126 protein-coding genes, 1 tRNA gene and 1 pseudogene (1 of these 128 only partly in view) are annotated in these 108,978 nt (G+C 61.0%); 46 read left to right on the forward strand and 82 right to left on the reverse strand.

Annotated elements, in window-relative coordinates:
* Window positions 1–695 precede the first annotated feature (695 nt).
* Window positions 696–2,387 carry a DUF3987 domain-containing protein gene (locus tag J5Y06_RS12845; RefSeq protein ID WP_209335586.1) on the forward strand — a complete coding sequence of 564 codons (1,692 nt, stop codon included), beginning with the start codon at window positions 696–698 and terminating at the stop codon, window positions 2,385–2,387.
* A gap of 444 nt (window positions 2,388–2,831) precedes the next feature.
* Here the strand turns inward: J5Y06_RS12845 and J5Y06_RS12850 are convergent, their stop codons facing one another.
* Window positions 2,832–3,224, reverse strand: coding sequence for a DUF1236 domain-containing protein (locus tag J5Y06_RS12850; RefSeq protein WP_209335587.1), 393 nt, complete (start codon window positions 3,222–3,224; stop codon window positions 2,832–2,834).
* 886 nt (window positions 3,225–4,110) lie between these two features.
* On the opposite strand from J5Y06_RS12850, the gene J5Y06_RS12855 reads away from it, so the two are divergent.
* The 6 genes from J5Y06_RS12855 (at window position 4,111) to J5Y06_RS12880 (ending at window position 10,583) form a co-directional block, all read left to right on the forward strand.
* A complete protein-coding gene (locus J5Y06_RS12855) occupies window positions 4,111–4,755 on the forward strand; it encodes a hypothetical protein (protein ID WP_209335588.1) in 645 nt (214 codons plus the stop codon).
* A gap of 212 nt (window positions 4,756–4,967) precedes the next feature.
* A complete protein-coding gene (locus J5Y06_RS12860; RefSeq protein WP_209335589.1) occupies window positions 4,968–5,399 on the forward strand; it encodes a MerR family transcriptional regulator in 432 nt (143 codons plus the stop codon).
* A gap of 107 nt (window positions 5,400–5,506) precedes the next feature.
* Entirely contained in the window at window positions 5,507–6,124 is a 618-nt protein-coding gene (locus J5Y06_RS12865) for a hypothetical protein (RefSeq protein ID WP_209335590.1), read from the forward strand.
* Window positions 6,125–6,137: 13 nt separating this feature from the next.
* Window positions 6,138–8,051: a prohead protease/major capsid protein fusion protein gene (locus tag J5Y06_RS12870; protein WP_209335591.1), complete on the forward strand. Its 1,914-nt coding sequence runs from the start codon at window positions 6,138–6,140 to the stop codon at window positions 8,049–8,051.
* Window positions 8,052–8,199: 148 nt separating this feature from the next.
* Complete coding sequence (locus J5Y06_RS12875) at window positions 8,200–8,457, forward strand: phage tail assembly protein (protein ID WP_209335592.1); 258 nt, start codon at window positions 8,200–8,202, stop codon at window positions 8,455–8,457.
* Between the two features lie 23 nt (window positions 8,458–8,480).
* Window positions 8,481–10,583 carry a phage tail tape measure protein gene (locus J5Y06_RS12880; protein WP_209335593.1) on the forward strand — a complete coding sequence of 701 codons (2,103 nt, stop codon included), beginning with the start codon at window positions 8,481–8,483 and terminating at the stop codon, window positions 10,581–10,583.
* 199 nt (window positions 10,584–10,782) lie between these two features.
* On the opposite strand, the gene J5Y06_RS12885 is transcribed toward J5Y06_RS12880, so the two are convergent.
* Complete coding sequence (locus J5Y06_RS12885) at window positions 10,783–11,247, reverse strand: hypothetical protein (protein WP_209335594.1); 465 nt, start codon at window positions 11,245–11,247, stop codon at window positions 10,783–10,785.
* A 232-nt stretch (window positions 11,248–11,479) separates the two neighbouring features.
* Here J5Y06_RS12885 and J5Y06_RS12890 point away from each other — a divergent pair, with 232 nt between their 5' ends.
* From J5Y06_RS12890 to J5Y06_RS12900, 3 genes are read left to right on the forward strand one after another with little or no spacing between them, the layout of a single operon-like run.
* Complete coding sequence (locus tag J5Y06_RS12890; RefSeq protein WP_209335595.1) at window positions 11,480–12,241, forward strand: hypothetical protein; 762 nt, start codon at window positions 11,480–11,482, stop codon at window positions 12,239–12,241.
* Window position 12,242: 1 nt separating this feature from the next.
* Complete coding sequence (locus tag J5Y06_RS12895) at window positions 12,243–12,815, forward strand: hypothetical protein (protein WP_209335596.1); 573 nt, start codon at window positions 12,243–12,245, stop codon at window positions 12,813–12,815.
* Window positions 12,733–13,386, forward strand: coding sequence for a hypothetical protein (locus J5Y06_RS12900; protein ID WP_209335597.1), 654 nt, complete (start codon window positions 12,733–12,735; stop codon window positions 13,384–13,386). Before J5Y06_RS12895 ends, J5Y06_RS12900 begins: the two co-directional genes overlap by 83 nt.
* A 152-nt stretch (window positions 13,387–13,538) precedes the next feature.
* Here J5Y06_RS12900 and J5Y06_RS12905 read toward each other — a convergent pair whose 3' ends face one another.
* The gene (locus tag J5Y06_RS12905) at window positions 13,539–14,042 is read right to left on the reverse strand and encodes a hypothetical protein (RefSeq protein WP_209335598.1); all 504 of its coding nucleotides are present in this window, start codon (window positions 14,040–14,042) and stop codon (window positions 13,539–13,541) included.
* A gap of 817 nt (window positions 14,043–14,859) precedes the next feature.
* Between J5Y06_RS12905 and J5Y06_RS12910 the strand changes: the two genes are divergently transcribed.
* Together J5Y06_RS12910 and J5Y06_RS12915 are read left to right on the forward strand one after the other, a co-directional pair.
* A complete protein-coding gene (locus J5Y06_RS12910; protein WP_209335599.1) occupies window positions 14,860–15,195 on the forward strand; it encodes a hypothetical protein in 336 nt (111 codons plus the stop codon).
* A 14-nt stretch (window positions 15,196–15,209) separates the two neighbouring features.
* On the forward strand, window positions 15,210–15,422 hold the full coding sequence (locus tag J5Y06_RS12915; protein ID WP_209335600.1) for a hypothetical protein: 213 nt from the start codon (window positions 15,210–15,212) through the stop codon (window positions 15,420–15,422).
* Between the two features lie 42 nt (window positions 15,423–15,464).
* On the opposite strand, the gene J5Y06_RS12920 is transcribed toward J5Y06_RS12915, so the two are convergent.
* The 3 genes from J5Y06_RS12920 to J5Y06_RS12930 form a co-directional block, all read right to left on the reverse strand.
* The gene (locus J5Y06_RS12920; protein WP_209335601.1) at window positions 15,465–15,671 is read right to left on the reverse strand and encodes a hypothetical protein; all 207 of its coding nucleotides are present in this window, start codon (window positions 15,669–15,671) and stop codon (window positions 15,465–15,467) included.
* Window positions 15,672–15,769: 98 nt separating this feature from the next.
* Window positions 15,770–15,967, reverse strand: coding sequence for a hypothetical protein (locus J5Y06_RS12925; RefSeq protein ID WP_209335602.1), 198 nt, complete (start codon window positions 15,965–15,967; stop codon window positions 15,770–15,772).
* A gap of 166 nt (window positions 15,968–16,133) precedes the next feature.
* A tRNA-Pro gene (locus tag J5Y06_RS12930) sits at window positions 16,134–16,210 on the reverse strand.
* A 273-nt stretch (window positions 16,211–16,483) separates the two neighbouring features.
* Here J5Y06_RS12930 and J5Y06_RS12935 point away from each other — a divergent pair.
* The 7 genes from J5Y06_RS12935 (at window position 16,484) to J5Y06_RS12965 (ending at window position 21,550) form a co-directional block, all read left to right on the forward strand.
* A complete protein-coding gene (locus tag J5Y06_RS12935; protein ID WP_209335603.1) occupies window positions 16,484–17,620 on the forward strand; it encodes a DNA cytosine methyltransferase in 1,137 nt (378 codons plus the stop codon).
* Window positions 17,617–18,045, forward strand: a complete 429-nt coding sequence (locus J5Y06_RS12940) for a very short patch repair endonuclease (protein ID WP_209335604.1) — start codon at window positions 17,617–17,619, stop codon at window positions 18,043–18,045. Before J5Y06_RS12935 ends, J5Y06_RS12940 begins: the two co-directional genes overlap by 4 nt.
* 20 nt (window positions 18,046–18,065) lie before the next feature.
* The gene (locus J5Y06_RS12945) at window positions 18,066–19,412 is read left to right on the forward strand and encodes an ATP-binding protein (RefSeq protein WP_209335605.1); all 1,347 of its coding nucleotides are present in this window, start codon (window positions 18,066–18,068) and stop codon (window positions 19,410–19,412) included.
* Complete coding sequence (locus tag J5Y06_RS12950; protein WP_209335606.1) at window positions 19,412–20,392, forward strand: O-methyltransferase; 981 nt, start codon at window positions 19,412–19,414, stop codon at window positions 20,390–20,392. Before J5Y06_RS12945 ends, J5Y06_RS12950 begins: the two co-directional genes overlap by 1 nt.
* Window positions 20,393–20,596: 204 nt before the next feature.
* Complete coding sequence (locus J5Y06_RS12955; protein WP_209335607.1) at window positions 20,597–20,869, forward strand: hypothetical protein; 273 nt, start codon at window positions 20,597–20,599, stop codon at window positions 20,867–20,869.
* A complete protein-coding gene (locus J5Y06_RS12960) occupies window positions 20,866–21,120 on the forward strand; it encodes a hypothetical protein (RefSeq protein ID WP_209335608.1) in 255 nt (84 codons plus the stop codon). Before J5Y06_RS12955 ends, J5Y06_RS12960 begins: the two co-directional genes overlap by 4 nt.
* Before the next feature lie 199 nt (window positions 21,121–21,319).
* On the forward strand, window positions 21,320–21,550 hold the full coding sequence (locus J5Y06_RS12965) for a hypothetical protein (RefSeq protein ID WP_209335609.1): 231 nt from the start codon (window positions 21,320–21,322) through the stop codon (window positions 21,548–21,550).
* A gap of 43 nt (window positions 21,551–21,593) precedes the next feature.
* Here J5Y06_RS12965 and J5Y06_RS12970 read toward each other — a convergent pair whose 3' ends face one another.
* The 5 genes from J5Y06_RS12970 to J5Y06_RS12990 all read right to left on the reverse strand — a co-directional run bounded on the left by J5Y06_RS12970 (window position 21,594) and on the right by J5Y06_RS12990 (window position 23,668).
* Window positions 21,594–21,905, reverse strand: coding sequence for a hypothetical protein (locus tag J5Y06_RS12970; protein ID WP_209335610.1), 312 nt, complete (start codon window positions 21,903–21,905; stop codon window positions 21,594–21,596).
* Window positions 21,890–22,381, reverse strand: a complete 492-nt coding sequence (locus tag J5Y06_RS12975) for a hypothetical protein (RefSeq protein WP_209335611.1) — start codon at window positions 22,379–22,381, stop codon at window positions 21,890–21,892. The genes J5Y06_RS12970 and J5Y06_RS12975 overlap by 16 nt, the downstream gene beginning before the upstream one ends.
* Before the next feature lie 135 nt (window positions 22,382–22,516).
* On the reverse strand, window positions 22,517–22,723 hold the full coding sequence (locus J5Y06_RS12980) for a hypothetical protein (protein ID WP_209335612.1): 207 nt from the start codon (window positions 22,721–22,723) through the stop codon (window positions 22,517–22,519).
* Window positions 22,723–22,896 (reverse strand): hypothetical protein, encoded by a 174-nt coding sequence (locus tag J5Y06_RS12985; RefSeq protein WP_209335613.1) that lies wholly within the window; start codon window positions 22,894–22,896, stop codon window positions 22,723–22,725. The genes J5Y06_RS12980 and J5Y06_RS12985 overlap by 1 nt, the downstream gene beginning before the upstream one ends.
* Window positions 22,897–22,945: 49 nt before the next feature.
* Window positions 22,946–23,668 (reverse strand): NlpC/P60 family protein, encoded by a 723-nt coding sequence (locus J5Y06_RS12990; protein ID WP_209335614.1) that lies wholly within the window; start codon window positions 23,666–23,668, stop codon window positions 22,946–22,948.
* A gap of 258 nt (window positions 23,669–23,926) precedes the next feature.
* Here J5Y06_RS12990 and J5Y06_RS12995 point away from each other — a divergent pair, with 258 nt between their 5' ends.
* Both J5Y06_RS12995 and J5Y06_RS13000 read left to right on the forward strand, forming a co-directional pair.
* Complete coding sequence (locus tag J5Y06_RS12995) at window positions 23,927–24,997, forward strand: alginate O-acetyltransferase AlgX-related protein (protein WP_209335615.1); 1,071 nt, start codon at window positions 23,927–23,929, stop codon at window positions 24,995–24,997.
* A gap of 113 nt (window positions 24,998–25,110) precedes the next feature.
* Entirely contained in the window at window positions 25,111–26,124 is a 1,014-nt protein-coding gene (locus J5Y06_RS13000; RefSeq protein WP_209335616.1) for a glycosyltransferase family 61 protein, read from the forward strand.
* A gap of 212 nt (window positions 26,125–26,336) precedes the next feature.
* Here the strand turns inward: J5Y06_RS13000 and J5Y06_RS13005 are convergent, their stop codons facing one another.
* Genes J5Y06_RS13005 through J5Y06_RS13050 form a run of 10 tightly spaced genes read right to left on the reverse strand, consistent with a single transcriptional unit; the run spans window position 26,337 to window position 37,049 of the window.
* Window positions 26,337–27,149, reverse strand: a complete 813-nt coding sequence (locus J5Y06_RS13005; protein ID WP_209335617.1) for a hypothetical protein — start codon at window positions 27,147–27,149, stop codon at window positions 26,337–26,339.
* A gap of 10 nt (window positions 27,150–27,159) precedes the next feature.
* Entirely contained in the window at window positions 27,160–29,322 is a 2,163-nt protein-coding gene (locus J5Y06_RS13010; RefSeq protein WP_209335618.1) for an SGNH/GDSL hydrolase family protein, read from the reverse strand.
* Window positions 29,315–29,521 carry a hypothetical protein gene (locus J5Y06_RS13015; protein WP_209335619.1) on the reverse strand — a complete coding sequence of 69 codons (207 nt, stop codon included), beginning with the start codon at window positions 29,519–29,521 and terminating at the stop codon, window positions 29,315–29,317. Before J5Y06_RS13015 ends, J5Y06_RS13010 begins: the two co-directional genes overlap by 8 nt.
* 14 nt (window positions 29,522–29,535) lie before the next feature.
* Window positions 29,536–29,910, reverse strand: coding sequence for a hypothetical protein (locus J5Y06_RS13020; protein WP_209335620.1), 375 nt, complete (start codon window positions 29,908–29,910; stop codon window positions 29,536–29,538).
* A complete protein-coding gene (locus J5Y06_RS13025) occupies window positions 29,907–30,338 on the reverse strand; it encodes a hypothetical protein (RefSeq protein ID WP_209335621.1) in 432 nt (143 codons plus the stop codon). The genes J5Y06_RS13020 and J5Y06_RS13025 overlap by 4 nt, the downstream gene beginning before the upstream one ends.
* On the reverse strand, window positions 30,335–33,379 hold the full coding sequence (locus J5Y06_RS13030) for a phage tail protein (RefSeq protein ID WP_209335622.1): 3,045 nt from the start codon (window positions 33,377–33,379) through the stop codon (window positions 30,335–30,337). Before J5Y06_RS13030 ends, J5Y06_RS13025 begins: the two co-directional genes overlap by 4 nt.
* A 22-nt stretch (window positions 33,380–33,401) precedes the next feature.
* A complete protein-coding gene (locus tag J5Y06_RS13035; RefSeq protein WP_342453425.1) occupies window positions 33,402–33,827 on the reverse strand; it encodes a GNAT family N-acetyltransferase in 426 nt (141 codons plus the stop codon).
* Window positions 33,824–34,453: a hypothetical protein gene (locus J5Y06_RS13040; RefSeq protein WP_209335623.1), complete on the reverse strand. Its 630-nt coding sequence runs from the start codon at window positions 34,451–34,453 to the stop codon at window positions 33,824–33,826. Before J5Y06_RS13040 ends, J5Y06_RS13035 begins: the two co-directional genes overlap by 4 nt.
* A complete protein-coding gene (locus J5Y06_RS13045) occupies window positions 34,453–35,049 on the reverse strand; it encodes a hypothetical protein (protein ID WP_209335624.1) in 597 nt (198 codons plus the stop codon). Before J5Y06_RS13045 ends, J5Y06_RS13040 begins: the two co-directional genes overlap by 1 nt.
* Entirely contained in the window at window positions 35,049–37,049 is a 2,001-nt protein-coding gene (locus tag J5Y06_RS13050) for a tape measure protein (protein ID WP_209335625.1), read from the reverse strand. Before J5Y06_RS13050 ends, J5Y06_RS13045 begins: the two co-directional genes overlap by 1 nt.
* A 36-nt stretch (window positions 37,050–37,085) precedes the next feature.
* Here J5Y06_RS13050 and J5Y06_RS13055 point away from each other — a divergent pair, with 36 nt between their 5' ends.
* Entirely contained in the window at window positions 37,086–37,310 is a 225-nt protein-coding gene (locus tag J5Y06_RS13055; protein WP_209335626.1) for a hypothetical protein, read from the forward strand.
* 131 nt (window positions 37,311–37,441) lie between these two features.
* Here J5Y06_RS13055 and J5Y06_RS13060 read toward each other — a convergent pair whose 3' ends face one another.
* The 28 genes from J5Y06_RS13060 to J5Y06_RS13195 all read right to left on the reverse strand — a co-directional run bounded on the left by J5Y06_RS13060 (window position 37,442) and on the right by J5Y06_RS13195 (window position 55,110).
* Window positions 37,442–37,864 (reverse strand): gene transfer agent family protein, encoded by a 423-nt coding sequence (locus J5Y06_RS13060; protein ID WP_209335627.1) that lies wholly within the window; start codon window positions 37,862–37,864, stop codon window positions 37,442–37,444.
* Window positions 37,864–38,304, reverse strand: a complete 441-nt coding sequence (locus J5Y06_RS13065) for a phage tail tube protein (RefSeq protein ID WP_209335628.1) — start codon at window positions 38,302–38,304, stop codon at window positions 37,864–37,866. The genes J5Y06_RS13060 and J5Y06_RS13065 overlap by 1 nt, the downstream gene beginning before the upstream one ends.
* Before the next feature lie 14 nt (window positions 38,305–38,318).
* Window positions 38,319–38,720, reverse strand: a complete 402-nt coding sequence (locus J5Y06_RS13070) for a DUF3168 domain-containing protein (protein WP_209335629.1) — start codon at window positions 38,718–38,720, stop codon at window positions 38,319–38,321.
* Window positions 38,717–39,130, reverse strand: coding sequence for an HK97-gp10 family putative phage morphogenesis protein (locus J5Y06_RS13075; RefSeq protein ID WP_209335630.1), 414 nt, complete (start codon window positions 39,128–39,130; stop codon window positions 38,717–38,719). Before J5Y06_RS13075 ends, J5Y06_RS13070 begins: the two co-directional genes overlap by 4 nt.
* On the reverse strand, window positions 39,127–39,474 hold the full coding sequence (locus tag J5Y06_RS13080) for a phage head completion protein (protein WP_209335631.1): 348 nt from the start codon (window positions 39,472–39,474) through the stop codon (window positions 39,127–39,129). Before J5Y06_RS13080 ends, J5Y06_RS13075 begins: the two co-directional genes overlap by 4 nt.
* Complete coding sequence (locus tag J5Y06_RS13085; protein ID WP_209335632.1) at window positions 39,464–39,637, reverse strand: hypothetical protein; 174 nt, start codon at window positions 39,635–39,637, stop codon at window positions 39,464–39,466. Before J5Y06_RS13085 ends, J5Y06_RS13080 begins: the two co-directional genes overlap by 11 nt.
* A complete protein-coding gene (locus J5Y06_RS13090) occupies window positions 39,637–40,200 on the reverse strand; it encodes a head-tail connector protein (protein WP_209335633.1) in 564 nt (187 codons plus the stop codon). Before J5Y06_RS13090 ends, J5Y06_RS13085 begins: the two co-directional genes overlap by 1 nt.
* A gap of 11 nt (window positions 40,201–40,211) precedes the next feature.
* Window positions 40,212–40,469 (reverse strand): hypothetical protein, encoded by a 258-nt coding sequence (locus J5Y06_RS13095; protein WP_209335634.1) that lies wholly within the window; start codon window positions 40,467–40,469, stop codon window positions 40,212–40,214.
* 66 nt (window positions 40,470–40,535) lie between these two features.
* Complete coding sequence (locus J5Y06_RS13100; RefSeq protein ID WP_245247831.1) at window positions 40,536–41,954, reverse strand: phage major capsid protein; 1,419 nt, start codon at window positions 41,952–41,954, stop codon at window positions 40,536–40,538.
* A 12-nt stretch (window positions 41,955–41,966) separates the two neighbouring features.
* Window positions 41,967–42,647, reverse strand: a complete 681-nt coding sequence (locus J5Y06_RS13105; protein WP_209335635.1) for an HK97 family phage prohead protease — start codon at window positions 42,645–42,647, stop codon at window positions 41,967–41,969.
* 5 nt (window positions 42,648–42,652) lie between these two features.
* Window positions 42,653–44,005, reverse strand: coding sequence for a phage portal protein (locus J5Y06_RS13110; protein ID WP_209335636.1), 1,353 nt, complete (start codon window positions 44,003–44,005; stop codon window positions 42,653–42,655).
* Window positions 44,002–45,723 carry a terminase large subunit domain-containing protein gene (locus tag J5Y06_RS13115; RefSeq protein WP_209335637.1) on the reverse strand — a complete coding sequence of 574 codons (1,722 nt, stop codon included), beginning with the start codon at window positions 45,721–45,723 and terminating at the stop codon, window positions 44,002–44,004. Before J5Y06_RS13115 ends, J5Y06_RS13110 begins: the two co-directional genes overlap by 4 nt.
* On the reverse strand, window positions 45,707–46,534 hold the full coding sequence (locus tag J5Y06_RS23090) for a hypothetical protein (protein ID WP_245247832.1): 828 nt from the start codon (window positions 46,532–46,534) through the stop codon (window positions 45,707–45,709). The genes J5Y06_RS13115 and J5Y06_RS23090 overlap by 17 nt, the downstream gene beginning before the upstream one ends.
* On the reverse strand, window positions 46,531–47,766 hold the full coding sequence (locus J5Y06_RS13125; RefSeq protein ID WP_209335638.1) for a site-specific DNA-methyltransferase: 1,236 nt from the start codon (window positions 47,764–47,766) through the stop codon (window positions 46,531–46,533). The genes J5Y06_RS23090 and J5Y06_RS13125 overlap by 4 nt, the downstream gene beginning before the upstream one ends.
* A gap of 253 nt (window positions 47,767–48,019) precedes the next feature.
* Complete coding sequence (locus J5Y06_RS13130) at window positions 48,020–48,397, reverse strand: HNH endonuclease (protein ID WP_209335639.1); 378 nt, start codon at window positions 48,395–48,397, stop codon at window positions 48,020–48,022.
* Between the two features lie 130 nt (window positions 48,398–48,527).
* On the reverse strand, window positions 48,528–49,211 hold the full coding sequence (nusG, locus tag J5Y06_RS13135; RefSeq protein ID WP_209335640.1) for a transcription termination/antitermination protein NusG: 684 nt from the start codon (window positions 49,209–49,211) through the stop codon (window positions 48,528–48,530).
* A complete protein-coding gene (locus J5Y06_RS13140; RefSeq protein ID WP_209335641.1) occupies window positions 49,171–50,370 on the reverse strand; it encodes a helix-turn-helix domain-containing protein in 1,200 nt (399 codons plus the stop codon). Before J5Y06_RS13140 ends, nusG begins: the two co-directional genes overlap by 41 nt.
* Complete coding sequence (locus tag J5Y06_RS13145; RefSeq protein WP_209335642.1) at window positions 50,367–50,921, reverse strand: hypothetical protein; 555 nt, start codon at window positions 50,919–50,921, stop codon at window positions 50,367–50,369. Before J5Y06_RS13145 ends, J5Y06_RS13140 begins: the two co-directional genes overlap by 4 nt.
* Window positions 50,903–51,385 (reverse strand): hypothetical protein, encoded by a 483-nt coding sequence (locus tag J5Y06_RS13150; RefSeq protein ID WP_209335643.1) that lies wholly within the window; start codon window positions 51,383–51,385, stop codon window positions 50,903–50,905. Before J5Y06_RS13150 ends, J5Y06_RS13145 begins: the two co-directional genes overlap by 19 nt.
* A complete protein-coding gene (locus J5Y06_RS13155) occupies window positions 51,385–51,651 on the reverse strand; it encodes a hypothetical protein (protein ID WP_209335644.1) in 267 nt (88 codons plus the stop codon). Before J5Y06_RS13155 ends, J5Y06_RS13150 begins: the two co-directional genes overlap by 1 nt.
* Window positions 51,648–51,965 carry a DUF7768 domain-containing protein gene (locus J5Y06_RS13160; protein WP_209335645.1) on the reverse strand — a complete coding sequence of 106 codons (318 nt, stop codon included), beginning with the start codon at window positions 51,963–51,965 and terminating at the stop codon, window positions 51,648–51,650. The genes J5Y06_RS13155 and J5Y06_RS13160 overlap by 4 nt, the downstream gene beginning before the upstream one ends.
* A complete protein-coding gene (locus J5Y06_RS13165; RefSeq protein WP_245247833.1) occupies window positions 51,962–53,284 on the reverse strand; it encodes an SAM-dependent methyltransferase in 1,323 nt (440 codons plus the stop codon). Before J5Y06_RS13165 ends, J5Y06_RS13160 begins: the two co-directional genes overlap by 4 nt.
* Window positions 53,281–53,493 carry a hypothetical protein gene (locus J5Y06_RS13170; protein ID WP_209335646.1) on the reverse strand — a complete coding sequence of 71 codons (213 nt, stop codon included), beginning with the start codon at window positions 53,491–53,493 and terminating at the stop codon, window positions 53,281–53,283. Before J5Y06_RS13170 ends, J5Y06_RS13165 begins: the two co-directional genes overlap by 4 nt.
* Window positions 53,490–53,819: a hypothetical protein gene (locus J5Y06_RS13175; protein ID WP_209335647.1), complete on the reverse strand. Its 330-nt coding sequence runs from the start codon at window positions 53,817–53,819 to the stop codon at window positions 53,490–53,492. Before J5Y06_RS13175 ends, J5Y06_RS13170 begins: the two co-directional genes overlap by 4 nt.
* The gene (locus J5Y06_RS13180; RefSeq protein WP_209335648.1) at window positions 53,819–54,058 is read right to left on the reverse strand and encodes a hypothetical protein; all 240 of its coding nucleotides are present in this window, start codon (window positions 54,056–54,058) and stop codon (window positions 53,819–53,821) included. The genes J5Y06_RS13175 and J5Y06_RS13180 overlap by 1 nt, the downstream gene beginning before the upstream one ends.
* Complete coding sequence (locus J5Y06_RS13185; RefSeq protein WP_209335649.1) at window positions 54,058–54,537, reverse strand: hypothetical protein; 480 nt, start codon at window positions 54,535–54,537, stop codon at window positions 54,058–54,060. The genes J5Y06_RS13180 and J5Y06_RS13185 overlap by 1 nt, the downstream gene beginning before the upstream one ends.
* A 132-nt stretch (window positions 54,538–54,669) precedes the next feature.
* Window positions 54,670–54,819: a hypothetical protein gene (locus J5Y06_RS13190; protein WP_209335650.1), complete on the reverse strand. Its 150-nt coding sequence runs from the start codon at window positions 54,817–54,819 to the stop codon at window positions 54,670–54,672.
* Window positions 54,820–55,110 carry a transcriptional regulator gene (locus J5Y06_RS13195; RefSeq protein ID WP_209335651.1) on the reverse strand — a complete coding sequence of 97 codons (291 nt, stop codon included), beginning with the start codon at window positions 55,108–55,110 and terminating at the stop codon, window positions 54,820–54,822.
* A 77-nt stretch (window positions 55,111–55,187) separates the two neighbouring features.
* Between J5Y06_RS13195 and J5Y06_RS13200 the strand changes: the two genes are divergently transcribed.
* From J5Y06_RS13200 to J5Y06_RS23455, 8 genes and pseudogenes are all read left to right on the forward strand, one after another.
* Window positions 55,188–55,907: an XRE family transcriptional regulator gene (locus J5Y06_RS13200; protein ID WP_209335652.1), complete on the forward strand. Its 720-nt coding sequence runs from the start codon at window positions 55,188–55,190 to the stop codon at window positions 55,905–55,907.
* A 422-nt stretch (window positions 55,908–56,329) separates the two neighbouring features.
* Window positions 56,330–56,593: a hypothetical protein gene (locus J5Y06_RS13205; protein WP_209335653.1), complete on the forward strand. Its 264-nt coding sequence runs from the start codon at window positions 56,330–56,332 to the stop codon at window positions 56,591–56,593.
* A 96-nt stretch (window positions 56,594–56,689) separates the two neighbouring features.
* Complete coding sequence (locus J5Y06_RS13210; RefSeq protein WP_209335654.1) at window positions 56,690–56,827, forward strand: hypothetical protein; 138 nt, start codon at window positions 56,690–56,692, stop codon at window positions 56,825–56,827.
* Complete coding sequence (locus tag J5Y06_RS13215) at window positions 56,824–57,060, forward strand: helix-turn-helix domain-containing protein (protein WP_209335655.1); 237 nt, start codon at window positions 56,824–56,826, stop codon at window positions 57,058–57,060. The genes J5Y06_RS13210 and J5Y06_RS13215 overlap by 4 nt, the downstream gene beginning before the upstream one ends.
* On the forward strand, window positions 57,057–57,323 hold the full coding sequence (locus tag J5Y06_RS13220) for a hypothetical protein (RefSeq protein ID WP_209335656.1): 267 nt from the start codon (window positions 57,057–57,059) through the stop codon (window positions 57,321–57,323). Before J5Y06_RS13215 ends, J5Y06_RS13220 begins: the two co-directional genes overlap by 4 nt.
* Window positions 57,324–57,681: 358 nt before the next feature.
* Complete coding sequence (locus J5Y06_RS13225) at window positions 57,682–58,077, forward strand: DUF4031 domain-containing protein (RefSeq protein WP_209335657.1); 396 nt, start codon at window positions 57,682–57,684, stop codon at window positions 58,075–58,077.
* 2 nt (window positions 58,078–58,079) lie between these two features.
* Window positions 58,080–58,244 (forward strand): annotated as a pseudogene (locus tag J5Y06_RS23575) (helix-turn-helix domain-containing protein); the annotation flags it as partial.
* A gap of 20 nt (window positions 58,245–58,264) precedes the next feature.
* Window positions 58,265–59,440: a tyrosine-type recombinase/integrase gene (locus J5Y06_RS23455; RefSeq protein WP_342453426.1), complete on the forward strand. Its 1,176-nt coding sequence runs from the start codon at window positions 58,265–58,267 to the stop codon at window positions 59,438–59,440.
* Between the two features lie 172 nt (window positions 59,441–59,612).
* Here the strand turns inward: J5Y06_RS23455 and J5Y06_RS13240 are convergent, their stop codons facing one another.
* From J5Y06_RS13240 to J5Y06_RS13300, 13 genes are all read right to left on the reverse strand, one after another.
* Window positions 59,613–60,761 (reverse strand): glycosyltransferase family 4 protein, encoded by a 1,149-nt coding sequence (locus J5Y06_RS13240; protein WP_209335957.1) that lies wholly within the window; start codon window positions 60,759–60,761, stop codon window positions 59,613–59,615.
* Window positions 60,762–60,887: 126 nt separating this feature from the next.
* Window positions 60,888–62,426 carry a lipid II flippase MurJ gene (locus J5Y06_RS13245; RefSeq protein WP_209335660.1) on the reverse strand — a complete coding sequence of 513 codons (1,539 nt, stop codon included), beginning with the start codon at window positions 62,424–62,426 and terminating at the stop codon, window positions 60,888–60,890.
* 94 nt (window positions 62,427–62,520) lie between these two features.
* Window positions 62,521–63,909, reverse strand: coding sequence for an O-antigen ligase family protein (locus tag J5Y06_RS13250; RefSeq protein ID WP_209335661.1), 1,389 nt, complete (start codon window positions 63,907–63,909; stop codon window positions 62,521–62,523).
* Window positions 63,906–65,051 (reverse strand): glycosyltransferase family 4 protein, encoded by a 1,146-nt coding sequence (locus tag J5Y06_RS13255; RefSeq protein WP_209335662.1) that lies wholly within the window; start codon window positions 65,049–65,051, stop codon window positions 63,906–63,908. The genes J5Y06_RS13250 and J5Y06_RS13255 overlap by 4 nt, the downstream gene beginning before the upstream one ends.
* Window positions 65,051–67,246, reverse strand: a complete 2,196-nt coding sequence (locus tag J5Y06_RS13260) for an exopolysaccharide transport family protein (protein WP_209335663.1) — start codon at window positions 67,244–67,246, stop codon at window positions 65,051–65,053. Before J5Y06_RS13260 ends, J5Y06_RS13255 begins: the two co-directional genes overlap by 1 nt.
* Complete coding sequence (locus J5Y06_RS13265; protein WP_209335664.1) at window positions 67,243–68,418, reverse strand: glycosyltransferase; 1,176 nt, start codon at window positions 68,416–68,418, stop codon at window positions 67,243–67,245. Before J5Y06_RS13265 ends, J5Y06_RS13260 begins: the two co-directional genes overlap by 4 nt.
* A 102-nt stretch (window positions 68,419–68,520) precedes the next feature.
* The gene (locus J5Y06_RS13270; protein ID WP_245247834.1) at window positions 68,521–69,849 is read right to left on the reverse strand and encodes a hypothetical protein; all 1,329 of its coding nucleotides are present in this window, start codon (window positions 69,847–69,849) and stop codon (window positions 68,521–68,523) included.
* Window positions 69,850–69,851: 2 nt separating this feature from the next.
* The gene (locus J5Y06_RS13275) at window positions 69,852–71,063 is read right to left on the reverse strand and encodes a hypothetical protein (RefSeq protein ID WP_209335665.1); all 1,212 of its coding nucleotides are present in this window, start codon (window positions 71,061–71,063) and stop codon (window positions 69,852–69,854) included.
* A 274-nt stretch (window positions 71,064–71,337) separates the two neighbouring features.
* The gene (locus tag J5Y06_RS13280) at window positions 71,338–72,624 is read right to left on the reverse strand and encodes a PQQ-dependent sugar dehydrogenase (protein WP_209335666.1); all 1,287 of its coding nucleotides are present in this window, start codon (window positions 72,622–72,624) and stop codon (window positions 71,338–71,340) included.
* 99 nt (window positions 72,625–72,723) lie between these two features.
* Entirely contained in the window at window positions 72,724–73,923 is a 1,200-nt protein-coding gene (locus J5Y06_RS13285; RefSeq protein WP_385932112.1) for an O-antigen ligase family protein, read from the reverse strand.
* A 49-nt stretch (window positions 73,924–73,972) separates the two neighbouring features.
* Window positions 73,973–75,514, reverse strand: coding sequence for an undecaprenyl-phosphate glucose phosphotransferase (locus J5Y06_RS13290; protein WP_209335667.1), 1,542 nt, complete (start codon window positions 75,512–75,514; stop codon window positions 73,973–73,975).
* A 92-nt stretch (window positions 75,515–75,606) separates the two neighbouring features.
* Window positions 75,607–76,755: a glycosyltransferase family 4 protein gene (locus tag J5Y06_RS13295; RefSeq protein WP_209335668.1), complete on the reverse strand. Its 1,149-nt coding sequence runs from the start codon at window positions 76,753–76,755 to the stop codon at window positions 75,607–75,609.
* A 20-nt stretch (window positions 76,756–76,775) separates the two neighbouring features.
* Entirely contained in the window at window positions 76,776–77,336 is a 561-nt protein-coding gene (locus J5Y06_RS13300) for a polysaccharide biosynthesis/export family protein (RefSeq protein WP_209335669.1), read from the reverse strand.
* A gap of 177 nt (window positions 77,337–77,513) precedes the next feature.
* Between J5Y06_RS13300 and J5Y06_RS13305 the strand changes: the two genes are divergently transcribed.
* Window positions 77,514–79,583 carry a GumC family protein gene (locus J5Y06_RS13305; RefSeq protein ID WP_209335670.1) on the forward strand — a complete coding sequence of 690 codons (2,070 nt, stop codon included), beginning with the start codon at window positions 77,514–77,516 and terminating at the stop codon, window positions 79,581–79,583.
* A 4-nt stretch (window positions 79,584–79,587) separates the two neighbouring features.
* Here the strand turns inward: J5Y06_RS13305 and J5Y06_RS13310 are convergent, their stop codons facing one another.
* Window positions 79,588–80,796, reverse strand: coding sequence for a GNAT family N-acetyltransferase (locus tag J5Y06_RS13310; RefSeq protein WP_209335671.1), 1,209 nt, complete (start codon window positions 80,794–80,796; stop codon window positions 79,588–79,590).
* A 64-nt stretch (window positions 80,797–80,860) separates the two neighbouring features.
* On the opposite strand from J5Y06_RS13310, the gene J5Y06_RS13315 reads away from it, so the two are divergent.
* Window positions 80,861–81,919 (forward strand): polysaccharide deacetylase family protein, encoded by a 1,059-nt coding sequence (locus J5Y06_RS13315; protein ID WP_209335672.1) that lies wholly within the window; start codon window positions 80,861–80,863, stop codon window positions 81,917–81,919.
* 3 nt (window positions 81,920–81,922) lie between these two features.
* Here the strand turns inward: J5Y06_RS13315 and J5Y06_RS13320 are convergent, their stop codons facing one another.
* Entirely contained in the window at window positions 81,923–82,135 is a 213-nt protein-coding gene (locus J5Y06_RS13320) for a DUF2842 domain-containing protein (protein ID WP_209335673.1), read from the reverse strand.
* Between the two features lie 128 nt (window positions 82,136–82,263).
* Between J5Y06_RS13320 and J5Y06_RS13325 the strand changes: the two genes are divergently transcribed.
* Window positions 82,264–83,370 (forward strand): COX15/CtaA family protein, encoded by a 1,107-nt coding sequence (locus J5Y06_RS13325; RefSeq protein ID WP_245247835.1) that lies wholly within the window; start codon window positions 82,264–82,266, stop codon window positions 83,368–83,370.
* A gap of 13 nt (window positions 83,371–83,383) precedes the next feature.
* Here J5Y06_RS13325 and argC read toward each other — a convergent pair whose 3' ends face one another.
* From argC to J5Y06_RS13350, 5 genes are all read right to left on the reverse strand, one after another.
* Window positions 83,384–84,322, reverse strand: coding sequence for an N-acetyl-gamma-glutamyl-phosphate reductase (argC, locus tag J5Y06_RS13330; RefSeq protein ID WP_209335674.1), 939 nt, complete (start codon window positions 84,320–84,322; stop codon window positions 83,384–83,386).
* 88 nt (window positions 84,323–84,410) lie between these two features.
* Window positions 84,411–85,361: an agmatinase gene (gene speB, locus J5Y06_RS13335; RefSeq protein ID WP_209335675.1), complete on the reverse strand. Its 951-nt coding sequence runs from the start codon at window positions 85,359–85,361 to the stop codon at window positions 84,411–84,413.
* A gap of 115 nt (window positions 85,362–85,476) precedes the next feature.
* The gene (gene rpsI / locus J5Y06_RS13340) at window positions 85,477–85,962 is read right to left on the reverse strand and encodes a 30S ribosomal protein S9 (RefSeq protein WP_209335676.1); all 486 of its coding nucleotides are present in this window, start codon (window positions 85,960–85,962) and stop codon (window positions 85,477–85,479) included.
* Window positions 85,962–86,426, reverse strand: coding sequence for a 50S ribosomal protein L13 (rplM, locus tag J5Y06_RS13345; protein WP_209335677.1), 465 nt, complete (start codon window positions 86,424–86,426; stop codon window positions 85,962–85,964). Before rplM ends, rpsI begins: the two co-directional genes overlap by 1 nt.
* Before the next feature lie 202 nt (window positions 86,427–86,628).
* Window positions 86,629–87,078: a PaaI family thioesterase gene (locus tag J5Y06_RS13350; RefSeq protein WP_209335678.1), complete on the reverse strand. Its 450-nt coding sequence runs from the start codon at window positions 87,076–87,078 to the stop codon at window positions 86,629–86,631.
* Window positions 87,079–87,176: 98 nt separating this feature from the next.
* On the opposite strand from J5Y06_RS13350, the gene J5Y06_RS13355 reads away from it, so the two are divergent.
* The 6 genes from J5Y06_RS13355 (at window position 87,177) to J5Y06_RS13380 (ending at window position 91,553) form a co-directional block, all read left to right on the forward strand.
* Window positions 87,177–87,998, forward strand: coding sequence for an enoyl-CoA hydratase (locus J5Y06_RS13355; protein ID WP_209335679.1), 822 nt, complete (start codon window positions 87,177–87,179; stop codon window positions 87,996–87,998).
* Window position 87,999: 1 nt separating this feature from the next.
* Window positions 88,000–88,422, forward strand: coding sequence for a VOC family protein (locus tag J5Y06_RS13360; protein WP_209335680.1), 423 nt, complete (start codon window positions 88,000–88,002; stop codon window positions 88,420–88,422).
* Window positions 88,419–88,940, forward strand: coding sequence for a CoA-binding protein (locus J5Y06_RS13365; RefSeq protein WP_209335681.1), 522 nt, complete (start codon window positions 88,419–88,421; stop codon window positions 88,938–88,940). The genes J5Y06_RS13360 and J5Y06_RS13365 overlap by 4 nt, the downstream gene beginning before the upstream one ends.
* A 151-nt stretch (window positions 88,941–89,091) precedes the next feature.
* A complete protein-coding gene (locus J5Y06_RS13370; protein ID WP_209335682.1) occupies window positions 89,092–90,375 on the forward strand; it encodes an O-acetylhomoserine aminocarboxypropyltransferase in 1,284 nt (427 codons plus the stop codon).
* A 39-nt stretch (window positions 90,376–90,414) separates the two neighbouring features.
* Window positions 90,415–90,774, forward strand: coding sequence for a cupin domain-containing protein (locus J5Y06_RS13375; RefSeq protein WP_209335683.1), 360 nt, complete (start codon window positions 90,415–90,417; stop codon window positions 90,772–90,774).
* 8 nt (window positions 90,775–90,782) lie between these two features.
* A complete protein-coding gene (locus tag J5Y06_RS13380; protein WP_209335684.1) occupies window positions 90,783–91,553 on the forward strand; it encodes a glycosyltransferase family 25 protein in 771 nt (256 codons plus the stop codon).
* Between the two features lie 12 nt (window positions 91,554–91,565).
* Here the strand turns inward: J5Y06_RS13380 and J5Y06_RS13385 are convergent, their stop codons facing one another.
* Window positions 91,566–93,098 (reverse strand): acyl-CoA carboxylase subunit beta, encoded by a 1,533-nt coding sequence (locus J5Y06_RS13385; RefSeq protein ID WP_209335685.1) that lies wholly within the window; start codon window positions 93,096–93,098, stop codon window positions 91,566–91,568.
* A gap of 86 nt (window positions 93,099–93,184) precedes the next feature.
* A complete protein-coding gene (locus tag J5Y06_RS13390; protein ID WP_209335686.1) occupies window positions 93,185–93,625 on the reverse strand; it encodes a VOC family protein in 441 nt (146 codons plus the stop codon).
* A gap of 278 nt (window positions 93,626–93,903) precedes the next feature.
* On the opposite strand from J5Y06_RS13390, the gene J5Y06_RS13395 reads away from it, so the two are divergent.
* From J5Y06_RS13395 to J5Y06_RS13405, 3 genes are read left to right on the forward strand one after another with little or no spacing between them, the layout of a single operon-like run.
* Window positions 93,904–94,467 carry a cold-shock protein gene (locus J5Y06_RS13395; RefSeq protein WP_245247837.1) on the forward strand — a complete coding sequence of 188 codons (564 nt, stop codon included), beginning with the start codon at window positions 93,904–93,906 and terminating at the stop codon, window positions 94,465–94,467.
* Window positions 94,468–94,516: 49 nt separating this feature from the next.
* Window positions 94,517–95,017 carry a DUF192 domain-containing protein gene (locus J5Y06_RS13400; protein ID WP_209335688.1) on the forward strand — a complete coding sequence of 167 codons (501 nt, stop codon included), beginning with the start codon at window positions 94,517–94,519 and terminating at the stop codon, window positions 95,015–95,017.
* 18 nt (window positions 95,018–95,035) lie between these two features.
* Entirely contained in the window at window positions 95,036–95,806 is a 771-nt protein-coding gene (locus J5Y06_RS13405; RefSeq protein WP_209335689.1) for an alpha/beta fold hydrolase, read from the forward strand.
* A 4-nt stretch (window positions 95,807–95,810) separates the two neighbouring features.
* Here the strand turns inward: J5Y06_RS13405 and J5Y06_RS13410 are convergent, their stop codons facing one another.
* Window positions 95,811–96,611 carry an enoyl-CoA hydratase-related protein gene (locus tag J5Y06_RS13410; RefSeq protein WP_209335690.1) on the reverse strand — a complete coding sequence of 267 codons (801 nt, stop codon included), beginning with the start codon at window positions 96,609–96,611 and terminating at the stop codon, window positions 95,811–95,813.
* A gap of 121 nt (window positions 96,612–96,732) precedes the next feature.
* Between J5Y06_RS13410 and cysE the strand changes: the two genes are divergently transcribed.
* On the forward strand, window positions 96,733–97,563 hold the full coding sequence (gene cysE, locus J5Y06_RS13415) for a serine O-acetyltransferase (protein WP_209335691.1): 831 nt from the start codon (window positions 96,733–96,735) through the stop codon (window positions 97,561–97,563).
* A 97-nt stretch (window positions 97,564–97,660) separates the two neighbouring features.
* A complete protein-coding gene (locus J5Y06_RS13420) occupies window positions 97,661–97,867 on the forward strand; it encodes a DUF3126 family protein (RefSeq protein WP_209335692.1) in 207 nt (68 codons plus the stop codon).
* 4 nt (window positions 97,868–97,871) lie between these two features.
* Here J5Y06_RS13420 and J5Y06_RS13425 read toward each other — a convergent pair whose 3' ends face one another.
* The gene (locus J5Y06_RS13425; RefSeq protein ID WP_209335693.1) at window positions 97,872–98,588 is read right to left on the reverse strand and encodes a hypothetical protein; all 717 of its coding nucleotides are present in this window, start codon (window positions 98,586–98,588) and stop codon (window positions 97,872–97,874) included.
* A gap of 105 nt (window positions 98,589–98,693) precedes the next feature.
* Here J5Y06_RS13425 and J5Y06_RS13430 point away from each other — a divergent pair, with 105 nt between their 5' ends.
* Window positions 98,694–99,221 carry a gamma carbonic anhydrase family protein gene (locus J5Y06_RS13430; RefSeq protein ID WP_209335694.1) on the forward strand — a complete coding sequence of 176 codons (528 nt, stop codon included), beginning with the start codon at window positions 98,694–98,696 and terminating at the stop codon, window positions 99,219–99,221.
* Between the two features lie 96 nt (window positions 99,222–99,317).
* Here J5Y06_RS13430 and J5Y06_RS13435 read toward each other — a convergent pair whose 3' ends face one another.
* From J5Y06_RS13435 to J5Y06_RS13470, 8 genes are all read right to left on the reverse strand, one after another.
* Window positions 99,318–99,923 (reverse strand): transglutaminase-like cysteine peptidase, encoded by a 606-nt coding sequence (locus J5Y06_RS13435; protein WP_209335695.1) that lies wholly within the window; start codon window positions 99,921–99,923, stop codon window positions 99,318–99,320.
* 233 nt (window positions 99,924–100,156) lie between these two features.
* A complete protein-coding gene (locus J5Y06_RS13440; RefSeq protein ID WP_209335696.1) occupies window positions 100,157–100,780 on the reverse strand; it encodes a PilZ domain-containing protein in 624 nt (207 codons plus the stop codon).
* Between the two features lie 167 nt (window positions 100,781–100,947).
* The gene (aat, locus tag J5Y06_RS13445; protein ID WP_245247839.1) at window positions 100,948–101,565 is read right to left on the reverse strand and encodes a leucyl/phenylalanyl-tRNA--protein transferase; all 618 of its coding nucleotides are present in this window, start codon (window positions 101,563–101,565) and stop codon (window positions 100,948–100,950) included.
* A 10-nt stretch (window positions 101,566–101,575) separates the two neighbouring features.
* Entirely contained in the window at window positions 101,576–102,919 is a 1,344-nt protein-coding gene (accC, locus tag J5Y06_RS13450; protein ID WP_209335698.1) for an acetyl-CoA carboxylase biotin carboxylase subunit, read from the reverse strand.
* Between the two features lie 4 nt (window positions 102,920–102,923).
* Window positions 102,924–103,388 (reverse strand): acetyl-CoA carboxylase biotin carboxyl carrier protein, encoded by a 465-nt coding sequence (accB, locus tag J5Y06_RS13455; protein WP_209335699.1) that lies wholly within the window; start codon window positions 103,386–103,388, stop codon window positions 102,924–102,926.
* A gap of 32 nt (window positions 103,389–103,420) precedes the next feature.
* The gene (gene aroQ / locus J5Y06_RS13460) at window positions 103,421–103,858 is read right to left on the reverse strand and encodes a type II 3-dehydroquinate dehydratase (RefSeq protein WP_209335700.1); all 438 of its coding nucleotides are present in this window, start codon (window positions 103,856–103,858) and stop codon (window positions 103,421–103,423) included.
* 105 nt (window positions 103,859–103,963) lie between these two features.
* Complete coding sequence (locus tag J5Y06_RS13465; RefSeq protein ID WP_245247840.1) at window positions 103,964–104,776, reverse strand: DsbA family protein; 813 nt, start codon at window positions 104,774–104,776, stop codon at window positions 103,964–103,966.
* Between the two features lie 12 nt (window positions 104,777–104,788).
* Window positions 104,789–106,243 carry a M48 family metalloprotease gene (locus J5Y06_RS13470; RefSeq protein WP_385932101.1) on the reverse strand — a complete coding sequence of 485 codons (1,455 nt, stop codon included), beginning with the start codon at window positions 106,241–106,243 and terminating at the stop codon, window positions 104,789–104,791.
* 40 nt (window positions 106,244–106,283) lie between these two features.
* Between J5Y06_RS13470 and J5Y06_RS13475 the strand changes: the two genes are divergently transcribed.
* Window positions 106,284–107,459 (forward strand): pyridoxal phosphate-dependent aminotransferase, encoded by a 1,176-nt coding sequence (locus J5Y06_RS13475; protein ID WP_245247842.1) that lies wholly within the window; start codon window positions 106,284–106,286, stop codon window positions 107,457–107,459.
* A 101-nt stretch (window positions 107,460–107,560) separates the two neighbouring features.
* Here J5Y06_RS13475 and J5Y06_RS13480 read toward each other — a convergent pair whose 3' ends face one another.
* A protein-coding gene (locus tag J5Y06_RS13480; RefSeq protein ID WP_209335702.1) for an Rne/Rng family ribonuclease crosses the window boundary here: on the reverse strand, window positions 107,561–108,978 show its final stretch. 1,753 nt of this gene lie beyond the right edge of the window; 1,418 of the gene's 3,171 nt are visible here — the last part of the coding sequence; the start codon falls outside the window, past its right edge; the stop codon is at window positions 107,561–107,563.

Raw genomic sequence — 108,978 nt, forward strand, 5'->3', positions numbered from 1 at the left:
CGAGCACCGGCCGCACACGAGCCTGCGCGGCCTCACCCCGAACGAGTTTGCAACCCGGTCCAGATCGGACCACAAGGAGAACAGAGTCCAGTTATGAACGAGGGCTGATCGGGGGCAACGTCACCAGCCTTCCCAGAAGAAAGGGTGAAACTTGAGGTCTACAGGCGGGCGATCGCTATAGGCGAGGTCGGTGCCGCCTCAGCAGAAGCAATTCTGTTCCGCCCGTTAAGGATCCAGGTGAAGGACGGCGCTATAGTAGCAATGGCGCCCATCTTGGAGATGGCATTTCTGCCGGCAGCTACGTCTTGCCCGAAGCTAAGTTTGGAGCGGCATCAAAACTGATGGCCCAGCCCGTCGGTACCACCGGCGGGCTTCCTCCTTAACGACCACAAACCGCGGCAACACCCGGCGCTTAAACGCCCACTGCGCACCCAGCGCCAACCCACACCACAACCAGGAGGACCCCGTGAGGATCCTTTCAATCCGGCCCGAAGCTGGACCGAAGGCGCTTGCCGTTTTCGACGTCGAGGTCAGCGAACATCTCCGACTCTGCAACCTTCAACTTCGCCGGACAGCCGGCGGACTTCGCACAGTCGCGCCCACCGCCTGCGGGAAGCACGCTGCGACCTTCCATCCTATCCTCGCCGAACAGATAACCAAAGCGGCCGCAGCCGCCCTTGGAGGCCGTGCAGCCAATGACCTTGGATGATGTAACGCCGTCGCTCTATGAGTTTCAGGCGCTCTACGGAGGAACGATCGACGGTCCATATTTGAAGGACTGCGAGATTGCCGGTCAGCGGGCAGACCTCTACCACACCGCCACTAAAACCTTCTACGTGCAGACGGCGGACGGTCCTTACAGTTCGCGAGAGCTTGTGCGTTTCGTTCGCATGCAATGCGGACTGACAGATCCAGGCCGCATGGCTGCCAATCAGAACGGCCCCGTCGACTTATGGGTGTCCGCGACGCATCCCGTTTTGCCGCCCGACACCTTGCCGGACACGATCTCCGAGTTCGCGACCATCCTCGCCGACACCATGGGCGCGGATCCGGCCGGGCTTGCCATGGCGGCCTTGGCCGCCTGCGGCGCAGCTATCCCCGATACGATCGTAATCCAGCCGAAAGAACACGACCGGTCGTGGACCGAGGCGGGACGCCTATGGGTTGGCTTGGTCGGATTGCCCTCAACGATGAAGACGCCGATCCTTTCAGCGGCGACGCGGCCTCTGCGTCGAATTGATCATGATATGTACCGCGCGTTCGCTGAGCAGAAGGTCGCTTACGATGCGCTCGATAAGGAGGCGCGCAAGTCGGGCACGGTCCCGCGCCATGAGCGCCTTATCCTTGAAGACACCACTATTGAAGCCGCGCAGGAGGTCCTGAAAGACAGCCCGGACGGAGTGCTTCTCATCCAGGATGAGTTGTCCGCCTGGTTCGGCTCTATGGACAAGTACAGCGGCGGGGCACGAGGTGCAGCGAAGGATCGCGGTTTTTGGCTGCAGGCTTTTAATGGCGGTTCGTACACGGTGAACCGGGTAGGACGCGGTGCATCGGTGGTGCCAAACCTTTCAGTTTCGCTCTTGGGCGGCATCCAGCCTGAACCGATCCGCGCCATTGCCAACGACAGTCATGACGACGGCCTGCTGCAGCGACTTCTTCCCGTTTCCCTCCGAGCCGGCAAGCTGGGCAAGGACGTTCCGATGCCCGATGTGGCTGCGTCTTACAGCGGCGTGATAGAGAGGCTAACGCAGCTTCGAAAGCCGATGCGTGGCGGGATGACGGAAGTACCACTTCGGTTCTCACCAGCCGCGCAGGTGGTTTGGCAGGAAGTCGCCGGTCGAAACTACGATCTCGCACAATCGTGGGAAACGGTGAACGTGAAGCTTGCCGCCCACATCGGCAAATACAACGGGATCTTCGCGCGCCTGTGCCTGATTTGGCATTGCATCGAAAGCAAGGGCGAGCGGCCAGCTTCACAGGTGCCAGAAGACGTTGCAGCCCGCGTGCGGGACTTCCTGTTCGGCTTCCTTTATCCCCACGCTATTGCGTTTTACACGAAGGTCGTGGGACTTTCTGACCGGCAGGATAAAGTCGAGGCCGTGGCCGGGTGGATACTCACGCGGCGTCCAACGACCCTCACCGTGCGCGATGTGCGCCGCGGTGACCGCTTGATGCGCTCCATGGATAACGCCGATGCCGAATTGGTTTTAGACCAGCTCGACGCATTCGGCTGGCTGACCCCGGTTCCAACAATCCGCCGCGATAGTCGAGAGTGGAAGGTCGATCCGCGTGTCTTCGAACAGTTCGAAGACAAGGCGGACGAAGAGGCTGAGCGCCGCGCAATCGCGCGGAGCATCATCGCGAGGGGCGAAAAACTAGCCGCCTAGTGTCACCAACCGTCCCTTGCGCGCATGAGATGTTACCAAGAACGTGGTTCTTCCTCTTAAAGAGGACGCTTTCTGGACTCCCGCGCACAAGGGCCAATCGGTGACACTTCTGTTCATCAACCGAGGAGCCAACTCAATTGGAATTCTACAATGTTTGCACTTCAACCATTCGAGGCCCAGCGCTACGTCGCCAACACTAGCTCAGGCAGCCTTAAGATGGCCTGGCAACCCTGCACGGTCGTCGGCGCGCGTGGGGATAGCGACAACCTTCTCTATGTTGTCGAGGTCCGCGCAAAGGACGGCTCGTTCTTCCTTGATACAGCCGAGCTAATCCGGCGCGTGGAGCCGCGTGGATAGACCGGCGGAGAAACCGGCGCACGTCGGATAACGAAAAAGCACCGGAGCGGTCCAGCCCCGATGCTTCGCAGTTAAGTCAGCCGAAAGTCAGTCGATAATCTGAACAACGGTGCGATTGCGGGGATCGACGATTACCCGCCGGTCGTTCACGACGGTGTAAGCATAGGCATCGTGACCAGGGATGACTTGGTATTCCACCGTATCAGGCAGTGCCTCGCCCACAACAACCTCGCGCTCGATGGTGACCGATGGCCGCTGCTGTTCGACAACATAAGAGCGTACTTCAGCCGGCGGCGGAGTAAGCGCATCGCCGATCACCGCGCCAGCCACACCGCCAACCGCTGCGCCAACCGGACCGCCGACAATGGCGCCAGTTACAGCGCCACCGGCTGCGCCGGTTGCTGCGCCGCTGTCCTGCGCGAAAGCGGAAGAACCCAAGGCGAGCATGGTAATCGAAAGAGTCACCAAAACTTTTTTCATGGTCGTATTCCTTATGGATCAGGAGCCCTTCGGATCCTTAACGGGGATGGTCGGATGTTGGTTGCGTCTAGTGCCGAACGCCTAGAAACAGGCCGTGTCAGCCGCTCCACCCGAGCCATACGGCCACCCAGCCCCCAACCTTCCACGCTGCTTTTCCGAGCACCGTGCCGAGGGCTGTTGCCACCATCGGCGGTAGCTTGATTGTACGTGGAGCTTTCGATCTGGGGCGGCGCATCGGCGGAGTCCTCCTTAAAGAGAAACATCGCCGTTCGCGCGCTTCGCTTGTTACGCGATTCGAATGCCTTGTCGCCTCTCATTCGCCGCCATCAAGAAAGTTCTTGATTTGTTCAGCGGCACCACCCCCTGCATCGGGTCCTCCCGGCCTCCCCCACCCCTAGCGGGTGGGAGGCTCCCGATGTCAGGGTCTGTGCAAAAGAATCGCGGTAGGATTTCTTTCCTTTTATGGCGAAGAAAACCTTGAGCTGTAAGGGTTGCGGTGCGACGGAAAAGGAAGCCGAGTTTGGTTCTGCCTCACCAAAAAGCTATATAACTTAGAAGACAACGACTGCGGATCAACGCGGCAAGCTCGCCTTCGGGCAACATCGCTACTCGGGAACTACCCACGATGACCTTTGTAACGGATCCGGCATGGTCGCCGGCAGCCTACCGGCGTGCGCTTGCCGCCTGGCGGGCGAACGCACCTAAGAGTGACGCTGACATTCTTCCGCGGGAAGCCGCACCAACATCGCGCCCTAGACAAGCCGGCATCGCCGAACAATGCCGGTCTCTTCTGAAGTGGCGAGCGCTGAACGCCGGAACCGATTGGACGGCTGCAAACGACAACAAACCCGACGATGACCACGAGGGCACCGGTCAGCCCCTGCTGATGCTGCTCGATAGCGAGCATGAAGTCCGACCGCGTGTGTCGGAAATGGTGGTGGCGATCAAGGACGTTCAGTTTCAAGCTCGGCGGCACGCGCGGCTTGGCGGCGGCGGGGACGAATATCTTACTCCTGTGGGCGGCGATCTTGAGCGCGGGTCGGTCTATGGCCAGGGGAAGCGCGGCTCTAAGATGCCGAACTGCGTCACCCGGATGGGCGCCTTGAGACTCTCAAACGGACAGCAGTGTGAGAAAGGCTATCAGAAAACTGCTCTTGGTTACGTCTACGGTGATATCCGCATCCCGCTAGGTGGGATCGTCGACTGCAAAGGCCGGAAGGCGCGGGATCGTTTCGGCAAGCCGAAGGGCGCAGTGGCGAACGATAACACGCCGCCGACCGTTGGCAGCAATCCAAGTGCTTGCCGCGGAGCCTTTCCGTTCGATGATCCAGTCGCCATCGCGAGTGAGGCAGTCGACGTGCGATCGTCCGTAACGCCAGAGACGGCTGCAATCCTTGACTTAGCGCTGCACGCTGCGAATCTCCGGCAAGTCGGCGAGCACCTCGGCTTCCTGGGCAAGACCGCCGAACGCCGGGGCAAGGCGGCACTGCTCGCCGCATGTGCCGAGCTGGACGAAGTCCTCGCGGCCTGAGGTCCCTTTTCCGTAAGAAGTTCGGGATTTACATAGCAGTACCCGAGAGCTTTAGCCCGGCTTCGCGCCGGGCGCTTTTTTCTGCCAATCCCGTGGACCGCATGCCCGCGGTCGATCGCGCCGCGGCGCCCTGCGAGAGCAGATGCGTGCCGCGTGCAGCGCTTTCATTTCGACGTCCCTGAAAACCAACCGCTTATCTCTTGGAGAACGTCATGCCCCATGACGCTGCCCGCGCCGTGCCGGGTACATTTCCGATGCCCGCCTGGTGGCGGGATCACGCTTTCACCCTGCGAGAAATCGCTGAGTTCCTCGGCGCTCCGAAGGCAACCGTCGATCACTGGTTCGATATTGCGCGCGCGGCGGGGATTGGAGTTGGACAAAAGAAGGGCGGCCGTCGCTTCTATTCGGCTCACGAGGTGTTTGCTGCTTGCCTTCTCGGCAAACTACGCGAGCATTCCATTCCGGTCAGCAACACTACCATCTCATCCGCTTTCGCCTTTGCTTGCCACCCGGACGGCAAACCGCGCACCATTGCGGACAATGCGATGTGGCGGCTCTACGGCGAAAACGGCGCGGCCGTCGAAGTCGAAGCGTGGCTCTGCTGGTCGGCCGCCCGCGCGTACGCTGCCCAGCACTTTGATTGACGACCAATTGGCGTGACCACGGATGAACTGGCACGCCGATGAAGCCGCAGGACCTTCCGCAGGTCCTGCGGGTCACTCCTTTCCAATTACCATCAAGGCCATTGCAGATGACCCGTTCCGAAATCGAGGCGGCCCTTGCCACCATCGACATCGCAGCCGCAGACCTTCGTTTAACCGAGGCGGAAGCACGGCGCGAACGCCTGCTTCTCGAAACCGACGACGACGCGCCCGTGCTTGCTGCCGAGGCCGCGATAGCGGCCGCTCGGATTGATCGTGACCGGCAGATTGCCCGAAAGGCAGTCCTGGAGGCGCAGCTTGAAATCGCAACTGCCGCAGAAGAGCGCGACGCGCTTCAGGCTCGCCACGATGCGGTGAAAGCGAAGGTGGACCATGTCGTGCGCCGTTTGCGCGAGGAGTACCCAGCGCTGGCGAAGTCGATCATCGCGATCGCGGAAGCCGAACACGAAGCTGATGAGGCAGTGTCGTTTTTGAACGAGGCGCTCGTCGGAGTTCCGGATGCGCCGCCGTTCCTCCAGACCGCCTCAGAGCGTGTTTGGGGCGACACCTTCCTGCACGCCTTCCGCTTCCGGGAAGCGCTCAGCCTTCCGGCAACCGACTGCAACCCCGCACACGGTGCCGCGGCCGCCTTCATTACCAAGGAGGCCGCATATGCCCTTGGCGGCGTCGGCACGCCGCAGCCGGTCCCGGTCCACTCCTACAGCTAAACAGAGCAATCATATGACAAGATCAAGTGCGGGCGGCGCCAAACCGCCCGGCGAAGGCGCGCGCCTTTACGCGCCAGAATTTCGCCGATCGGCTGAAATCGGATCGTTCAATCCGGCTGACAACAGCGTCGAAGTCCTTTGGACAACCGGCGCGGCGGTTCGCCGGCAGAATTGGGTCACCGGCCGCTATTACAACGAAATTCTCGAAGTGACACCGGAAGCGGTCGACCTCGCTCGCCTAAACGCTGGTGCGCCGCTCCTGGCTGGCCACGACACGGACCTGCGAGCTGTCATTGGTAGCGTGGTACCTGGCTCCGCCGTCATCCGGAACGGCAAGGGGTATGCGCGGGTAGGGCTCTCTGCAGCCGCCGGCGATGCGGACCTTGTCGCGAAGATCAGGACTGGCATCATCCGGAATGTCAGCGTCGGATACCGGCTAATCAAAGTCGTCGTGACTGAACAGGCGGACGACGACGACGAATGGCGCGTAGTAAGCTGGGAGCCGTTTGAGATCAGCGCTGTCGCCGTCGGCGCTGATCCCGGTGCGCACTTCCGAAGCACTTCGGCTCACTTCGAGCCGTGCCAGTTCGTCGGCCTTGATCTTGGTACCGCATCGCAGGAGCGCACGCGGGCATCCACCATTGCGGAACTGGCGGAGTCCGCCGGCGAGCCGGCTTTCGGCCTCCGCCATGTAGCGGCCGGAACCTCAATCCAAGATTTCCGACACAAGCTTCTTGAGCTCCTCGTGGAGCGCGAAGCCCCTCACACGGATGGAGTCCTCGTGACAAATTTCAATGGTAATCGCCAGCGTGACCAACAGCGCGCCTCGGCCATCCAGGCAGCGATCCTGCACCGCATCAATCCGACCAACGCTCTGCCGGACGGCGCCCGCGAATTCCGCGGTATGGGGCTGATCGACATGGCGCGCGATGTTCTTGAGGCTGGCGGCATTTCCACCCGCGGGATGAACCGCCAGGAGATCGCAGCAGAAGCTCTGATGCAGCGTTCGAGCGGCATGCACACCACGTCCGACTTCTCGGTCATTCTCGGGTCTGTCGTGAGCACAAGCTTGCGTGCGGGCTACGAGTCCGCACCGCAGACGTTCCGCCCGCTGGTCCGCGAGACCACGGTCTCCGACTTCAAGGAAGTGACGCGCGCCCAGCTCGGCGAGGCTCCCCGCCTTGAGAAGGTGAACGAGCACGGCGAATACAAGCGCGGCACGATCGGCGAAGGCTCCGAGAAGTACCGCGCCTACAAGTTCGGTAAGATCATCGGCATCACGCGCGAAGTCATCGTCAATGACGATTTGAACGCCTTCGGCCGCATCCCGCAGATGTTCGGAGTGGCGGCTGCGCAGCTTGAGTCCGATCTGGTCTGGGCCGAAATTCTCGGGAATCCCGTCATGGGCGACGGCACAGCGCTGTTCCACGCCAACCACAACAACCTTGCTTCGGCCGCGGCTTTGGCCGTTGCCCCGATCGGAGCAATGCGCGCTGCCATGGCGAAGCAGACCGGCCTCGACAAGAAGACGGTTCTGAACATTTCGCCGGCCTTCGTCATCGTGCCGGTCGAGCTGGAAACGAAAGCCGAACAGCTTCTTCGAAGCGTCTACCAGCCAACCAATGCCAATGATGCAACGCCGGCGTCAATGAGGCGCCTCGGGCTCATTTCCGAGCCACGTCTCGACAACGGCGTTGTGCATCCGGTGACCGGCGTGGCTATCGCAGGCAGCAATACGGCTTGGTACCTGGCGGCTTCGCCTGGGCAGATCGACACGGTCGAGCTTGCGTACTTGGAAGGCAACCGCGGCGTGTACACGGAATCGAAGATGGCGTTCAACACGGACGGCATTGAGATCAAGGCACGCATGGAAGTCGGCGCGAAGGTCATTGACTGGCGCGCATTCCAGAAAAATGCCGGGGCTTAGCCGTATCAGTCAGACAGAAAAGCCCGTCCGCTCGGATCAGCGCGCGGCCGGGCTTTGTGCCGACAATTACTCAACGCCGTCGACATCCGGATCTTGGACCTAGGAGGTTCAGGAACGGTGAACGCGCGCGCCCCGTGGAGAGCTTCACGTGCCAAAAATCCATTTATCCGATTCCGTCGAATATGGTGGGAAAACCTACCATCATCTCCAACTGCGGAAGCCGCGGCTTGCCGACTATCTGCTCGCGTCCCGGGTCGAGAGCACTGACGGCCGCGACCTCGCCGTTGTCGCCACCCTCGCCAGCCTAGCAGACGTTCCGGTCGAGGTGATCGCCAGCCTTTCCATGGCAGACACCCACCGGTTCCTTGAAGCAGCCCTGCCGCTTGTCCCAGCGCGCAAGACTTGAACGCAACCCGAATGAGGTGACGCGTGGGCATTCTCAATAGCCAGTTGAGGCTGACCGTCCATGACGGCGTGTCATCGAAGATGCGCGCCATCTCGGCGAGCCTCAACGCATTTCAGGCGCAGAACCGCCGCGTGTTTGCGCCGTTCACCGGCATGGTCGGACGCATTGCGGCAATCGGCGGCGCGTATATCGGCGCGACGGAAGGCATCAAAGCCACGGTCGGCGGCGCGCTTGAGTTCGAAAGCGCCATGGCCGACGTCCGGAAGGTCTTGGACGTCAATGACGAGCAATTCGCGAACATTCGGCGCCAGATCACCGGAATGTCGCGGGAGCTGCCCGTGGCAGCAAGCGGTATTGCCGAGATCTACGCGAACGCCGCGCAGTCGAACGTCCCGCTGGCCGAGCTCGGCAAATTCGCCGAGATGGTCGCGAAGGTGTCCGTGGCTTGGGATACCACCCAAGGCGAAACCTCGTCCGCGTTGGCGGAAATCAAGACCCAGCTCGGCATGGGGGTGGATGACATCGGGCTTTACGCCGATGCGCTGAACCACTTGTCCAACAACACGGCCGCCAAAGCGCCAAAGCTGGTTGAATTTTCGAGGGTCGTTGCGGCGACCGGCGAGCTTTACGGCTTCGGTGCGCAGCAGACGCTGGCGTTCGGCGGCGCAATGATTGCGGCCGGCGCCCAATCGGAAGTCGCGGCAACCAGCTTCCGGAACATGGGCCGCGCCCTGACGATGGGCGCGCGCGCCACAAAGAGCCAGCGGCAGGCATACAGCAGGCTCGGCATCGACTCGGTGAAGACCGCCAAGTCGATGCAGAAGAACGCGTTGAAGACGACGCTGGACGTGATCGACAAGATCCAGCAGCTCCCGGAGTGGGAGCGCGTGTCGATCGCGTCGGCGCTGTTCGGCGACGAAGCGCGCGCGTTGATGCCCATCATCAACAACGCGACAGAGTTGCGCCGCCAACTCGATATGGTCGGCGACCGCACGAACTACGCCGGCTCGGCGTTCAAAGAATATGTTACCCGGGCTGGCACGGTCGGCAACGTGCTGGAGATCCTCCAGAACAAGTTCGCTGACTCCTTCCGGTCAGTCGGTGACAGCATGCTTCCTTCCATTCGGGAAGCGGCACTTGGCATAGGCGACATCTTGGACAGCCTGGGTGAGCGCGCCACGCCGCTTACGCAGATGACGGCGGCGTTCAAGGGGTTCATGAACGGGCTGGGCTACGACGGCTCAATCCGGCAGATGGTCAATGAACTTGGCAATCTGACTTTCGGCCCTGCCGACGGCAGTGCGAACGCCGACAAGATCGGCGCCATCTTCGTTCGCTTCAAGGAATGGGGCGCAAACATCCGCGAGTTCAACGCGGCGGTGCGAGACAATCCAATTGCAGGCTTCTTGGCAGAGATGGCCGGCTACGGCTTCCAGTTCGTGCTGGCGGCTACCGGCATCGGCATCCTGGCGGCGGCCATCGGTAAGCTTGCGGGCGCGCTGTACTTCCTTAGCGGCGCAAAGGCGGCGGTCGCCATTCTAAAGAGCCTGTCCGGCATGACCGGCCTGTCCGACGTGCTGAAAGGCGACAGCAAGGACGCCAAGGGCGCTAAGGGCGGCAACAAGGTCAGCGGTGGCGGGATTGCCGGTGCGCTGGCCGTGCTGCGCTCTGCGGGCGCGTGGGCCGGCCTCCTGTTGAGCCAGGGGTCGACCAAGGACAACGACTATACCAACGCTTCCGCGGAAGAGCGGCAGCGAATGCGCGACCAGGCGGCAGCCAATGCCCGCAAGTTCACACCGCTGGAATCGACTGGCCGCGCACACCTGAGCACCAACGACGGCGGTCGAGCGCGGAGCATGGACTCCTGGCTTGACGGCCCGCCAAAGCCGCCGGGTCCAACCAGCAGCGTCATGCCGGATCCGCTAAGCGCTCTGCGCAACATGACGCTCCGCACTCAGCCGACAGGCGTGCAGCAGGTCCAGGTCACGAACCCGGTTCGGCCGAACGTCACCATCAGCATGCCGGTGACCATCCACGAGGCGGCCGCGCCGGCCACGGTGATGAACCAGCTTGGTGCAGCGGTGCGGGAAGCCACCGAGTCCAACTACGGTGACGGCGGGCTTTAGGGCTTGGTGAAGCCGTAGTTGATGGCGATTTGCTTGATCTGCGGCGGGCGACGGATTGACGTCACGTTTGACGTTTTCGCGGGCGGCGGCAAAAGTCACAGCATCAGCGCATCGACACAAAACCTCCGATTGCTGATCGACCTTCGGCAAGCATGCGTCTTTTAGATGCGTTCGCCGAACGGCACTCTGCCACGATCGTTTAGCTGAGGATCCTCAGACCAAAGGAGAAAATCTGCCCCACCACGCCATTGATAACGGCGCGGCCGGCTTCACTTCCAGCTTCCTTCGCCAAGCCAGTAAGCTTCGCGCCCAGGGTTCCTCCCAAGCTTTCAGGCGCGGCATTGAGAATGGAAAGCGCCTTTGAAGTGAGGACGGCTTCCTCTGACCTGACCTGACCCTGTGCTCTGATGTAGCCCTCGTCTACAAGCCAGGGCAATGCAGCCCAAAGCATTCCGTTGAAGCTTGAGCCGTCATCGAAATTGCCGATCTGTGCTACCGGAGGAAAGCGGGGATCATCATCGTGATACTTCAGCTCGACCGTCAAGCCCATTGCTTTGGCGATCGCCGGCTCATCGATGGTGATCGGCACGGGAAAAGCCCGGTAGAGTTGTTCAAAAACAAGCCCGACGATGGTGTTGAAACGTTCAATGTTATTTGCCGCCACGGTAAACAGCCCACACCCGTCAACCTTGATTCCCCTGCCTTTTAACAGCCCGCGGGCGGTCGCGTCCTTGCGTTTATGGCAGACGAAGCGACTACGACTTCGGATATCCGCTCAAAGAGCGGGCAGGTTCCATGACAGGGCTCAACCAGGCAGCGTCGCTGTAGACGATTTTTCAACGTAGACGCATTAGATCATTATGGCTAATCAGCCCTATCTACGGCCGGAGGCATCCATGACGGCATGGCGCGCGCAGGGTTTGCAATTTGTATGGTTCTTGACCTCGGCAGATCAAGTCGACGGTGAGGCTTTATTCAAAGCGATTGTCGGTAGCGAACCCGACTCCGTGCAGAAAAATAAGATCCCGTCTCCTGCCAACCCGTTCTTGAGCGTGTGCTACAGCGAAACTGAAGATCGAACGATTGTCACGCAAGTTCAGCCCGGCAGGGTGGATTTCCTGTTCAACGCTCGTGCCCAGGAAAATGGGGTACCGTTGCCGGGTTCTAGCTTTGATCTCGATGTAGCAAATGATCTTCTGAATAGCATGAAAGCCGCAGACAAGATGCTTGGGCCGGCGGTACGAGTCTCAGTAGTCGCTACGACCGCCTATCCTGCAGATGACTATGAGTCTGCCGCGCGTGCTATCGCTGACGTGACCGGCTTCGACCCGGGTCTAGATGGAGTATCTGACATCTCCGTACAGCTTAATCGTCGCACCTACAGCAAGGCTGTGGACGGATTGGCGATCAACCGCGTCGTTCGCTATCACGTGGCGGCTGCGCAGACGATCAACTTCGAAGTGGGAAGCGGCGGCGTTCAACCCATGGCGATATCCTCCGTCATCCTGTCTGCCGTTCAAACTTTAGATTTCAACACAGTGCCTGACGGGCGGCTATTTGCGAGCTCAGAGAGAATGTCCATTTTTGCGGAAATCGTTTCGGAGATTGCGCGAGTCGCAAGTTCAGGTACGATCCAAAGTCTGGGTCAGGAACTTTGATATGGTGGATGCTAGAGTCAGGCCAGATCGGCATATCAAGTCACGGACGACAAGGGTCTACAAGCATGCCTATGATCCGTGGACAATCTCCAGCAGTACACCAGCGCAGCCTTTGCAGTTCGAGCACCAAGAGGTGGATCGTTCCCAGGGCAATCTAACCCCTTTAGCAAAGCCGAACGACGAGCGCAGCCTGAAATACTACGCGCTCTACGAAGCCATAAGACGTATGGCACGGCTTCCTAAAGGACATGATTTTCATATTGATACGGAAAGTGCTAAGCACGCCGAGGAGCTGCTGGCTGTTTTTGCCACGAATTTCAAAGGGCGAGCGCCAAAGATGTTCGCTCAGGACGGCGAGGCAGTAGTTCTAACCTGGGACTTCGATGTTCTTAAGCGTTATCTTACGATCGCTGGTCAAGAGCTGGATCTTATGGATATCGGACGAGCCAGCAAAATGCGCTGCGACTACGAATTAGACTACGATAAAGCAGATGATTTCAGGAAGCTTCTTCTGCTTTTTGGTGATGAGCCGCTGTCCGAAACAGATCCGCAGGACCTTAATGCAGCGCGATGACGTTCTTTGCCGCGCTGCTCTTTTTCCCCGTTTCATCAAGGATGGTGTCTTCGACATCGAAACATTAATGCGCTTCTCCACCGTCGAAGAAGATAGCCACTACGCCATGTCGGTAGGATCGAAGTTTCTGCTTCGCACCTCAGACGGCGTTCACAACTATGGTTGTGCTGCCGCACAAATCGCGAACGACAATTTTCGCGAGAAGAACGGCCGCGACCCAGAACCTTTAAACGAGGCGGTTCACTACCTCGGATTTTACGAGCTTCCGTTTCATTCGATCAAAGACGTTCGAGGGCGTTTAACGAACCACCATCTTTCGGTGCGATGGGTACCAGAGCATGGGCAGGACGCCCACTTTCAGGTTGAACTCTGGAAGACTGTTCCTGCCGGGGCTCGTCAGCTTAGAAGGGATCGTGTTGCCGCTCGGGGCTTTTTGTCCGCTTATCTGACAGGATTTCCGGAGAGGCATGTGTGCAACTCCGACCGCAGCATTGCGTCCATACTAAATGCTTTAGAACTGCCCACACTTCCTAAAATTGAAGCTTCGGCCGCGGAAGCGAGGGGCGCCTGACCCGTTCGTGCTGATGGTGCTCTTGGTCGAGCATCGCCGCGTGGCAACGCGCAAAAAGGATCACCTGCTGCGTCAACAGGGTGACAGGTGACGGAAAACACTTCCGGAACTCAGCGCGGGCGCTTCACGGCGGGTGATGGCGAGGGAAACCGTCAACGTTTCAACTTTCGCTCCTTGTACTGCCTCTTACGCGCGGGCGTCCAATAGGCCGGATCTCGGTTAGATAGATCCAGCGGCTCGGCTGGTTGTTCTTCTATCTGTGCGAACGCTGCAGGCGGCGCTGCTTTCCGCTCCGCGGCCATTCTTTGCTTCTCCGCGAGCCGCGCCTGCCGCTCCTCGGCAGCCTTTGCGCGTCGCTGCGCTATGCCCTCGGCGCGGTCGGCGTTCTGTTTTTGAACGCGTGCTACGATTCGATCGAATGCCTGACTGCCCGCCACGCGCGCAGCATGGTGTTGCGCCATCTCGCTTGAGCTTTTGTATTGTAGCGCGACGATGAGCGCCTGGACGTGGGCTTCGGTAAGGCGGATCGACCGTCCTACAACAAAGCACAGACCGAATTGCTTCGCTTTGATGATGACTGATCGCCGTGGCAGCCTAAGTCGTTCTGCAACTTCGTCAGGGGTGTAGATAGCTTCTGGCGATGCGCTGTTGTTCATTTGCGCTACATAGACAAGCGAAGGCACGGGCGCGAGCAAGCAACTTAGGTTCTCAACAGTATGCGCTTCCGCCTTTTTACTTGCAGATAATTAGGCGCGTCCGCCTAAACGCAACAAAGTTATTCCCGCGGGGCGGGAGTACTTTACGCGAATCAGTTTTTAGATGATGCTTGTCCGTGGGCTTGGAAACCCGGACCAGTGAGGGCAAGTTGACGTTGGCGCGTCATGCTTGCTCGGAGCGCGAATGCCTTGGCGGGCAAGTCGCGAAAGGATTGCCTTGGCGGGCGTCCAACTCGGCCACGACTATGGCCGGGAGCGACGCCTATGTCCAGAGGGATACCCCTTAAAATGCGTCGGCTTGTCTCACTGGCAAGTTTCCAACTCCCGGCTGCCGTGGTCGTCAATCCGGTGCCAGGGCCTTGGAAAGCCCGAATCCAGTGAGAGAAACTTTCTATGCATATATTTGAGGGGAAGACCGCCGCTCATCCGTTGCGCGGCGCTGAACTTTGGCTCGCGGGCCGCAGACCAGACGGGCAGCTTGTTGCTCACTTCCGGATGCCGGACGGCGAGCTTGCTGAGTACGAATGTTATTGGGGGCGCCCGCCGCTTATTGACTTCAAGGGCAAACTGCGGCCAACTGATGCTGCATCTCTGATGCACTCGCCTGTTTTGGAACAGGCCACCACGCCGCATCGCAACCCTCTGAGCGGCTTTTCATCGAACTAGGCACCCCTTTTGCGGGTGATTCGTAGTCGCTTGCCAACAGCAAGCCCGTTGAAACGCTCGGCTGCGTGCCGGCGAAGAGGAAAAGTGTGTTATGAGCAACTTCCTGTCTTACATCCTGAACAAGAAAGCTGATTGGCGCGAGCGCCAGGCGGTCCGGTATCGGGAAGACCCGCGGAATGCCGCAGCGGCGGAACTCATGCGACGACTTGCGGACGAGGAAGCCACATCAGAGGCTGCCAATCAGCTTTACGAGATGGAAGGCGACGTGGAAAACGAACTGTACGAGCACTACGACGAGGTCGTGAACGACGTGCTGACCGACATTGGTTTCCGGTTCGCACCCGCTTCCATCGATGAAGTGGCAGAAAGGATCCTGAGCAGCCTCGAATACAGCAAGACGCTCGCCGCCCCCGTGCGGACCGCCTGAAGGGATTGCAGATCATGGTACAACAAACGCAAGCATCGAAGGCGGCATCTTCGGCAAGGCTTCGCGGATTTGGCGCGCACCTTGAGAACATCCACGGACCGAAAATGGAAGCAACGAAGAGACTTGCCGAGTTGCTGCAGGAGCATCTACCACCCGCAGCAGTCATCGAAGTCAAAAGCCTCCTGAAGGCAGGCGCCGAGCTAACAACCCAGAGCCTGAAGAAGTAGGACGACCCGCCCGCTGCCGCGTTGGCGGCGGGCAACGCCTCTTTATGCGGCGGCGTCGAACCGAACGGGCAGGTTCTTCCGAATTGCTTCTTCCGCGACCATATCGACCAACTCGCGCCGGGTCACCAGCTTCCTAAGTGCAGCCGTCCAAATTGCCCTGGCTGCCGCATCAAGCGAAATCGCAGTGTGGCATGAGCGGGTCGCCACGTAATCCCTAACGACTTCCTGCAGGTTCTCTGCTTGCGTCATCCGGTTCGCCTCCAGCGTCCTATTCGGACAGGCTAGAAGGCGTCATGTGAACGACGGCTTAACAAAGATTAGAAGTTCGTAAACGTCGGCCGAAGGTTCTAATGGACCGCGTCGGCTTCAAGTGGGATGCGTCGGACGAGTGCCTCTTCCTCGATCATTGCGGCCAGTTCCTGGCGTGTGATCACACGTTCCGGAAGCTCTCGCGATATTGCGTTTGCCGCTGCCCGTACGGACAGGGGCGCGCCGCGCTGGGAATTCACGTACTGACGCACCGCGTCGTTCAGATTCGCTGCCATTCCGGTTCTCCAGGTTAGGTGAGTCCGCCCAGCAAGGAGAATGCCGTAGATCAATTAGCGTTCCCTTATGGGACTGGCGCAACAGCGAAAGCGATGAGGGTGGCTATAAAGCGGCTACAAATTTTATAGCCAGTTCAAAGAGGGGTAGCTAACTCTTTGATTTCAATGGTCGGAGCGGCGGGATTCGAACCCACGACCCCTTGACCCCCAGTCAAGTGCGCTACCGGGCTGCGCTACGCTCCGAACCGCCGCAACCCTTATAGAGCGCGGGGTATCGGCGCAAGCGCGAAAACAGGGTCGCGGAACGTAAGGGCATCGAAACGCCGCCAAAAGCACTTCGCGGTACTGAAGTTACCGCAGAATTACCGCGGATGTTTCCCAGATGTTCTGACAAACCAGTTCAGTCCGGTTGAGGAAGCAAGAGGTGGTAGCCATGAGACTTGGCAAGGGAGATGTACAACCTCGGAAACTTGCCGGTACAAAGACGGCGGCCGAGAATCACGGAGTGCAAGCAGGTTGAAACTCGTCGATCTTTTTTGCGGGTGTGGTGGGTTCTCGAGAGGTGCTCACCTCGCGGGGTTCGATGTGGCGGCCGCTTATGATATCGACCCGGTTCTCACATCATCCTACAGTCGAAATTTCCCGCAGACGAAGCTCGTTCTTCGTGACGTTTCCGAACTAACTGGGGCTGAAATCACAGCGGACGTGGGTGGGGAGGTCTTCGGGGTATTTGGTGGGCCTCCATGCCAAGGCTTCAGCGATATTGGGCGGCGAGACGTAAACGATCCTCGCAGGAAGCTGCTAAGTCACTTCTTCCGTCTTGTCGCCGAACTTAACCCGACTTTCTTCGTCATGGAGAATGTTCGAGGGCTGATGTATAAGGATTCGCGACCGGTTCTGGATCGTGCGTTAGAGTCTGTGCGGCAAGCGTATGATCTGATCGGCCCTCATATATGGGATGCAGCTGACTTTGGCGCCGCCACCTCACGGCGTCGGATGTTTGTGGTTGGCATCCGTAAAGATGTCCGGGCTCGGTTCGACATCTCGATGATCGACAAACATCGATCAGCTCCAACAACGGTCTCGCAGGCGATCGCCGATCTCGTAGACGCGGAACAACTCGAACCTTGCGCCTCGCTTCCGGACTTTGACCGCTGGCGCGCCAGTGATCGGCACATTGTGTCAGCCTACGCGCTTACCCTCAGAAGTCCCGACCGCGTGTTTACAGGGAACAAAGCGACCGAACATTCGGCGGCGGTGATTTCTCGGTTCGCTCGCATTGCTCCCGGTGCGATGGAGAAGATTGGCCGTCACCCTAGGCTTCATCCAGAAGGGCAGTGTCCAACGCTGCGGGCTGGCACTGGTTCGGATAAGGGCTCTTACCAATCAGTAAGGCCGATCCACTACGAGCTTGACCGAGTCATAACCGTCCGGGAAGGAGCGAGGCTGCAAGGGTTCCCAGACGCTCATATTTTCCATCCCAGCGTTTGGCACAGCTTCCGGATGATCGGAAACAGCGTGTCACCCGTCATAGCGCACGCGATTTTCAAGGCGCTAAAAGCCGCCGTCACGAAACCGGCTGCTAGTTCTTCTTCTTCAAGGAAGTACGGTCCGGGCTCAGAGCGCCAGCTGGAAAACCTGATGACTGCATGACCGATAGGATCTCAAAGGAGCGCCGCTCGTGGCTAATGGGAAGGGTCGGAAGCAGGAACACCAGCCCTGAGCTTCGCGTCCGATCAGTAGCTCACTCGCTAGGGCTGAGATTTCGCCTACACAAAAAGGATCTTCCAGGAAGACCTGACATTGTATTTCCTAAGCACAAGTTGGCGATATTCGTTCACGGCTGCTTCTGGCATCGTCACTCGGGATGCAGGAAAGCTTCTAATCCTCGATCTTCGGTTGAATTTTGGCAAAGCAAGTTTGCAGCTAACGTTGCGCGAGACGCTCGAGCTGTGCAGGATCTGGAAGAGCTCGGATGGCGGGTTGCTGTGATCTGGGAGTGCGAGACCCGGACGAAGGAAGGGGTCACTAGTTTCCTCAGCGCCAACATCGATGATCGGCAGCGGGATCCGACGTAACAGTATGCGAGACGATGTTCATGGTTGATGAGAACGCTTCGAAAACCGAAATCGACGCGGAGCCGACGAAGGCGTTCTTCATCGACATGCTCACCAGAGATATCCCGCTTGATCAGGCCATTCTTGATCTTGTCGACAACTCCGTCGACGGAGCCAAAGCTCTAAAGGCCAAAGGCCGGCCAGATTTCAACGGTCTTTGGGTGCAAATCTCATTCGACGCGGAGCAGTTCAAGATTGTCGATAATTGCGGCGGTTTTGATCGTGACGCCGCTCGCTCTTACGCCTTTCGCTTTGGTCGTCCCGGCGGAGCCAAGCGAACGCCTCACTCCATTGGTCAATTCGGGGTGGGAATGAAGCGCGCTCTCTTCAAATTTGGAACGCACTTCAAGGTGCATTCAGCCACTTCGAACGACAGCTGGAGTGTTGAGGTGCCTGTCAGCACCTGGGAGCAAGAGAAAGGGTGGGCATTTCAACTGCGTGACCTTCAACCAGGGTCGCTGGTTTCTACGGACCAGCCGGGTACTGAGATCACGGTTTCGGAGTTGAGAGAGGAAGTCTCAGCCAAGTTCGCTCTCAAGAACTTCGAGACGTCAATTTTCAACTTCATCAAATCGAAGCATCGACAGTTCATATCAGAGGGTCTCGCGATCTCGGTGAATGGACGACACATCGATGCCACGAACCTTCTTCTTCTAGTGTCTGATGGCCTGAGGCCGGGCATCGAGAACATTAGGTTCAGCCGCCCCGGTAGAGCCGACGTCACAGTTCGAATCATAGTGGCGATCGGTCAATCGTCGCCCAAACAAGCTGGCTGGTACGTCGTCTGCAACGGCCGGGTGGTACTTGAGGCTGACCGAAGCCCGGTGACGGGGTGGGGCGTGATAGAAGACGCCGCCAATCGGATCATTATACCAAGCTACCACAACCAGTTCGCCCGGTTCCGCGGGCTAGTATTTTTTGACTCGGAGGACTCTTCCAGAGTTCCTTGGAACACCACGAAAACGGGGGTTGATGAGGACAGTTCGGTGTGGGTGGCGGCCATGAAGCGAATGATGGAGATGATGAGGCCGGCGATCGACTTTCTAAATGAGCTTGATGCTGACATAGATGAATTTTCGCGAGAAGAGAGCCCATTGAGCAATTTCGTCGCGAAAGCTGAGCTCGTGTCGGCAGAGACGCTGACCGTCAAATCCGCTTTCGTGGCCCCAAAACGAGGAGACATCGTTAAGGGGCCCAAGCTGGTCAAGATACAGTACTCGCGTCCGCTTGATGACGTAGTGATCCTGCAAGAAGCTCTCGACTTGTCCTCGGCCAAGGCAGTGGGAGAGGCTACCTTCGACGCCGCACTGAAGCGACAGAAACGCTGATGGTCGAGAGTTTTCGGAAGATCGATTATTCCATCAGGCCCGCGAAATACGCAGAACGTCTGATGCTTTGCGACGTATTCCGCCGCTTGTCAGCTTTCGAGCCGGTCGAAAGTTACAAGTACGTTGGTTTCGGCTCGGTGTGGTTCTCTGATTTCGTCCTGTTTCACCGCGCCTTAGGTATACGGGATATGCTCTCGATTGAACAATCTGAAGCCGCGCGCGAAAGGATCAATGCCAACAAGCCGTTCTCCATAGACCTCAAGTTCGGGAAATCGACAGCGCTACTTCCAGACCTCGACTACTCGAAGCGCCAGTTCATCTGGTTAGATTACGATGACCCGCTCGGTCCGGAAATGCTTGAGGATGCTGCAGCCGTGGCAGCGAGAGCTAGATCAGGATCTGTGCTGGTGATTTCTGTGCAGTGCGTTCGCGCTCCCGAAATTGCGATCGCCGACCGAGAAATGAAGATTGATCCAAATACACAGACAGCAGAACAGCGGTTCATCACGAAATTCGGAAGCCGTCGAGTGCCGGACACTCTTTCGCGAGAAGACCTATCTGGATGGACCTATGGCGAGTTGAGCCGAAATATGCTGCTCGCGGAAATCGATGAAGCGATCTCCACACGCAAGTTGGCGGACCCTAGCCAGGCGGTATTCGCAAAAGAGATATGTTCTTTTGAGTACGAAGATGGAGCAAAGATGACGTCCTTGGTTGTCATCTTCTACAATGAGGAGGAACGGCAGAAGCTTGAAAGTTGTGCCTTCGAGCAAATGGATTTTATTCCGGCGGGAGAGCAGGATAAGCCGGTCTATATTCCGACACCAAAACTGACACTGCGTGAGATCCGGAACCTGGAGGGGCAATTGCCGCTCCCGCCAGGAAGCGTCTTGAATATCGGACATATTCCCGCATCGGAGGCGAAGAGCTTTGCGGGTATGTACCGCTACTTCCCAAACTTTGCGGTTGTTCAGAACTGAAGCAGCAAATGGATGAAGGGTTAACGTCGTCCTTCGGCTCTGCTGCTTTCAGCTTGGGAAGCTAGGCGTTTTGGCGACACATCAACGGCTTGCCTGTAAAACAGCCTGAAAACGCTCATAAGCGCAACAATGGCTTAGCTCGAGGTTGTAAAACTCGAAACGAGCCAGATTGACGGCCGCAGGCCGCGGCTCCATCTTCTTCGCATGGTGATTTCCAGCATCGCAACAACACCACAGACCAAGCTCCCGAAGCTGATCGTTGTGATGGCGTTCGACCCCGACGACGAAGGGGAACTGCAGACCGCGTTCGGGCCGGCCGAGCAACAAAGCGAGGAGAGGGCGGTGCGCACCGCTAGGACGCTTGCGACTAAGCACGCCGGCGTCATTGCCTGGTCGCGTACAGCGGACATTCCCAATGGGGAATACGGCGAGCCGGTGGTGCTGTTCCAGCATGGCAGCGTGCCTGACCTGGAATGATCAAAGATCCTGCGGAAAAGATCCAAGCCTTCATAGAAAGCGGCGTCGAGCCGGAGGTGCCGCTTAAACGCCTGGTGCTGAAGCTCAGCGGACGCGTGGCCGATCCCCATGTCGCAGCAGAACTCAACGACGAGATGAACCGCCGATTGGAAGATCTTCTTTTGGATCGGGCTCTTCAGCAGGTCAGCAAGGAAGGGCGAGAGGAAGCCTTGCGATCGCTGCTCCGCTTGGTGACGGCCGGGAGACACTAATGGGCGGATTGGAGTCCCGGAGGGACTGCCGAAACCCACCGCTACCGCGCCTTCTGCCTCCCGATGGGACAAAGATGCCCTCCTGATTTTGCTATACTTTCCGTTGTGCATGTCCCACGTGGCAGCAGTTGACAGGCACGGAACGTTCTAGGAACATTATCCTCACGTGCGGCGGATCACTCAAGCACAGGAGGCCGCGATGGCAAGACGCAGGACGATCACAGAACTCACCGAAATCGAGGTGGCTGCTTTCATGCGGCATTGCGTGGCTACGCAAGAGGCCGTTCAGCCGCTCCAATCGAAGCTTCGAGTGGATAGCGATCTTTATCGTGCCCTGGATGATTTTCACGACGCGCTAAACACTGTCGCCTTGCGCGTGTCAGGCCGGGACACTGTTCCTTGGGATAGCAAGCACGGCTGGACGCCGTAAGCCAAGCCGACCAAAGCCGCCGTCAGCCGACGGTCAGCGGCGGCTACTTCCGCATCAGCAGGTCAATGCGGCCATGAATCCGATCCAAGTCATGCTCGATCCGATCGAGTTGTGCTTTGAGGGCAACAAGGATCGCCACTTCCTCATCCTGTAGATGCACCTTGGCTGAAACGAGCAGCGGGTGATCAGGCAGATCACGAACATCGTGGGCAACAGGCGGAGGCGGCGGCGATGCTCGAAATAGGACCTTCCCGAGAAAGATCAGGAGAGGGCTGACAATGGCCGTGCCGACGACGGTCACAATGGCAGTAACTGCACCCGAGCGGTCGAGAAGGTCGATCATCCATTGAGGCATGCCGATCCTCGCTTGCGCTGAATGTCGATCGTGGAGCGAATGACACCCATGGCCTCAAGGATCGTCCAGAACAGGTAGCCGACGGCAATAACGGACAGCCCGATGCTCCAGAAAAAGTAGCAGTGCAGGCCTTGATACGCGAAGGCGCACAGACCGGCGCACCGACGGAGGCCGGGGGAGCGTCCCCAGCGACCGTTGATCACCGTGCCGGAAATCCTTCCGCCGCCAATCAGGATCGCCAGCATGCCCCATGCCACCGGCATATTTGCGAACGGGAAGGAAGAATAATAGGTCGCCGCCATTCCACCTAGAAACAGGATCGCCAAGCCCCGGAGCACGATCTGGAGGCCGAGAACAATCTCGACCAATCGCCAGCCGTCGCCATAGAGGTACTCCATAAAAAGGCCCTGCACGGAAGCCCTGATCGAATGATGCCGGATCTTCTGCGGCGTTGGCGGCGCGATCGTCCCGGGCATCAGTCTCCCTTCGCTCCGCAATATGCATCCCGCGCCGCATTGTTTGCGCGCGTTTCGATCTGCGTCTCTTCCGTATCCCGGCTCGAATAGGTCACGGGTTGCCAGGCGCTGCACACATCGCGCGCCACGGCTGCCTCAGTCGCGGCGGTAGGGGTCGGCTGGATCGGCAGCAGTCCGGCCGTCGCGCACCCGCTCGCGAGCATCGACGGCAGCGCGAACGCGGCGGCCATGCAGGATCTCGACTTCATTGGCCACCGCCTTTTCGATGTCGTCGCGCTCCGCTCGCCGCGCAACAAGCACGGCGAGCTGGAGCAGGAGGTTGAGGAGCGACAGCCAGGCCATCAGGCCGAAGGCTGGTTGGCGGGAAAGAAGTAGACGCAAAGCGCCGTGATCAGCGCGATCACGGATCCTTGGATTTCCGGCGTGGCGAGTTCGTTCGGCAGAACGCCGAACGCGACAGCCGCACCGAAGGCCGCGCCAACGATGCTGCCGATCAGCTTCGAGTAGTTACCCATGATTGTTCTCCTTAGAAGATTGCCCGGAGACCGCCGGGCGCGGATCTCGTCACGCCTCGTTGGTCGAGATCACTTTGCCGCCAGCGTTGACCGTCACCCGCTCACCCGAGGTCGAGAACGACTTCGGCCAGCGCGCGCCGAGCAGGCGGTTCTTGGCGATACGGGCGACGGTGACGGCGTCGGACTGATTGCCGCCGAGAACGTGATAAGCGTGGGCATCTTCGCCGGCGTAGAACCCGACATGACCTTGCCAGCCATTCTTGGAGCCGCGCCAGAAAACGAGGATAGCGCCGCGCTGCGGATCAACGGCGCGACCGAACTTCAGCCATTCGCGGGCGCCGAGGCGGTTGAAGCTTTGAGGATCGAGCGGCGCGCCGATCTTCATGCAGTGCGCCACGAACAGACCGCACCAGGCAACATCGTCGCCCGTGTACCCTTGGTCGAGGTTTTCGGCCCAATCCATGATGATGCGGTTGTTGCCCTTGCCAGCGACTTCCTTGGTGCCCTTCAGGCGCTCGGCTTCAGCAAGCCACGGCAGACCGCCAATCGCTGCGGGCTTTGGCTTCGGCCGCGCTTCCGCTTCCGGATCGAACAGGCGCGTCAAGGTAATCGGGCCAATGAACGCACGCGGGTTCAGCCCATGGGCGCGCTTGAAATCGGACACGGCTGTTTCGCTCAACGGACCCGTGGCGCCGTCGATCTTGCCGGCGTACCAGCCAAGTTCTTGCAGGCGCGCTTGAACAGCCTCGAAGGCTTCATCCTTCAGGGACATCACGTTCTCCATATTGTCACGATTGTGTTTGCGCGCGATCAGCGCTTACGTTCAGGCGGTTAGGCGAAGCGGATGCCCCCAACGCTCGACCGAAGGCGCGGCGGCCTTGACCGACCAGGTTCAGTGTTGGCGGTTTTGTTGCTTCGAAGGATCGACAGCCGTTAAATCGTCTGCCACAAGCCACTCAGGATGCGACCGGCGATAGCTCTAAATCACACACAAGCTTTTGCCGGACCGAAAACTCCCGCGAGAAAACTGATGTCAGTTGACCCACAAAGCTTGGCCACGTTGCTTGAGGTGATCCACAATGCAGACGATGGACAAGCTAAGGTCCTCATAGCGTCGCTGCTTAAGTCGGAACATCTCACCGGACCTACGAAGTCCGTCTTGCGGTTCGCGGCAAGTAAACTCGACCCTTCAGTCGCACCAGAGAAGCCGCGCACAGCCTCTGATCTCTCCTACATCAATGTTCCGGTCGGGACAGTTTCAACAGATGGGAGCGCCCTTTTGGGTCGTGAGGGGTACATCTACCTAACGGAGGGCTCGAACAACGTTCTGTCCCGGTACCAGAGGGACAAGAACTCGACTGAGGAACTATGCGCACAATGGAGTAGCTTACTGCTAGAGCGGGTTAAGCGCCATGATGCCTCAGGCCGCACATATCTTCAATTCATCGTTCCTGAGAAGATATCATCACTGCCTGAGTACTTCCCAACGGCGATCCAAACCCCCACCGACCTTCTTTCGCAGATAGAGGCGACTTTTGAAAAGAAAGACTACTACTTCTCGGTCCTTAGCCTCTTTCGAGCTCATGGCTCTCGCTGTGTTCCGCGCCTGGACAGCCATCAAAGCACCTATGGGTCATATTTGATCGCGCGGCATGTCGCGCAATTGTTCGGCATCAGCGCGCTCGATGACGTACCATTTAATGATACTGAAATCCGGTCTGGCGACCTCGCGCAGCGGATGCTTGGAACTCCCTTGTACGAGGCACTCTCCGCTCCAAGTGACGACACCAACCCAGCGCTCTCGCTCAGACCGCGTGAGATTGAAGTCATAGAACCTCCTCGAGGAGGTCACTTGGGAACCAGATGCATCTGGCAGACAGATGGCGCGCCAATTCAGAAAAAGGCGGTAGCCTTCGCAAATTCCTGCTTCCATAAGGGCGGTCGGCCACTCCTGTCTTGGTGGTTCTCTCGCCTCTTCGAGGAGTTCCACTTCGTCTGGAGCAATGAAGTTGACGACTCTTATGCTGAAAGCGTCAACGCGGATGTAGTAATCGGACAAACCATGGAGAGGTTCATGTTTGCCAGAATGCCTCAAAACTGATTCTGCCCAGTTTCGTCTGAAACCTTGAATCGAGCATCGGTAGGATGATGAGTACAAACCTCGCAATAGAGCTTGTACCGGGTGCGATCGTGGCTCCTCTTAGAAGCTTGACGTTGGCGAAGTCCCAAGCTTCGCCCGGGACATTCGACGGAGGTGTGTACGATGCGAATGGTCAAGTAGTGACCCGTGGCTTGCAGCTGAAAGCTTCATACAACAACGAGCCGTTGCCTTGGGAAGAGGGCACCATCGTGAGCACAATTGCCGGGACTCATCTCTTTGGTGGAATGCTCCAAGCACGTCATTTCGGGCACTTTCTGACTGAAAGCCTGTCCCGTATGTGGGCATTTAAAGCCCTCCAGAACTCAGTGCAGAGCGTCGTCTTTTATCTGCGCGACATAACAGAAGACGTAGAGCCTTGGGTTAATGAGACCTTTCGAGAGTTCTTTCCTGAGGCCAACCTAACCCTCGTCAGGGCAGAAACCCGCTTCGAAACCCTGATCGTTCCCGATCAGTCTATTCACCCGGACTATAAACAGATCGTAGGGACACCCTTGATCCGCCAAGCCTTCTCCCAAGCAAAGTTCCCCTACCGCGGCACCCGCCGGGACGTCTATATTTCTCGCAGCAAGCTGCATGTCCGGGATGGAGGCATCCTAGGTGAAACCCACATCGAGCAAATGCTTCAGCGAGACGGTTACGACATCATCTACCCTGAGCGCCTGACCATCGAGCAACAGGTGCAGCTTTATCGGACTTCGGGGCGGACTATCTTCGCTGAGGGTTCGGCCATCCACTTATTTGCCTTATGCGCCACCCCTACGCATCGTCCGTTCATTATCTGGCGCCGCAGGGTCAATGGCGTATTTCAGGATCAGTTGCGTTCTTTTACGGGCAAGGATTTGCCGGGATCCGCCCGGGTGAAGGAGCTCTGGATCGCGAGCAAGCGCGGTAGTGATCCTGTTACGGCGAGAGCATCAGTGGACATGCACGGGATTGAAGGCGACCTGCGGGTTAATGGATTCATTTCTGACCAACCATGGGACGAGTACGATACCAAACGTGACGACGAGGAACTTCGGGAACTGGGAAAACTTCGTAACGACCCCTACCTTCCGCATCCTGTATAAAGTCTACCCATGACATGAAAGACCAAGAAAATGCTTATAAGCAAGACAGACGCGCTCCCATCCGAGGAACTGGCGATCCTTTCTGAACGTTTGGCTAAACGATGTGAGCAGGCCAGCGCAAGCAATCAACCGCTCTCCGCAGAGATGCTTCGAGACTTCGCGAGGTTCTTCCGCACAATCGCCGCCAGAGAGCGGCTTGCATCAGACATCATTTAGCTCACTAGTCTGTCGCGGTTCGCCGCCCAGTCCCTTTCCATAACGGAAATTAACGACGCGCCGTCACTGTCCAGCCTCTGCAACCATGCGCGATAGGTCGCCCCTCCATGGGAAACTGCAAACGGCACGACGCGGCCGATCACTGCAGGGTCAGTCGGCGCAGGATCAACGTAAGCTTGTGCAGTCGCGGCGCTTTCCGCGACAAGCTGCTTATCCACATAAAGGCGAGAGAGGTGGTTGGAACCGACCACCTGATACTCACCGACCAGGTAACGTAGTCCCCCGACGGACATGTTGGCGACCACGGAACGACCGTTGGCGATGAACTGCAATGACTTTAGAGTTCCGGCCGGGCGTGCCGCCGAAAGGCTGAGAAGCCATTGATAGCCGGTTGGAGCCCCACTTTTATAGAGGCCAGCGATGCTGTAAGGCACATCGCTCGTTCCTGTACTGCCGTACCCGGTGTCAGCCAAGTTGAGCCAGATCCCGAACGCGAAATGCGTGACGCCTATCGGTAGACGCCAGTTGCTGCCAAGGTTGATCTCCAACGCGCCGGCGCCAGCGGCAAGGAACACAAAGCCCTTGCCGTCGTAGGCCAGGTTGTCCTGTAGGATCGCGTCAGCGCCACCTCGCACAAGGTCTTTGACGCGGGCTCCGGCCAGACCAGGATTGGCTTTCGAGTAGGCCCACCCCGAGGAGAAATCGACAAGACCCACCGTGCGCTCATCGATGAGCGCATCCCGCTGCAGCAGCGGAAGCGTTGGATCGTTGGTGTGAAGACCAACAGATTGGCGGATCAGTCCGACCATGGTTCGTACCTCAGATTTTACGGAGTGAAAGACGGGAAACCCAGAACGTGCCGCTCATGGGCTCACCACTCTTACCCTTGATTGTGACCGCCACGGCGAGGCTGGTCAGATCAGCAGGAACGATGAACGGGGTCGAGATGAATGGCCCACCATAGGACGCGGAGGGATTGCTGCTTGTGGCCGTAGCAGCAGGCTGGTAGCCGACGGAGAGTGCAGTATCGGTGCCATTGACGTTAAGGTTTAGATCTGGCCCATACATGCCGACCGATCCAGCATCGACTTCGATCTGGCCAACCAATTCAAGCACATCGCCTAATGAGAAGTTTGCCAGGCTCAAACCGCGCGAAAGCGCGATCAACTGGCTGCCGTTGATGGCGGTGCCAGTGAAGACGATCTTTTGACCTTCGAACCCATCGCGGACCTCTTTCGAAGCTGTGACGGCGTAGCTGGCGGTTGCGTTCAGCGTCCAGCCGTCCGCCACCGAGCCTGAGATTGTGCCCGTACCAGTTTTCACGCCGCCCGTTCCAAGCATCATCCCGTTAGGGATCAAGTTTCCCAGTGGGTTATCGACGCTGTAGACATCGGCTGCCGACACCGCAGGTGTAACGGGCGTGCGGGCAAGATCTGAAACGCTTTGCCAGACGCGGCTGCCGAGGCGCCGGGCGCCTTCGCAGGTGAGGTGTAGCGCATCATAGAAAAGGCCGGCCTGTGGTGCGCCGATTGAACTAGCAGGATCGACAAGATCCGGCCAAGCATCGATCACACGGACATTAGGGTTCTCAGCCAGCCGAAGCAGCCGATTGTAAGTCCGCAGATGGCGCGCGACTCGCTGTGTGGTCCAGGTGTGCCCGACATACGGGGTTGTATCACCTCGCGGCAGTTCAGCGACGATCCAAGCCATCTTGCCAGCCGCCACAATGGCCGCGACCATCGCATCGATATTGCCGATGCTGTCTTCATCAACCGCATCGTTGGTTTCGCACATGACGATGAAAAAATCAGCTTCGGCCGCCGAAACAAGGGCACCCGGTAATCGGGCCAGGATCTGCGTTGTCGTCTCGCCGGCAGCACCGAAATTCCAGTCGGACGGAACTCGGACAGCACCTTTGCTATAAAGCTGCAACCAGAATGGGTAAGCGCGAGGTTGCAAGAGCCCCTTTGTCACTCCCGTATAAGCGTTCGCGGTTCGGCTATCCCCGATGATCGCGCCTCGAAGCGTGCCGCGCCGCAAGGGGACTGCACCTGCCTGCTCTTCAGCAGGCTCTTCGAAGCGCATGATGCGGAAATCAGCATCGATATGGACATCGCCGCTGTAACCGGAAAGCGCGTACTCATCGGCATCAAGAAAGGCGTACTCGCGCCCGCCGAGTATCTGCCGGTTTGCTTCCAGAAGGCGAGTTCTCAGCGGCAATAGGTACTCGTAGCCGACAGCCGTGACTCTGCGCATGACACGCTCGTCAGCGTCGATATCAACGTCAGCACCAAGCGTGGTGTATGCCTCATAAACGGACGTTTCGACTTGAGGAGAAACAACCGTCTCTACAACAGCCTGCCTCGCCTCCAGCGCCCCAACCTTCGTAGTGGACGGAACGCCTTCACCTTCATCAGAAGTAGACGAGTTTGTTCGCGTGAACTGCCGGATCGACTTCTCACTGCCCGGTGTACCCAGGACGCGAAACACCTCACCATCGGCTACTGCGGCACGTCCGACTGCCTCACTTGGAAAGATCGGACCGGCAGCCGCCAGAGCGGCATCCTTGGCCTGCATCGCGATCTCGGCGTTTGCGGCGACGATCGGCGCCTGCTGGACCACGATGATAGCCGCGTCCGGAGCAGCAAGGATCGCTTCAAGGTTCTGCAGGATGACATCCATGCCCTCGACATCGTAGCCGGCAAGGAGCGTCTGAAGCGCCTGACGATAGCCGCTATCATAGGGCGTAAAGGTGATCTCGTAGGGCTCTGCGACCTGCGCGGGACCAGGCCACGCCACCGCCAAAGTGATGGTCGTGGCGTCAACGGCAGCGATCCGGACAAGCAAGCCGCGATGACCGCCGAACCGATCGCCCGGTCGCACAGCCTGCACCAGGTTGCCTGCGTTCTGGAATGTGACCGTCAGGCCGCCTTCCTCGACGGTCGCCGTGCCCGTGCGGTAGATGCCAGGCCAATCAGCCATGATCCCTCGCACGCATTTCGAGTTCGGCATTGCGCGCCCTGACCCTGCGAAGCTCCTGGTCGAGTTCGCGCACCGTGATTGCCATCATCAGAGCTTCATTCTCCAGAAAGGCGGCGCGACGCTTGTAGTGCGAAGCCACGGCATCAAGGATCACCGGCTGCGGCGCATCAGCGCCGGCCGCTTGGGTCGGTTCAGTCATCTGTGAAGTCCCTGCTACTCGCTGGGTTGGATGCCGTAGGCGGCAAGAACCGCTTCAACCGCGGCCGGCGTGGCCGCTATCTTCAGTTCGGCTTGCGCCCGCTGGCGGTCGATCTCGACCTGCGCCAGTTGCTCTGACTGCACCTGCGCCTTGTCGAGAACGGCTTTCGCGAGATCAGCCTCGCTGATACCGCGAGCGGATGCTTCCGGCGCCAGCAGGGGCGAAGTGCCCCCGTCGAGAACACGACGCGCCTCGTCAGCTTTAAGCGCATGAACCTCGTGGATGGCTCCGCCAAGCACCGCGTAGTGGCGTGATGCAAAGCCTGCTTCCAATCGCAGCAGCGCAGCCATGCGGACGTTGGCCATATTCTTCGCCAGCTCGATCTTCATTGAGCGACGATCTCCATTTCGAAAGGCACGTAGGGAAAGTGGTTGATCGCCAGCCGGTAGGTAGCCGGCATGGCCGATCGAAGCTGGATCGGCTCGCCGTCCGCCGTGTAGGGCGCACCATCGATCGTGAAGGGGAAGCCGGCTGGGATGCCCGTGATCACCGCCTCATCGAGACCATCCGCGACAATCACGGGCTTTGAAGCCTGCACCGCCAGTTGCGGCCTCGGCAGGATCCGCTTCGCTTCTATGTCAAAGTAGACCTGGAGGGGATCCGGCACTTCCATGCCGTGGCCCACCCACCGGAAGGTGAGATGCGGAAACAGTGGCCCGTAACCCTCCATCACGTCGGGCGGCACCGAGCCGCAGTAGACGATCTCGCCCGTTGAGGGATCGTGCTCGACAAAGACCGCGTTGCGCTGTTCACTCATCGCTTCACTCCGAAAACGCCGAGACGGGAATAGGAAGCGGAGGCCGATGCGCCGGTGCTTGCGGTGGTCGAAAACTGCAGGGCGACCGTGAACGTCCCAGAGCCTACGGCGATTGGGAAAACGAACGAAAAGCTGCCGCCAGAGATGTTGCCGGTTCCACCATTCGACTGGCCGGCAACAACCTGCATATACTCCCCGCCATTGATCAGAATGCGGGCGACGATCGAAGCAAAAGCGGAGCCGTCCGTACTCGTGGCGTCCACCCTGCAGGTGAAAAGCACGAAGAGCGTCCCGCCAACCGCCATCGAAACAGATGTCTGGCAGGCCGTCGACCATCCACCGCTGACCGCGGCGCTGTTGGCCACCACAGAGGCTGTTGTTGCCGCCTGCAAAGCCAGAGCCGTGGTGTCGACGCCGCCGATCTTGAGCTGGTCGGTGTCGATGCTGTGCGCCTTGATGTTGATCGCATCGATCTCGCCGACGATCAGCGACGCAAGCACCGCCGCATTGACGCGCATCACGCCGTCCTGGAAGACGAACGGCGTGAACTTGCTTCCCGGGCTTGTAGGGTTGGCGATGTAGAAGCGGTCGGCAACGAAGCCGGCATAGCCGAGACCGCCGCTGGTCGCTTCCAGGAAGAGCGCACTGCTGACGAAGTTGCCAGCCGAGCCATGCTGCACCTGGACGGCGTAGCGCGCGCCGCCCGATGGGCCGCCGGCTGTCGCCGTCGCACGAATGTTGATCGAGGCGGACACGTCGTCCACCTGCGCTTCCAGCACATCGATCGACTGGGCTGTCGCAACCAGCACGCCGTCGATGCGGGAAACTTCCGTCTGCACCAGCTGGTCGATCGTCGCGAGGCCGGTTTCGAACTCCGCGCTCATCTCGTTGAGCACGGCCGTGATGACCCCATCCGGACCGATGGCCAGGATGATGGACTCGCCAACGAAGGCTCGGGTGTCCTCGATCTTCAGCTCGACTTCTTCGCGGATCACCTTGCGGTCGATGAAGTTCGATGAAGCTTCGTTTTCCTCATCCAGCATCAACTGGCGGATACGCTCGATCGCAGCGCGCGAACCCGTCGTGGCGAACTCCGTCATCCGCAGGATATGCTGCTGGATCTCCTCCAGCATGCCTGGCAGATACACGTCCCGATCCGTCAGGCGAATGTCCGGCGTGGTGACGGGCAGCCAACCCGACCAGAGCGTCGGTCGGCTGGACCGCGGCTCATAGCGGCCGCGCACGCCATAGGCGGTAAGCGGCAGCAGGTTTTGACTGATCAGAATGGAGCCAGCAGCGGGATTGTCCGTGCGGCCGCGGTAGATCACCTCCTCTGTGGCTGCGAGACGCACCTCGAACACAACGGCCGCCACGTCCGGCTGCTCGCCGTCCCATGACAGCTTGATCGCTGCTCGGCGCGCTATGCCGCTTTCATCGTAGAGCACCGCGCCTTCGGCATACCAGTCGACGATGATCTGCGGGGCAGGGCGGATTGGTCCCACCGGTCCATTGACCGGCGTCCGGTAATCTGTGTTCTGGTTCCAGTCATAGTCGTTCGGATCGACTTCGGTCAGGTCGACCATCACGTCGAGATTGGCCCTGTCGGCCACGCCATCGACGCGGAAATGCTTGGTGATGTAGCCGTTGCGCGGCGAGGTCCAGGCAATGGTATCGACGCCAGGTTCTAGCACGCCATATTCGGGCGGCAGAACGATCGTGTGCCGGCGCGCCCGCTGCGCTTCCTCGAGCGCCGACTTCATCAATCGTTGCACCTGGCCGGGATAAGGCACCAGGTCAAGCGATACATCGGCCATCAGCCGGCGATTACCGTCCCGCGCTTCGAGGTCCGCGCGGTAAAGCGCCGGGGCCGGTTTCGGCACCCACCCTTCGGCAGGTTCCGGATAGGTGGCAGCAACGCCGTTGATCGTGTCGGCCAGGCCAAAGAAGGGCGAGAAGCTTTGCGGCTCCGTCGAGAGGATCACGCCGTCGTCGATCGATGCCACCGGCGCATCCGGCGCGCCGACATGGATCTTGTAGGTCCCGCCGATCTCCGCCAGACGCCCCTGCGCGCCGGTGAGCACGGCCTCGATCGCGTCGGCAAGCGGCGCGGCCACCTGGATCTCGCCGCCCGTGCGATAGGTCGGTTCGGAGCCATACGGTCCCGCGATCGGCGCGCGGCACTTGTTGATCTGAGCGATCCAGTCAGCCACCGGCAGACGGGCGGCGGCAACACTCTGAAGTCCGTAGAACCAGGCAGCGTTGTAGGTTAGGCCGAGCAGCAGGTTGTACGCCTGGACGGCCGGCAGATGGTCACCGTCGCCGCCCCAAGTCGACGGGGTTCCGAGCCGATGCGAACCGCTGCCGCCGCGCGTGCTATCCCGCGACGGGTCGTAAAGCTTGACCCCGTTCAGCACGAACTTGAACTGCGGAAAGCCGCTGAACAGCTCCTCATTGATCTGCGCCGTGACGACGGCATAGGCGACGCCTCGACCGACACGGCTTGATCCCCAGGGCCGCTCTGCACTCGAAACGCGGTTGACGAGGAAAGTGTCCGGTCCGGCCTGATTGCCGTCATAGAAGCGGACCCAGAGGTGGTTGTTCGTTTCATCCGTGCGGTACTCAAGAACAGGAAAGCCCTGCTCATAGGTGCCATTGCTCCAGTCGATCGTGACCTTTTCGCCGTTGACCCAAAGTTCGGCCAGTCCGCTCACCGGCAGGTCCGACAAGGCGATAACCTGCGTCAGGTAGGCGTTCGGCGTCTTATTCTCTTCGCCCCAGGTGTTGACATAGACCAGCGAGCCGGCCGTTGCGCCGAAACCGAGGATGAACGAGCGCGGCAGGTCGCCGCCCGATTGCAACTTTCCTTGGACGGAAAACTGCGCTTCCTGCGGCTTTCCGGCGATTGCCTTCGCGAGAAGGTTGAGCCCGATGCCGGCAGCCGTCTGCAGCACGAAGGCGCCGATCGCGCTGCTGGCGATGAAGCCAGAGACAGCGGAAAACACGCCGCCGATCGCCGCTGCGATGCCGGAGAAAATTGCCATGGATGATCCGGGAACCCGTCGCTTAGAGCGGCTTCAGAAAATGCGTTTCGACGGCGCGATAGCCGCGGCGTTCGTAAAGGGGCGACACGTCATTCGTGGCGAGGGAGGCCATGCCGGCAACGGCGCAGCCAAGGGAGCGCGCCCAATCCTCATAGGCATCGAGCATCAACAGCGCCGCGCGACCGCGCGCGTCAGGAGCGACAAACCACACCGTTTCCTTCGCCATCTTGCCCGCGCCGAACGGATGATCGAAGGCAGTCGCCATCAGCACACCTTGCGCAGGCTCGCCAATCACCAGGCAGCAGCCGTCAACGCTTTCCGCGTGCCGCTTGAACAGTGCCTCCGCGCGAGCCGCTTGGAACGTGAACGTCCAGCCCGCCGCGGCATGGCTGTCGCGCAGCAGGCGGATCACCGCGAAGCGATCCGAGGCGGTCGCGTGCCGGATCACGTCAGCTTCCCGTTTTTCCGGCCCCAGAACACTTCCCACTCGCCGACAGTGCCGGCATCGGCAAAGAAGTCGTCACCTGGTGAACGCAGTATCTGGCTGGCATGCGAGCGCGTGTCCGGATTGGAGCGCGTCATCTCCTGCGTGTGCGACCGGCATTCCAGCCGCACACTACCTGCTTCACCCTCGGATGGCGTGGTGATCGGCGCACCATCCACGAAGCCGGCAAAGCGGCATTCCGCCGGCGCCACCATCTGCCGAGTGTCGGGATTGAACAGCCCCCGGAAGATCTCGACCTTGGCTTGGCGAAGGTCGTAAAGCCGCGCCGCCTGCTCAACCAGCTCGTCGAGCTGTGACAGGTCGATGGTCACCGTCTGCACGGTGATGTTCGCGACAAGCGGAATGTCGCTGATGGCGATCAGCGTGCCGGAACCATAGAAGGCCCGGCTTTCTACCTGACCGCTATCTGGGCTGCGCACCTGCGCTGACACGTCGCCGACATCCGACCAGAAGCCGACGGCTTCCGGCGCATTGGTGGAGCGGTTGCGCGCCACGATCCAAAGGAAGTCGCGGGCGACGAGAACGCGCGCAGCAAGCGCCGCCTGATTGGCTGCTGAGATCGCGCGCATCAGCGGGCCTCGAGACCCTGGAACGAGATCGCGCCGCGGCCGGTGCTCGGATCCGCCGACGCTGAAATGGAGCCCGGTACGATCGTCATCAGGCAGGCGGGCTTCATGATCCTCACCGCAGCCCCCGCCGACACACCGGGCCAGATATGCGGCCGCACTTCGAAACTGCCGGCGGCGTCTTCCACAACACGATGCAGGTCAGTTGCACCGATCTGGATTAGGTCTCCAGCCTTGAGGGCTACGCTGCCCAGGCCGCTGACGCTGATCGTCTTCCGATTGGCGGCAATTGTGCCCAGCGAGCCGGTCGGCAGCGTGCCTGAACCTGGATGCGTAATCGGCCGGCATCTGGATGACGAATAGCCGAGGAAGCGCCGTGCGCCCCCTTCTAAAGCGTTGAGCCGCGCACGCCAGCGGTCCAGTTCATTTGCCCGCATTATGCGCGACTGCCAGGCGCCACCCCAGATCGGAGAACCGAGATCCTTCAAGCGTGTGACGCCGTTGGCCTGGCGAGACGTCTCCTGCCGATGCACCAGGTCGAACTCGGTTGACCAGCCGGGGAAGTCCGCCAGCAGGTCGAAGGGATCGGCAATTGCCATCAGAGCTGCCGTCCCTTTTGTGCTTGCCGCACGGTATTGATGACATGCGCAGGCAATTCGGCCTTCAGCTTCGCGACCTGCTGTTCGACGCGCGCAAGGCCCTCACGATCTGCGCCGCGAGCGTCGATCGTGATGTTGACCGGTGCACTGATAGCTCCGCCGGCAGACTTGCCGAGAGCGGCAGGGATCCGCGGCACGATGTGGCCTGACTGGTTGGGAACGAACAGCTCCGGCCGCTTCTCACCGACGATGTATGGCTGGCCCGCCCGAACCGGACCACCGAACTCGCGCTTGGTGAACAGGCTGCCGATACCGCCAAGCAGTGAGCCGAGGAACCCGCCGCCACCCTTCGTGCTGAAGGCTGCATCGAAGGCCATGTCGAGCAGGCGATTGCCGACGTTGCGCAGCGCATCGGCGAAGATGTCAGCCGCCTTCTTGCCTTCCACAAAGCCATCGACAATGCCGCGCGCCAAATCCTTGTTGAACTCGGCTGCGTCTGCGGCTGCCTGCCGAACATCGTCCTGCTTCTCAGCCAGTTGAGCAGCTTCGACTGTGGCGAGCGCATATTGATCCGCAAGGGCTGCAATCTCAGCGCGCAGCTGGGGCGTGACGGCGCGGCCGGCTTCCTTCGCAGCCGTAAGCAGTTCCTGCTCCAGGCGCGCCTTCTCGACGGCATAGCCATAGTCGTCGATCAACGGGTTCAGGTTCCGCTGGGCCTCAGTCTCGGCAACCGTTGCAGCGATACTGTCATGGATGCGCTTGGTGAGGCGCTCATAGTCATCGGCGCGCTCGCGAAGTGATCCAGCGCGGCCACGTCTTCCACCGCCTGCATTAGACGAACTTGGCGCGGCATAGTCCTTCAACGAAACCCGAGGCCGGACGGTGCCGCTTTCCACATCCACTCGGAGCGGCCGATCTGCTGTCGATCCGACACGATCTCCTTTACTGGCTACTGTGCCCTCGAATGCGCTATCGATCCGAGCTTGGGCGCTCATCTCCTCACGGCGGCCACGCGCCCACTCGCCGAACTGACTGGCACCTGTGAGATCACCCAGCGCGCGCGCCATTCTCTCGATCTCGGCGACAGTTGCAATTACGGCGCCTGCGAAATCCATGGTGCCTGTGATGGCTGGGGAGAAATCCGTGTTTTGGATCGCATCCGTTAGATCGCCCAAGGCGGACACCAACCGATCGCTTGCGCCTGATCCCTCGTCTAGCTCGCCGGCGGTGTCGATCAGAACGTTCTGGAGACGAACGAATGCCTGGCTGACCGTGCTTTCGGCACCCGCAAGTTTATCTTCGAGGATGTAAGAGCCAGCTTCGAAGGCGCGAAAGAATGCCTCTGAAGAAACGGCGCCGTCGACCACAAGAGCGCGGAGCTTTGCGACCGAGCCCCCAGCTTCTTCCAGACCAGCTGCCGCCGCCTGTGCGATCGGCAAGGCGCCCTCCAGGATCGAGTTGAATTCCTCGGCCCGAACAGTGCCGGCACCCAGAGTCTGGCTTAACTGCAGAAGCGCCCCGGAAGCAGACTGAGCGTCGGTGCCTGCAACGCGCAGGGCCTTGCCTACGTTATCCGTAAAGCCGAGCAATTCTTCAGTCGAGACTTTGAGCTCGTTCTGCACGATGGCGGCTCGGCCATACAACGTGACCAGTGCCTCAATTGGCGTCGAGTTCCGCTGCGCCGAGGCAAACAACTCGTCGTAGACCTTGGTCAAGGCATCGCCTTCCAGGCCGGCCACCTTCAGCGCATTGGTAATCCGCGTCGATGCATCAGCCAGTTGCTGCGCTCCGCGAAGCGAAACACTGCCGACGAAGGCAGCAGCCATCGACTTCGACAGAGCGGAAAATTGGCTTGTCAGGTTCTTGTTCGAACGGGCGAACTGCGCATGAATATTGCGCACGCTTTTGTTCGTGATGCCCTGCGCGCGGTTCATCGCGTTTTCGTAGCCTTTGATATCAGCTGAAAGCTGAACTACGAGTCGCTCTAGATCAGTCGCCATAGATCACTTTCTGAAGGAACGATCATGAGGAAAACGATGATTGTCGCGGGCGTCATCGTCTGCGGTTTAATCGGATCTTTCGCCTCGGCTGCCGAGACTTACCGGCTCATCCACGCGATCGGAAACAGCGAGACATTGATAGCTAAAGGTCTTTCGAAGAACGAATGCGCGCGCATGAAGCAGGAACGGCTGAAGATCATCGCGCTCACAGGCGTTGGAGGGTCGGTGAGCTGCCTTCCGGAGAGCGTCTTTCTAAATTGACGCTTAAATCCCAAGCCAATTCGCTAGGTCATCAGCTTCCCGAGCAGTAAGCGCTTTGCCGTCATCAACGGCATAGTTCTCGAAGGTCGCGAAGATCTGCCACGCAGACATTCGGTCGAGATCGAGCGGGCTCAGGCCGATGCGGGCGCCGGCACCATAGATGGCTCCGAACCGGAACTTCCCGTTGGGGAGATCGTCGAGCTTCTCGCCCGATCCGGAGCCTGATCTTTTCCCAAGGCTTCCTCCGGGGCGCCAACGAGGCCGGCGGCGAGAACAGCCTGCGCCAGGGGCAGGCTCTCCAGCGGCGGGCGCTCTTCAACATAGGAGCGCACCAGCCTCAAGGCGGCCGTCGGCTCCATGCCCCCACCGATAAGCCCCAGGCGGATCACGGCGCTGATGTCCTGCACCCGCCATTCGCCTTGATAAAGGCGCTGCAGGAGGACGTAGGGACCGGTGTCGGTTGCCTCCTGGAGCTTGATGATCTCGGCCCACCGAAGGCGGAAGGTGTAGGCGCCGTCTGCGAAGTCCTGGACGAGTTCAGCGAGACGCGCCATCACGGCGTGACCGTCCGCACCATCTCGCCGTCGCTCTGCATGGAGATCGACTTGGTGACGCGCCGGCCGTTTTCGCCACCGGCCTCAATGCTTTCGATGTGCATCCGGCCCACCCATGCGACGGTCTTTGCCGGAAATTCGAGTTCAATGCGGACCGGTACGCTGTTCACATCTTCCCAAGCATCAAGCCATGTCTCGACGCTTTCCTGCGCCATGACGCCTTCGCCGCTGACTGCCATGGAAAGCGATGTTGCATCGCGGCCCTGCCAGGAAACGGCATCAGGATCCTCGCAGTCGGGAATAAGCACCTCTTCCAGACCCTTCGTGAGGGTGAGCGAGCGGCTGGTGAAGCCGCAGGGAGCGGCATAGACAATGGGCTCGGCATCATTGCCGAGCATGACGCGGAGCTTTCCGCCTTTGGTTGTGACGGGCTGTGCCATCTAAGTGTCCTCTTCTAGGGCTGTTCGATGAAGGCTTCGAAAGTCAAAGCGGCGCGGCTGGTTTGGCCATCACTGTCGCGGAAGGTCCGCGTCGTCCGGTGGTTCAGGTAAACAAGCGCGTTGTCCGAAAGGGCCACGCCTGCCTTGAGAGCACGGCGAACAGCATCCGCCATGCGGCGCACCTCGGGAAAGCCAACCGCTTGTGACCAGCAGTCGATCTGAAGCGTGACTTCAAAACCGTCGATGCAGTCGACGTCGTCGCTGACTTCCTCGGTCGGCCCGAGCGTCACACGCGGGAAATCGTCTTTCTTCGGCACGGCGTCGTAGATCCGTGGTCCGACGATGGCGGTGAGCGGCCCATGCGCCTTCAGCCGGGTCACGATAGCGCCCTGCAGTTCCAAAGTCGGGGATGTCATGCCGCTGCGACCTTCTTCGCTGCGCGGCGCGCCGATCGTTTGATCCGGCTGGCCGAGCGCTTCCGCAGCGCGCGATACGCGGGATAGAAGAAGGGCTGGGCACTCAGCTTCCGTGTGCCGAACTCAACCCATCGGGCATAATAAGCGTCCGCATCGCCGCAGTAGATGGTGATGGTCATCTCGCCGCTTTTCACGAACCCGATTGCCAGTGAGCCTTTCGGCGCTTCGCCCCACGTCCAGCCGATCGAACCGGCGAGGGCGCCGGTGTCCTGCGGAACCAGAGCTTCCATCAAGTTCGTGATTTCACGCGCCGATTGCGCCAACGCCTGGCGCATCTCGTTCCTGGCAACGCCAGGGAGCCGCGCCAGCTTGCGGTTCAGCTTGGCGACGCCGATGAACTTCGAAATCACGCCGCCACTCCGGTGCTGACTTCGAGATAGACCCACCGCCGATCGGTCACGGCGTCGACGATCTTGACCGCGTAACGCTCGCCAGTCCTCACGTCGCGCATCTGCCAGTCGCTTTCGATCTGCCGCGTTTGCGCCGAGGAACGGACATAGACGCCGAGCACGTTTCGTCCTTCCAGCCGGGCGGCAACAACAGCTTCGGAGCCGCCTCGGGAGCGAAAGGCCGCGTGGACTTGGAACTGCTCGGCAAAGCTCGCCTGTTCGTTGCCATAACCATCATCAGCATCGGTTCGCCGGTCGAACGCAACGCGGTGCCGCAGCTCGCCGGCAGTGGGGCTAGTCGCCATCGGCCGGCTTCGCCTTCGGCTTGATCTCTTGCGCTTTCCCGGCGGCAATCGCCTTCTCGGCGCAAGCGGCCTTCACCAGCTTTTCGGTGCCAGCTTTGTAGGCGATCGTCACCTGCTGCGAGGGCTTGTAGTCAAAATCGGCAGTGAAGCGGACGCGCGGCATCAGACATAAACCCTGAATGGCGAGAGGAGTGCTTCGACGCCGAACGGCACCGCCTCGACAGCGCTCGATCCAGTCGCCTCCCGGTTTCGGTAAAGGTGTCCCACCATCAGGAGGATGGCCGTCGTGATCGGCGCCGGGACTTGCTCGGTGTTGGCATACCCAGCTTCGTATTGAACGCGAACTGCGCCAGGATTTTCCGCTAGTTTAGGACGTCCGAAGGCGGGCCCTAGCCACAGCCTGCCGTCGTGGAGTTCGTGTGAAGTCGCTGGATCGGTCGTTTGCTCTGCACCATCCGCGTCTATGTATTTGACGCTGACCAAGTCGATAACCGGCGGGTAAGGCAGCTTCATGCTTCCCCACCACCAACAGGCGAGCGACAGTTCCAGAGTCTGTTTACCGAGACATCGTCCAAGCCAACCCGCCGGCCCGTCCACCCATTGCGTAGCAGCAGAGATCAATCCGGCGATCAGGGCATCCTCGTCATCGTAGTCGACGACTAGATGCAGCTTCGCTCGCTCCAATGTGATGAGCGGCGCCGGCGGCGTTATGACTCGGACGTTCATAGCGAAGCTTGTTACTTCGTCTTGTTCTGCGAGGCTGCACCGGCGTCCTTGTTGCCGGGTGCTGCACCGTCGGCCTTGCCGGCAGGAGCCGCAGACTCCGCCTTCGCCACACGGGTCTTGCCGCTCTTGTCGTCTTCAGATGCTTGACGCGCTACGCCGCGCTTGATCAGATCCTTGCCCATTGCATCGCTCTCCACTTCGAACACGTCTCCGTCGTTCACCATCTTCGTCTCGTCGGAATAGAAGCTGTCCAAGGCCTTGAGTTTCATTGGTGCTCTCCTTCGGTTGATAGAGAGAGCGCCGACGTGCGGCGCTCCCCGTGATCAGCCGAACGATTAGACGGTTGTGGAGGCGGTGATCGCGTCGGAGAAGTCGCCCTTGACGAACGCTTCCGGGCGATAGGTCGCAAGCGCCAGGCGTTCCTCGGCACGGATGGTGACGAGGTTCTTGCGGAAGTTGTCGCTGTCTTCCGTGCTGATCTCGACGTTGGCTTCTTCGCGGTCGAAAATCTGGGCGCCAAGCTGGAACGCGCCGACCAGGAACTTGTCCAAGGTCATCGCCTTCGTTTCGACCACTGGAAGGCGCCACAAACGAGCTTCCGCGCTGTTCTGAGGGTTGCCGATGATGTGGCGACCAGTCGTGTCCTTCACGAGCTCGATCGTGGCCCAGTCGCTGGGGTGCATGACGACGCCCGACGGCGGGTATTCCGCCAGGAACGCCTGCAGCATCGCAAGGCGAATGACGTCGATCTTGGTCACCGTCGCGGGGAGGGTGATCGGAGCCGAGTAGGCCGACGCCTGCGTGTAGATGCCGTTCAGGTTTGTGCCGGTTCCGGAGCCCATCAGCAGCTGGGCATCTTCGACATAGGCGAGGCCGTAGCGCAGGCGACCGTCGATGTAGGACCGCAGCTGCGGCACGTCATCGAGGATCTGCTTGGTGGCCAAAACCCAGTGAGCGATCGTCGTCACTGGCGAAGTGACGATGTCAAACTTGATCTCCGATTGCGGCTTGAGCGCGCCAGTCGTTTCGGGGACTGTTGCGGCATTGTTCGTGAAGCCGGTTTCCTTCACGTACTGGATTGCGTTCGAAGCCGTTTCACCAGGCGTGATCAGGTTGCGGACGGTCAGCTGCACCTGGGGTGGCGCGATGATGCCGGGGCGGCGGTCAGGAACGATCAGGTCGCCGGCGGAACCGTCGGCGTCGGTGGTAAGTGCCGAGATGATCGCTTTGACCGGGATAGAAATCCGGCCCTTGCCGCCCGACTTGACGAAGGCCTTGAAGTCGTCGTGATCGGTGACGACTTCGCCGATCGACTTCTTCTTTTCGCCCTTGTCTCCGCTGCCGGAAACCAGCTTCTGCTCGATCTCAGTAAGGCGAGCGGAAATCTCGTTGTGCTTGACCAAGGCCTCGTCGGCTTTCTGCTTGGTCTCGTCGGTGACCTTACCGAGGTTCTTCACTTCGGCATTGGTGGTTTCGGCCACCTTCTTCACCTCGTCGGCCGCCTTCTTCAGGTCAAGGGCAAGCGCAGCAAGGTCAGCTGAACCGGTTCCGTCTTCAGGCTTGAAGAAGATGCGGGGCCCGACAGTGCAGGAAGCGAGGCGAGCGATGCCGCCCGCGGCACCGAAACTCACCAAGGAGGCAAGACTGATTGCCTCGCTGGCACCAATTGGACCGAATGCGGCATGAGCGCTGCCGGTCGAAAGCAATGCAACGGTGGCGAGCATCGCCACCGCGAAGAAAGATGCGTATCGCATGTTCATGGTCCTTCAGGTTTGGGAAAGAAAGGCGCTTGCCGCCTCTTTGAGCGCGCGGAGCGCCGTGTCATCCGCCTTGCCCTCGGACTCGCTCCGAATGGCCTTCGCATAGCCGACAGAGGCGATCTGTACGGCCATGGCCTTCGGGACACCTGCCTCGCGCAGGATGTCCTCGAAATCTTTGATCGGCAGGGGATCGCCATCGCGCAATCGGCGGGCGAATTCTTCCATTCGCTCTGATTTGACGCTTTCAATGCGCGCCCGACCGTTCGCCGGAAACGTCACGGGGCTGATTTCCCAAAGATCCAGCTCTTCGAGCAGGCGGGCACCGTCGCCAGGCTTCGTCCTGATTTCGCTGTAGCCGATCGACAGGCCGCCGATCGCATTGCGCTTCATCAGCGCGTATACTTCGCGGGCCTTCTGGATCTCGAGGATCAGATGACCCTTGCCCCAAAGGCCCTTGCTGTCTTCGGCCAGATCTTCCCAAACGCCGATCGGCTCGTTCGGATTGTGTTGCCACAGCATCCGAACGGCGGTTCCCTGCCGGCGGTGCTTCGCCAGACTAGCGACGAACGCACCAGGCATGACCTTCTCGCCGTAGCTATCGACGTTGCCGAAAATGGAGCCGTAGCCCTCAAAGGTGCCGTCTTCCGACAGGTCCTTGACCTGCAGGGCAAAATCCTTGGTTTTCATCGAGATTAGTCCTCGTGGTGCTCGATCACGTTGCGGCTCTGCTCGATCTGCCGCACGCGTTGGTCGATGGCTGTTTCCAGACTGCTGCCGAACAGGAAATCGATCAGGGCGGTGCGTACTTGCTGCGCCGGTCCGGCCCCGCCGGCCGCTTGACCGAGTGCAGAGAGAGGCGCCAGGTTCGTCTGCGCTGTGAGTTCATCCCCGCCATCAATGCGGGACAGGTTGAGCTTGGAACGACCTTCGTTTCGGGTCATCAGCCCGTTTTGCGTCATGGTCGACAGGAAAGCTGCCTTTGCAGCGCTGTCGGCCTGCAGCAGGGCTTCTCGCGTGTACTCGGCATAGAACCGCTTTCGCTCGACTGGCCCAAGTAGCTGTTTGACGATGGCTTGCTCGGTTCCGGTCAGCAGTGGGTCCAGATCAAGGGTGACCCAACCAAGCAAGATCTGCTCGACACCGGATCCCCACATGGTCTGCCCCTTGCCGGCATGCCCTACCAGAATCGGTGGGGTGTCATACCAGCGGCAGATTTCCTCGACGTTGAACGCCCGGCTTTCCAGCAATTGCGCATCGGCTGGCGACATTGACAGCGCCTCGAAAGACCATCCGCCCGGAAGCGGCATGACCTTGCCTGTCTGAGAAGATCCTGCGAACTGCGCGAACAGTTCCATTAGCTCCTTGCGCTGTTCGGCGTTTGATTTCACCGAAGCGTCCGGCTTTGCGAAGCCGGAAAGCTGAAGGCCGTTTTGAAAAGTTTTGGCCGCGGTTTCGTCTGATGCGAGCGCAAGTCCGAGAGTGTGGCGGCCATAGGAGACAGCGGAGAGACCGATGTCACCGCCCAACGTAAAACCGCGCAGATGGAAGATCTCGCGACTTCCATATTCCTTGCTCCCATCACGGTCCGAGTACCGGTATCGCCGCTCGCCATTCTTGCGGAAGACGTGCATTCTATCAGGCCGTAGGAAGCGCAACGAAACGACGCGATCACCGACCATCTGCTTTTCAGCATAGGCATTGCCCCAAAGGTCACGCGCGGCGATCATCCCGCCCCAGAACTCCGCAGGCGTCTGTTCGCTATTGGGGCTGTCATGCACCAGCTCATAGAGCCAGTGGTTCTTCATGATCACGGATCCACCGTCCGACTTACGCTCGTACACTTGGATCGGGAGCGCGCCGACCACTCCCGACTTCAGTCGGATGCAGCGCCAGGCAGTCGAAAGGTTCAGCGTCGTTTCCGCAGTGACACGCTTGCCGGCATGGTTTCCCTTGTCAGCCAACCACTTGTCCGCACCATCGGTCAGCTTAACCGAACGACGGTCGAAGACGCTTAAGCTGGACTTGATCCGCTGCATAAGTGTCATGCGAACATTTCCGGCTTGGAGGCAAGATAGTCGCCCAGATCGTTACCGAGGCTAGCCTCGGGATTCTGGAACATCAGCATCGCTGCATTGAACAAGGCCATCAGCATGTCGATCTTCGTGGCGCCGGAAACTTCCTTCGTCACCACATAGTTGCTGCCGCGCAGCGTCTGCTTAGCGTTGCCGACACACCAGGCCATGATCGCCTGATCACCATGCAGAAAGCGGCGATCCTCAAGCTTCAGCGGAACCGACGAAACGGCCGTTTGCAGCTTCCATCCCTGGGCAACGGATTGAACGAGCGGCTGCGTCAGTTCCTCATCTTCGAGCGCGTCCAGCAGAAGCGCCACACCGGCGCTGTCGAGACCAATCCCCGCCTGCTCAGGTAGAAGGCCGCTGTCTGCCACGCGTCGGCAAATTGCAGCCGCAGACATTGCTTGCTCTTCGCCATTGGCAGCGATGATCAGATCGCCGTCTTGCTCGAACTGTCGGAGTCGAGACGCGATGCCCTTGCGCTGCTCAAAGACGGTCCGGCGCGCCCATGCCTTACCCCAGCCAAGCCACCGCTTCGTCTTCTTCTCGCGGCCGATCACATAGAGCGCCGCTAAATCGTCTGCGCCTCCCCAATCGATGCCGATCGTGCAAACTTCAGAGCGGGCGAGAAGCTCATCCAATCCCTTCAGGCTGCTATCGACACAGGACATCCAGTGCGGAGCGCCCGACCAGCCATCGCCACCGAGGCCCACGCCAATTTCGATATTCAGATGCTGGCTGGCCCAGATCTGCTCGGCTTCCTTGTTGACCTTGCCGTTGTTCTCGTAGTCGTCGATGAGCGCCTGACTGTCGATCGAGCGATCCAAGTTCGGGAGGATGCTCTTCCAGTGGCGGGCATCACGCCAGTAGGCTGCGTCGAGCTGCTGTTCGACCGGGAACTCGTACAACACAGGAAGCATGATCGGCGCCGCGCCGCCCTTGCCCACACGGATGGCGCGGGCTTTTTTTAGCTCGGTCTCCCAGATGCCAGTCGGCGCCTCGTCCGACTGCGTGGTAATCATCAGCACCTGGCCGCGCTGCTTGGTGATACCTCCGCCGCGGATCTGCTGCATGACCGCCGCCGCCTTCGGCTTCTTTCCCAGCTCGTGCAGCTCGTCGATGATCGTGAGGATCGGGATTTCACCCGTGACGATGGACGTGTCGAAGGTCTTGACGTTGAGTTCCGTGCCGGTCTTGCGCCGCGAAATACACTTCAGGTGATCCTGCACCTTGAAGATCTTGTTCAGGCGATCGTCGAGGCGGATCATGCCCTGAGCCTGGTCAAAGCAGCGCTCCGAGATGTTCTGGCTGGGCGCCACGATCAGCATTTGCCGGTTCGGTGCCTCTTCGAGGTAAAGGGCCGTCAGTCCCAGAGCGGCGACGTAGGTGGTCTTCGAGTTCTTCTTTGGCACCATGCAAAGAAGTTCCCAGACGAGCCGCTGGCGGGTTTCGGGATCTTCGCTTGCCAAAAAGGCGCAGAGGATGTCCCGGAACCAATCACCACAGGCTTCCGCCAGCGTCGGAGTACCCGGCACATCCGGCAGCCTTAGACGATTGAAGAAGGCGAGGGCCTTCGCCGCCTTCTCGCGGTTGAGCGGCACCTCAGGCATGGGCGTTTGCCCAGCCCGTAGCTTGTCCCACCAATCCGGGCACGCGAAGCGCGGGAGTTCGTCAGTGGCGGGCTGCACTGATTGCCTCGTTTTCCAGTTCAGCCATCAGATCCGCATCGGCGTCCATCGCCAGCTGCGCATCTACGATCTTTTTGCCGGGCTTTTCGGCCGGCAGCGTTTCAGCCGGCCGCGACCCCATCTCGGCCTCTACGTGCATCATGTCAGAGCGTTCGATCATCCGGCCGAGCTCCTTTAAGGCCGCGATGCTGCCGGTGTTCGCCTGCTCCATGGCAATTTCGAAGCGCCGAGCATCCAGGCGATCGCGCATGAGGTCACGCTGCTTCAAGATCCCATCAAAGTAGCGATGAAGGGTCGGCAGCGAGATTTCGAGCGCACTTGCGATGCGTGGGTTTGTCCATCCCAAAGCGAGTAGCAGCCGGACGCGATTGCGGTCGCGCGGCGTAGGCTGAAACCGGGGGCGGCCTGCCTGCCCTCTACCCGGTCTATTTGGATATCCAAAGAGGTCGGTCTCCGGAACGGGAGCTGCAGCGGTTGGGAGGGCGATGCCGAAGGCTCCGGCCGTCTTCTTCCATTCCTCCAGTGCGGAATCGGCGGCGGCTCGCAGTGCGGAAGCCTGCAATGTGCCGTTGCTGGCCTTGGACAGCTCGCCGGCGAGAACATTCCCGCGCGAAATCTCAGCGATCTTTTCTTCCAGCGCCTTCCACCGAGCCCAGGCACGGCAGGCAGCTTCTAGCGTGAGAAGCTCAGAACGCGCGATCATCCGCGGTCCGAGACTTTCAACCGCGGCGCGCCAGGCAAAGAGCGCGTGCCCGACCAGACCAGCTGGCGCTTCAGCCTGATCAGCGATGATGAGGTGAGAAGCGGTCACGCGGCTTCTGCCTGCTTCCGCTCGAGCGCAACAGCGTCGAAGGTGCGCCCGTCTCCGTCCAGCGTCGCCTGGCCGCCCGTAAACTCCTGCCAGCGGCGCACAGCGACGTCGACATAGGCGGGGTTCAGCTCCATCGCGAAGACGCAACGGTTCTCCATTTCGCCTGCGATGATGGTTGTCCCTGAACCCGAGAACGGCTCGTAAACCGCCTGACCGGGCGACGAGTTGTTGAGCATCGGCCGGCGCATGCAGTCCACGGGCTTCTGCGTGCTGTGACCAGTTTCCGACTTCTGCGGCTTCGGAATCTCCCAGATCGTCGACTGCTTGCGATCGCCAGACCAGTGACCTTTGCCGCGCACGGCGTACCAGCATGGCTCATGGTGCCAATGGTAATCGCCGCGGCCAATCGCAAAATTACTCTTCTTCCAAACGATCTGCGAACGCAGCGTGAAACCGCTTGCAAGAAGGCTGTCGGCGACAACACCCGCGAAAAGGCCGGCGTGCCAGATATAGGCGACGTCACCAGGGAACAGAGCCCATGCTTCACGCCAATCCGCACGATCGTCGTTGAGGACCTTGCCGGTGGCATGAACGCCAAGGCTGGTCCGCTCGCCGTCACCGCCCTTGGCTTTGCCCCGCCACGACGCGTCATATTCCACTCCGTACGGTGGATCGGTGACCATCAAATGCGGCTTCACGCCATTCAGCAGATGCGCGACGCCGTCTGCGTCCGTGCTATCGCCGCAGCGGATGCGATGCTTTCCGAGGATCCAGAGATCACCTGGTCGCGAGGTCGCCACCACGGGAACCGGCGGAACATCGTCGGGATCGGTATTGCCGGCGACCGCCACGTTCAGCAGGTCGGCAAGTTCATCCTCAGTGAATCCGACGAGACCTGCCTCAAAACCTGCATCGGCGATCGCGCGCATCTCTTCGGCAAGCAGGTCATCGTCCCAGCCCGCGTTCTCCGCCAGGCGATTGTCGGCGATGACATAGGCGCGTTTCTGCGCATCCGACCATCCTGCCGCCACCATGCAGGGAACTTGCTGCAGGTCGAGTTCGCGAGCGGCAAGCACACGCCCGTGTCCGGCAATAATCTCGCCAGTCTCATCGACCAGCACCGGCACCGTCCAGCCCCACTGCCGAATTGAAGCGGCAAGCTGGGCAATCTGCTCCGGGCTGTGGGTGCGGCTGTTTCGCGAGTATGCCCGCAGCTCCGAGAGCGCGCGCATCTCGACCTTCTCAGCCGGCCATGTGGTCAACCCATCCGTCACAAACAGCTCCGTAAAAAAATAGGTCCGCTCAGGCGTTGAATTGCAGATTCTGCAAAGCAACGGCAGACGCTAAGTCGCTGTTGCTGCTTCCCTTTTCGCTATGGCTGAGAGGAGCAGGGAAACGCCGACTATGCCAGAACCCGCTGAAAATCCGCGCCGTGCGAAAAAAATCTCTGAATGGGGGGGACGCGGGTGTAGGCCTTCGACGGGCCTAGACTTTCGACCCACCCCCCCTGGTCCGCTCCTGCGACTGCTTGGTGCGATCGTGGTAGCCCTTCGACACCGTCTGGATGTTGGCAGGGTCCCAGAACAATTCGGGGTCGCCTCGATGCGCAATGATGTGGTCAGCCACGGGGCTATTGTCGGCTGGGTATTTGCCGATGCAGAGGATGCCCGTCTGCTGACAAACCAACCCGTCGCGGATCCAGACGGACTCGCGCAGCTTTTGCCATCGAGCCGTTCCATACCAAGCACGCCAAGCCTGGCTGCGATCACGTGCTCGCAGACGCTCCTGCTCGCTCAGTCCAGCCGTGCCAATGCGAGGAGGCAACGCGCCAATGCGCGGTGCCAAGCTCTTCAATCGTGCCATGTAAGCGGAATCATCCCCAGCGCGGCCAACCTGATGACATCCCGTCACGGCTGGCCTGGGCCTGATGGCGCGGTCCCTCCACTCTGAACTTGGGAGGTGCGACTCTTTCAGGTCTCCTGGGGCAGACTCGCTAGCGGCCTTTCGCAACTTGCGCAAGATCAAGTTCAACGATGGTTGAGCGGCCGAAGATTGCGACCTCCAGCCACACGCGGAACTCATCAACGCTGTCGACAGTGCCGCTGTATGAAGCGAATGGACCGTCCACAATCCGCACCTTCTGACCCAGCTTGAACGCCAGAGCCTGAGCCTTTCCAGCATCAGGATCTTTCTCAAGAAGGCAGCGTAAGCGTATGATTTCGTCGTCTGAAACAGGGACAGGCCGTTCATTGTAACCAAGCACAGAACGCACGTGTTTGACGCCGGCAACCCCAAGCCACGCATGTGCTCGATTGGCCACCCGAACGAACATGTACCCAGGCCAAGCGATCTGGAAGGTAGGCTGGTCCGACTGATGCTTTCGCCCACCACGCCGCTTCGGCTCGATCTTCTGCATCGGCAGCCATCCTTCGATTCTGGCATCGTGCAGCAGGTTTTCCACAACCTTCTCTTGCCGGTAATCGACTCGGATCACATACCACTGCCTGTCAGGCTCGCTCATACCCGCTGCAGCCAGCAGCGCTTGGCTGCGACGGCTCAGCTGCTGAGCCCGCTCGCCTGCCGCTTCCGCTCGTTCTGTGCTGATGATCTTGCCCTGCGGATCGACCCACCCAGCTTCACTCCGCTGCAGCGCTTTGGCTTTGTTGCCCGTCATCATTCCCTCGCACCGCCGCTTCGAAGTCCGCCAACCGCTCAGGTCCCCCCTTCGGGAACCACACCGCACGCATCCCCCCGGGGTCGGGAATCCAAGGCCATCCGCGCTTCTCGTGCTCAGCCCGCCAGGCCTTCCAAAGCTCACCGTCGCGCACTACAGGCTCCATCAGCTGCTGCAGCGCCTCGTGCCGCGGATCGACGGCAATGCCGCGCCGGTTGATAGCGCGGTCGTGCAAGCTGTTGATTTTTGGCCAGCCGTAGCGCGCTTGGCGCGAAAGCCGTTCCTGCCGGCCGACGGCGTCCTGCCGCGCCATCAGTTCTTCGATCAGCGCCGAGGCCTTCGGTCCCGCAACCGGCGGCTCGGTAAGCAGTGCCCGAAAGCGCATGGCGTTCCAGAGCGGCCCGAAGGGCGGCGCGTCCAAGGGCTTCGGCGGCTCATCGGGTGCGTCTGGCACAGCCGTCCACAACCGCTCGCTGAAATAGGTGGAAGGTGCCGGCGTGTGGCTTTTCCGCTGCGCCTTGAGCAGCGCCAACCAGGCCGGAAACTTAGCTTCCGCTTCGGCTCGATCCTCAGCCGAAAGCGCAAACCAGGCACGCTTGGCCGGCTCCTTTGGCATTCCGTCGAAGCCCGGCCAGTGTTTCACCAGCTTCCAGAACGTTGCCTCGACCTGCCTCGCGTTTTCCTTTTCGCCTTCGCGCGCGCCCTCTCTCTCGCTTCGTTCAGAATCGGTCGTTCTGAAAGGGTCGTTCTTAGGTGCCGGCTCAGGACCGGCAGGGGGTGCCGGCTCAGGACCGGCAGGGGGTGCCGGTATATCGGCAGGGGTGCCGGTATATCGGCAGGGGTCATCGGCATCGCGAATCGCCTCCACGCGCGGGTGCACCGGGTCGAGGATGACGCGGTAGACGTGCGGGCTATCCCGGCCGCTGACTTCGTCCTGGACGTAGCGTTCCAGGTAGCCAGCTTTCACCAGCCGCTCGACGGCCTCGAACACTGTGGAGCGTGCGCAGCCCATCTCGTCGGCCATCTTCACCTGGCTTTTGCGACACCAGCCGAGATCGTCAGTGTGGCGGCCAAGCACGCAAAGAACCTGAAGGTCGCGCGGTTTCAGCGCCGGGTCGGTTGCGGCCCGCGCAGGGATGATGGAAAGGCGAGGGCCGGTCATGTTCTCTTCCAAACTTCGAAGTCACTGCGAAGCGAGACCCATCGCTGCGCAGCAGCCTGGTCTTCGTTGAGTTCGCGGCGGGATTTCACAGCAAGAACTGAGCGTAGCTTCTGCGCCACGCGCTCATCAGTCAGCGGGCGTTCGAGCCCGTGCCGCTCCTGAAGGAAGACGCGGAACGCCGGCTTGCCGCATTGCATAGCGGCTTCGGCGGCATAGTCCTTCCAGTCGCGGGTGCGGGCTGTCTCAGGGCGCAGCTGCGCCTTCAGGTCCCGAATCTCGCCAAAGGCCCGATCGAGCAACCGCAGCAGAAAGCCGAGGATTAAAGGCGCGTCAGCGATAAGGCGCATCTCGTGGCGGGTTGCCATAACGTCGAATCGGCAAATGGGCGTGAGCTCGCCAGTTGGCCCGCGCGCATCGATCATCTGGCCATTCTCATCGGCCGAGTGCAGCCATTCACCGGGCGCGACATCAACCATGAGCTGGCGGATAAAGCGCAGGAACAGCGCATCCTTCTGACGGGTGGAGGGCTCGGTCACCCTTGCCCCCGCCATTTGCGCACGGTCCTGCCGGTTACGCCGAACAGCGCGCCGATGTCTTCCTCGGAAAGCAAGGGAAGCGCGCGCTCGATCTCGCGCACGGCTTCGGCACGCGCCCGTGCGGCAGCAGCGTTCTTGCGCTGCAGCTGCATCAAGGCAGAAAAGGCGATGCCGTGCCGATCCACAACGCGCCGGATGATGAGGTAAGTCTTGCTGCGGATCAGCGCCTGATAATCGGGCTGCTCCTGCAGCACCTTGGCGATGTCGGCCTGCGCGTGGGCGAAGACGTCTGCCGCCGCGCGCTGCGCCGCTTCAAAGTTCTCTCTCCCGAGCGCGAGGATCGCCTGCGCCCGCTCTTCCGCGTCGCGCTGGATCTGCCGAGCTGTCCGCTGTCGATCGACGCGCCGCGCGAAGCCTTCGGCAAAGCCGTGCTTGGTGATTGGCGCGTGTTTCGGCAGGTCTCGACGCGGTGCGGCCATCAGTCGGGCACCTGGTCGATCAGGGTCAGGAGGTCCTGGCGCGCGCCGTCCAGTCCCCAGCTGCTGAACACTCCTCGGTGACAGGGCTTGGCGCAGGCCGCAAACAAGGCGTCGAGATACGCCACGCCAGCAGGGAAATCAGCGGCAACACACGCATTGCGGAAGCTCGCACGAAAGCCAATCAGGTCGAAAACCGGCGCGGTTAAAAGCGCCGCGGCTCGGTCGCGGTCGGTTTGAGCGCCGACGAGGGTCGCGAAGGCGCTCATAGGAGCCTCCGGAACTCGACCGCGCGGCCCTCCCGGTAAGCCCGCTCGATGCCCTGCTGCATGCCGAAGCTGATGCCGCGATCCTGGTAAACCACTGTGGCCTGGGCAAAGCGCCCCCACAGCAGCCCTGCTTCGATCCCCAGCGCGCGCTCGGCAGGGTCGAGGTCGTTCAGCACACCGGGCTGTGTGTAGAGCAGGTGCGACGCGATGGGCGCTTCGCACCGCATGAAGCAGTCGCGCAGCGCGACGCGCGCATAGGCGAGGTTGGCGGCGACGTCGCCGGCGAAAGGGCTCTCGAGAATGACAAGCCTCACGCCGCACCTGCCTTCAGCCGCAGCCAGGCATGCGCGAGCGCCATGCGCGCCGCACCTTCCTTCTGCGCCTTACCCTCGAGTGGGTGGCCATAGATCGTCCAGGCCCAATGATCGCCGCGAAGGTCGACCGATCCGATGACGCGCCCGTCGATCTCGGCAGCGAAACCTTCGTCGCCGCGCACCCAGACGATCTCGCCATCCGGCAAGCGTGCCGTATCAGGCCCAAGAGCGGGGTTGGTTTCGAACGCTTTCCAGTCGACTCGCGTGATAAAGGTCCGGTCGCCATAGGAGCCGTCCGGCTGGCGTTCCCAGATGAACCAGGCCGTGTTCATCCGGCTCGAGGCTTCCGGCCCGTCCCAGCCGTCCCGGTGCATCATCGGCAACCGGCGCTTGAACACCCACACGCGTGCCGGTGGGTTGTCATCCATGGCGAAGTTTCGCTCGGGATCCTCGAAACCGCACAGGAAGTTCAGGTTGAGAAGCAGCGCCATTTTGCGCGGCCGGTGCACGCGCAGTGCATGCGCGACATAGGCGTTGAGTACCGCTCCATAAGGCGGGTTGGTCACGATGTCGGGGCAGCCGCCGATCGGTTCCAATTCGATAAAGTCACGCACGAACTGGCATTCGCCGTCGCGGGTGGCCGTGCTGTAATCGACCAGGTCGGACAGCAGGACGGTGTAGCCGGCATCTTCCAGCGGTCGCGCGATTGCGCCGCGACCGCACGAAGGCTCCAGCACACGCGGGCCGAACCGTTCGAGCGCGAGCAAGGTGCGCATGGCCTCGACCGGCGTCTCGTAAAGATTGTTGCCGCGCTCTTCCTTGGACGCGGAATGTGTACCGACCGCCGCGCGCAGGTTCGCCCGGTTCGGCGCCAGACCTGCTTCGATCCGCGCCGCAATGGCACGCTCGACAATGCCCGGCTCACGTTCTTCTGCCGCGGCGAGCTTCCGCGCTTCGTGGATTTCCTTGCGGGTCAGGCCTGCTTCTTCGGCGGTAAAAACGTTCTCGTCTGGAACGTTTTTCGGGCGCCCGCGTGTGGCAGCTTCGCCTGCGTCCTGGGCAGCGTCCCATTCGGCGGCGATGCGAATCTTGGCCCGCGTTTCGATCAGCAGGGCATCGCCCTGCAGCCGTCGCGCTTTCGCAACGAGGCGTTCGCCAGCCCGCATTCGCTCTGCGAGTTTGCCGGCAAGCTTGGCCTGCTCATAGGCTGCGCTCGCCAGCATCTTGGCATCAAACACGTCACCATCGTCGAGCAAGGCGCGGGCGCGCTCAACGGTTGCAGCGAGGTCGGAGGCGTCGGCAGAAACTGCGACGTTCATCCCGCGCACCCCTCGGAAACGCGAGCCCGCTTCTCCATCGTCCAGATGTAGAAGTGCTCGTTGTAAGCCTGCCGCTCTTCGGCCGTGACAGAAGCCAGGTCGCGCCGCTTCTTGTTCTGCACGGCATTGAAGCCGCGCCGCAGCAGGCAGCGCTTGGAAGCTTCGTTGCACTCCGGCAATGGACATTGCAGGCAAGGGGATCCTGTCACCGCCGCTTCCCCTTTGCCTTCGCCGCCTGCTTCAGCCCGTCGAGCACCAGCTCGACACGCTCGATCGGCAGGCCGGTCGCTTTGGCGATCGCCGCGGGCTCGGCCTCGCCACAGCAGGCGAAAACGAGCCGCACCTGTTCATCCAGTTCAGCATCCGTGGCGGGCGCGCCACGCACTTGGCCGATCCGCGCGGCAAAGGCCGCGTCGAACAGCAGCTGCGTGTACTTGTTGGCTGTGTATCCCTTGGCCTTCGCCTGCTCTTGTAGGTTGGCAAACGCCTTCGGCAGCAGCTGTACGGTCAGCGTGACGGGAACCGGCGCAGCCATCAGGCAAGCCTCCCGCTCGAGGAGCGCTTCGCCCAATAGGCGGGCAGGTGTTCGCGCGGCGCGAGCTGACGCCGACCCGTCGAACACAGGTCGCGATGCTTGTCGCAGTAACGGTCGCCGCTACGCCCGCCGGCCCAGCGATCTGCCGAAACCTCGGCTGCGCAGAAGCGCGTCGCGTCACCTTCGCCGGAAAGCGGATATCGGCACTGACGATCCTTGATGAGGAGGAGCGTTTTCATCAGCCAGCCCTCGCCAGCTTCAACCCGCCTTTGGCCTTAGCTGCCGCAGAAGCCTTCTGATATTCTTCGGCACCGCGAACCAACTCGGCGACCAGTCGGTCTAACCCGGTCAATTCGTTGGCCGACAAGACGCCATCGGCGATCGCGATCGCGAAATAAGAGCTAAGCTCGCCCTTCCCGGCGAAGATCCCGGCAAGCACCGTCATCAGACACTTCTCGGAGGAGTCTTCCTCGACCGGGTCACTCAGCCGGCGACCGAAGATCAGGGCTTCGGCCGACGTAACCAGTGGCAGCTTGCAGTGCTTCTGAAGCCTGATCTTTGCTGGCGTCGGCATGATGGTCGGATCACCGACATCCGCCCAACGACCGACAGTGCTTCGGCCGTAGCCGGAGATCAGCTTCGCGGCATCGATACCGCCGCACAGCGTGATCAGCTGGTTCTGCGCATTCTTGATAAGGGCGAGATCGGCGGGGGTCATTGGCTCTCTTTCGGCAACAAAAAGCCGTCGCCGGGACAAACCGGCGAAAAGTCCCGTGGAAGGACGGTTCAGGTGGAGTCAGAAAGCGGACGTCAGGCGCTTACGGGGGACCGCATGGAAGCAAAGCAAACATCATGGGCGCAGCTCCCGATCGAGATCGGCAGCGGTGTCGAAACGCGGCGGCATCGGCAGGCGCATGGCACGCTCGCGCGACGCGAACACGCACATCAGCAGCGACTGGACGGCAGAAACGGCGAGCAGAAGGATCTCAAGCCAAGTCATTCAGCAGCCCTCCGCAACGGCCGGTCCCGGAACCCCCGTCACGGGACCGGCCGCGCCGCCCGCCGACAGGGAGGTGGTGCCGGCTGGAGCAGGAGAACCGAAGATGTCCGGGCGCAGCTCCTGAACGGATACGCCGCAGAGCTGCGCGACCTGAAGCGCCTTCGCCGCAGGAACGATGCGCCACTGCTGCACCGCCTGCGGCGTAATGCCGAGCATCCTGGCAAGTGCACTGAACGATCCAGCGGCTTGCACAGCGGCAACAAGGGCATCTTCAGGGGTCGCATGTCTCATGGGTCGCGACTTTAAGCAAAACTCAAAAATATATACAAGCGATACTTTTATGGACCGCTTTAAAGGCGAGCTTGCAAATGCTGCTCATGGCTAGAGCGAAAAACGAGAAGTCTGCAGCAATCGGTGCCGCGATCCGTGAGGCTCGCACACGGCGCGGGAAGGTCATGCGCGAGGTGGCTGCACACCTTGGCATTGACACTGCCGCGGTAGGGAATTGGGAGACGGGACGAAATCTCCCTTCCACTCAAAACCTCCTGTCAGTCGCTGAATTCCTGCAGGTCGACGCTGTAGCGCTCGGCAAAGGCAGGGTTATCTTCAACGAGGAGGATGCTAGCAGCTCCAAGCTCAACGAGGCGGAAATCGTCTCTGATCCCGCTCCCTTTCCGGCTGGGCCAAATGACGTTCAAATCCTCGGAGCCAGCGTTGGGGGCGAAGAGGGCGATTTCACGTTCAACGGTCAGATTATTGGCTACACCAGGCGTCCGCCCGGTATTGCGCACCTCAACAACGTTTTCGCCGTCCACGTCATAGGCGACAGCATGGAGCCCCGCTTCGAACCAGGCGATATGATCTACTGCAGTTCGCGCACGGCGGTGTCAGGGGATGATATCGTCATCGAGATGTTTCCAGAGGAAGGCGAAACAGTCGGGAAGGCTTACATCAAGCGCCTGGTGAGGCGGGCGGGTGGTGAGTTGGTTTGTATGCAGTACAACCCGCCCAAGGAAGTCACGTTCAACGTCTACGCGTTGAAACGCGTTTATCGGGTAATTCCGCTTCGGGAGCTGGTTGGGTTCTGAGGAAGTGAGCTTCACCCCGCAGCTGAGCAAGCTCCGTTCGAAATGCTACCTGCACTGTTATAGCCTTGGCGACGGAGCCTGTGTCGCGGCAGGGTTGGCAGAACAGACGATTGCTGAGACATGAAATAGGCGTGTGCCTGGTTACGCCGTTGCGCAAAATCTGAGCTGGTTTCCACCAACGCTTGCGGCCGCAATCTTGGCATTCGATTTGAATCGAGGAGACTTCTCCTAGAAGAGCTTCTCGGGTGGGCAGCGATGACATCCTTACACGCCTCTTGTTCTCATTCCGTTCTATGATTGATTCTTCCGGCGCAGGAGTCGAGTCGCAAATTGCGAGCAGCTAGATTTAAAGTTCTGCTTGCATGATGTTTTGAGTTTTGCTTTATTTCGCTTCATCGCATCCCGCGATGGAGTCAAACTCAATGATTCAGATCCGTTCTGCCGAACCGGCTGCTAAGCCTGTAAGGGCATCCGCCGCCCAGCCTTCTGATGAGGCCATCGTCAACGGCCTTGCCGGCATTATCGACCGCCTCCGCTTTAACGACCGGCTCGTCGACGTCGACATGCTGTTCTTGGAAGGCGAAGGGGATTTCACCCGCGCGGAAATAATCCGCCACCTAGACGCCGCCCGCGACCGCGCCATTGAGGACCGTCGTGCTCGCGAGGCTGAAAGTCGGGTCGCCTGACATGGCCGCGCTCAAGGACTTCGCTCAGGATCTCGCCGGCCTCGTCGGCATGGGGATCTTCGCCACCGGCGTGTCGCTGCTCCTGGGCTGCTGGCTATGAGCCCTGCACGCAACCCGTTCACCCCCATCGCCAAGCCGAAGTCGGATCCGCTTCTGCAGGCCGGTATTCTGGCCGCGTTCGGCACGCTCGTCTTCGTGGCGCTTGGCATCTGTTTGTTTTGGGAGTTCCTATGACCGAGAAGACGATTGCTCTCAGCGTCAGCACGGCAGCCCCAGAGCAAAAGACCAACCAGACGCTCGAAATCCTGCGCTCATCGTTCATTGTGCGCGGCGCCGATCTGGCGGCGCGGCTCTCCACAACCACGCGCACAGTAAATCGCCACGTCAATCGGCTACGCAAGTTGGGTTATCGGATCGATGGCGCCGCCGGTCTGGGTTACTGCCTGCGCGGGGATCGGCAGCCATGATCGACGATCCCGATTGCGACGGCGCGCTCCGCTGCACGTGCTGCGGCGGCTGGATCCGCAAGGGCCATTTGTACTTCCGGGAATCGGAAGGCGCCCTGTGTGAGCCCTGCGCGCCAATCTTCAAGCAGCTCCTCGACGAGGACGACAGTTTCACCAATGCCGATGGCGATCCGCTATCGGCAGAAGAGCGCCGCGCCTGGTTTGACGGGCACATCGCCGCCGGCGGCCAGCCGACCGACAGCATGGCAAGGAAGGTTTGGTGATGGCGTCTCAGGTCACAGCAGAGCTGGCGTGGCGATGCTTCCACTGCGACGAGGTTTTCACATCAGAACACGAGGCGCGCAAGCACTTCGGCCGAGCTGAGGATCAGACTTGCGCGTGCCTGATTAAGGGTTCCGAGCATGGGCTTGTCGAAGCTTTGCGGCGTGCGGAGCAAGACGCGGCTGATGCATGGGCTGCCTTGCACAACGAGAGCACCGACTTCGCAAAAGCTTATTTCGCTCAAGCAGCAAGGCACCGGGAGCAGCTTAGAACCATCGAACAGGTGGGGTATGACAGAGGTATTGCCGATGCGAAAGCGCATCCAGAGACGCTTGGCCTTGCGCCTAAGGGATCTTCCTGATGGCTGTCTATGTCGACGACATGAAAGCCTCCTTCGGGCGCATGGTTATGTGCCACATGTGGGCGGACACGCGCGATGAGCTGTTCGCCATGGCCGATCGGATAGGGGTTGCCCGTAAGTGGTTCCAGCGACCGGCAAGCGCTGGCGTGATCGGCATGAACGCGTCATGGGAGCACTTCGACATTGCGCAAAGCAAACGTGCCATGGCGATACGCTTCGGCGCCATTGAGACCGATCGCTATGGCCCGCTGGAATACGAAGCCCGCCGCAAAGGCGACCAGACTAAACTTGAGCGCATAGCCAGCCTTCGTGCGCGGCAGACTGCCGAAGCCGCGCCGCTGTTCCCCGACCACTTCGCCACCGCCGCATACGCCGATCGGCTGAAGGACGGCTAACCATGAACCAGCTCTTGACACCGGTCGAAGCCGCACGGGAACTTGGCATCGGCCTGAAGACGCTCAATCGCGCCCGAAAGGCAGGAGAACTGGCCTACATCAACATTGGCTTCGGCACGCAACGCGAAGCGCCTCGGTTCGACCGCGCTGATCTCGAAGCCTGGATGGAGAAGAGAAGGAAAACCCTGTGTCCGTCTTCATCCGAAAAGGTGACGCGTCGGGCGTCTACGCCTACGACTTCCGGATACGCGGTCGTCGATTTTGCGGCTCTACGGGCGCAACGTCGAAGCGAGAAGCAAAAAAGGTAGAAGACCAGAAGCGAGCCGAGGCCAAAACCCAGCTCGCCGCCGAAGCGGCCTTTACCGCGCCGCGCATGACGCTTGATGTCGCGCTGTCCCGCTGGTGGATCGAGGTCGGCCAGCATCACAAGAATGGCGACACCACGCTGTGGTCCATGGAATGGCTCAAGGCTTTCTTCGGCCCCACCAAACTCCTGGAAGAGATCAGCGACAGCGATGTCGCTCGCATGATCGCCCGCCGCCGCGGCGACAAGGTGCCGAACTCTGTCACCAAGAAGCGGCCCGAGGGCCGCCTCGTTGGCCCCGCCACCGTCAATCGAACCGTCATCCAGCCGCTGCGCCAGGTCATGCTGCGTGCCGAGCGTGTTTGGAAGGTGAAGGTCGGCGAAGTTCATTGGTCCGGCCGGCTGCTCGATGAGCCGCAGGAACGCGTGCGCGAGGCGACGCCAGATGAGGAATCGGCGATCATGCAGGAGCTCGCGATCGGCTACGATCTGGCGGTCGAGTTCGCCTTCCTGACCGGCTGCCGTCGCATGGAGATCCTCGGCTTGGAATGGACGCGGGTCGATTTCTTCAACAAGCAGTTCACGATCATCGGCAAGGGCGGCCGGCAACGCATCCTGCCCATGACTGAGCGCGTGCGCGAGATCTTCTGGGGCGAGCAGGGCAGGCACCCCGACCAGGTCTTCACCTATGAGGCCGCTCGCACGGTGCGCATGAAGGACGGCCGTTTGCTCGAGCGCGGCGCCCGCTACCCGCTCACGGAGGCGGGCCTGAAGACGGCGATGCGTCGCGCCGTGTCTGACGCCGGCGTCGTCAACTTCCGCTTCCACGACACGCGCCACACTGCCGCGACACGCGTGCTTCGGAAGTCCAACCTCCGCGTCGCCCAGTTGATGCTCGGCCATACGGACGTGAAGACCACCACGAAATACGCGCACGCGCAGATGAGCGACGTGCGCGCGGCAATGGAAGCAGCCGCGACAACAGTTACCGCAGATTTTACCGCAGAAGGCGAGGGGGTGGGTTCTAAGAGCTTGCGGGAGAAGAAGAATTCGGCTTGAGCCGCTGTTTCCCCCAGTCAAGTGCGCTACCGGGCTGCGCTACGCTCCGAACCGCCGCAACCCTTATAGAGCGCGGGGTATCGGCGCAAGCGCGAAAACAGGTGATGCCTTGTGTATCTGTCCGCGACGGCATTTTCTCGGCTCGCCGACGCGATCGATGCGGGTATCCTTGTTAGACCTGCTTCTGCTCTGCCAGTCCAGTGGACGATGCAGAAATCCATGCGTCCGCCAATTGCCCCGCCACCGCTTCATGCGTGAAGCGCCGCTGAATGTTGCGCAAACCCGCTGCCGCTACCGTGCCCAGCAGCGCCGGATCTGCCCGAAGCTTCTCGATCAGCGCGGCCAAGGCAGGCGGATCGCTTTCGGGAACGATCCAGCCGCCATCGGCAGTCACAGCCGCAATCGCCCCGCAGGTGGACCCGATCACCGGCACCCCGCAGCTTTGCGCTTCGATGATCACCCTTCCGAACTGCTCTTTCACGGCGTTGGTGGTCCGTGTCAGGAGAAGGAGAGCATCGAGGCTGCGGATGAAGTCCGCAACCTCGTTCGGGCTCCGCCAGCCGCCGATGGACACGCGGTCTCCGAGACCCAGCGTCTCGATCTTGCGGCGGAGTTCCCGTTCATGCGGGCCTTCACCCACAATGGCGAGGGTCACGTCTGGGGCGGTGAGGGCGAGTGCATCAAGAGCGTCGTCGATCCCTTTTTCCACGACCAGGCGGCCGACATACCCCAGCCTTAGCGAACCCTTCGGCTCCACCGCCGCCTTGGGAAAGAATGTCTTCGTATCGACCCCATAGCCGATCTCGGTCACGGGCCCGTCATACCCGCACGCCCGCACCACGTCCGTTGCATCGGGGTTGCGGGAAAGAACGTGGTCGGTGCGGCGAAGAACATGCCGGCGGATCTGCTCGAAGGGGGGCGGCAGCCGTTTCAGAATGTTCTGGTCGACCTCCAGCACAAGCGCCGCTTCGCCCTTCAGGAGGGAAGATTGCAGGGCAACAAAGCTCCAGGGCTCTTCCCAGAGATGAATGACATCCGGACGCAGCCTGCGAACAAGCTGCGGCAGGCCGGGGTACACATGGAGGTACCAGCTCGCCGGCCCGCCGCGGCCGAACCAGATCGGCAAAATGTTCATCGTGACACCTTCGTCCGCCGGCGGGTCGGCGGTGATGGCGCGGCCGAACTGATACCAACGCTGCGGGGCAACAAGGTGGACGTCGAGATCGGCGCGATCGGCGAAGGGGCGGTAGCGCATCCGCCCGCTTGCGCTTTCCACAGCGGTATGGGCGACCGAAAGAACCCTGATCGGCCGCTTGGACATGGCGACTGAACGGGGCGCGACATCGTGATGATCGACATCAGCGTCAAGTGAAGGAGACGGATGCAAAGCAGGGGTCATCAAGGCGCACTCACCTCTTTAGAACGGACAAATCTCTGACCGGACGGGTCATCGTTTCTTCCTTTCGAATGACACCAGCCGCTTGCCTACGAGTTTCAGCAGGTCGGGGCACAACAACCACCCAGCCATGATCGTGCAGCAAAGCCAAGCCGTTCCGCCCACCGCCAGTCGTCCGACCACGCTCGGCACAACGTCGGTGAGCGGCCAGGCAACAAGAACCAGAAGGGCGGTGGGGAGGAGTGCCACCAGGATCAGGCGCAAAATGGCGATGCTGCATCCCAGCGCCAAGGCGACGCCCAGCAAAAGCACGCCGCTGCGGGCAGTTTCGCCAAGCCCGATCATGAAGATGCGGGGATCCCCGACAGGGCCGAAGGTCTGTGCGACGACATTGAAGCTGATGTTGGCGGCATAAGCGGACATCAGGACAATCGCCGCAGCCATGTTGCGGCCGGAGCGGTTGAGCAGCCGCAGCAGCACCCACCCCAGGGTCGACGCCCACATGCCGAGTGCAATGCCGCTCAGCGCCTGGCTTGTCAGCGCGACACCGTGTTCGTCGAAGGCCCCGCGTTGGAAGATCAAGCGCACCACATCTTCGGCAAACAAGAAGGTGAAGGCGGCAAAGGGGATCGCCACCGCCAGGATAGGGCGTGCGATCTTTTGCGCCTGAACCTTGTTGTCGTACTGGCCATTGCCGGCCAGAACCGCCATCCCGATCGGCTGGCTTAAAAGAAGCAGCGCGCTGTCGCTCAGCGTTCGAGCATAATCAAGCGACGCAACCGCGCCTGCCGCAGCGCGCGAGGCGAAAAGCCGCTCGAGCCAGACATGGGCCTGTTCTGCGCCGGGCAGCAGCAGGAAAGGTCGCAACCTCCGCAGAAACTCCATTCCGGTGGCGACGACCTGCGCGCCCGTGATGCCTGAAAAGCTGAGATTGCCTTCGGCAACGAGGCGCCAGGTAGCCCAGGCTCCCAGCAGGTTGAAGGCAGCGGCAAAGGCCCACCCCAGAACGAAGTCGTACTGCGTCAGGACGAGCAAACCCAGGCCGACAAGGATGCTGATGTTCAGGATGCTGGCGCGCAGGTTCATGATGCGCGTTCTGCCGATCGCCATCTCGCCGGCCGCAAGGCAGTTGAGAAGGACGGAAGCGGGCATGCTGAGGCACATGATGTGAACGAAGTGCAGCGTCAGATCCCGCGCTTGAGGCGAGAAGCCGCCCACCATCGTGTCGACGAGGAAGTCGCCAAACAAGAGCATGGCAATCATCAGCAAGGCGCCGATCGACGTCAGCGAAAGGGAAAGCCGCGCCAGTTGCCGGGGGCCGTCGCCGCGCGTTTGCCCCTCCTTCATCATCGGAATGAGGATGCCCGGCACGCTCTCGTTCTGGAGGAAGGCGAGGGGCAAGAGAACGGCCGTTGTGGCGGCGCGAAAGCCGTCGGCGACCACTGCGACGCCGATCACCTGAGCCATGGCGATCTCGCGGAGAAAGCCAAGAGCCTTGCCGGCGAGAGCCCCGCCCATGAGAAAGAACGCCATGGCGCTCTTCGGGCGCATAGCCGCAAGCTCGAGTTTCTCGGGAGGCAAAGCGGTCATCAGCATCCAGACTTCTTGCCCACGCGCGAACATGGCCCGCGGAGGCTTAGTCTGTGCTTAGTGCGAAGACCTAAAGATTCTGCAATTGCAGCCGCTAGACTTTGCCGGGGGTGGATCGTTTCAGGGCTGGTGGCGTCTCATCACGACGCGGCGTGAGCAAGATGAGCGACCAGAACAGGAAACCGAGTTCCCCCGAACCCAGAATGGCCAAGGGCAGCTGAAACAACGCCCCAATTGCAAAGGCCCCCACGGCCACGGCGCCAATCGTGTCGGTTCTCGCGGTCGGAGCGACAGCTGCGCAAATCGCCCACACAAAAGAAAACAGGCACAGAATCCCGACCGGTATTCCCATTGCCTGCCAGCAGGCGATGATCATGCCGTCCACGGCCATGCTCCCGGCCGTCCCAACATCCACGGTGGAAAAGCCACTGCCGATCACCGAACTGTCCGGCAGCGCCCACAAGGTCACATATTGCTGCAGCCGCTCCTGCGCGCTTCCGTCGTTGCTGCCTTGCCCGAGGGTGGCGAGCCGCTCCGTGATCACCTCCGAAAAGGGGGAGATGGTGAGCGCCAGCAGTCCGAGCGCAACAACGGCGCCGATCATGAAGATGGCCCGCAGACTGGTTCTCCGGAAAAGGAGGCAGAACAGGACCCCGGCTGCCAGGGCGATCCACGCCGTCCGATATTGCGACAGCATCAGGCCGATGAGGGCCGGGGACGCCAGCAGGATCGGAAGGAGGCGAAAGCGGCAGATGAAAATCAGAAGAAGGCCCGTTGCGGTAAACGTTGCATAGCTTGCAGGTCCATTCAGGGTGCTGAACGAGCGAACGCCGTAGGGTACCGGCTGTCCGGCCGACAAGATGGTGGCGTATTGCATCCAAAACCGATCCCATTCCGGAGGATCGATGTATTGGTAGATGGCGTAAGCGCCCGTCAGCGGCAGGATGATCGCGAAGGCCGAAGTAGCGGCCTCCAGAAGCTCATCCCGATCCGCCAACGTCGCGAGGGTTGCGGCGTAGATAATGGGCGCTAGCCATTTCAGGGCCCCTGAAGCGGCATCGGACCAACCGCCGTGGAGAATGGTGAGCAAAGTCGCGTAGATCACGCACAAAACGACGACGACGGCAGGAGCAACAGCTTTGCTCATCCGCACATTGCCCCGCAGCAGCTCCATTCCCGGCACAAGAATGGCAAGCAGAGGCCCGACCAGCATCAGGCTTGCACCGTCAAAGCCAGCGGAAACGTCCACAAGGCGCCGCGCAAACGGAGCGAACGCAAACAACAGCAACACATTGCGGAAATGCGCGGCAGGGCTTTTGCGCCAGGAATACCAACTTACGGCGATGCACCCGAGCACAAAAAGAGGCCGGGCGAGGGACCCCAGCGAAGGACCGATGGTGATGGCGATCCCGAGCAGCGCAGCGGCCGGAATGAGATCCGGCATTCCCCACTTCGCACCGGCAGGCGCCGTCACGGCACTCATGCGGCGACCTTTCCAGTTACGGAAGCCAGCATCGCGCGAATGCTGCCGCGCATGCGATCGGCAGTGTAAAGCTGCGCCGCTCGCTCGGCTGCATCGGCGGTTTGCTTGGCGAATTCCCCTGGCGCCGCAAAGAAGGCATTGATTGCCTGGGCCAGAGCCTGCGGATCCCCGGGGCGGACCAGTCGACCGGCCCCGCCATCGGCAAGGATCTCGCGCGCCGCGCCGGCATCGGCGGCGATCACCGGCGTTCCGACCGCCATGCCTTCCACGATCGTCAGGCCAAAAGGCTCGGCGTAGATCGAGGGATGCACTACGCAGTCGATTGCGGCCATCAGCGAAAGAACATCGTTGCGCTGGCCAAGAAAAATAACGCGCTCACTGAGGCCGAGCTGTTCAACCTCGCGATGCAGTTCTGCCTCGTAGGCATCCTCGCCAAACAGCGGACTACCAACGAAAACAGCGCCGATACCCGACGTGTCTTTCAGCGCCTGAAGGAGGACGTGTTGCCCTTTCCACCGTGCGAGCCTACTGAACACGCCCACGAGCGGGCCTTCAGGCAGACCGAGTTCAGCCCGCGACAGCCGCTTGAGCGTCGTGGATGCGATGCCATTCGGGATCACGGTCGGCAGATCGGGTCTTCCGCCTGCCTGGACGAAGGCTTCGGCGCATGCTGTTGAAGGAACGATGACCCGCGTCGCCAAGCGATTGGCCAATGCGATCTGCAGCTTGCGCTGGGCTCCGCCAAAATGCGCCTCGTCCAGAATGTCGTGCAGGTGCCAGATCAGCGGGCGACGTACGATGCTCGCGGCCAGGGCGGTCAGCAGGAAGGCCTTTTGCGAGTTGGCGTAAAGCACATCGTGCCTTCGTGCGGCCCGGGCAATCTCCATGATCAGCGCCAGCAGCCTACCACCGGAAGGCAGGGCACGTAGCAAGGAGCGGTCGCGTCGGATGTCGTTCAGGCCCGACCCGTTCCTGGCGATGCTGATCTGCAGTCCGCTTGCTTGGAGGGCGCTCACAAGGGGACCTTGCTCGAAAAGAAACGCCGAAGCCCCCGGAAACCCTTTGGCCACTTCCGCCAAGACATATTCCGCGCCAGACATCGTGCTGACGTGGTTGACGAATAGCAGCCTGCTTCCGCTCATCACCCGAGCCGGGCATCCGTTGCCGGTTGAAGCACCGGCTTTCGGTCACGTCCGAAGTTGATCATGGTCACCACCACACCGATCTCGACTTCTCTGGAAGCGAGAATGTCGGCGATGAGCGGCCTCGTTGCATCCGTGTCCAGCTCGTCCTGAGTTGCACAAACCACCACCACCTCGGCGTGATCAGCGAGCCGGAATATGTCAGCCGATGTTGCGGCGGGACCATCGAGCAGGATCAGGCCGTAGTCCTTGCGAGCCCAGCCAAGAAGCTCCTCCAGATCCCGCGCCGACCCCTCGCTTTTTGGCAGAACCAGTTTGGCGTAGCCTGGCGGAACTACGTCGAGCCCCTGCACTGGGGTCCGGACAATCGGGTCCTGTGGGAGGTGGTGGTTGTGCGGGAGGGACGGCGCCAGCATCTCCGAAATCAGGGGGCGCTTGAGGTTGCAATCGATTACGAGCACCTTTTCGCCAGAAGCCGCCAGATGGTGCGCGACGGCCGCAGTCGTGATGGTTTTCCCGCTGCCAACAGAAGGGGAGGTGACCAGCACCACCTGAGCAGCACGCGGGCCGTCGCCGCTCCTTGCTGCCGAACCGAAGATCCAGGAAAACTCGTCAAGCGCGTCCCTGGCATCCGGATCCCTGATCAAGCCATCCGCAACGAGACGCGCCGAAGCTGGCGAAGGATCGAGGTCATCGGCAGCGTCGATATACGGAAGAATGGCCGTGAACTTCAGGGCGCGACGCGGCGCCTGGCTTTCCGCGGGCTGTTCGACAAAAGGTGCTGCGGGGGCGAGGCTCGCATCAGCCTCGGAGCCCGTCTCCTTGCTCCGGGTGACCGGCACGGGTGCGGGCGACAGCTTGTCGGCAAGAAACGCGGCCACGGCTGCCAACAGCAGCGCCAGTGTCAAGCCTGCGGCGGCAAACGGAACCTTCTTTGGAAAGAACGGCTTGGTCGGCACGCGAGCTTCACTCACCAGGCGCACATTGCCTGAGCGCACGCGGCGCTCGACTTCCAGCTGGTTGATGCGCCCGGCAAGATCCGCGTACTGCTGCCGCTTGATCTCGGCATTGCGGACCGTGTCCTCGATGAACACTTCACCGCCGGTGGCGGTCGAAACTTCGGTTTTGGCGTTGTTCAACTGCTGCGAAAGCAGCGTCACGCGTTCCGTTGCCGCTTCATACTGCTTTTGAGCGTTCTGGGTGACGCGCTCGATTTCACTCGCCAACCGGCTGTTGAGGTTTCTGAGCTCATCAACACGGGCTCTCAGGCGCGGATGCGCCGGCCCGAGGGATGTTTCGGCATTGGCCAGCTGCGCTTCGGCTTCAATGATCCGTTGCTTCAGATCACCGATGGTCCGGCTTTCGAGAACCGCCGTCGAGTTGGCGCTGCCGCCGAGGGCCACATCGCGAATTTCCGCCAATCTGGCGCTCGCCGTTGCTTGTGCAGCCTCTGCCGCCGCGAGTTGCCCGCTGATTGCGGTGAGACGCTCTGACCCGACAGGTCCGCTGGCGCCGCGCACCAAGCCGTTCTCCGCCCGGTAATCGGCGATCAGCTTGTCGAGGGCGCGGATCTGATCGTTGAGACTGGAAGCTTCTGCCCGCAGCCAGCTGGCGGCGCTTTCCTGCCCTTCCGCGACCGTTTCGCGCTGAACCTCGAGATAGGCTGTGATGAGCGCATTGGCCATGTCGGCTGCCACTTGCGGCTCCGACGACGTGTAGGAGATGTCGATGACACGGGACCGGCCGACGGCCCCGATCGCAAAGCGCGTCGATGTGTAGTCGAACAGCCTGTCCATGCGGTTGAAAAGGCGTTCGCAATCACCGCCGAAGCCTTCACCGTTTTCTGCAAGGCATTCCGCCTGCAGCGCAGCCTGTGCCTCGTCCGAGGAAAGTGCCCGACGCATGACGCGCTGCGAGCGGGCAATCACCAGCTGGCTTTCCATGTCCGCGGGATCACCGGCTTTCAACGCTTCGCCCGGTGTCTGCGTCAGCGCCGGCTCGGGATCCCCGACCAGCACCGTACCGGTTGCGACGTAGCGCACGGGCGTGGCGAAATAGGCGAGGGCCGTCAAACCCAGCACGGAGATGAACACGACGGCGAAGAGCTTCGCGTGCCGAACCAGGATGCCGAGCGGCTCGAACCGCTCTGATGCGGTTGTTACCCAGGCTGGCCTCGAAAGTCTGATCGATCTCAATGGATGCCTGCCTTCTCGACGACATCGGAACGCGCGTCGATGCGTCGAGGACGGTCCTCGTTCTTTCGGGACAACAGCGCAGCGTCGACCGTGGCCTGAAACTCGGAACGGAAACGCTCAGCCGAAAACCGTTTTGCGTTCTCCACGCAGTCCTCGGGCGAAAATTGCGTTTCACGGGCCGTGAAGGTGGACACGGTAGCGGCAATTGCTTCCGGCGTTGCTTCGTCGAAGAACAGACCTGTCAGTCCGTCCACGACCGTTTCCTTGGAACCGCCGCGACGCAACGCTAGCACCGGTGTACCTTCCGACTGAGCTTCCACCGAAATGATGCCGAAGTCTTCCTCGGCAGCAAAAATGAAGGAGCGTGCGCCGGCCATCAGTTCGCGCAGCTTTGCGTCGGACACGTAGCCTGCGAACTCAACATTAGGCGTTGCGATCTTGCGCAGATGATCGGATTGCGGGCCGCTTCCCGCAACAACAAGCTTGAGGTTCGGCAGCAATGCGAAAGCGCGAACAACAACTTCGATGTTCTTGTAGGCGACGAGGCGGCTGGCCGTCAGAAAGTAGTCGCCCTTGAAGAAGGGTTCCAAACGTGTGGAGAGGTCGACCGGCGGATAGATCACCTGAGCCGTCCGGCCATAAACCTTGCGGATACGGCGGGCAATGAACTTGGAATTGGCGATCATCACGTCAGGTCCGTGCCCCGTGCGGACGTCCCAGATGCGGATCCAGTGGAGCAGCAAGCGCATCAGCATGCCCTTGGGACCGCGCGCGGAGCCCGTTTCCGCGAGGTAGCGATGCTGGAGATCCCAGGCATAGCGGATCGGCGAATGCACATAAGAGATGTGGATCTGGTCGGGACCGGTGAGGACGCCTTTGGCCACCGCATAGCTGCTGGAAATCACGAGATCGTAGGGGGAAAGGTCAAGCTGCTCGATGGCGATCGGCATCAGCGGCAGAAGCGTGCGGTGGATGCGATTGACGCCCGGGAACTTCTGCAGAAACGTCGTATGAACGGGCTTGGACAAGCCGATCCGCTGGCGGCCTTCATCGTTCAGTTTCTCGAAAACGGTGTAAACTTCCGCTTCTGGAAACAAGGTGAGGATTTGCTGCAAGACGCGCTCGGCACCACCGATCACATAAAGCCAATCGTGAACAATAGCGACGCGCATTGCGTTCCCGTCTAGCCGAGACTTCGACAATCAGTAGTTTGGATGCGCTTAAGGCGCCGTTAAAGCCAATCCGCTGGAGCGGAAGGCACCGAGGCAGAGCCGTTATTTGTACTTCAGCATGTAGGTTTCGTTACCGGAAAGCTGGAAAGTCACGGAAGTCATTCCGTCAACGGCCTGTGTTTCTCGCAGGCCATCCCAGCCCCAGAGTTCAGCACTCGTGGCCCAAGGGGGAACCGCGACTGTCCAGGGTTCGCCTACAACGCGGTCCGTCCAGCCTTCGCGGTTCTGCAGCACGATGAGGCGTGCCCCGTCGCCTTCAAGCGTCATGGTGCCGGAGCCGGGTCCATCAAGTTCGACGAAGGTCATGTCGCCTGCGAGATCTAGCACCTGCTTCAGGACTTTCGACCGGACATCAGGCTTCCACGGGTTTTCTCCCACCGCCATCGCATAAGCGAGACCATCGACGCGCGGCGTGTCGGCGAGGTTCCACGGAAAGGCCAGCACCGTGGCCGGTGACCGGTCGTTTTTTCGGACGCCGAGCTGATCCCAAACCGCCGTCAGGAACAGAGAGCTGATCAGCGCGTCATCATCCCAGCCATCCGTACGGGCCGTGTTGAACTCGGTTGCGTAGAAGTTGATGTCGCGCGTGATGCCCAGTGCCGCCTTGGCTTTGTCGAAGCAGGTTTGGGCGGAAAAGGCGCGCCCGCGTTCGATCGGGTACCATTGCACATGGTAGTAGGTGTGGAAGTCGAGCCCATCGAGCCTGCCGTCGTTCAAAAGGTCAGCGATGGCGGGGCCATAGCCTCGGAAGGTCGGATCGCCATGGGAATTGCACGTGGCAAAGCCCCCCGGCACGACCTTGAAATCAGGGTTGACGCTGTGAACGCCATCCGCGAGCCCGGCCAGCGCATCCCGATACTGGTCGAGCGGGATGGTCTTTTGAACATCAGGCTCGTTGATCGCTGTGAACACGGTGACACCCCAGACGCCCGCGTTGTTCTCCTTGGCCCAGGTCCCGCCGCGTCCGAAACGCGCCGCATGTTTGCGCCCGACCTCGTACCAGTGGTCATAGGATCCGATGGGCTGCGGCGGCTCGAGGAACTGGTAGCTCCCTTCATACTCGAAGAGGATGATCGGAGTGATGTCGTTCCGGTATGCCTGCAGCATCGCGGCATCGAAATCCTCCGGCGTCACGATACGATCAACCGTGCGCCAGCCATAGGAGTTCATCCTCCCCATCCGTGCGCCCACGCCGTGAAGGGCCTCGTAGAGGTTCGCGAGCGGTGCTTCTCCTGCAAGATGGGTCAACAGATTGCCGCCGCCCACCCGCTCGCGAAGCGTTCGCTCGTCCTGAGCCTGCGCTCCGGCCACCAGCCCGAACAGCGCAAGACCGGCGGCAAGGGCGGAGATACCCGGGTGTGGCACGCGCATTGTCATCCCTGGGACTGGCGTGTCGATGAAGCGGCAGGACCCCCATGCTCGAATCTCGGCTTCCAGGCGGAGATGAGCAGGAGGGCCATCGCAGCGACACAAGGAAAATAGATGCGAGCTTCAGGAAGAGGGAAGCTTGCGAACTTGCCAAGGGTGGCGATCACCAGCGCAAACATCAGGCCGTGAAAACGGGACCCCTTCGCTTTTCCCGAGATGCTGAGCAACCGCCAGCCTGCGATCGCAAGCAGCAACAGTTCGGCCCAGTTCTCGTTGGTGAGCGTCTTTAGGATCCCCCTTGCGTAACCCTGCGCCATGGCCATGATCGAGAAGTCAGGGTCGAAGCCAGTCAGCGTGTTCTGGATTTCCACCGTCGAGAAGTAGAAGTGCACCCACCAGCCCGGGTGCTCGCCATAGCGCGACAGCGCAAGGCAGGCGACGAAGGCGGCGGCGAAGGTGACGATGAATGGCGTTTTGCGCCAGCCGAACAGCACGGCCGCAATCAACACAGCGAAGATCTGGATGAGCGTGTCGGGGCGAAAGAAAACGGCTGCTAGGAGCAGCAAGCAGGCAGCAAGATCACGCTTGCGCAAGAGGAGATAGGTTGCCACCACCAGCAGCAGGCTGACGATCATGTCCGGTGTGGCAAGCGTCGTCATGTGCAGGTAGTCGGCGAGCCCGAGAACGGGCACCAGAACAAGGGCGCCTTGCAGCGCGTCTTCACGCTTCAGCCAGTAAAGGCAAAAGGCTGCGAAGAGGAGCGACGGAAGGATGCTCAGCAGGATCGCAGCCTTGTCGAGCCCTGTGACTGGCTCAAGCAGCCGAAGAGCCGCAATATAGGCTGCCTTCACCCGGTAGAAGGGAAGTTGCGTCACAAAATCAGTCGGGTTCTCCCACTGATGCAGGTTGTAGGGCTGGCTCTCGCGAAGAAGATAAAGGTCGTGCTCGTTTGCGCCTTTCTCGACCTCGCTCCAGGTTTGGGCATGGAGCTCGACGGGATCATCGATCCGGTTTTCAAGCGCGGTCGCCACATAGGCAAGCATGTCCCAGTTGTATCCGGGGCGAAGCCAGGTGGCGATGGACAACAGCAGAACCACCGCGACCATCAGGGAAATGCCGAGCCGCTCATACAGCTTCGGTGTTGCTGCCCATTCCGTGCCGATCGCCGTCCATTTGCGCATGGATCGATAAGCGGAACTGGTCGCCACGTCTGACATTCGGAGACTCCTCCAGCAGAGTGGCCCGGCACGGAGCAAGCCAAGTGCCCTTCGGTACCGGCCCGCAGCCGGCCACATGATGGCACTGCTTATAGAGGCATCCAGGTTTCAACTTGGTTGCATCCAACCCTGCGCTTTGTTGGTTCCTGCAAAAAAAGCCCTGACCGGGATCAGGGCTTCCTTCGACGAGCGTGTCGGGAAAGGTGCATCGCTCCAGTGACAGGTGAGAAGCAGGCTTTAAGCTCCTGCCGGGACTCACCTCTTTCCGTGGAACTCAGCCGGCATCGCGGGCGATCCGGAGGATCGACGAACTGCCACCGCGTGTTTCCGTGACCGCGTAAACGGCACCATCAGGACCAATCTTCACGTCGCGGATGCGAGCCTCAAGTGGAATCCGTTCTTCGTACGCAACCTTGTCATCTTGCATGTGGAGCACGACCAGCCCAGTGGAAACCAAGCCGCCGATCAGGGCCGCATTCTGCCATTCCGGGAAAAGATCACCCTGGTAGAAGGTCATGCCGGACGGCCCGATTACCGGATCCCAGTAATAAACCGGCTGCTCCATGCCTTCCTGCTTGATTTTGCCTTCTCCAACCGGACCACCGGCATATTCGATGCCGTAGGTGATCACTGGCCAGCCGTAGTTTTTGCCTGCTTCCGGTCGGTTCAACTCATCGCCGCCCTTGGGGCCATGCTCCACCATCCAGAAGCGACCGCGCTGGTCGAGGGCCGCCGCTTGTGTGTTGCGATGACCGTAGGACCAGATCTCCGGCAGCGCATCGCCTTGATCCGCGAACGGATTGCCTTCAGCCGCGCTGCCATCAGTCTTGATCCGGAAAACCTTGCCCAGACCGCTGTCGAGGTCCTGCGCCTGCACCCGCGGCTCACGATCGGAGCGCTCGCCGACGGTGATATAAAGATGGCCGTCATCGGTTGGCACGACGCGGGAGCCGAAATGCTTGTTGTTCTGCCACGAAGGGGTTTGCCGGAAGATCACGTCCACATTCTCGAGGCGAGTGCCGTCAGCGGACAGAGTTGCGGACGCAACCGAAGTCCCGTTGCCGTCTTCACGTGGTTCGGTGAAGCTGAAGAAGATCTGCTTCGAGGAGGCGAAGTTAGTTGCCAGCGCGACATCGAGCAAGCCGCCCTGGCCGCGCGCATCCACCTCTGGCACCCCCTCGATCGCGTGGCCCGCTTCTCCTTCCGGCGAAACAAGATGCATGGCGCCTTGCTTGGTGGTGACGAGCATCTCGCCATCCGGCAGGAACTCCATGGCCCAGAGATGCGGCAGATCGGTCGCAACCTCTTCAACCGTGACAGGAACCAGCGAAGGCGGCTGCGGAGCGCGGGTCTGGTTCTCGAAGGCTGGACGCTGATCGGGGGCATTCGGCGCTGCCGTTTCCACCGGTTCGCCGGCATCCACGATCCGTTGTCCGGAAGCGGGCGCTTGACCCTCGGCCTGCGCTGAAGGCTGGGTGTCCCCGGTCTGGGCATGCGAAGGATGAGCGGCAAGCGTCACGGTGAGGGCGGTACTGGCGAGCAGAAAAAGCAGTCGGCGCATGGAAATGATCCTCGGTCCGGCAATTGGCTGATGACGCCCTTTGGGCGCGGCTTCCAAGGCGCTAATGCAACCGCCCTTGAGCGGTTGCGACACGGACCATCACCAGCGCGTTATCGCCGCGTGGTTCTTTGCCGTGTGGCCATGGCGCGCTTCCAGCGCGATGCAGCCCCAGATCAAACCGAGCAGCAGGTAAAAGTGGCGCCAATGGTCCGTGTCGATAACGGTGCCAAGGGCGATGTGGCCGATCAGCACGACATAAGCGCAGAGAAGGTAGGGCTGCCAGGGCCGGTCGCGAAACAGGATCCGAAAGCCTGCAGCCAGCGTCCAGACGATGAGGAGGAGATAAGCGGCAAACCCGATCCAGCCATAGTCCATCAGGGCCTTCAGCCAGATGTTGTGGGTATCCTCGCCGAACAGGGTGCCGAACACCAGCGGTCCGATGCCCCATGGGTTCTCCAGCGCCATGGCGAAGCCGTAGCCATAGCGTGCGAAACGGCCGAGGCGAGCGCCATCATAATCCTGGACGAGCTGGGCACGGGTTGAAAACAGTTCCCCCACACCGGGCAGTTGAAGTGCAACGAGGATCACGACGGCCAGAAAAACGCCGGCACATACGGTCATCGCAACAACCCGAAGACGGAAGCGGCCGCTGGAGCTTTGCAGAAAGAGCCCCGCCACGAGCAGGATCGATGCCGCGCCAAACAAGCCCCAGGCGCCGCGGGAAAACGAAAGGAAAATGCCAGTCACGAGCACTAGAAGAGGCAGCGCCCATACCAGCGCTTCCTTGAAGCCGCCGGTCAGGATCCGGCGAAGCAGAAACACCGCCGGAAACGCAAGAAAGGGACCGAACACATTGGGGTCCTGGAAAGCGCCGGCGGCCCGGTCGTATTTCGTGAACATCTCGGCGCCAGGCAGCAAGCCGAAGTAACCGCAGATCCCAAGGAAGGCCGTGACGTTGGCTGCTACGAGCCAAGCGCCGGCAATCGCGGGAAAAAGCCTGGGCTGCGATTCCGTCACGGATGCAAAAAAGATCGCGGTGAAGGCAAGGAAGATCGACACCGCCATATAAAGCGGTGCCTCCCGGAGATCCGCCATTTGCGTCAGCGAAATGATGCCGCCGATGTTGAACAGGATGAGCAGGGCGACGAGCGGCAGCAGGGTGCGCGAAATGCGCAGACCGAACAGCCCCCAAATCGCGATCAGGCCTGCCATGTAGAGCTCGTAGGGAGCGGGCTCGTTGATCACGAAGCCCGACAACAGGACGCCGAGCCCCACCGCGCCGGCGACCAGAAGGCTCACCAGCTTGGCGTTGACGGCTTCCCGCGGCAGCCCGTGATGAACAACCGCGCTAATAAGCGTTCTCCGAGCGCAAAAGTCGGATGGGGGTCAGAATCAGGATCTTGAGATCAAACCAGAGCGACCAGTTTTCGATGTAATCCAGGTCGTATTCGGTACGCATGCGGATCTTGTCCTTGGAGTCGATCTCGCCGCGCCAGCCGCTGATCTGCGCCCAGCCGGTGACCCCTGGCTTGACGCGGTGTCGCGCGAAATAACCGTCCACCACTTCGTAAAACAACGTGTCGTGTGACTGCGCCGAAACGGCATGCGGGCGCGGCCCGACGAGGGACAGGCTCCCGAACAGGGCGTTGAAGAACTGCGGCAACTCATCGATGCTGGTTTTGCGGATGAAGCGGCCGACGCGCGTCACGCGCGGGTCGTTCTTGGTCACCGCCTGCTTGGCGGTGGGGTCGCATTGCTCGACATACATCGAGCGGAACTTCAGGACCTCGATCTCTTCATTGTTGAAGCCGTGGCGCTTTTGGCGGAACAGGATCGGGCCCTTGCTGTCCAGCTTGATGGCAATCGCCGTTGCAAGCATCACGGGCGAGAACATCACGATCCCGAGCAGGCTGAACACGATGTCGAAGCAGCGCTTGGCCACCGAGTCCCAGTTGTTGATTGGCTTGTCGAAGATGTCGAGCATCGGCACCTGCCCGATGAACGAGTAGGAGCGGGGCCGGAAATGCAGGTTGTGCGTATGCGCGGACAGGCGGATGTCGACGGGGAGAACCCACAACTTCTTGAGAAGCGACAGGACCCGCGTTTCTGCCATCAGCGGCAACGACACGATCAACATGTCGATACGGGCGATGCGGGCAAACTCGAGAAGTTCTGCGACGGTGCCGAGCTTGGGGTAACCCGCCACGATCGGCGGCGAGCGGCGATTGTCGCGGTCATCAAAAATGCCGCAAATGCGGATGTCGTTGTAGGGCTGGGCTTCCACCGAGCGGATCAAGGCTTCCGCGGCAGCGCCGCCGCCGACGATCACGGCACGCCGCTCGATCACGCCGTTGCGAGCCCAGCGCTTCACGAGAACCGATAGGACGAGGCGCAGGGCCGCAATCCCAGCAAATCCGGCCAGAAACCACAGGCCGAACCAAAAGCGTGAGAAATCTTCCGACCACTTCAAAAGGAAGCCGATCGTGGCCAGCGCCCCCAAAGCGGCAGCCCAGGCCAACACCAGTCGGTGAAGATGGCGCACGGGCTGGCTGAGGATCCTGAACTGGTAGGCGTCGGCAAGATTGAGGAAAAGCACGGCGATCAGCGAACCGCAGGCAGTAACCAGCGGGTATTCCCACATCAGAGCGGGTCCCGTGCCCACGTAAAGGAAACGGATCAGGAGGCCGATGGTAAAAAGCAGAACGAAATCGACGATGCGCAGGACGCCGCTCACCATGACGGGTGAAAGCCCGTCGCGCCGATACTGCGAGGCGACTTGCCGCGCCATATCGTTCAGCTCGCGGCGGGGCGTTTTGCTCAGTGTTTCGCCTTCGGGAAAGCTGCGAACAGCTTCCAAGGTATAGCGAAGAGCCGGATCGATGTCTGACATGCTGGCTTTTTCTCGCGAGAGCCGGGAGCTCTTTTCTGCCCGACAGCTAGCAAAAAGCAGCTAATAAAGCTTTGCAGCGGTTGCGAAGATTGTCAGTGTGCGAGTGTCTTGTCCTGCAAGGCCGCATGATAGGCGGCCTCAATCTCGCGTGCCATGACGTCGGCGCCGAACCGGGCGCGCAGGGTTTCGGCCGAAGGCATCGCCTCCCGGAAGCCTTGGAGATCCTGCTTAGCTTCCGCCATCCGGTCTGCGAGATCGCGCGGAGAAACGGCGATCAGCGCCCTTGAGCCGTGGCCGAAGATTTCGGGTATTCCGCCAACAGCAGTGGCTATCATTGGCATTCCGGCCGCCAGCGCTTCCAGAACAATGTAAGGCATCGCTTCTGCACGTGACGGCACCACGATCACCTTTGCCAGCGCAAACGCCTGCCGCGCCGGCATGGCGGGATGAAAGCGGATGCGACCGGCGAAGCCGAGCTTTTCCGCCTGCTGCTTGTATTTGGCAACGTCGTCCCCGTCGCCCACCATCTCGGCCGTCAGCGGGCGTTGGAGCGTTTTTTCGGCCAGCGCCAGAGCATCGATGAAGATGTCGGGACCTTTCAGGTCGCGCATCATGCCGATGTAAAGGAAGTCGGCGGCGTCTGGACTCGGCCGGACGGGTTCGAATTCCTGATCGCGCAACCCGTTGTAAACGAGCGTCGAGGGTGCTCGCGGCTTGCCCACCTTCTGTTCGAAAGTGCGCTGCTCATAATCAGACACGAACAGCAGCTGGTCCGTCATGAAGCGGTCCATGCCGCGTTCCAGTCCGAAGAACGCCCGCCCGACCGCCGTGTCGCTGTCGTAGTGCAGGCTGCCTCCATGGGGCGAATAAAGGCGGGCTACGCGAGACCTTGAAACCCGCAGGAGTGAGCCGAACACACGGGCATAAACGCCACCCTTGGCGCCATGGCCGTGAAGAACGTCCGGCTGCAATTCTTTGATGATCTTGTATGTCCGCCACCCGGCGGTGACATCGCCGAGGCCGATGTGGCGCTGCATGGGCGTGCGGCGGATGCCCAACGCGAGCTTCGGCCTGATGCTTTCGAACAGCCTCGCTTCGTGGTCGCCGCCCGTGGTGGAATCGCAAACGATGCCCACCTGGTGACCGGCGGCCACCTGTGCATCCGTGAGGTCGCGGACGTGGCGGAAAATGCCACCAACGGGCGAGCGGAAGCAATGCAGGATGCGGAGCTGTTGAGGCATGGCGCGGAAGTCGCTGGTGCCTAGAACAGGCGTTCGCGCACGTAGATCGTATCACCCGGAAGAAGAGGGTCCGACGTGGTCACGCGTCCTGTCAGCACCTTTCCGTTGATGCTGCGGGTGACGTCCACATTGGTCTGGTTGGCCCGCGGGCTGTATCCGCCGGCAAGCGCCACGGCCTTCTGAACGGTGAGCCCCGGCACATAGGAATACTGGCCGGCAGCGCCCACTTCGCCCATCACGAAGATCGGCCGGTAGCGATCAACCTGCACGGACACGTCTGGATCGCGCAGATACCCATTGCGAAGCTTAGTCGCGAGCTCGCCCTCGATCTGCTGCACCGTGTGGCCGCGCGCGGCAACGGCGCCAACGAGGGGGAAGGAGATGTAGCCCGACTGATCCACGGCATAGGTGTTCGTCAGGGCTTCCTGCTCGAACACCGTGATGCGGACGCTGTCGCCGGCATCCAGCACATATGGCTTTGTTGTGGCCTGGTGGAACGCGGGCGGGGCAGGCTGGTAGCCCGAGCATCCCGCCACGAACAGAACTGCTGCCAGGGCAGAGGCGTGGAGCTTGATGTTCATGGCGGCCAGAAACCTTCAGGATTAGCGTGACCGTGTTATCGATCCGTTAGGGTTAATTTCGAGTAAAGGTTCGAGCTCCAACACCGCACACAGGAACATCTGCTTGGCTCATAAGCATTAACCAGTCGGTTACCATGCTCGTTTAGATTTCTGCCCTGTAGTGGTGGAGTTTGAGCTATGTCTCGCGAGTCGAACCAGGCAAATGACATCGATGTTGATCTGCGGCAGCTGTTTGCCAGCCTGGCACGACACTGGCGACGTATCGCGCTTGTCACCGCCCTGGTCACGATCGCGGCCTTCCTTTTCGCCTGGTCGGCAACGCCACATTACCGGGCCGAAACCCGGATTCTGATCGAAACTCGCGAGTCACCGTTCACCCGCGCCAATCCGGCAGCCGACGCAGACCGGCCGCTCCTCGATCAGGAAGGCATCACAAGCCAGGTGCAGGTGATCGCGTCCTCGGACATTCTCAAGAAGGTGGCCGCAGACCTCAACCTGGCGAGCCGCCGCGAGTTCAATCCTTCCGCCGACATGTCGCTCGTCAAACGCTTGTTCGTGGGAGCCGGCCTCCTGCGCGATCCCGCTGAAGTGCCGGCTGAAGAGCGTGTCCTCAGCGCGTTCCGTGAAAAGCTAAAGGTCTACAACGTCGAGCGTTCGCGTGTGATCGTGATCGAGTTCTCGTCCGTGGACCCGCAACTTGCGGCAGCTGTGCCGAACGCCCTTGCGCAGGCCTACTTTGCGGTCCAGCAATCCGCAAAGCTGCAGTCCAACACGGATGCGACGGAATGGCTCCAGCCGGAGATCGCCAACCTGTCGCAGCGCGTCAAGGAGGCGGAAGCCGAGGTCGCGGATTACCGGGCACAGTCCGATCTCTTGATCGGTCAAAACAACTCGGTGCTGGCAACCCAGCAGCTTTCGGAACTGTCCAGCGAACTGTCGCGCGTGCGCGCCAACCGCTCGGCCGCTGAAGCCAATGCTCAAAGCCTGCGCAACGGCATTCAGTCCGGCGCCTCGCTCGACAGCATGCCCGAGGTTCTTTCGTCGCCGCTGATCCAGCGCCTGCGGGAACGCGAAGTGGAGCTGAAAGCGCAGATCGCGGATCTATCCGTTTCGCTGCTAGGCAATCACCCGCGGCTGCGCGCTCTGAATTCGCAGTTGAACGATCTTGAGGGGCAGATCCGCGCTGAAGCGCGCAAGGTGCTGACGGGGCTGGAAACGGAAGCCAGAACCGCCGCCGCCCGCGAAGCCAGCCTGATCAGCGACCTGGAACAACTGAAGCAGGTTTCTGCCCGTGCCGATGACGAGCAGGTCGAGTTGCGGGCTCTGGAACGGGAAGCTGCCGCCCAGCGTCAGCTGCTTGAATCCTACCTGACCCGGTATCGCGAAGCCGTGTCACGCGGCGAAGGGAACTACCTGCCCGCTGATGCGCGCGTCTTTTCCACGGCCGTGCCGCCGGTGGAGCCGTATTTCCCGAAAGTCCTGCCGATCACGATTGCTGCCTTCGTTACTTCCCTGCTGCTGATGATCCTCATCACCCTGGCGCAGGAACTCTTCAGCGGTCGTGCCATGCGGCCGGCAGGATCTCACTTCTACGCCGTCGATGATCTGGCGATGCCTGCACAGGGCGGGGCGGTGCCGGCGTTGGCGCCATTGGGTGACCTCAGCATCGGCCATGCCGTTGCCGCTCTTGCGGCGGGAAACACGAAACGTGCCCTGTTTTTGTCGCCTGAAGGAGATGAATCGGTTGCGGCATCCGTTCTGGTGGCCCGCGAAGTCGCCGACAGCGGTAAACGCGTTCTCCTCCTTGACCTCACCACAACAGGTGCAGCCTCGAAGCCGATGCTGGATGGACAGGAGCGCAAAGGCATCACGAACCTGCTCGCGGCCGAGGCCCAGTTCACCGACGTGATCCACGCCGACTTTTATTCCGAAGCGCACATCATCCCGGCGGGAACGGCCGATCCGGAGCGTGCCATGCGAGCGGCGGAGCGGCTGCCGATCATCATGCGGTCACTCGCCAGCGCTTATGATCTCGTGGTCGTGGAATGCGGACCGGCGGAAGCCGCTTCGCTGGAGCGCCTGGAAGGCGACACAACCACTGTCATGCTGGCGGTGATCGATCCAGAAGATCCGTCCGTGGTCGAAGCGGCCAACGCGCTTGAAGAGGCTGGATACAAGGACGTGGTGAAGGTATCGCCCATCGGTTACCGGCCGACCGATGTGGCTGGTCATCGCAGTGCGGCGTGAGCGATCAATCGTCTGCTTCGGCTGTCGCTCCTGAAGCGGCAGCCTTGCTGCGTCGAAGCCGTTTCACCATGGACCAAAGCCGCTCGTTCGACTTCACCTGACGCTTGGCGCGGCTCGCCGCAATGAGCAGCGCGGCATAAGCGCGGCCCCGGAGGGTGAGGGGAACGGCGACGTCGAACTGGGTTGAGACGAGATCGCACCAGCCTCGCTTGTAGGGCTCGTCGCCAACGCTGAAATCATAGACCGTCGCCCCCTGATCCGCCGCAGCCTCGATGTTCAGGAACGACAGGAAGTCGCCCGGGCTGACCTGCAAGAGTTCGTCTTCCGCGATGCTGCTGAACTCGCAGATGACCCGGTCGCCAAGGTGGGATGATCCGGTGACGGCGCGGAGCTTGTCTCCCACTTCAAGTGCATGCAGCCTGAAGGGCGTTTCGGCTTCCGCGAGCGAACGCTTGAACAGCTGCTCGAAAAACCGCTGGTGGTCGGTAAAAACATTCTCGATGCCCAGCTTGCGGAACCGTTCACCCTTTTGCTGGAGGAAGGCGGCGAGCAGCGCCTCGACCTCCGCTTCGGTCTTGGCTTCCCGGTGGCCGAAGCCACCAGCCGCCTCGAGCTTCCTTGTTTGCGCACGATGCTTTTTCAACCGGCGTTTGCGACCAACGCGATCAAGAACGGCACCAAACCCGTTGTTGAGGTCGACCGCTAAAGCCACGTTCGGGCTTTCGGTTGAAGCGAGCGCGGCGAGAGGGTTTGCATGGCCGCCGATTTCGTGTGCCTGCCGCTCAACCAGAACAAGATCCGCATCCAAGTCTGAACGGCGAATGGAGCGATCGATCTCGTGCGTCAGTTCCGCGCTGAGGTTACGTGCAAAACTCGGATCGGAGGCTGGGAAGTTGCCGTTGGCGTGGGTGCCGCCAATTGCCCGGGCTATGGTCAAGCCTCGGCGCCTGATGATCTCCAGCGGCATCATCAGAACAACGGCACCTCGATGGCTGATCTCCATCATCACCAGTCGGCTCGATGAGGTCGCTCCCCAAGCCTCGACCCAGACCGGATGCTGCGCCGGCCCCTTCGGCACGGCCGCGGCAAAGGCGCGATAGCGCTCGAGAACGGCGCTACCGGCGGGAGTAAAGGCGAGGGTGACATCGACGGGCGATCCCGCCTGCACCTGCATATCGGCTCCGGAGTGACCGGCAAGAACGGCATCAACCATGCTTCAACGTTCGATCTCTATGACTTCGGTGTCGCGCGGGAAGGTGGCACGCAAAGGTAAAGGGATGATCGACAGCGTCGAAGCATTGCGGAAAGTGACGCTGGCTGCCATGCGCACCACGGGGATGACCACCGTGGCGCGGCCGCTTCTGAGCGGCATCGGCGTCATTCTGATGCTCCACCGCGTCACGGCAGCGCCAGCCAAGCCGCTGGACCTCAACGGCCATCTTGCGGTCCATCCCCGGTTTCTGGATGCGGTGCTCGGCGAGATGAAGCGACGGGGATATCGTTTCGTTTCCATGGACGAAGCCACCCATCTGACACGGCAGCCGGAGAAGGGGCCACCGTTCGCGGCGATTACGCTGGATGACGGCTACCGTGACAACTTGCTGGAAGCGCTTCCGGTCTTTGAAAAACACGAAACGCCGTTCACGATCTACATCGCGCCCGGCTTGATCGACGGCGCAGTCAGCCTCTGGTGGGACGTCATCGAAGATGTCGTGACGATCCGTGATCGTGTTCATCTCGCCACGGAAAGCGGGTCATTGGAGCTTGAAGCCGGTACACCGCGAGAGAAGGCGCAAGCGTTCCGCAAGGTCGTGGCCCATCTTTCTCAGGGTATCGCGGAAGAGGACCAGCACCGCGCCGTTCAGGCGCTGGGCCAACTGCCGGACGCAGATCTCCTGGCGCGTGCTCAGGCCGACCTGATGACCTGGGATGAGATCCGATCCATCGCACAACATCCGCTCGGCACGATCGGTGCGCACACCGTCCATCATTATGCGTTGAAGCGTCTCGATAGGAACAAGGCGCTGGCGGAAATGGTTGAGGCCGTTGCGCTGATCGAGCGCGAAATTGGCGAGCGCCCGCGCCACATGGCGTATCCCTATGGCTTCGCGGCAGCCGTGGGTGAAAGAGAAGCGGAACTGGCGAAGGAAGCTGGCTTCCTTTCGGCCGTCACCACCCGGCATGGGCTGATCCAGCGCAGGCATGCAGATCACCTGCATGCGCTTCCACGCCTGTCATTGAACGGCCGCTACCAGTCACTCGATAATGTCCAGACGATGTTGTCCGGCGTGACCGTGCCTTTGGCCAACAAGGGCCGCCGCTTTGTGACGATGTAGCGCCTAGCGCGAACGCGGCTCGGCCACCATCCACTTGATGATGGCCATGGCGGGCAGGATCCAAAGCAGCCCGGTGAAAAAGAAGTAGGCGAGGTGGGTCAGCGTGCTGGCTGCTCCAAGCAGGCTGACGGCAACCAATGTCGCGACCAAGGCATAGATGCTGACAAGGGCGATCAGCAGGATCGTGCCAATGAACTTCTTGACGCGGACGGACATGGTGGGTGGTCTCCTCCGGTTCTCCTAGGCCCCTGGTTGGAGCAACGCAATCGAACCAGCATGGCGCGACGGCGTGTCGCGCAAGACGGAGGCTTGTTTGCCGCCGCTGATTGGCGCACCACACCTCCATGGTTTCGCACGCTCAACATACCACGCTGGACATGGTTTCGGTCATCGAACGGGACCGGATCCTGCGCGACCGCAAGGTGGTGCGCACCTGGCTCTATGTTGTTCTCGGCTTCCTGTTTCTGATTTTCGTGGTCGGCGGAGGCACGCGCCTGACCGACTCCGGATTGTCGATCACCGAATGGAAGCCGATCCATGGCGTCATCCCGCCCATCGGCGAAGCGGAATGGGAGGAGGAGTTCGCCAAATATCGCGAGATCCCCCAATATCAGGAGCTCAATCGCGGCATGAGCCTCGGTGAGTTCAAGACGATCTTTTGGTGGGAATGGGCTCACCGTCTCCTGGCGCGAAGCGTCGGCCTGGTTCTCGCAGTCCCGCTTGTGTTTTTCTGGGCGACCGGCCGGCTGGAACGTTCGCTCAAGCCTCGGCTCATCGGTCTGCTTCTGCTGGGTGGTTTGCAGGGCGCGGTGGGCTGGTGGATGGTGGCTTCCGGACTCTCGGAACTGACCAGCGTCAGCCAGTACCGCTTGGCCACACACCTGACGCTGGCCTGTATCATCTTCGTTGTGACCATGTCGCTGGCGCGCAGCCTCGCCCCGCATTCCCAGGCCGCGGCTGGACGCGACGTCCAACGTTTCGCGGGCTGGATGGTGGTGGCTGTTTTGGCGCAGATCTACCTGGGCGCGCTGGTGGCTGGTCTGGATGCCGGCCTGACCTACAACACCTGGCCCTTGATGGACGGCAGCATCATTCCGGGCGACCTTTTTACCATTCAGCCGGGCGTGTTGAACTTCTTCGAGAACCCCAAGACGGTGCAGTTCGTGCACCGTTTGGGCGCTTACGGCCTGCTGCTGCTGGCGGTGATCCACGCGTTCTATGTGTTTCACCGCGCCCCGCACACCACGCACTACCGCCGCGCTGTGCTGCTCGTCGCCTTGTTGCTGGTTCAGGCGGCAATCGGCGTCACCGCGCTGGTTCTCGTGGTGCCGTTCTCATGGGCCATGCTGCACCATATTGGTGCAATCGTCGTGCTGGGGTTCACCGCCGCTCATTGGCGGGGCGCGAAGGGCGCCTTGCCGATGCCGAACGAGAACACGGCGCGGCGCTAGTCTCCTGTCGCAATCAGGCGGCAGTTCTCAGCATCAGATCCATGTTCTGCACGGCCGCACCCGATGCGCCCTTGCCGAGATTGTCCAGCACGGCGACGAGGTTGGCCTGTCCGCCACCTTCCGTCCCGAACACGAAGAGCTTCATGCGGTTGGTATCGTTGAGCTCGGTCGGATCGACCCGGGGCAGGGCCATTCCGTCAGCGTAAGGCACAACCTCGACAACACCAGCGTGACCGTAAGACTTGCTGAGCGCCGCATGGAGATCGGCAAGGCTGGGATTGCCGTTGAGGTCGCCGAGGAACAGCGGCACCTGCACCAGCATGCCTTGCGCGAAACGGCCGACACTCGGCGAAAAGATCGGCTTACGGCTGAGCTTCCCATGCGTTTGCAGTTCGGGGACGTGCTTGTGCGACAGTGCCAGGCCGTAAAGGAAATGCGGCGCGGTAATTGCGTCCGGCGCGTGGGGATCTTCCATTTGCGCGATCATCTGCTTGCCGCCGCCTGAATAGCCGGAAACGGCATTCACCGTGACCGGATAGTCGGTCGGCAGGATGCCGGCTTCAACCAGCGGCCGGATCAGGCCGATCGCGCCCGTCGGATAGCATCCGGGATTGGCAACAAAGCGCGCTTGAGCGATTTTGTCTGCCTGTCCTTCTGTCAGTTCTGCGAAGCCGTAGGCCCAACCCGGATCAACGCGATAGGCCGTAGAGGTATCGATCACCCGCGTGGTGCTGTCGTTGCCGAGCAGTGCCACGGCCTCCCTGGACGCGGCATCCGGCAGGCACAGGATTGCGATGTCCGCTCCCTTCAGAAAATCCGCCCGGGCGGCCGGGTCCTTCCGGCGCTCAACCGGGATCGAAACAAGGTCCAGATCATCCCGACCGGCCAAGCGCGCGCGGATTTGCAGGCCCGTCGTGCCGTGTTCGCCATCGATGAAGATCTTGGGTTTCATAGGCTTGGTCCCGTTCGGCAGAGAAAGATCAAAAGGTTGTAGCGGTTCGCGGACTCAGTCCGCGAGAGTCTTGATTCAGTGCGTGAACTCAGCCGCGCGCCTTCCGTTCGGCGGCGAGCCCGACATAGTGCTGTGCCACCGTCGATCCTGCGATCGCCGTAATGTCGGCATGGTCATAGGGTGGCGACACCTCGACGATGTCGGCACCGACGATGTCGAGCCCGCCCAGCCGGCGCAGCACCGAAAGGATCTTGGCGGAAGAGGGTCCACCCGCCACCGGTGTGCCCGTGCCCGGCGCGAAAGCGGGATCCAGGCAGTCGATGTCGAAGGTCACATAGGTCTTGCGGCCGGCGGTGCGCTGCTCGATGCGCGCAACGATCTCTGAAACCCGCAACTCTTCCAGATCCTCGCCGTGAATGATCTCGATGCCAAAATCTTCTGGCGCATGGGTGCGAATGCCCACCTGGATCGAGGTCGCGGGGTCAATCACCCCGTCACGAACAGCACGACACACGAAGGAACCATGATCAATCCGCTTGCCATCGTCAGGCCAAGTGTCCTGATGGGCATCGAACTGGACGAGCGACAGCGGCCCGTATTTCGCCGCATGCGCCTTCAGGATTGGCCACGTCACGAAATGATCGCCGCCAAGGGTCAAAAGGAACGCGCCGTTCTTGATCAGCTTGGCGGCGTCCCGCTCGATGATGGCCGGCGTTTTCGCATGGTAGCCATTGTCGAAAAGACAGTCGCCGTAATCCACCACGTTCAGGTCGTCGAAAAACTGGCGCTGGAATGGGTACTGCGGATCGTTGTCGAAGATCGCCGACGCGCGACGGATGGCCTGCGGACCGAAGCGGGCGCCTGGCCGGTTGGTCACGGCGGCATCAAAGGGGACGCCCCACACAACGACATCAGCACCGTTGATGTTCTTTGTGTAGCGCCGGCGCATGAAGGACAGCGCGCCCGCATAGGTCGGATCGCCCGAAGCGCCGAGATTGCTGCGGGCGGTGAAGGCGTTGTCGATCGACTTGGGCGGCATTCGGCACTCCTTCTGACGCAAGCTGCGGCCTTAGTTGGCAGCTTTGTATGTCGAGGCAACAAAAAAGCGGACCCGAAGGCCCGCTTTTTTTCCGTTCTGATGGTCGACGAAACGCTTAGCGCTTCGAGAACTGGAACGAGCGGCGGGCCTTTGCCTTGCCGTACTTCTTGCGCTCGACCACGCGAGCGTCGCGGGTCAGGAAGCCGCCCTTCTTGAGCACGCCGCGCAGCGCCGGCTCGTAATAGGTCAGGGCTTTCGAAATGCCGTGACGAACGGCACCGGCCTGGCCGGAAAGACCGCCGCCAGCAACAGTTGCGATCACGTCGTACTGGCCGTTGCGGTCGGTTGCAACGATCGGCTGCTGCAGGATCATCTGCAGCACGGGACGTGCGAAATAGCCCACGAATTCCTTGTCGTTGACGATGATCTTGCCGGAACCGGGCTTGATCCAAACACGAGCGATTGCGTTTTTCCGCTTGCCGGTGGCATAGGCACGGCCGTGCTTGTCGAGCTTCTGGACATGAACCGGGGCTGCCGGCTGCTCGCTCGTCTGCGCGCCCGTGGCGGCGCCGAGTTCTGCGAGGGAGTTGAGTTCAGCCATTATGCGGCCCTCTTGTTCTTGGAGTTCAGAGCGCCGACGTCGAGCGTCTCGGGCTGCTGGGCTTCATGGCCGTGCTCGGTGCCGGCATAGACGCGCAGGTTCTTCATCTGGCGACGACCGAGCGGACCGCGCGGAATCATGCGCTCAACGGCCTTCTCAACGACGCGCTCGGGGAAACGGCCTTCGAGCAGCTGGCGCGCGGTGCGCTCCTTGATGCCGCCGGGATGACCGGTGTGCCAGTAGTAGACCTTGTCGGTGTACTTCTTGCCGGTGAAAACCACCTTGTCGGCATTGATGATGATGACGTTGTCGCCATCGTCAACGTGGGGGGTGAAGGTTGCTTTGTGCTTGCCGCGCAGGCGGTTTGCGACGAGGGTGGCGAGGCGGCCGACGACGAGCCCTTCGGCGTCGATCAGGACCCACTTCTTCACCACCTCCGCAGGCTTCTGCGAAAAGGTTGCCATACTATTTTCCTTAGAACCTTCCTTGGGGAAGGCGTTTCTTGTTGCTTACGTTCGGCAAGGCTCTGCCTGTCGAACAATCATCCCGACGAGATCACCAGGACTGGTTTGCTCCATAAAGGACGCCTGAAGTGGGGTCAAGGGACACGCGGCAGGCGCTGCGAACCAAAAACCACGTAAAAACAGCGGAATAGAAGAAAAGGTATTATGTTACCACATGTTTCGGCGGAATTGCGTAGGTGCCGGTGGCATGGGCCACGGTGAGACCAGCGCCGGCGCGCATATCGATGTCGAACACCATCAGCGACTTGCCCAGCTTCAGGATACGGCAATGGCCGTCGATCGGCCCTGCTGTCGCCTTGCGCATGAAGTTGATGTTCAGGTTGGTGGTCACCGACAGCGCTTCTGGTCCCGTGTGCGACAGAACGCAAACATACCCACCGATGTCAGCCAGCGTGAAAAGGGCAGGCCCGGAAACTGTGTCGCCGGGACGCAGGTGCCGGTATCCCGCGTGGAGGCGCACGACGCAGGCGCCCGGAGTGATCGAGATTGCCTCGTAGTCGCGATTCGCACCGTTGAGCTGCGGGAAAGCTTCATCAAGGAAGCTGTTGACCTCATCCACCGACATTACCGGCCGCAACGGACGTGCGTTCATGGTGTTCGTTCTCCCCGATCGTCGCGAGGAGCTTTCTCCAATTGACGAAGCGTGTTCAAGCGCGAAGATGGGCTTGAGCGGAAAGTGGAGGTTCACGGATGAGCAACGTCGCTGAATTCGTCGAGGAACGCGCTCGGCGGCTGGTCGAACAGGATCTCGCGGATGGCATTCTGCGCGTGACGCTCGCCAATCCGCCGGCGAACGCCCTTTCAGTCGCGATGATGGCCGCGATCGGGTCTGCGCTGGAAACGGCCAGGAATGATGCACTTGTTCGCGTCATCATCCTTTCCGCGAAAGGCAAGCTTTTCTGTGCCGGCCACGACCTGAAGGAAATCACGGCCGCGCGCGGCGACGAGGACCGCGGGCGCGCCTTTTTCGAGCGCACCATGAACGAATGCGCGGCCCTGATGCAGGCGATCGTCACCCATCCGAAGCCGGTGATTGCCGAAGTCGCGGGCTTGGCAACGGCCGCGGGCTGCCAGCTCGTGGCGAGTTGCGATCTCGCGATTGCTTCCACGGAAGCCACCTTCTGTACGCCCGGCGTCAATATCGGTCTTTTCTGTTCCACGCCGATGGTGGCCTTGACCAGAAACGTGTCGCGCAAGCAGGCGATGGAGATGCTGCTCACGGGCGAGACGATCGACGCCACCACGGCGCGCGAATTCGGCCTCGTGAACCGCGTCGTCCCGCCTGAATACCTGAATCAGGTCGTGAACAAATACGCCCAAGCCATTGCTTCCAAATCGCCGCTGACGCTGCGCATCGGCAAGGAAGCCTTCTACCGCCAAGCCGAAATGAGTCTCGAAGACGCTTATCGCTATGCCGCCGGTGTTATGGTCGAGAACATGATGGCACGCGATGCAGAAGAAGGGATTGGCGCCTTCGTGCAGAAGCGCAAGCCTGAATGGAAGGGGGAGTAGCGTGGAACCGCGCATCTCGATCATCACGATCGCCGTGGATAATCTTGCCGTTTGCGTCGCCTTTTATGAGGGCATGGGATTGAAGCGTCACCCCGGCATCACGGATGGCGTGGCGTTCTTCCAGATGGGCGGCGCGATCCTAGGACTGTTCCCGCGCAAGGATGCCGAAGTCGACGCGGGCATTGGCTTCGGCGAGGGCGTCCCCCGCGTTTATCTCGCCTACAACACTCGAACCGAACAAGAGGTGGAAACAGTGCTGAGCCTTGCCAAGCGCTCGGGCGGAACGGTCGTCAAGGAAGCGGGGCGTGCGTTCTGGGGCGGCTGGTACGGCTACTTCGCCGATCCCGAGGGCAACCTCTGGGAAGTCGCACATAACCCTGATTTTCCGATCGACGAACATGGCAACATAGCGCTACCCGCATGAACCATGACACGTACGACAACAGCTATATTGCCGGCATTCTCAACCAGGTGAAAACAGTTGCCGTAGTTGGCGCTTCCGCCAATCCGGTGCGGCCATCCTTCTTTGTTATGAAGTACATGATCGACAAGGGCTACGGAGTTTATCCGGTTAATCCGGGCCATGCCGGCAAGGCGATCCTCGGCCGCGTGACCTATGCCAAGCTGGCCGATATTCCTGACCCCATCGACATGGTGGATATCTTCCGCGCGTCCGATGCGGTGCCGGCGATCATGGACGAGGTGCTTGCCTCAACGCCTCTGCCGAAGGTGGTTTGGATGCAGTTGACCGTGCGCCACGACGAGGCGGCGGCACGACTGGAAGCGGTCGGAATCCAGGTAGTGATGAACCGCTGCCCGAAGATCGAATATGCCCGTCTGGCCGGTGAGATCGGCTGGAATGGCGTGAACTCCGGCGTAATCTCATCAAAGCGGCCGGTGATCCACGGCGGCTACGGCAGCTTCGGTATTCGACGCAGCTGAGAGCGATTTTCTGCTGTTGGCTGGAATATCTTTATGAACAAGCGCGTGCGCGCGGCGCTTTGAGAATAATCTTCTTTGCGCTCCCCCGCCCATACGGGCAAAGTCCGCGCGACTTGATGACGATTGGCAAAGATGAGGGAGGGACCCGCCGATGACCCAACAAGCACCTGGCTTCAACACGTTGGCCGTTCATGCCGGAGCGCAACCGGATCCCACCACCGGGGCCCGCGCAACGCCCATTTATCAAACGACGTCCTACGTCTTCAACGATGCGGATCATGCTGCCTCGTTGTTCGGTCTGCAGGCTTTCGGCAACATCTACACCCGGATCATGAACCCCACGCAGGCGGTTCTGGAAGAGCGCGTCGCGGCGCTGGAAGGCGGCACGGCTGCGCTCGCCACAGCCTCAGGGCATGCGGCGCAACTGCTGACCTTCCACAACCTGATGCGGCCGGGCGACAATTTCGTCGCAGCGCGCCGGCTTTATGGCGGCTCCATCAATCAGTTCGGCCATGCCTTCAAGAACTTCGGGTGGGAAGTGCGGTGGGGCGACACCGACGATCTGTCCACCTTCGAACCGCTGATCGATGAGCGCACCCGCGCCGTTTTCATCGAAAGCCTTGCCAATCCCGGCGGCACCTTTGTGGACATCGCGGCAGCTGCAGAGATTGCTCACAAGCACGGCCTCCCGTTGATCGTGGACAACACGCTGGCTTCGCCATACCTGATCCGCCCGTTTGAGCATGGCGCGGATGTGGTTCTCCATTCGCTCACCAAGTTCATCGGCGGTCATGGCAACTCGGTCGGCGGCATCATCGTGGATGGTGGCACCTTCGACTGGTCGAAATCGGGCAACTATCCGATGCTGTCGGAGCCGCGGCCGGAATATGGCGGCGTAAAGCTGCACGAGACCTTCGGCAACTTCGCCTTCGCGATCGCTGCGCGCGTGCTGGGCTTGCGCGATTTCGGCCCAGCCATCTCGCCGTTCAACGCGTTCATGATCCTGACGGGCCTGGAAACCCTGCCGCTGCGCATGCAGCGCCATTGCGAGAATGCTCTCCAAGTGGCGGAATGGCTGTCCGCCCATGACAAGGTGGAATGGGTGAACTATCCCGGTCTGCCCGGCGACAAGAACTATGCTCTGCAACAGAAGTATGCGCCGAAAGGCGCCGGCGCCGTTTTCACCTTCGGCCTGAAGGGCGGCTATGATGCCGGCGTCAAGTTCGTGGAAGGGCTGGAACTGTTCTCGCACCTAGCGAATATCGGCGACACCAAGTCGCTGGTGATCCACCCGGCGTCCACGACGCATCGCCAATTGGCCGATGACCAGAAGACGCTTGCCGGCGCCGGACCGGACGTGATCCGGCTGTCGATCGGCATTGAGGATGTGAAGGACATCATTGCCGATCTGCAGCAGGCCTTTGACAAGGTCTGACTGAGAGGTCATGTCGTCGGCGGAAAGGAGATGCCGCCGATGACCCACTTCATCAAAGTCGATACGAGCAACGTTGAAGCCGAGACGGGGGCACCGGCTCCCGACCGCATCGTGTCGGGTACCCCGACCTTTCGGACCTGGAACGTAGAGGAAACGGCCGCCGGGATCTATGCGGGGGTATGGGAAGCAACCCCTGGCAAATGGCGCATCACCTATGATGAATGGGAGTTCTGCCATATCCTCGGCGGCGTTTCCGTCCTGACCGAGGATGGGGGCGAGGCACGGACAATGCGTGCCGGCGACAGCTTCGTCTTGAGACCAGGGTTCAACGGAACCTGGGAAGTGCTTGAAACGACTCGCAAGGAGTATGTGATCCATCTTCCCGTCGCCTCTGGCTGAGCCCCGGCGTGGAGGTCTTCTTCATCAATCTAGACCGTTCGCCGGAGCGGCGGGCCTTCATGATGGACCAGTTGGAAGCGCTCGGTGTTTCCTTCGAGCGCATAGCTGCGGTCGACGGCAAAACGGCCGATCTCACACGCCATGCTGGGTCACCGCTGACACAAACCGAAATCGCCTGCTTTCTCAGTCACCGCGATTGCTGGAAGCGCATCGTTGATCTGGACTTGGATTACGGCCTCATCCTGGAAGACGACGTGCGATTGAGCCCGCGCTTTGCTGCCGTTGCCTCCGACACGGCTTGGCTCAACCCGCTGAACGGCCTTGCGAAGCTCGATACGTCCGGACGGAAGGTTCTGCTGGAGCGGCAAAGCAAGGAAGGACCCGCCGGTCTGCGTTTTCACCGCCTCCGGAGCGAGCATACGGGCTGCGCCGGTTACATCATCTCGCGGGGCAAAGCGCGTGAGTTCCTGGGGCGTTCCTCCGCCAGGTTGACCGAGCCGGTTGATCTCTTTGTTTTCGGCGAACAGGCGGTCGCGGAAGAGCGCGTGGTTGCCTGGCAGGCCGTGCCTGCCGTCGTTGCCCAGGAAAAGCGCTTTGCTTCCGTGGCCGGAAAACCGATGGACAGCGTCATCGGATCGCGTCGCGGCAAGCGGGGCTCGCTGGCGACGCTGGCGAAGCGGGAGATCTGCCGCGCGCTGCGCAAGATGAACCGGGCGGTGCAGCGTTTGCCATCGCGCCTGGCCAGCCGGCGTATCCTGATCCGCGTCCCGTTCGGCTGACGAACTCCCGCCTCAGAGTGGGATGTTGTCGTGCTTCTTCCAGGGGTTCTTGAGGTCCTTGTTGCGCAGCATCCGCAGCGCGCGGGCGATCCGTTTGCGCGTCGAGTGCGGCATGATCACTTCGTCGATATAGCCGCGCTCGGCCGCCACGAACGGGGACAGGAAGCGATCCTCATAGGCCTTGGTGTGCGCGGCGATCTTGTCCTTGTCGCCGATGTCCTTGCGGTAGATGATTTCCACCGCGCCCTTGGCGCCCATCACGGCGATCTGCGCCGACGGCCAGGCATAGTTCATGTCGCCCCGCAGGTGCTTGGATGCCATCACGTCATAAGCGCCGCCATAGGCCTTGCGCGTGATCACGGTAATCTTCGGAACCGTCGCTTCCGCATACGCAAACAGCAGCTTGGCGCCGTGCTTGATCAGGCCGCCATATTCCTGCGCCGTGCCGGGCAGGAAGCCCGGAACATCCACAAAGGTGACGATTGGAATGTTGAAGCAGTCGCAGAAGCGCACGAACCGCGCAGCTTTGCGGCTTGCATCCGAGTCCAGCACGCCGGCGAGCACCATCGGCTGATTGGCGACGAACCCAACCGTGCGACCTTCGACGCGGCCAAAGCCGGTGACAATGTTCTTTGCGAAGCTTTCCTGGATCTCGAAGAAGTCGCCTTCATCGATCGTCTTCAGTATCAGTTCCTTGATGTCATAGGGCTTGTTGGCATTGTCGGGAATCAGCCGGTCGAGCGACATGTCCATGTCTTCGACGGACTGGAAATTTTCGATCTCGGGCAGGTCGCTCGTGTTGGACTGCGGCAGAAGGTCGATCAGGCGCCGCATCTGAAGCAGGGCCTCGACATCGTTATCATAGGCGCCATCGGCAATGGACGATTTCGTGGTGTGGACGGACGCGCCACCCAACTGTTCGGCGGTCACCGTCTCGTTCGTGACCGTCTTCACCACATCAGGGCCCGTGACGAACATGTAGGACGTATCACGCACCATGAAGATGAAGTCCGTCATGGCGGGGGAATAAACATCGCCGCCCGCGCAAGGGCCCATGATCACGGAAATCTGCGGAATGACGCCCGATGACAGCACGTTACGCTGGAAGATCTCGGCATAGCCGCCCAGGGCAGCCACGCCTTCCTGGATGCGGGCGCCGCCCGCGTCATAGATGCCGATGATCGGCGCGCGGTTGCGCAGCGCCATCTCCTGCACCTTCACCACCTTTTCGGCATGCGCTTCGGAAAGCGAGCCGCCGAACACCGTAAAGTCTTTGGCGAACAGGAAAACGGTGCGCCCGTTCACCGTGCCCCAGCCGGTCACGACGCCATCGCCGGCATATTTGGTTTTTTCCATGCCGAAGTCGGTGGAGCGGTGTTCGACGAACATGTCGAACTCTTCAAACGAGCCTTCATCGAGGAAGATCGCGATCCGCTCGCGGGCCGTCAGCTTGCCACGCTTGTGCTGGGCTGCAATGCGCTCCGCGCCGCCACCGGCGCGGGCAATCTCTCGACGACGTTCCAGTTCAACCAGCACGTCCTTCATTCTGATGTCTCCAGGCGTCAGCCAAACATTTGTTCGGTTGCTTGTTAGCCATCCCGTGCGGGGAGATCAACCGCTTCTGCAGCGGCCTACCAGGTGCCGGTGTTGGCCATGGAAGCCCAGGGTTCCGCCTTTTCCTTCGCGGGACCCTTCTGCAGCAGCTCGATCGAGATGCCGTCCGGCGTCTTGATGAAGGCCATGTTGCCGTCGCGGGGCGGGCGGTTGATGGTCACGCCGTTGTCCATCAGCCGCTGGCAGGTTGCGTAGATGTCGTCCACTTCATAGGCCAAATGGCCGAAGTTGCGCCCGCCGCTGTATTCCTCCGGATCCCAGTTGTGGGTGAGTTCGACCAGCGGCGCCTGATGGGTGATGCCGTTGTGCTCGTCTTCGGGAGCCGCCAGGAAGATCAGGGTGAACCGACCTTGCTGGTTCTCGATGCGGCGAACTTCCAGCAGGCCAAGCTTGTTGATGAAGAAGTCGAGCGACGCATCGACATCGCTGACGCGGATCATGGTGTGCAGGTAACGCATGGCAATCGTCCCGTTTTCTAGAGGCCGGCCGCTCATATGGCGCAGGCTGAGTTCGGCGCAAGCGGACTCGGGTGGAGCACCCGGTCTGCGGCGAGTGTGATAGATAGTCCACACCTGCGAATCCACGCGCTTGAGCAAATGTTAAAAAGTAGTGTTCGGCACTTGCCGGGGTCGGAGTCACAGGTGCTATCTTGAAGTCAGAATCAGGTGATTTGGTTTGGCGAAGGGGCTCGCGAACGATGGGGCAGAAGGCCATTTCAGCACGGCATGAGGCCGGCATGGCTGGCTCCGCGAGCCAGACGGGGATTGAGGCCGAAGAAGGCGTCGAGGTCCTGGAAATCGCGGGCTCCATCAAGTGGTTCGATGTCGCCAAGGGCTTCGGCTTTATCTTGCCCGACCAGCCCGGCCTGGGTGATATTCTTCTTCATGTGACCTGCCTGCGCCGCGACGGCTTCCAAACCGCACTCGAAGGCGCCCGCGTGGTTTGCCTCGTGAAGCAGGGCGAGCGTGGCTTGCAGGCGTTCAAGGTGCTGTCGATCGACATGTCGACGGCCGTTCATCCTGCGGAAAATCAGGCGCAGCGCACCCATTCGGCGGTAACCGCGGAAAGCGGCATCGAGCGGGCCTTGGTGAAGTGGTTTAACCGCACCAAGGGCTTTGGCTTCCTCACACGCGGCGAGGGCACGGAAGATATTTTCGTGCATATGGAAACCCTGCGCCGCTATGGCTTGACCGAGCTCCGTCCAGGGCAGGTTGTGCTTGTTCGCTTCGGCCGCAGCGGCAAGGGGCTGATGGCAGCTGAAATTCATCCCGATGTCGGAACACTGCCGGTCTCGCACTGACGCGCAGCTGCGCTAGATGATCCGGCACCCGGACCAGCGAGATCGCTTCATGCATCCCATTCCATCGTACCTGCGCATCATCCTTTTCGCGCTTCTTCTTGCAACGGGTTTCGCCAAACCCGCATTTTCGCTCGACGGCGAAGCCCAGATGCTTCCGGTTCATCCTGCGCCGCTGGTGGTTACCACCTCCGACGGCGAAAAGAAGTTCTCCATCGAGGTTGCGGATGATCCGGCTGAGCGTGAGCGCGGACTGATGTTTCGCGAAAGCCTGCCGACCGATCGCGGCATGCTTTTCGTTTTCGAAAGCACCAGGCCGGTGGGCTTCTGGATGAAAAACACGCCGCTCCCGCTTGATCTGGTTTTCATCCGCGACGACGGAACGATCGCGGCCATCGAGCCGGGGGAGCCTTTCTCCGAAGCAACAATCTCGACGCCGCAGCCGATCCGCTTCGTGCTGGAGCTGGAGCAGGGCACGGCCGAGCGCACCGGCCTCAAGCCCGGCGATCGCCTGGACCATCCGCTGATTGCCGCTGTGGCAAAAGCCAACTGAGCCCAGTTCGTCCGAAGCATGCCCCAGTTCTTCTCGCATGATGGTTTTGAACTGTCCTTCGTCGACGAGGGCAGCGGCGAGCCTGTCCTTTTGTTGCACGGCTTTGCCTCCAGCATCGTCTTCAATTGGACAAATCCAGGCTGGATCAAGACGCTGACCGGGGCAGGCTATCGGGTGATCGCCTTTGATCACCGTGGCCATGGCGCCTCGACCAAGAGCTACGAGACTGCCGATTATCATCCGGATGCCTTGGCGTCAGACGCGGTTGCATTGCTTGACCATCTGTCGATCCCACGCGCCCACGTGTTCGGCTATTCCATGGGAGCGCGCGTCGCCGCGTTCATGGCGCTGCAGGCGCCCGATCGCGTGGCGACGCTGATCTTCGGTGGACTTGGATCCGGTATGGTCGATGGCGTTGGAGACTGGGATCCGATCGCAGATGCGCTGACGGCTGAAGATCCTACCGCAATCAGCCACCCGCGCGGCAAGATGTTCCGGGCCTTCGCCGATCAAACGCGCAGCGACCGTATGGCTCTGGCGGCATGCATTGCTGAATCGCGCGCGGAGCTCAGCCAAGCGCGCTTGTCGCAGATCCATCAGCCGACGCTGGTTGCCGTTGGCACCAAGGACGATATCGGCGGCTCACCGCAGCGTTTGGCGGCCATGCTGCCGCATGGCGAGGCGTTCGCCATCGAAGGGCGCGATCATATGCTCTCAGTGGGTGACCGCAGCTTCAAGGCCCGCGTGCTCGCGTTTCTGAGCGCCCATCTGCTCGGCGCAGAGATCTGACAGCTCAGCGCCCGCGAAACACAGGCTGTCGCCGCTCACGAAAAGCACGTCTTCCTTCCGCATAATCTTCGCTGGCGAAAGTGGCGGCGCCCATGGCGGCAGCTTCCTCGAGCATGGCTTCGTCATCGGCCAGAACCGCGTTGATTGCCCTCTTGCTGGCGCGGTGTGTCAGCGGGGCGTTGGCAGCGATTGTTGCGGCCAGTGCTGCGACCCGCTCATCCAGATGATCGCTTTTCACCACATCGAGAAGAAGACCGCCCTGATGAGCCTCAGCCGCGGTGATCTGCTGGCCGGTGTGGATCAGGAAACGCGCCAGTTGCGGTCCGGCGGCCCAGACCACATGCCGAATGCTTTCGGCCGGGTAGGCGAGGCCAAGCTTTGCCGCCGGGATCGAAAACCGCGCATCAGCGGTGGCAAGGCGCAGGTCGCAGGAGATCGCGAGGCCCAGTCCGCCGCCGAGGCAATTGCCGCGAATGGCCGCAATAGTCGGGATCGGAAGCTCTCTCAGGGCGCCGAAAGCCCTGGCGTTGAGATCTTCGTAGGCACGTGCCGTTTCGGGATCGCGCCGCACCGTGTCGAATTCAGCAATATCGGCGCCGGCGCAGAAGTCGTTTCCTTCGCCCCGCAAAACCAGCACACGGCAACTTGCGTCGGCAGCCACATCCCGCAACGCGTTGATCAACGCGGACCACATCGCCGCTGTCATCGCATTCTTTTTGGCTGGTCGATCGATCGTCAGCGTTGCAACGCCGTTAACTGCATCCACACGGATCGGCGCGATTTCTGCCTCGGCTTGAAAGTCCATTCATCAGTTCCACTTGAAAGATGATCGACGAAAATTCATTTCCGCGTCACGGCGCTTTGGCATAGTTTCCATTCTCAACCAAGCCGGCCGTACAAACGACCGCCAGGCCCGGAGCAGAAGCATGAACATCCGCAGCGCGATCCGATCAAGCGTCGTCCAGTCGATGGATCCGATTTGGAGCGCGGTTCAGGAAGAAGCGGCGGCTGCCGTCGAGCGCGACCCGCTGCTGGCAGCTTTCCTATTTTCCACGATTCTGAACCAGGCATCGCTCGAAGACGCCGTAATCCATCGGATTGCCGAACGGCTTGATCACCATGATGTCGCCGCCGACCTCATCCGGCAGACCTTCAAGGCCATGAATCGGGATAACCTGGACTGGAGCGAGGTCGTGCGCTCCGACATTCAGGCTTATTTCGACCGCGATCCTGCTTGCGACCGGTTCATGATGCCGCTGCTTTATTTCAAGGGCTTTCACGCCATCCAGACGCATCGCCTGGCCCACTGGCTTTGGTCTGAGGGGCGTCGCGACTTTGCGCTTTATCTGCAAAGCCGATCGTCATCCGTGTTCGCCACGGACATCCATCCGGCTGCTCGCTTTGGCCGAGGGATTTTTCTTGATCACGCGACCGGTCTGGTTGCAGGCGAAACAGCTGTCATCGAAGACAATGTCTCGATGCTTCATGCGGTCACTCTCGGCGGCACCGGGAAGGCGGGCGGGGATCGCCATCCAAAGATTCGTCATGGCGTTCTGATCGGCGCCGGCGCCAAGATCCTCGGCAACATCGAGATCGGCCACTGCTCCAAGGTTGCCGCGGGGTCGGTCGTGCTGCAGTCCATCCCGAACAACAAGACGGTGGCGGGAGTTCCGGCAAAGATCGTCGGCGAGTCGGGTTGTGACCAGCCCGCCCACCAGATGGACCACGCGTTCCCAGTCGGCGGCGAGCGCGCCTGACTTCACAGCTTCGGTGCCCTATCTGGGTTTACGCGCTTCCGGCTGCATGCCAGAAGCGCGCTTCGCATTTTCAAGGAATATCGAGGAGTACCGCCCTGTGAAACCCGACGAGATCAAGAAGCTCGACGCCTATTTCAAGCGGGTCTTCCGCAATCCTGGCCTGCAGGTGAAGGCGCGTCCGCGTAAGGACGACTCCGCCGAAGTCTACATGGGTGACGAGTTCCTCGGCATCGTTTTCAAGGACGATGAAGACGGCGAACTGTCCTACAACTTCTCCATGGCCATCCTCGACGTCGATCTTTGAGATGTCAGTTTGCCGTGCGCAACCAGCTTTGCGCACGGCTGCGGACCTTGGCGTCCAGCTCCGCAGCCTGGGCGAGCAGCCGGCGCGGGAAGCGATAGGTGAGACTTAACTCTTCGCCCAGTCGCAGGTCACGCTCGCATGGCGCAAGCGACTGCGTAGCGGCTTCCGCGATCAGGCAGCGGGCGACATAAGCCTCCTGGCCTGTTCCGATGATCAACTCTTCATCCTGGTAGCCGGACGACGGAATGAAGCGGTGGCTGGTCAGTCCCGGTGCCACAGCGCGACCGCTGGGTTCGATAAGCTTGCTGTAGATCGGTGCAAGCCGGCCGCTCATGTCGCGCGACATGCTGGCTTCCCCGATCGACAGAAAGACGATGCTGCGTTCCTTTTCGGCGTTGTTGAAGGCGTCGCGCTTTTCAGGCGAATAGCCTTCCATCTCGGGCCAGTGGAGATAAAGCTCCAGGCGCTCGGCAACGCCATCCCGGCGAGCATCCTCAAAGCGGATGGCGTTGTCGGGGATGGCAAGGACGTTGTTGCCGATGACGATCTCTCGCGATGTCAGAGAGTCGCTATGACCTGCCAGAACCAGTGACTGCCCCAGCCACTTGCCCCCGACGCTGATTACCGCGGCCAACAAGACCATCGCCAGACCCGCCGAGATGACGCGCTTGACGAAGCGCAGTTCACCAAGCGCGAGGGCGTCTGAAGGAGCAGGGTCCATCCGGCAACAAAAGCTTTCTTCGGGGAAACAAGGACACGAAGGCTTCCGCGCCTTACAATGCCGGCTCATGGTAAATGTAGCACTAATTTTCCTGGAGGACTGCTCATGCCCCTTTACGCGCTTGGAGATCGCGAGCCGCGCCTAGATGACAGGTCGTCGATCTGGATTGCCCCCGATGCGACGATCATCGGCGACATCCATATTCAAGCGGATGTCGGAATCTGGTTCGGCTCTGTGCTTCGGGGAGACAACGAACCGATCGTGATCGGGCGAGGCTCAAACGTTCAGGAGCACACCGTGATGCACACGGACATCGGCTTTCCGCTCACGGTGGGAAACGGGTGCACAATCGGCCATCGCGCCATGCTGCACGGGTGCACCATTGGCGCTAACAGCCTAATCGGCATGGGAGCCATCGTCCTGAACGGCGCCGTGATTGGCGAAAACAGCCTTGTGGGTGCGGGCGCACTGGTGACGGAAGGCAAATCCTTTCCGTCAAACTCGCTGATTGTCGGCTCGCCGGCCAAGGTCATCCGGACCTTGAGCACGGACGAGGTGGAACGGCTTCGATGGTCGGCGATCCACTACCAGAAGAACGCGATGCGCTTCCGTGATGGTCTGAAGGAGATCTGAAGAAGCGGAGCCGACCCTTGGGGAAGGGCCGGCTCCTGAACCCGGTCGTTCGGGACGGGGAGGTGGGGACTCGACCGGGTTGTTCGCTGATCCCTGCTACTTCAGGCTGCCGACGAGTACGTCGCGCCCATCTTCGATGGAAACCCAGATTCCGGCATGCTTTTCCGACTGGCGCTTGAGGAACCGGTATTCCGTGTCGGTCCAGGCGAGAACGCGGGGTTCGAGATTGTCGAGGATGAAATCGCCCATGCTGGTGCGCAGCGTCAGCACCGCATGGCCGGCGCCGTTCTTCTGGCGCACCACCGTCATAAGCAGATTGCTTGCGGAGATTCCGCGTTCGGACAGCATCCGGCGCTTTTCCAGGGCGTAGTCTTCGCAATCGCCGACACCATGTGTGGGGTAGGACCAAACTTCCTCACGGCCCCACATCTCCATGTCTGTCATTGGTGTGACCATGGTGTTCACGAGGTTGTTCACCTCGACCACCTCGGCCCAGAGTTCCCGCGTCAGCGCCACAGGCGCCTCGACTTGAGCATGGCGCCGGCAATCCTCGACATAGCTCTGGCAGAACTCGTAGTGGCCCACGGGCTGCGTCGAACGACCGGCGGTGGGCATCGTAGAATTGGCTGAAGCAAATGTAGTGAGTGTCAGTGTCTGGACTAGAACAGATGCTGCCAGTATAAACGTCTTCCCAAAGGACATGTATTTGTCTCCCCGTCGAAAGAGACAATGACACAGACGCCTTGAGCTTGATCCAAGAAGAGCATCGGTTTTTGAGGTAAGCTTTATTCAAAAGCGAGCGTGCGTGTATTCGCTTCCTTAACGCTTCGTTGTTGCTGCGTTAACTATCAGCCCGCTCCTGAGCATCCATATGGCTTGACCTGCAGGCAACAAAAAAGGGGCCCGGAGGCCCCTTTGATCATCTGATCGAATGATCAGTGCGTGGCAATCGGATGAGCGAACTCGGCTTCCAGCGTTTCGGCGTGTTGAACGGCAGCAAACTCGATCGCCACACCATCGTCGAAATGCCGCACGACCTGCCCGCGCATCGTCCCTAGCGACACCTGGATGCCAAGGGCCGGTTTGACATCGAGTTCGATTGCCGCACCAGACAGAGAAAGGTCGATAATTCGGCACTGGTATTCGCGTCCATCGGCCAGGCGCAGGATGGTCATTGGATTGCGCGGCGCGACGCGATCGTGGCGTCGATCCTCGGGCAGGTCGAGCTCATGCTTGTTGGCAAGCCAGGTTAGCTGCGCGGCAAGCTTGTCGCGCTTGCGATCGGACGCAAGCACGGTCATGGCGAAGCCTTCCGGAATCGTCCGCGTAACAACGCCTTCGATTCGGCCGATATGATCGAGATAGGCGATGACCTTTTCGCCGGGAACGCCTGCTGTATCACAGCGAAACGCCACATTGCCGGGCGACATGTCGATCACCTGGCAAGGATGCTCAGATCGATCCTCCAGCATATAGCGGCCATAGATTTTAACACGGACGCGCTGGAAGTTGCGTCGTTCCGCACCGGACGGCGCAGTGTCGATCGCCGCTGACCTCATTGTCCCGCCCTTTCGGAAACTCGTCTCTGCTATTGCAGGAATATGCCGAAATTCTACGGTTTCACCTGTTAATAAGCGGTAAGCTTAATAAGCACTGTTGCGGAAATTAAGCACTTGAGACGTCCCGGCAAAAACGAGCTGAGCCGAGTAGAGGGCAACGTAAGCTGTCAATAAAGAGCAGGATCGCCCTGCAGCGCCTCGGAAAGCAACTGGTCATACCGGTTGCGCGGAACGTCCACCGCCCCGAAGCGCTTCAGGTGCTCCGTCGTGAACTGCGTGTCCAGAAGAACAAAGCCGCGTTCCCGCAGATGCTCCACAAGATGCACAAGGCAGACCTTGGATGCATCCTTTTCCCGGGAAAACATGCTTTCTCCAAAGAAGGCACGGCCGAGCGTCACCCCGTAGAGGCCGCCCACCAGCCGGTCGTCGCGCCACGCCTCGACCGTGTGGCAATGGCCCCGGGCAAAGAGTTCGGCATAAGCCTCGCGAATCGGGCCATTGATCCAGGTCTTTTCCCGGCCGTCGCTGCTTTCCGAACAGCCGTCGACTACCCCAACGAAGGTTGTGTCGCGCTTCACATCGAAGCGCGCCTGCCGGATGATCTTCGCAAGACTTTTTGGAACGTGAAAGCCGTCGAGCGGGATGATGCCGCGGATCTCTGGACGCACCCAGAACACCTCGGGATCATCCGCTTCCTCGGCCATGGGAAACACTCCCGACGCGTAGGCGCGCAAAAGCAGGTCCGGCGGGATCCGGTATCCGGGAGCGAAAGGACGCGCCGCCATGGGAGGCCGATCAGTGCCCGGCGGCGAGATGTTTCTCCAGCCAATGGATGTCGTAGTCTCCATTGGCGATATCAGGATTGCCCACGAGTTCGCGGAAAAGAGGCAGCGTGGTGTCGATCCCGTCCACCACGAACTCATCCAGCGCACGCCGAAGCCGCATCATGCATTCCACACGGTTGCGTCCGTGCACGATGAGCTTCCCGATCAGGCTGTCGTAGTAGGGCGGGATGCGATAGCCGCTGTAAACGCCGGAATCGACGCGGATGCCAAGGCCGCCCGGTGTATGGAAATGCGTGATCGTGCCGGGCGATGGCACGAAGGTCCGCGCATTCTCCGCGTTGATGCGGCATTCGATGGCGTGGCCGGAGAAGCGCACCTCATCCTGCTTCAGCGACAGGCCGCCGCCGGATGCAACGCGAATCTGTTCGTGAACGAGGTCGAGGCCAGTGATGGCTTCCGTGACCGGATGCTCCACCTGCAGGCGCGTGTTCATCTCGATGAAGTAGAACTCGCCGTTCTCATACAAGAACTCGATCGTTCCCGCACCGGAATAGCCCAGGTCACCGATGGCTTTGGCGCAAACCTCACCGATGCGCTCCCTTTGCTCCTCGTTGAGAGCAGGGGAATTGGCTTCTTCCCACACCTTCTGGTGCCGGCGCTGCAGCGAGCAGTCGCGCTCGCCCAGATGGATTGCGCCGCCCCGGCCGTCGCCCATCACCTGCACTTCGATGTGGCGCGGCTTCTCAAGGTACTTCTCGATGTAAACGGCATCGTCGCCGAAGGCTGCGCCTGCTTCGGCCTTCGCGGTGGAAAGCGCCAGCGAAAGGTCGGCCTCGCTGCGTGCCACCTTCATGCCGCGGCCGCCGCCGCCGGCGGATGCCTTGATCAGAACCGGATAGCCGATTTCCGCTGCCACGCGCTTGGCTTCCACCTCGTCGCCGATCGCGCCTTCCGAGCCTGGAACAACCGGGATGCCCAGTCGCTTGGCCGTACGCTTGGCTTCGATCTTGTCGCCCATCACGCGGATGTGGTCACCCGACGGACCGATGAAGGTGATGTTGTGGGCGGCCAGTATGTCCGCGAATTTCGCATTCTCCGACAGAAAGCCATAGCCCGGATGGATGGCGTCAGCGCCGGTGATTTCGCACGCCGACACGATCTGGTGGATGTTGAGGTAGCTGTCGCGCGCGGGCGGCGGCCCGATGCAGACGCTTTCATCCGCAAGGCGCACGTGCATCGCATCGGCGTCGGCCGTGGAGTGGATGGCAACCGTCTGGATGCCGAGTTCCTTGGCGGCACGCAGCACGCGCAGCGCGATCTCGCCTCGGTTCGCGATCAGGATTTTCTGGAACATGGTGTTACTCGATCACCACCAGAGGTTCGCCGAATTCAACAGGCTGCGAGTCCTCACACAAAACCGCAACCACGGTCCCGGACCGTGGCGCCGGAATCTGGTTCATGGTCTTCATGGCTTCGATGATGAGAAGCGTCTGGCCTTCGCGCACGGTCTGCCCCACTTCAACAAAGGGGCGGGCGCCAGGCGACGGCGAGAGATAGGCGGTGCCGACCATTGGCGATGTCACGGCGTTCTTGAGCGCATCACCCGCGGGCGTTGCGGCTGGAGCAGAAGCCGCGGCAGCGGCAGCGGGCGGGGGTGGTGCCATCGGAGCCGGCGCATAGGCTTGAACCGCGGGCTGCTGCCTTGCCACCCTGAGCTTCAGGCTTCCATACTCGACCTCGATCTCGGTGAGATTGGTGTCGTTCAAAATCCCGGCGAGATCACGGATGAGTTGCTGATCGATGCCGTTCTGCTCATGCGACATTTCTTGTTCCTTCAAGGTCGTTTTGGTGCGGCTCACAACCGGGCCGCGACAGCTTGCAACGCAAGAACGTAGCCGAACGGGCCGAACCCGCAGATCACGCCGGTGGCGACCGGCGATACCATGGACGTGTGGCGAAAGGCTTCGCGTGCGTGGATGTTGGAAAGATGGACTTCGGCGACGGGCAGCGTCCCGACCGAACGAAGTGCGTCGTGGATGGCAATCGACGTGTGGCTGTAAGCGCCCGGATTGATCACGATCCCGGCGGCCGCGTCGCCAGCTTCCTGGATCCAGTCCACCAGGACGCCTTCGTGGTTCGTTTGCCGGAAGTCCACGGTCAGTCGGAGGCTCTCCGCCTGTGTGCGGCAATCTGCATGGATCTCGTCCAGGGTCTTCGCGCCGTAAATGCCGGGTTCGCGTTTGCCCAGCATGTTCAGGTTCGGACCATTGAGAACGAAAATCGGCTTCGACATTGCCACTCCCGGCAGCCGCGGCGGCGGACGCATCCGCGCCCTCTATAAGGGGGTGCAGCACGCTCGAAAAGAGCGTTCCCGCATTTTCCAAAGCTTGCTGGGGCGCTACTGCTTCGCCGCGGCGAGCTTCTCGAGAAGATCCTCTGCACCCACGGCACCAAACACGATCTCATCGCCGACGACATAGGCGGGCGTGCCGGTGATGGCGAGCTTGCTGGCAAGTTCGTAGGTGGAAGCGAATTCATCGTTGATGGTGGGGTCACGCATGGCTTCGCGAAGAGCGAACTCCTCGACGCCGAGATCGGTCGCAACCCGGACCGCTGCCGCTTCACCGGCCCGACCGCTGCCGCTCAGGAGACGGATGTGGAATTCGGGGTACTTTTCCGGTGCGATCTTCTTCAAGGCGGCGGATACCACATGCGCCTGCTGCGAATCCGGCCCCAGGATCGGGAACTCCTTCAGGACGAAGCGCAGGTCCGGGTTTTCCTGCACCATGGTCTGCATGTCCGACAGCGCGTGCTTGCAGTAGCCGCAGTTGTAATCGAAGAACTCGACCACCGTGGTTCTCGCATCGGGATTGCCAATGATTCCGTCATGGGGCGAGCGGAAGATCGCATCACCTTCCTGCTGCAAAACCGCCAGCTGTTGCTCTTTTTGTGCCGATTCCTGGCGCGCCACCAGTGCCTGCTGCACCTCGATCAGGATTTCAGGGTTCTCGAGCAGGTAATCACGGACGATCCCCTCGATGCGGGCCTTTTCGGCCCCGTCCGTGGCCTGAGCGGGGGCAGTGGCCTCGTTCGAATGGGCAGCACTTGGAAGCGCCGCAAGGTACCCCGTGCCGATGACGGCCACGGCGGCCAGCCCACCCGCGAGCGAAAGAACGACGTTGCGCATGGTGGTTACCCCGGATTTGCTCATGGAAGCCTCGGTTCAGCTTTTCGGCTTCTGGCGTGAAGAAATGATGTCCTGCGCCCGAATCCAGGATGGCGAGCCGCGTTGGAGGCGTTGTTGCGCGCGCGCCGCAAAGATCATCGCATCCTGGTAATTGCCGGAATAATAATGGCCCTCGGCGGTGGCCAGTTCGGCATCGCCGATCTGCCCCGCCTGGCCATAAGCGCGCGCCAGGGACTGGTATCCGTTGATGAACTCACGGTCTCGCTCCAGCCCTTGCCGCAACGCCGTTGTTGCGGGCTTCAGGTTCTCCGGCTTGCCTGTGGCAAGCAGTGCCTGGCCGTAAAGGATCTGCAGGATGCCGGAGCGGTTGGGATCGAGCTTCGTCGCCGCCGCGAAGGACTTTGCGGCTTCGGCCGGGCGGTTCGCCCGCATCAGAACCTCGCCTTTGAGCTCATGGAAATAGGGGTTCTTCGGCATCGATTGCAGCAGTGCCTCCGTTTTCTGAAGGGCTGATGCGGGATTGCCTCGCAGGAAGGTGTTGATGGCGTCGCCATAAGCAGCCGCGGGGCCCCCGGAAAGACGGCGGTTAAGCCGTGCCGCGGCAGCTTGGCTTCCGGTGAAGGCGGCGATCTTGGCGCGCATCATGTCGTGACGCTGCTGCAGGTTGTCCGGATCGGTCTTGTTGTAGTGCGGGCTCTTTTCGGCAAGCGTCGTGAGATTCGCGATGCGATCGCGCGGCATCGGATGGCTGATCTGGTACGGGTCGACTCGCGTGCCGGACAAGGCAAGCGCGCTCTGAAAGCGGCTGAACGTCGTCAGCATCCCCTTGGCGGACTGGCCTGTGCTTTCAAGGTAGCGCATGGCGGCTCGGTCGGCCGTCACCTCTTCCGTGCGCTGGTAGCCGAGAATGCTGCGGCGCGCAGCCTCGCTGCTGCCCATCGCCACGCCCATTCCCGCTTGCCCGGCGCCCCGGTTGCCGGACACAGCGCCACCCAGCGCCGCGCCCATTCCGAGCAGGCCGGCAACAACGGCAATGGTTTGGGCACGTGCGATCTGGTCGCGCAGGCGTTGCTGGTGACCGCCCGCAATGTGTCCTGCTTCGTGCGCAAGCACCCCGATGATCTCATTGGGCGTTTCCGACGCAACAAGCGCCCCGGTATTCACGAAGATGCGGCGCCCCGCCACAAAGGCATTGAAGCTCGGGTCATTCACCAGCACGATCTGAATGCCGGAATTCGCCAGGCCGGCAGCCTTCAGGATCGGCCGCGCATACTCCGAAACGAGTGCCTCGATCTCGGCATCGCGCACGATGGGAACGTTGCGGTTCTGGGCACTGGCCGGCTGGGAGCCGGTGACCGCCACAACGGCAGCGATAAGGACGCTGCAGGCAGCACGGCTGAAGTCACGAAGATGGCGCAAGGTCGTCTTCCCCATGAAGTGCGCTGGTAAACGAGGCGAACAGCGATGAAAAGACGCTCGGCCCGCTGTCATGAACTTGTGATCCCCACATCAATCCGGCATTTGTGCGGCCATGACCCATCCAACCCCCAGCTTCATCCGATCCGCTTCCCGTCGAAGCGAGGTCGAACCCTTCCATGCCATGGATATCCTGGCTGAGGCCAATCGTCTGCGCGCTGTGGGCAAACCGGTGATCTCGCTTGCCGTTGGCCAACCGAGTGACCCGGCTCCGCAGGTGGTGCGCGATGCCGCGGCTCAGGCGCTTGCGGAAGGCCGGATTGGCTACACCGATGCCTTGGGCCTGCGTCCGCTCCGCGACGCGCTGTCCGACCATTACCGGCGACATTACCGCGTGGAAGTTCCCGCGGAGCGGATTGCCGTGACCACCGGTTCCTCGGCGGGGTTCAACCTCGCGTTCCTGGCCATGTTCGACCCGGGCGATCGCGTGGCGATCACCGCTCCCGGCTATCCGGCCTACCGCAACATTCTCAAGGCGCTGGGCCTCGAAGTCGTGGAAATCCCACTTGAGGGAATGGCGTATCTAACGGCAGACCGGCTTCGCGAGGTGCATGCGGCCACCCCGCTGAAGGGGCTGCTTTTTGCCAGCCCGGCCAATCCGACCGGCGCCGTCATGCCGGCGCACGCCTTGCAGAAACTGCTCGACGCGACGGCGGAACTGGGCATCGAAACCATCTCCGACGAGATCTATCACGGCCTCTGTTACACGGAAGCAGACACCACGGCGCTGCAGTTCGACCAGAGTGTGACGGTGATCAACTCCTTCTCCAAATACTATTGCATGACCGGCTGGCGGGTTGGCTGGATGGTGCTGCCGGACCATCTCGTGCGGGCGGTGGAGCGCATCGCACAAAGCCTCTACATCTCAGCACCAGAGCTTTCGCAGCGTGCCGCGATTGCGGCCCTGACCGCGCAGGACGTGCTGGAGCCCATCAAGAGTCGTTACGAGGCCAACCGGGCATTTCTGTTGAAGCGGCTTCCCGAGCTTGGCTTCGGAATTGCGGCCCCGCCGGATGGCGCCTTCTACGCCTACTGCGATGTGTCGCGTCTCACCAATGACAGCATGTCCTTCGCGAAAGCGATGCTGAGCGAGTCGCATGTGGCGGCCACGCCCGGCCTGGATTTCGACCCGCAGGAAGGGCACCGAACGATGCGCTTTTCCTATGCCGGCACGCTGGACGAGATGAGGGAAGCAACGGATCGCATCGAACGTTGGCTCCGCCAGCGCTGATTGCGCCATACCGAGAGCGCTCCGGCTGCACCGGATCCCCACCCGCGAACGAAAAAGGCCGGAGCGATGCCCCGGCCTTTTTATTTCCCGAGGGGCAGTGCTTAGAAGAAGCTCTTGCGCTGCCACCAGCCGCCCTTGCGCGGCTTTTCTGGTTCCGTGACATTGGACGTCACGACGGGCTCGCTCGGCGTGTCGCTTGCGCCGGCTCGCCGGCGGGACGCAGGTGCCGCTTCTTCGGCTGAGTCCGAGTTGTCCTGGTCGGCACCATCGGCTTCATGAGCAACCGGGGCTTCTGCAGCGGCATTCCCGTCCGGCTGCGCGTCCGTCACCGATGTTTGCTGCGGCGCCTCTGGCTCGGCACTGGAGGCGGTTGGCTGTTCGCTTGACGCCTCCTCCGCGGGAGCTGCATCAGCGGTCGCCTCTTCCACGGCAGCAGCAGAAGCAGCCGTCTTGCGCGGCCGCCGAGCGCGCGCCCGGGGCGCCTTGACCGGAGCGGCCTCGGCTTCCGCCGCCGGCGCTTCCGCCTCCGCTGCGGCAGGAGCAGCGGGTTCTGCGGTCGCCTCGGCCTCAGGCTCGCCTTCCGGCCGTTCGCCTTCCGGATCGATGCCGGCTGCCGCTTCCGCGGCTACAACATCCGCGTCGCGCTCATCCGACGCTTCGGCCGAACCCTGATCCTCCTCCTGATCATCGCCTGCGGTCGCCAGTCCTTCGCCATCTTCCCGGCGATTGCGGCGGCCTCCACGCTTGCCGCGCCGGCGCTTCTTGTGGTCCTGATCCGCGTCGGCCGCGGAAACGTCGCTGCTCGTGGAGACAGTCTCGCCATCGGCATCAGCATCGACGTCGTCATCACCGGCAGTCGCCTCATCATCCTGATTGGACGCATCGGCCTGCGGCTGGGCATTGTCGCGCTCGCGCCCACCACGACGGCGCCGCCGCCGGCGACGCTTGCGGTCGTTGTCCCGCTCGCCCTGCTCACCCTTGCCGTTTTGGTTGTCGCGCGCTTCGCTCTCGCTTGCGTCCTCATCAGCGTCGACTTCGCTGCTGTCGAACGGCTCCATCTGCGCATCATCGTCTTCTTCTTCTTCGATGACCGTTTCGAAGCTTGGCGGCGCAATCACCACCGGGTTCTCGACGGGCGCCCCCTTGGTGATCGCGTAATGCTGCGAGCCGAGCGTTTCGTCGGCTTCCATGGAAATGCTCAGGCCGAAGCGGCGCTCAAGTTCCACCAGCGTCGAGCGCTTGTGGTTGAGCACGTAAAGCGCCGTTGTGACAGGCGTCCGCACGACGATGTGCGAGCGGTTGTCCTTGAGCAGGTAATCCTCGATGGCCCGGATCACATGGAGAGCCACCGACGAGTCCGAGCGGATGTGTCCGGTGCCGCCGCAATGCGGGCAGGTCTGCGTGGTGGACTCCAGAACGCTGGCGCGGATGCGCTGGCGCGACATTTCCAGCAGGCCGAAATGCGAAATCCGCCCCACCTGGATGCGAGCGCGGTCGTTCTTCAGCGCGTCCTTCATCC

The organism is Tianweitania sediminis (assembly GCF_017813335.1).
In the GTDB taxonomy this organism is placed as follows: domain Bacteria; phylum Pseudomonadota; class Alphaproteobacteria; order Rhizobiales; family Rhizobiaceae; genus Tianweitania; species Tianweitania sediminis.

Coding starts and splice junctions, on each gene's coding strand:
- J5Y06_RS13145 (WP_209335642.1), bottom strand. CDS start 50,921: ATGGCGGGGGCAAGGGTGACCGAGCCCTCCACCCGTCAGAAGGATGCG.
- J5Y06_RS13065 (WP_209335628.1), bottom strand. CDS start 38,304: ATGGCACAGCCCGTCACAACCAAAGGCGGAAAGCTCCGCGTCATGCTC.
- nusG (WP_209335640.1), bottom strand. CDS start 49,211: ATGATGACGGGCAACAAAGCCAAAGCGCTGCAGCGGAGTGAAGCTGGG.
- J5Y06_RS13185 (WP_209335649.1), bottom strand. CDS start 54,537: ATGACCCCCGCCGATCTCGCCCTTATCAAGAATGCGCAGAACCAGCTG.
- J5Y06_RS13475 (WP_245247842.1), top strand. CDS start 106,284: ATGACCCATCCAACCCCCAGCTTCATCCGATCCGCTTCCCGTCGAAGC.
- J5Y06_RS13195 (WP_209335651.1), bottom strand. CDS start 55,110: ATGAGACATGCGACCCCTGAAGATGCCCTTGTTGCCGCTGTGCAAGCC.
- J5Y06_RS12940 (WP_209335604.1), top strand. CDS start 17,617: ATGACCGATAGGATCTCAAAGGAGCGCCGCTCGTGGCTAATGGGAAGG.
- J5Y06_RS13060 (WP_209335627.1), bottom strand. CDS start 37,864: ATGGCGCGTCTCGCTGAACTCGTCCAGGACTTCGCAGACGGCGCCTAC.
- J5Y06_RS13435 (WP_209335695.1), bottom strand. CDS start 99,923: ATGTCCTTTGGGAAGACGTTTATACTGGCAGCATCTGTTCTAGTCCAG.
- J5Y06_RS12955 (WP_209335607.1), top strand. CDS start 20,597: ATGGTGATTTCCAGCATCGCAACAACACCACAGACCAAGCTCCCGAAG.
- J5Y06_RS13225 (WP_209335657.1), top strand. CDS start 57,682: ATGGCTGTCTATGTCGACGACATGAAAGCCTCCTTCGGGCGCATGGTT.
- J5Y06_RS13220 (WP_209335656.1), top strand. CDS start 57,057: ATGATCGACGATCCCGATTGCGACGGCGCGCTCCGCTGCACGTGCTGC.
- J5Y06_RS13350 (WP_209335678.1), bottom strand. CDS start 87,078: ATGAACGCACGTCCGTTGCGGCCGGTAATGTCGGTGGATGAGGTCAAC.
- J5Y06_RS13295 (WP_209335668.1), bottom strand. CDS start 76,755: ATGCCTCAACAGCTCCGCATCCTGCATTGCTTCCGCTCGCCCGTTGGT.
- aat (WP_245247839.1), bottom strand. CDS start 101,565: ATGGCGGCGCGTCCTTTCGCTCCCGGATACCGGATCCCGCCGGACCTG.
- J5Y06_RS13180 (WP_209335648.1), bottom strand. CDS start 54,058: ATGAAAACGCTCCTCCTCATCAAGGATCGTCAGTGCCGATATCCGCTT.
- J5Y06_RS12895 (WP_209335596.1), top strand. CDS start 12,243: ATGGTGGATGCTAGAGTCAGGCCAGATCGGCATATCAAGTCACGGACG.
- J5Y06_RS13375 (WP_209335683.1), top strand. CDS start 90,415: ATGACCCACTTCATCAAAGTCGATACGAGCAACGTTGAAGCCGAGACG.
- J5Y06_RS13190 (WP_209335650.1), bottom strand. CDS start 54,819: ATGACTTGGCTTGAGATCCTTCTGCTCGCCGTTTCTGCCGTCCAGTCG.
- J5Y06_RS13300 (WP_209335669.1), bottom strand. CDS start 77,336: ATGAACATCAAGCTCCACGCCTCTGCCCTGGCAGCAGTTCTGTTCGTG.
- J5Y06_RS12865 (WP_209335590.1), top strand. CDS start 5,507: ATGACCCGTTCCGAAATCGAGGCGGCCCTTGCCACCATCGACATCGCA.
- J5Y06_RS12990 (WP_209335614.1), bottom strand. CDS start 23,668: ATGTCCCTGAAGGATGAAGCCTTCGAGGCTGTTCAAGCGCGCCTGCAA.
- J5Y06_RS13070 (WP_209335629.1), bottom strand. CDS start 38,720: ATGACATCCCCGACTTTGGAACTGCAGGGCGCTATCGTGACCCGGCTG.
- J5Y06_RS13425 (WP_209335693.1), bottom strand. CDS start 98,588: ATGGACCCTGCTCCTTCAGACGCCCTCGCGCTTGGTGAACTGCGCTTC.
- J5Y06_RS12980 (WP_209335612.1), bottom strand. CDS start 22,723: ATGGCCTGGCTGTCGCTCCTCAACCTCCTGCTCCAGCTCGCCGTGCTT.
- J5Y06_RS13440 (WP_209335696.1), bottom strand. CDS start 100,780: ATGAGGTCAGCGGCGATCGACACTGCGCCGTCCGGTGCGGAACGACGC.
- J5Y06_RS13470 (WP_385932101.1), bottom strand. CDS start 106,243: ATGACAGCGGGCCGAGCGTCTTTTCATCGCTGTTCGCCTCGTTTACCA.
- J5Y06_RS13320 (WP_209335673.1), bottom strand. CDS start 82,135: ATGTCCGTCCGCGTCAAGAAGTTCATTGGCACGATCCTGCTGATCGCC.
- J5Y06_RS13410 (WP_209335690.1), bottom strand. CDS start 96,611: ATGGACTTTCAAGCCGAGGCAGAAATCGCGCCGATCCGTGTGGATGCA.
- speB (WP_209335675.1), bottom strand. CDS start 85,361: ATGCCGCCCAAGTCGATCGACAACGCCTTCACCGCCCGCAGCAATCTC.
- J5Y06_RS13290 (WP_209335667.1), bottom strand. CDS start 75,514: ATGTCAGACATCGATCCGGCTCTTCGCTATACCTTGGAAGCTGTTCGC.
- J5Y06_RS12945 (WP_209335605.1), top strand. CDS start 18,066: ATGGTTGATGAGAACGCTTCGAAAACCGAAATCGACGCGGAGCCGACG.
- J5Y06_RS13025 (WP_209335621.1), bottom strand. CDS start 30,338: ATGAGTGAACAGCGCAACGCGGTCTTTGTCGAGCACGATCCCTCAACG.
- J5Y06_RS13040 (WP_209335623.1), bottom strand. CDS start 34,453: ATGCGCGCGATCTCAGCAGCCAATCAGGCGGCGCTTGCTGCGCGCGTT.
- J5Y06_RS12855 (WP_209335588.1), top strand. CDS start 4,111: ATGCTGCTCGATAGCGAGCATGAAGTCCGACCGCGTGTGTCGGAAATG.
- J5Y06_RS13080 (WP_209335631.1), bottom strand. CDS start 39,474: ATGGCGACTAGCCCCACTGCCGGCGAGCTGCGGCACCGCGTTGCGTTC.
- J5Y06_RS13465 (WP_245247840.1), bottom strand. CDS start 104,776: ATGAGCAAATCCGGGGTAACCACCATGCGCAACGTCGTTCTTTCGCTC.
- J5Y06_RS12960 (WP_209335608.1), top strand. CDS start 20,866: ATGATCAAAGATCCTGCGGAAAAGATCCAAGCCTTCATAGAAAGCGGC.
- J5Y06_RS12970 (WP_209335610.1), bottom strand. CDS start 21,905: ATGCCTCAATGGATGATCGACCTTCTCGACCGCTCGGGTGCAGTTACT.
- J5Y06_RS13155 (WP_209335644.1), bottom strand. CDS start 51,651: ATGAGCGCCTTCGCGACCCTCGTCGGCGCTCAAACCGACCGCGACCGA.
- cysE (WP_209335691.1), top strand. CDS start 96,733: ATGAACATCCGCAGCGCGATCCGATCAAGCGTCGTCCAGTCGATGGAT.
- J5Y06_RS13310 (WP_209335671.1), bottom strand. CDS start 80,796: ATGGTTGATGCCGTTCTTGCCGGTCACTCCGGAGCCGATATGCAGGTG.
- J5Y06_RS13165 (WP_245247833.1), bottom strand. CDS start 53,284: ATGAACGTCGCAGTTTCTGCCGACGCCTCCGACCTCGCTGCAACCGTT.
- J5Y06_RS12920 (WP_209335601.1), bottom strand. CDS start 15,671: ATGACGCAAGCAGAGAACCTGCAGGAAGTCGTTAGGGATTACGTGGCG.
- J5Y06_RS12860 (WP_209335589.1), top strand. CDS start 4,968: ATGCCCCATGACGCTGCCCGCGCCGTGCCGGGTACATTTCCGATGCCC.
- J5Y06_RS13150 (WP_209335643.1), bottom strand. CDS start 51,385: ATGGCCGCACCGCGTCGAGACCTGCCGAAACACGCGCCAATCACCAAG.
- J5Y06_RS13240 (WP_209335957.1), bottom strand. CDS start 60,761: ATGTCCAAGCGGCCGATCAGGGTTCTTTCGGTCGCCCATACCGCTGTG.
- J5Y06_RS13355 (WP_209335679.1), top strand. CDS start 87,177: ATGAGCAACGTCGCTGAATTCGTCGAGGAACGCGCTCGGCGGCTGGTC.
- J5Y06_RS13140 (WP_209335641.1), bottom strand. CDS start 50,370: ATGACCGGCCCTCGCCTTTCCATCATCCCTGCGCGGGCCGCAACCGAC.
- J5Y06_RS13245 (WP_209335660.1), bottom strand. CDS start 62,426: ATGACCGCTTTGCCTCCCGAGAAACTCGAGCTTGCGGCTATGCGCCCG.
- J5Y06_RS13130 (WP_209335639.1), bottom strand. CDS start 48,397: ATGGCACGATTGAAGAGCTTGGCACCGCGCATTGGCGCGTTGCCTCCT.
- J5Y06_RS13250 (WP_209335661.1), bottom strand. CDS start 63,909: ATGAGTGCCGTGACGGCGCCTGCCGGTGCGAAGTGGGGAATGCCGGAT.
- J5Y06_RS13255 (WP_209335662.1), bottom strand. CDS start 65,051: ATGAGCGGAAGCAGGCTGCTATTCGTCAACCACGTCAGCACGATGTCT.
- J5Y06_RS13215 (WP_209335655.1), top strand. CDS start 56,824: ATGACCGAGAAGACGATTGCTCTCAGCGTCAGCACGGCAGCCCCAGAG.
- J5Y06_RS13405 (WP_209335689.1), top strand. CDS start 95,036: ATGCCCCAGTTCTTCTCGCATGATGGTTTTGAACTGTCCTTCGTCGAC.
- J5Y06_RS13050 (WP_209335625.1), bottom strand. CDS start 37,049: ATGGCGACTGATCTAGAGCGACTCGTAGTTCAGCTTTCAGCTGATATC.
- J5Y06_RS13005 (WP_209335617.1), bottom strand. CDS start 27,149: ATGGTCGGACTGATCCGCCAATCTGTTGGTCTTCACACCAACGATCCA.
- accB (WP_209335699.1), bottom strand. CDS start 103,388: ATGTCGCATGAGCAGAACGGCATCGATCAGCAACTCATCCGTGATCTC.
- J5Y06_RS12870 (WP_209335591.1), top strand. CDS start 6,138: ATGACAAGATCAAGTGCGGGCGGCGCCAAACCGCCCGGCGAAGGCGCG.
- J5Y06_RS13030 (WP_209335622.1), bottom strand. CDS start 33,379: ATGGCAATTTTCTCCGGCATCGCAGCGGCGATCGGCGGCGTGTTTTCC.
- J5Y06_RS13325 (WP_245247835.1), top strand. CDS start 82,264: ATGGTTTCGCACGCTCAACATACCACGCTGGACATGGTTTCGGTCATC.
- J5Y06_RS12910 (WP_209335599.1), top strand. CDS start 14,860: ATGAGCAACTTCCTGTCTTACATCCTGAACAAGAAAGCTGATTGGCGC.
- J5Y06_RS12965 (WP_209335609.1), top strand. CDS start 21,320: ATGGCAAGACGCAGGACGATCACAGAACTCACCGAAATCGAGGTGGCT.
- J5Y06_RS13090 (WP_209335633.1), bottom strand. CDS start 40,200: ATGAACGTCCGAGTCATAACGCCGCCGGCGCCGCTCATCACATTGGAG.
- J5Y06_RS13020 (WP_209335620.1), bottom strand. CDS start 29,910: ATGAAGATCGAGCTGGCGAAGAATATGGCCAACGTCCGCATGGCTGCG.
- J5Y06_RS12985 (WP_209335613.1), bottom strand. CDS start 22,896: ATGGGTAACTACTCGAAGCTGATCGGCAGCATCGTTGGCGCGGCCTTC.
- J5Y06_RS13125 (WP_209335638.1), bottom strand. CDS start 47,766: ATGCGCGCGCTCTCGGAGCTGCGGGCATACTCGCGAAACAGCCGCACC.
- J5Y06_RS13200 (WP_209335652.1), top strand. CDS start 55,188: ATGCTGCTCATGGCTAGAGCGAAAAACGAGAAGTCTGCAGCAATCGGT.
- J5Y06_RS13275 (WP_209335665.1), bottom strand. CDS start 71,063: ATGTCAGACGTGGCGACCAGTTCCGCTTATCGATCCATGCGCAAATGG.
- J5Y06_RS12915 (WP_209335600.1), top strand. CDS start 15,210: ATGGTACAACAAACGCAAGCATCGAAGGCGGCATCTTCGGCAAGGCTT.
- J5Y06_RS13205 (WP_209335653.1), top strand. CDS start 56,330: ATGATTCAGATCCGTTCTGCCGAACCGGCTGCTAAGCCTGTAAGGGCA.
- J5Y06_RS13390 (WP_209335686.1), bottom strand. CDS start 93,625: ATGCGTTACCTGCACACCATGATCCGCGTCAGCGATGTCGATGCGTCG.
- J5Y06_RS13095 (WP_209335634.1), bottom strand. CDS start 40,469: ATGAAACTCAAGGCCTTGGACAGCTTCTATTCCGACGAGACGAAGATG.
- J5Y06_RS12995 (WP_209335615.1), top strand. CDS start 23,927: ATGTCAGTTGACCCACAAAGCTTGGCCACGTTGCTTGAGGTGATCCAC.
- J5Y06_RS12950 (WP_209335606.1), top strand. CDS start 19,412: ATGGTCGAGAGTTTTCGGAAGATCGATTATTCCATCAGGCCCGCGAAA.
- J5Y06_RS13430 (WP_209335694.1), top strand. CDS start 98,694: ATGCCCCTTTACGCGCTTGGAGATCGCGAGCCGCGCCTAGATGACAGG.
- J5Y06_RS13370 (WP_209335682.1), top strand. CDS start 89,092: ATGACCCAACAAGCACCTGGCTTCAACACGTTGGCCGTTCATGCCGGA.
- J5Y06_RS13265 (WP_209335664.1), bottom strand. CDS start 68,418: ATGCGCGTCGCTATTGTTCACGATTGGCTTTATGTGATCGGTGGTGCC.
- J5Y06_RS12925 (WP_209335602.1), bottom strand. CDS start 15,967: ATGGCAGCGAATCTGAACGACGCGGTGCGTCAGTACGTGAATTCCCAG.
- J5Y06_RS13055 (WP_209335626.1), top strand. CDS start 37,086: ATGATTGTCGCGGGCGTCATCGTCTGCGGTTTAATCGGATCTTTCGCC.
- J5Y06_RS13395 (WP_245247837.1), top strand. CDS start 93,904: ATGGCTGGCTCCGCGAGCCAGACGGGGATTGAGGCCGAAGAAGGCGTC.
- J5Y06_RS13100 (WP_245247831.1), bottom strand. CDS start 41,954: ATGCGATACGCATCTTTCTTCGCGGTGGCGATGCTCGCCACCGTTGCA.
- J5Y06_RS12850 (WP_209335587.1), bottom strand. CDS start 3,224: ATGAAAAAAGTTTTGGTGACTCTTTCGATTACCATGCTCGCCTTGGGT.
- J5Y06_RS12890 (WP_209335595.1), top strand. CDS start 11,480: ATGACGGCATGGCGCGCGCAGGGTTTGCAATTTGTATGGTTCTTGACC.
- J5Y06_RS12900 (WP_209335597.1), top strand. CDS start 12,733: ATGATTTCAGGAAGCTTCTTCTGCTTTTTGGTGATGAGCCGCTGTCCG.
- J5Y06_RS13175 (WP_209335647.1), bottom strand. CDS start 53,819: ATGGCTGCGCCGGTTCCCGTCACGCTGACCGTACAGCTGCTGCCGAAG.
- aroQ (WP_209335700.1), bottom strand. CDS start 103,858: ATGTCGAAGCCGATTTTCGTTCTCAATGGTCCGAACCTGAACATGCTG.
- J5Y06_RS13270 (WP_245247834.1), bottom strand. CDS start 69,849: ATGCGCGTGCCACACCCGGGTATCTCCGCCCTTGCCGCCGGTCTTGCG.
- J5Y06_RS12975 (WP_209335611.1), bottom strand. CDS start 22,381: ATGCCCGGGACGATCGCGCCGCCAACGCCGCAGAAGATCCGGCATCAT.
- J5Y06_RS13385 (WP_209335685.1), bottom strand. CDS start 93,098: ATGAAGGACGTGCTGGTTGAACTGGAACGTCGTCGAGAGATTGCCCGC.
- J5Y06_RS13105 (WP_209335635.1), bottom strand. CDS start 42,647: ATGAAAACCAAGGATTTTGCCCTGCAGGTCAAGGACCTGTCGGAAGAC.
- J5Y06_RS13365 (WP_209335681.1), top strand. CDS start 88,419: ATGAACCATGACACGTACGACAACAGCTATATTGCCGGCATTCTCAAC.
- rplM (WP_209335677.1), bottom strand. CDS start 86,426: ATGGCAACCTTTTCGCAGAAGCCTGCGGAGGTGGTGAAGAAGTGGGTC.
- argC (WP_209335674.1), bottom strand. CDS start 84,322: ATGAAACCCAAGATCTTCATCGATGGCGAACACGGCACGACGGGCCTG.
- J5Y06_RS13315 (WP_209335672.1), top strand. CDS start 80,861: ATGATCGACAGCGTCGAAGCATTGCGGAAAGTGACGCTGGCTGCCATG.
- J5Y06_RS13400 (WP_209335688.1), top strand. CDS start 94,517: ATGCATCCCATTCCATCGTACCTGCGCATCATCCTTTTCGCGCTTCTT.
- J5Y06_RS12905 (WP_209335598.1), bottom strand. CDS start 14,042: ATGAACAACAGCGCATCGCCAGAAGCTATCTACACCCCTGACGAAGTT.
- J5Y06_RS13045 (WP_209335624.1), bottom strand. CDS start 35,049: ATGGCAATTGCCGATCCCTTCGACCTGCTGGCGGACTTCCCCGGCTGG.
- accC (WP_209335698.1), bottom strand. CDS start 102,919: ATGTTCCAGAAAATCCTGATCGCGAACCGAGGCGAGATCGCGCTGCGC.
- J5Y06_RS13280 (WP_209335666.1), bottom strand. CDS start 72,624: ATGCGCCGACTGCTTTTTCTGCTCGCCAGTACCGCCCTCACCGTGACG.
- J5Y06_RS12845 (WP_209335586.1), top strand. CDS start 696: ATGACCTTGGATGATGTAACGCCGTCGCTCTATGAGTTTCAGGCGCTC.
- J5Y06_RS13085 (WP_209335632.1), bottom strand. CDS start 39,637: ATGCCGCGCGTCCGCTTCACTGCCGATTTTGACTACAAGCCCTCGCAG.
- J5Y06_RS13305 (WP_209335670.1), top strand. CDS start 77,514: ATGTCTCGCGAGTCGAACCAGGCAAATGACATCGATGTTGATCTGCGG.
- J5Y06_RS13110 (WP_209335636.1), bottom strand. CDS start 44,005: ATGACACTTATGCAGCGGATCAAGTCCAGCTTAAGCGTCTTCGACCGT.
- J5Y06_RS13010 (WP_209335618.1), bottom strand. CDS start 29,322: ATGGCTGATTGGCCTGGCATCTACCGCACGGGCACGGCGACCGTCGAG.
- J5Y06_RS13015 (WP_209335619.1), bottom strand. CDS start 29,521: ATGACTGAACCGACCCAAGCGGCCGGCGCTGATGCGCCGCAGCCGGTG.
- rpsI (WP_209335676.1), bottom strand. CDS start 85,962: ATGGCTGAACTCAACTCCCTCGCAGAACTCGGCGCCGCCACGGGCGCG.
- J5Y06_RS13210 (WP_209335654.1), top strand. CDS start 56,690: ATGAGCCCTGCACGCAACCCGTTCACCCCCATCGCCAAGCCGAAGTCG.